At 61.8% G+C, this 85,765-nt stretch carries 131 protein-coding genes, 3 tRNA genes and 1 pseudogene (1 of these 135 cut by a window edge); 122 read left to right on the top strand and 13 right to left on the bottom strand.

The window, feature by feature from the left end; genetic code table 11:
- From ACFPN9_RS09695 to ACFPN9_RS09660, 8 genes are all read left to right on the top strand, one after another.
- Window positions 1-392: transposase (locus ACFPN9_RS09695; protein ID WP_377816717.1), on the top strand; the 392-nt coding region annotated here is incomplete at its 5' end.
- A 334-nt stretch (window positions 393-726) separates the two neighbouring features.
- Window positions 727-1,338, top strand: a complete 612-nt coding sequence (locus ACFPN9_RS09690; RefSeq protein WP_068078838.1) for a DUF1419 domain-containing protein — start codon at window positions 727-729, stop codon at window positions 1,336-1,338.
- A gap of 76 nt (window positions 1,339-1,414) precedes the next feature.
- Window positions 1,415-2,134, top strand: a complete 720-nt coding sequence (locus tag ACFPN9_RS09685; protein ID WP_068078839.1) for a hypothetical protein — start codon at window positions 1,415-1,417, stop codon at window positions 2,132-2,134.
- A gap of 85 nt (window positions 2,135-2,219) precedes the next feature.
- A complete protein-coding gene (locus ACFPN9_RS09680; RefSeq protein WP_068078840.1) occupies window positions 2,220-2,684 on the top strand; it encodes a hypothetical protein in 465 nt (154 codons plus the stop codon).
- A 28-nt stretch (window positions 2,685-2,712) separates the two neighbouring features.
- Window positions 2,713-3,288, top strand: a complete 576-nt coding sequence (locus tag ACFPN9_RS09675) for a hypothetical protein (protein ID WP_156449973.1) — start codon at window positions 2,713-2,715, stop codon at window positions 3,286-3,288.
- Window positions 3,289-3,321: 33 nt separating this feature from the next.
- On the top strand, window positions 3,322-3,843 hold the full coding sequence (locus ACFPN9_RS09670) for a hypothetical protein (RefSeq protein WP_156449974.1): 522 nt from the start codon (window positions 3,322-3,324) through the stop codon (window positions 3,841-3,843).
- A 101-nt stretch (window positions 3,844-3,944) separates the two neighbouring features.
- Window positions 3,945-4,391, top strand: coding sequence for a hypothetical protein (locus tag ACFPN9_RS09665; protein ID WP_068078843.1), 447 nt, complete (start codon window positions 3,945-3,947; stop codon window positions 4,389-4,391).
- A 114-nt stretch (window positions 4,392-4,505) separates the two neighbouring features.
- Complete coding sequence (locus ACFPN9_RS09660; protein ID WP_068078844.1) at window positions 4,506-5,177, top strand: hypothetical protein; 672 nt, start codon at window positions 4,506-4,508, stop codon at window positions 5,175-5,177.
- Between the two features lie 2 nt (window positions 5,178-5,179).
- On the opposite strand, the gene ACFPN9_RS09655 is transcribed toward ACFPN9_RS09660, so the two are convergent.
- Window positions 5,180-5,587 (bottom strand): hypothetical protein, encoded by a 408-nt coding sequence (locus ACFPN9_RS09655; RefSeq protein ID WP_068078845.1) that lies wholly within the window; start codon window positions 5,585-5,587, stop codon window positions 5,180-5,182.
- A gap of 241 nt (window positions 5,588-5,828) precedes the next feature.
- Here ACFPN9_RS09655 and ssb point away from each other — a divergent pair.
- The 32 genes and pseudogenes from ssb to ACFPN9_RS09495 all read left to right on the top strand — a co-directional run.
- A pseudogene (gene ssb / locus ACFPN9_RS09650) lies at window positions 5,829-6,197 on the top strand (single-stranded DNA-binding protein); the annotation flags it as partial.
- 79 nt (window positions 6,198-6,276) lie between these two features.
- Window positions 6,277-6,672, top strand: coding sequence for a hypothetical protein (locus ACFPN9_RS09645; RefSeq protein ID WP_068078846.1), 396 nt, complete (start codon window positions 6,277-6,279; stop codon window positions 6,670-6,672).
- Complete coding sequence (locus tag ACFPN9_RS09640) at window positions 6,669-6,908, top strand: hypothetical protein (protein WP_156449975.1); 240 nt, start codon at window positions 6,669-6,671, stop codon at window positions 6,906-6,908. The genes ACFPN9_RS09645 and ACFPN9_RS09640 overlap by 4 nt, the downstream gene beginning before the upstream one ends.
- 125 nt (window positions 6,909-7,033) lie before the next feature.
- Window positions 7,034-7,480 (top strand): hypothetical protein, encoded by a 447-nt coding sequence (locus ACFPN9_RS09635; RefSeq protein WP_156449976.1) that lies wholly within the window; start codon window positions 7,034-7,036, stop codon window positions 7,478-7,480.
- Between the two features lie 47 nt (window positions 7,481-7,527).
- Entirely contained in the window at window positions 7,528-7,809 is a 282-nt protein-coding gene (locus tag ACFPN9_RS09630; protein WP_068078849.1) for a hypothetical protein, read from the top strand.
- A 7-nt stretch (window positions 7,810-7,816) separates the two neighbouring features.
- Window positions 7,817-8,254 carry an N-acetyltransferase gene (locus ACFPN9_RS09625; RefSeq protein WP_068078850.1) on the top strand — a complete coding sequence of 146 codons (438 nt, stop codon included), beginning with the start codon at window positions 7,817-7,819 and terminating at the stop codon, window positions 8,252-8,254.
- Between the two features lie 139 nt (window positions 8,255-8,393).
- Window positions 8,394-9,563 (top strand): GGDEF domain-containing protein, encoded by a 1,170-nt coding sequence (locus ACFPN9_RS09620; RefSeq protein ID WP_068078851.1) that lies wholly within the window; start codon window positions 8,394-8,396, stop codon window positions 9,561-9,563.
- A 94-nt stretch (window positions 9,564-9,657) separates the two neighbouring features.
- Entirely contained in the window at window positions 9,658-10,155 is a 498-nt protein-coding gene (locus ACFPN9_RS09615) for a dual specificity protein phosphatase family protein (RefSeq protein WP_068078852.1), read from the top strand.
- A 59-nt stretch (window positions 10,156-10,214) separates the two neighbouring features.
- Entirely contained in the window at window positions 10,215-10,769 is a 555-nt protein-coding gene (locus ACFPN9_RS09610; RefSeq protein ID WP_068078853.1) for a hypothetical protein, read from the top strand.
- Window positions 10,762-11,211, top strand: coding sequence for a hypothetical protein (locus ACFPN9_RS09605; RefSeq protein WP_068078854.1), 450 nt, complete (start codon window positions 10,762-10,764; stop codon window positions 11,209-11,211). The genes ACFPN9_RS09610 and ACFPN9_RS09605 overlap by 8 nt, the downstream gene beginning before the upstream one ends.
- A gap of 96 nt (window positions 11,212-11,307) precedes the next feature.
- Window positions 11,308-11,853 (top strand): hypothetical protein, encoded by a 546-nt coding sequence (locus ACFPN9_RS09600; RefSeq protein ID WP_068078855.1) that lies wholly within the window; start codon window positions 11,308-11,310, stop codon window positions 11,851-11,853.
- Window positions 11,854-11,974: 121 nt separating this feature from the next.
- The gene (locus ACFPN9_RS09595) at window positions 11,975-17,125 is read left to right on the top strand and encodes an N-6 DNA methylase (protein ID WP_377816705.1); all 5,151 of its coding nucleotides are present in this window, start codon (window positions 11,975-11,977) and stop codon (window positions 17,123-17,125) included.
- 74 nt (window positions 17,126-17,199) lie between these two features.
- Window positions 17,200-17,850 (top strand): hypothetical protein, encoded by a 651-nt coding sequence (locus ACFPN9_RS09590; RefSeq protein WP_377816703.1) that lies wholly within the window; start codon window positions 17,200-17,202, stop codon window positions 17,848-17,850.
- A gap of 151 nt (window positions 17,851-18,001) precedes the next feature.
- The gene (locus ACFPN9_RS09585) at window positions 18,002-18,613 is read left to right on the top strand and encodes a hypothetical protein (protein WP_377816701.1); all 612 of its coding nucleotides are present in this window, start codon (window positions 18,002-18,004) and stop codon (window positions 18,611-18,613) included.
- A 52-nt stretch (window positions 18,614-18,665) separates the two neighbouring features.
- Window positions 18,666-18,812: a DUF1127 domain-containing protein gene (locus tag ACFPN9_RS09580; RefSeq protein WP_156449977.1), complete on the top strand. Its 147-nt coding sequence runs from the start codon at window positions 18,666-18,668 to the stop codon at window positions 18,810-18,812.
- A gap of 68 nt (window positions 18,813-18,880) precedes the next feature.
- Window positions 18,881-19,237, top strand: coding sequence for a hypothetical protein (locus tag ACFPN9_RS09575; protein WP_377816698.1), 357 nt, complete (start codon window positions 18,881-18,883; stop codon window positions 19,235-19,237).
- 97 nt (window positions 19,238-19,334) lie between these two features.
- Window positions 19,335-20,162: a hypothetical protein gene (locus tag ACFPN9_RS09570; RefSeq protein WP_377816696.1), complete on the top strand. Its 828-nt coding sequence runs from the start codon at window positions 19,335-19,337 to the stop codon at window positions 20,160-20,162.
- A 27-nt stretch (window positions 20,163-20,189) separates the two neighbouring features.
- Window positions 20,190-20,621 (top strand): hypothetical protein, encoded by a 432-nt coding sequence (locus ACFPN9_RS09565; protein ID WP_377816694.1) that lies wholly within the window; start codon window positions 20,190-20,192, stop codon window positions 20,619-20,621.
- A 126-nt stretch (window positions 20,622-20,747) separates the two neighbouring features.
- Window positions 20,748-22,238: a hypothetical protein gene (locus tag ACFPN9_RS09560; protein ID WP_377816692.1), complete on the top strand. Its 1,491-nt coding sequence runs from the start codon at window positions 20,748-20,750 to the stop codon at window positions 22,236-22,238.
- A 70-nt stretch (window positions 22,239-22,308) separates the two neighbouring features.
- Window positions 22,309-23,130: an ATP-grasp domain-containing protein gene (locus ACFPN9_RS09555; protein ID WP_068078868.1), complete on the top strand. Its 822-nt coding sequence runs from the start codon at window positions 22,309-22,311 to the stop codon at window positions 23,128-23,130.
- 61 nt (window positions 23,131-23,191) lie between these two features.
- Window positions 23,192-23,530: a hypothetical protein gene (locus ACFPN9_RS09550; RefSeq protein ID WP_377816689.1), complete on the top strand. Its 339-nt coding sequence runs from the start codon at window positions 23,192-23,194 to the stop codon at window positions 23,528-23,530.
- A 4-nt stretch (window positions 23,531-23,534) separates the two neighbouring features.
- Window positions 23,535-24,710: a DNA methyltransferase gene (locus tag ACFPN9_RS09545; protein WP_377816687.1), complete on the top strand. Its 1,176-nt coding sequence runs from the start codon at window positions 23,535-23,537 to the stop codon at window positions 24,708-24,710.
- A gap of 449 nt (window positions 24,711-25,159) precedes the next feature.
- Entirely contained in the window at window positions 25,160-25,387 is a 228-nt protein-coding gene (locus ACFPN9_RS09540) for a hypothetical protein (RefSeq protein WP_377816685.1), read from the top strand.
- A gap of 43 nt (window positions 25,388-25,430) precedes the next feature.
- Window positions 25,431-25,811, top strand: a complete 381-nt coding sequence (locus tag ACFPN9_RS09535) for a hypothetical protein (RefSeq protein ID WP_377816683.1) — start codon at window positions 25,431-25,433, stop codon at window positions 25,809-25,811.
- A gap of 69 nt (window positions 25,812-25,880) precedes the next feature.
- Window positions 25,881-26,225 carry a hypothetical protein gene (locus ACFPN9_RS09530; RefSeq protein ID WP_377816681.1) on the top strand — a complete coding sequence of 115 codons (345 nt, stop codon included), beginning with the start codon at window positions 25,881-25,883 and terminating at the stop codon, window positions 26,223-26,225.
- A 32-nt stretch (window positions 26,226-26,257) separates the two neighbouring features.
- The gene (locus ACFPN9_RS09525; protein ID WP_377816679.1) at window positions 26,258-26,833 is read left to right on the top strand and encodes an ActR/PrrA/RegA family redox response regulator transcription factor; all 576 of its coding nucleotides are present in this window, start codon (window positions 26,258-26,260) and stop codon (window positions 26,831-26,833) included.
- A 91-nt stretch (window positions 26,834-26,924) separates the two neighbouring features.
- A complete protein-coding gene (locus ACFPN9_RS09520; RefSeq protein ID WP_377816677.1) occupies window positions 26,925-27,293 on the top strand; it encodes a hypothetical protein in 369 nt (122 codons plus the stop codon).
- Window positions 27,294-27,365: 72 nt separating this feature from the next.
- Window positions 27,366-27,857, top strand: coding sequence for a hypothetical protein (locus ACFPN9_RS09515; RefSeq protein ID WP_377816675.1), 492 nt, complete (start codon window positions 27,366-27,368; stop codon window positions 27,855-27,857).
- A gap of 11 nt (window positions 27,858-27,868) precedes the next feature.
- Window positions 27,869-28,603 carry a hypothetical protein gene (locus ACFPN9_RS09510; protein ID WP_377816673.1) on the top strand — a complete coding sequence of 245 codons (735 nt, stop codon included), beginning with the start codon at window positions 27,869-27,871 and terminating at the stop codon, window positions 28,601-28,603.
- Window positions 28,604-28,687: 84 nt separating this feature from the next.
- Window positions 28,688-28,903 (top strand): hypothetical protein, encoded by a 216-nt coding sequence (locus ACFPN9_RS09505; protein WP_377816671.1) that lies wholly within the window; start codon window positions 28,688-28,690, stop codon window positions 28,901-28,903.
- A gap of 90 nt (window positions 28,904-28,993) precedes the next feature.
- A complete protein-coding gene (locus tag ACFPN9_RS09500; RefSeq protein ID WP_377816669.1) occupies window positions 28,994-29,365 on the top strand; it encodes a hypothetical protein in 372 nt (123 codons plus the stop codon).
- 57 nt (window positions 29,366-29,422) lie between these two features.
- A complete protein-coding gene (locus ACFPN9_RS09495; protein WP_377816667.1) occupies window positions 29,423-29,893 on the top strand; it encodes a hypothetical protein in 471 nt (156 codons plus the stop codon).
- A 48-nt stretch (window positions 29,894-29,941) separates the two neighbouring features.
- Here the strand turns inward: ACFPN9_RS09495 and ACFPN9_RS09490 are convergent, their stop codons facing one another.
- Both ACFPN9_RS09490 and ACFPN9_RS09485 read right to left on the bottom strand, forming a co-directional pair.
- Window positions 29,942-30,979, bottom strand: coding sequence for a hypothetical protein (locus ACFPN9_RS09490; protein ID WP_377816665.1), 1,038 nt, complete (start codon window positions 30,977-30,979; stop codon window positions 29,942-29,944).
- Between the two features lie 71 nt (window positions 30,980-31,050).
- Entirely contained in the window at window positions 31,051-31,308 is a 258-nt protein-coding gene (locus ACFPN9_RS09485; RefSeq protein WP_377816663.1) for a hypothetical protein, read from the bottom strand.
- Window positions 31,309-31,437: 129 nt separating this feature from the next.
- Between ACFPN9_RS09485 and ACFPN9_RS09480 the strand changes: the two genes are divergently transcribed.
- From ACFPN9_RS09480 to ACFPN9_RS09405, 16 genes are all read left to right on the top strand, one after another.
- Window positions 31,438-31,764: a hypothetical protein gene (locus tag ACFPN9_RS09480; RefSeq protein WP_377816661.1), complete on the top strand. Its 327-nt coding sequence runs from the start codon at window positions 31,438-31,440 to the stop codon at window positions 31,762-31,764.
- Window positions 31,761-32,117 (top strand): DUF2958 domain-containing protein, encoded by a 357-nt coding sequence (locus ACFPN9_RS09475; protein ID WP_377816658.1) that lies wholly within the window; start codon window positions 31,761-31,763, stop codon window positions 32,115-32,117. The genes ACFPN9_RS09480 and ACFPN9_RS09475 overlap by 4 nt, the downstream gene beginning before the upstream one ends.
- Window positions 32,114-32,791 (top strand): hypothetical protein, encoded by a 678-nt coding sequence (locus ACFPN9_RS09470; RefSeq protein WP_377816656.1) that lies wholly within the window; start codon window positions 32,114-32,116, stop codon window positions 32,789-32,791. Before ACFPN9_RS09475 ends, ACFPN9_RS09470 begins: the two co-directional genes overlap by 4 nt.
- A 1-nt stretch (window position 32,792) precedes the next feature.
- Window positions 32,793-33,083 carry a hypothetical protein gene (locus tag ACFPN9_RS09465; protein ID WP_377816654.1) on the top strand — a complete coding sequence of 97 codons (291 nt, stop codon included), beginning with the start codon at window positions 32,793-32,795 and terminating at the stop codon, window positions 33,081-33,083.
- Window positions 33,084-33,130: 47 nt separating this feature from the next.
- Window positions 33,131-33,445: a hypothetical protein gene (locus ACFPN9_RS09460; RefSeq protein WP_377816652.1), complete on the top strand. Its 315-nt coding sequence runs from the start codon at window positions 33,131-33,133 to the stop codon at window positions 33,443-33,445.
- A 56-nt stretch (window positions 33,446-33,501) separates the two neighbouring features.
- Entirely contained in the window at window positions 33,502-33,924 is a 423-nt protein-coding gene (locus ACFPN9_RS09455) for a hypothetical protein (protein ID WP_377816649.1), read from the top strand.
- A gap of 62 nt (window positions 33,925-33,986) precedes the next feature.
- A complete protein-coding gene (locus tag ACFPN9_RS09450) occupies window positions 33,987-34,787 on the top strand; it encodes an alpha/beta hydrolase (protein ID WP_377816647.1) in 801 nt (266 codons plus the stop codon).
- 151 nt (window positions 34,788-34,938) lie between these two features.
- The gene (locus ACFPN9_RS09445; RefSeq protein WP_377816645.1) at window positions 34,939-35,541 is read left to right on the top strand and encodes a hypothetical protein; all 603 of its coding nucleotides are present in this window, start codon (window positions 34,939-34,941) and stop codon (window positions 35,539-35,541) included.
- Between the two features lie 3 nt (window positions 35,542-35,544).
- Window positions 35,545-35,862 (top strand): hypothetical protein, encoded by a 318-nt coding sequence (locus ACFPN9_RS09440; RefSeq protein WP_377816643.1) that lies wholly within the window; start codon window positions 35,545-35,547, stop codon window positions 35,860-35,862.
- A gap of 494 nt (window positions 35,863-36,356) precedes the next feature.
- Complete coding sequence (locus ACFPN9_RS09435) at window positions 36,357-36,959, top strand: hypothetical protein (protein ID WP_377816641.1); 603 nt, start codon at window positions 36,357-36,359, stop codon at window positions 36,957-36,959.
- A 59-nt stretch (window positions 36,960-37,018) separates the two neighbouring features.
- A complete protein-coding gene (locus ACFPN9_RS09430) occupies window positions 37,019-37,375 on the top strand; it encodes a hypothetical protein (RefSeq protein ID WP_377816639.1) in 357 nt (118 codons plus the stop codon).
- A 406-nt stretch (window positions 37,376-37,781) separates the two neighbouring features.
- Window positions 37,782-38,072 carry a hypothetical protein gene (locus ACFPN9_RS09425; protein WP_377816637.1) on the top strand — a complete coding sequence of 97 codons (291 nt, stop codon included), beginning with the start codon at window positions 37,782-37,784 and terminating at the stop codon, window positions 38,070-38,072.
- A 148-nt stretch (window positions 38,073-38,220) separates the two neighbouring features.
- On the top strand, window positions 38,221-38,622 hold the full coding sequence (locus ACFPN9_RS09420) for a hypothetical protein (protein WP_377816635.1): 402 nt from the start codon (window positions 38,221-38,223) through the stop codon (window positions 38,620-38,622).
- A gap of 216 nt (window positions 38,623-38,838) precedes the next feature.
- On the top strand, window positions 38,839-39,483 hold the full coding sequence (locus ACFPN9_RS09415; RefSeq protein ID WP_377816633.1) for a hypothetical protein: 645 nt from the start codon (window positions 38,839-38,841) through the stop codon (window positions 39,481-39,483).
- Window positions 39,484-39,636: 153 nt separating this feature from the next.
- Entirely contained in the window at window positions 39,637-40,221 is a 585-nt protein-coding gene (locus ACFPN9_RS09410) for a hypothetical protein (RefSeq protein WP_377816631.1), read from the top strand.
- Window positions 40,222-40,245: 24 nt separating this feature from the next.
- On the top strand, window positions 40,246-40,611 hold the full coding sequence (locus tag ACFPN9_RS09405) for a hypothetical protein (RefSeq protein WP_068308077.1): 366 nt from the start codon (window positions 40,246-40,248) through the stop codon (window positions 40,609-40,611).
- Between the two features lie 37 nt (window positions 40,612-40,648).
- Here ACFPN9_RS09405 and ACFPN9_RS09400 read toward each other — a convergent pair whose 3' ends face one another.
- Entirely contained in the window at window positions 40,649-41,722 is a 1,074-nt protein-coding gene (locus tag ACFPN9_RS09400; RefSeq protein WP_377816629.1) for a hypothetical protein, read from the bottom strand.
- A gap of 149 nt (window positions 41,723-41,871) precedes the next feature.
- Between ACFPN9_RS09400 and ACFPN9_RS09395 the strand changes: the two genes are divergently transcribed.
- From ACFPN9_RS09395 to ACFPN9_RS09375, 5 genes are all read left to right on the top strand, one after another.
- Window positions 41,872-42,279, top strand: a complete 408-nt coding sequence (locus ACFPN9_RS09395; RefSeq protein ID WP_377816627.1) for a hypothetical protein — start codon at window positions 41,872-41,874, stop codon at window positions 42,277-42,279.
- Between the two features lie 46 nt (window positions 42,280-42,325).
- The gene (locus tag ACFPN9_RS09390; RefSeq protein WP_068308069.1) at window positions 42,326-42,550 is read left to right on the top strand and encodes a hypothetical protein; all 225 of its coding nucleotides are present in this window, start codon (window positions 42,326-42,328) and stop codon (window positions 42,548-42,550) included.
- Window positions 42,551-42,670: 120 nt separating this feature from the next.
- On the top strand, window positions 42,671-43,240 hold the full coding sequence (locus ACFPN9_RS09385; RefSeq protein ID WP_377816624.1) for an ImmA/IrrE family metallo-endopeptidase: 570 nt from the start codon (window positions 42,671-42,673) through the stop codon (window positions 43,238-43,240).
- A gap of 26 nt (window positions 43,241-43,266) precedes the next feature.
- Window positions 43,267-43,521 (top strand): hypothetical protein, encoded by a 255-nt coding sequence (locus ACFPN9_RS09380; RefSeq protein ID WP_377816622.1) that lies wholly within the window; start codon window positions 43,267-43,269, stop codon window positions 43,519-43,521.
- A 32-nt stretch (window positions 43,522-43,553) separates the two neighbouring features.
- The gene (locus ACFPN9_RS09375; RefSeq protein WP_068308061.1) at window positions 43,554-43,976 is read left to right on the top strand and encodes a hypothetical protein; all 423 of its coding nucleotides are present in this window, start codon (window positions 43,554-43,556) and stop codon (window positions 43,974-43,976) included.
- A 32-nt stretch (window positions 43,977-44,008) separates the two neighbouring features.
- Here ACFPN9_RS09375 and ACFPN9_RS09370 read toward each other — a convergent pair whose 3' ends face one another.
- Window positions 44,009-45,073, bottom strand: coding sequence for a COG3904 family protein (locus tag ACFPN9_RS09370; RefSeq protein WP_377816619.1), 1,065 nt, complete (start codon window positions 45,071-45,073; stop codon window positions 44,009-44,011).
- A gap of 140 nt (window positions 45,074-45,213) precedes the next feature.
- On the opposite strand from ACFPN9_RS09370, the gene ACFPN9_RS09365 reads away from it, so the two are divergent.
- The 5 genes from ACFPN9_RS09365 to ACFPN9_RS09345 all read left to right on the top strand — a co-directional run bounded on the left by ACFPN9_RS09365 (window position 45,214) and on the right by ACFPN9_RS09345 (window position 47,293).
- Complete coding sequence (locus ACFPN9_RS09365; RefSeq protein ID WP_377816617.1) at window positions 45,214-45,489, top strand: hypothetical protein; 276 nt, start codon at window positions 45,214-45,216, stop codon at window positions 45,487-45,489.
- A 75-nt stretch (window positions 45,490-45,564) separates the two neighbouring features.
- The gene (locus ACFPN9_RS09360) at window positions 45,565-46,098 is read left to right on the top strand and encodes a tyrosine phosphatase family protein (protein ID WP_377816615.1); all 534 of its coding nucleotides are present in this window, start codon (window positions 45,565-45,567) and stop codon (window positions 46,096-46,098) included.
- Between the two features lie 61 nt (window positions 46,099-46,159).
- The gene (locus tag ACFPN9_RS09355) at window positions 46,160-46,306 is read left to right on the top strand and encodes a hypothetical protein (protein ID WP_377816613.1); all 147 of its coding nucleotides are present in this window, start codon (window positions 46,160-46,162) and stop codon (window positions 46,304-46,306) included.
- Between the two features lie 166 nt (window positions 46,307-46,472).
- On the top strand, window positions 46,473-46,898 hold the full coding sequence (locus ACFPN9_RS09350) for a hypothetical protein (RefSeq protein WP_068204239.1): 426 nt from the start codon (window positions 46,473-46,475) through the stop codon (window positions 46,896-46,898).
- A gap of 83 nt (window positions 46,899-46,981) precedes the next feature.
- On the top strand, window positions 46,982-47,293 hold the full coding sequence (locus tag ACFPN9_RS09345) for a hypothetical protein (RefSeq protein WP_068204237.1): 312 nt from the start codon (window positions 46,982-46,984) through the stop codon (window positions 47,291-47,293).
- Window positions 47,294-47,296: 3 nt separating this feature from the next.
- Here the strand turns inward: ACFPN9_RS09345 and ACFPN9_RS09340 are convergent, their stop codons facing one another.
- The gene (locus tag ACFPN9_RS09340; protein ID WP_377816610.1) at window positions 47,297-48,160 is read right to left on the bottom strand and encodes a hypothetical protein; all 864 of its coding nucleotides are present in this window, start codon (window positions 48,158-48,160) and stop codon (window positions 47,297-47,299) included.
- A 205-nt stretch (window positions 48,161-48,365) separates the two neighbouring features.
- Between ACFPN9_RS09340 and ACFPN9_RS09335 the strand changes: the two genes are divergently transcribed.
- The 23 genes from ACFPN9_RS09335 to ACFPN9_RS09225 all read left to right on the top strand — a co-directional run bounded on the left by ACFPN9_RS09335 (window position 48,366) and on the right by ACFPN9_RS09225 (window position 62,871).
- Complete coding sequence (locus ACFPN9_RS09335; protein ID WP_377816608.1) at window positions 48,366-48,524, top strand: hypothetical protein; 159 nt, start codon at window positions 48,366-48,368, stop codon at window positions 48,522-48,524.
- A gap of 4 nt (window positions 48,525-48,528) precedes the next feature.
- Window positions 48,529-48,879 carry a hypothetical protein gene (locus tag ACFPN9_RS09330; RefSeq protein WP_377816606.1) on the top strand — a complete coding sequence of 117 codons (351 nt, stop codon included), beginning with the start codon at window positions 48,529-48,531 and terminating at the stop codon, window positions 48,877-48,879.
- A 4-nt stretch (window positions 48,880-48,883) separates the two neighbouring features.
- Window positions 48,884-49,513 (top strand): hypothetical protein, encoded by a 630-nt coding sequence (locus ACFPN9_RS09325; protein WP_377816604.1) that lies wholly within the window; start codon window positions 48,884-48,886, stop codon window positions 49,511-49,513.
- A 435-nt stretch (window positions 49,514-49,948) separates the two neighbouring features.
- Window positions 49,949-51,538 carry a hypothetical protein gene (locus tag ACFPN9_RS09320; RefSeq protein ID WP_377816602.1) on the top strand — a complete coding sequence of 530 codons (1,590 nt, stop codon included), beginning with the start codon at window positions 49,949-49,951 and terminating at the stop codon, window positions 51,536-51,538.
- Between the two features lie 50 nt (window positions 51,539-51,588).
- Window positions 51,589-52,131, top strand: coding sequence for an HNH endonuclease (locus ACFPN9_RS09315; protein WP_068204222.1), 543 nt, complete (start codon window positions 51,589-51,591; stop codon window positions 52,129-52,131).
- A gap of 92 nt (window positions 52,132-52,223) precedes the next feature.
- Window positions 52,224-52,502 carry a hypothetical protein gene (locus tag ACFPN9_RS09310; protein WP_377816599.1) on the top strand — a complete coding sequence of 93 codons (279 nt, stop codon included), beginning with the start codon at window positions 52,224-52,226 and terminating at the stop codon, window positions 52,500-52,502.
- Between the two features lie 97 nt (window positions 52,503-52,599).
- Window positions 52,600-53,334, top strand: coding sequence for a hypothetical protein (locus ACFPN9_RS09305; protein WP_377816597.1), 735 nt, complete (start codon window positions 52,600-52,602; stop codon window positions 53,332-53,334).
- 280 nt (window positions 53,335-53,614) lie between these two features.
- The gene (locus ACFPN9_RS09300) at window positions 53,615-55,285 is read left to right on the top strand and encodes a hypothetical protein (protein ID WP_377816595.1); all 1,671 of its coding nucleotides are present in this window, start codon (window positions 53,615-53,617) and stop codon (window positions 55,283-55,285) included.
- A 154-nt stretch (window positions 55,286-55,439) separates the two neighbouring features.
- Window positions 55,440-55,613, top strand: a complete 174-nt coding sequence (locus tag ACFPN9_RS09295) for a hypothetical protein (protein ID WP_156449799.1) — start codon at window positions 55,440-55,442, stop codon at window positions 55,611-55,613.
- Between the two features lie 15 nt (window positions 55,614-55,628).
- Window positions 55,629-56,264, top strand: a complete 636-nt coding sequence (locus ACFPN9_RS09290; RefSeq protein WP_377816593.1) for a zeta toxin family protein — start codon at window positions 55,629-55,631, stop codon at window positions 56,262-56,264.
- Between the two features lie 62 nt (window positions 56,265-56,326).
- Window positions 56,327-56,403, top strand: a tRNA-Pro gene (locus ACFPN9_RS09285).
- Window positions 56,404-56,456: 53 nt separating this feature from the next.
- A tRNA-Ala gene (locus ACFPN9_RS09280) sits at window positions 56,457-56,532 on the top strand.
- Window positions 56,533-56,545: 13 nt separating this feature from the next.
- Window positions 56,546-56,620: transfer RNA gene (locus ACFPN9_RS09275), tRNA-Thr, on the top strand.
- 57 nt (window positions 56,621-56,677) lie between these two features.
- Window positions 56,678-57,169: a hypothetical protein gene (locus ACFPN9_RS09270; RefSeq protein ID WP_377816591.1), complete on the top strand. Its 492-nt coding sequence runs from the start codon at window positions 56,678-56,680 to the stop codon at window positions 57,167-57,169.
- Between the two features lie 460 nt (window positions 57,170-57,629).
- Window positions 57,630-58,082 carry a hypothetical protein gene (locus tag ACFPN9_RS09265; protein ID WP_377816590.1) on the top strand — a complete coding sequence of 151 codons (453 nt, stop codon included), beginning with the start codon at window positions 57,630-57,632 and terminating at the stop codon, window positions 58,080-58,082.
- A gap of 8 nt (window positions 58,083-58,090) precedes the next feature.
- On the top strand, window positions 58,091-58,717 hold the full coding sequence (locus ACFPN9_RS09260) for a hypothetical protein (protein WP_377816588.1): 627 nt from the start codon (window positions 58,091-58,093) through the stop codon (window positions 58,715-58,717).
- Window positions 58,718-58,836: 119 nt separating this feature from the next.
- Window positions 58,837-59,220: a hypothetical protein gene (locus tag ACFPN9_RS09255; RefSeq protein ID WP_068203868.1), complete on the top strand. Its 384-nt coding sequence runs from the start codon at window positions 58,837-58,839 to the stop codon at window positions 59,218-59,220.
- Window positions 59,221-59,326: 106 nt separating this feature from the next.
- The gene (locus ACFPN9_RS09250; RefSeq protein WP_068203877.1) at window positions 59,327-59,632 is read left to right on the top strand and encodes a hypothetical protein; all 306 of its coding nucleotides are present in this window, start codon (window positions 59,327-59,329) and stop codon (window positions 59,630-59,632) included.
- Window positions 59,633-59,694: 62 nt separating this feature from the next.
- Window positions 59,695-60,270, top strand: a complete 576-nt coding sequence (locus ACFPN9_RS09245) for a hypothetical protein (protein ID WP_377816585.1) — start codon at window positions 59,695-59,697, stop codon at window positions 60,268-60,270.
- Window positions 60,270-60,890 carry a hypothetical protein gene (locus tag ACFPN9_RS09240; protein ID WP_377816582.1) on the top strand — a complete coding sequence of 207 codons (621 nt, stop codon included), beginning with the start codon at window positions 60,270-60,272 and terminating at the stop codon, window positions 60,888-60,890. The genes ACFPN9_RS09245 and ACFPN9_RS09240 overlap by 1 nt, the downstream gene beginning before the upstream one ends.
- 180 nt (window positions 60,891-61,070) lie before the next feature.
- The gene (locus ACFPN9_RS09235; protein ID WP_377816580.1) at window positions 61,071-61,490 is read left to right on the top strand and encodes a hypothetical protein; all 420 of its coding nucleotides are present in this window, start codon (window positions 61,071-61,073) and stop codon (window positions 61,488-61,490) included.
- Between the two features lie 56 nt (window positions 61,491-61,546).
- Window positions 61,547-62,308, top strand: a complete 762-nt coding sequence (locus ACFPN9_RS09230; RefSeq protein ID WP_377816578.1) for a hypothetical protein — start codon at window positions 61,547-61,549, stop codon at window positions 62,306-62,308.
- Complete coding sequence (locus ACFPN9_RS09225; protein WP_377816576.1) at window positions 62,305-62,871, top strand: hypothetical protein; 567 nt, start codon at window positions 62,305-62,307, stop codon at window positions 62,869-62,871. Before ACFPN9_RS09230 ends, ACFPN9_RS09225 begins: the two co-directional genes overlap by 4 nt.
- Window positions 62,872-62,878: 7 nt before the next feature.
- Here ACFPN9_RS09225 and ACFPN9_RS09220 read toward each other — a convergent pair whose 3' ends face one another.
- Window positions 62,879-63,316, bottom strand: coding sequence for a hypothetical protein (locus tag ACFPN9_RS09220; protein WP_068203898.1), 438 nt, complete (start codon window positions 63,314-63,316; stop codon window positions 62,879-62,881).
- A gap of 138 nt (window positions 63,317-63,454) precedes the next feature.
- On the opposite strand from ACFPN9_RS09220, the gene ACFPN9_RS09215 reads away from it, so the two are divergent.
- Both ACFPN9_RS09215 and ACFPN9_RS09210 read left to right on the top strand, forming a co-directional pair.
- A complete protein-coding gene (locus ACFPN9_RS09215) occupies window positions 63,455-63,928 on the top strand; it encodes a hypothetical protein (RefSeq protein ID WP_377816573.1) in 474 nt (157 codons plus the stop codon).
- A 137-nt stretch (window positions 63,929-64,065) separates the two neighbouring features.
- Window positions 64,066-64,302, top strand: coding sequence for a hypothetical protein (locus tag ACFPN9_RS09210; protein WP_377816571.1), 237 nt, complete (start codon window positions 64,066-64,068; stop codon window positions 64,300-64,302).
- A gap of 64 nt (window positions 64,303-64,366) precedes the next feature.
- Here ACFPN9_RS09210 and ACFPN9_RS09205 read toward each other — a convergent pair whose 3' ends face one another.
- Together ACFPN9_RS09205 and ACFPN9_RS09200 are read right to left on the bottom strand one after the other, a co-directional pair.
- Entirely contained in the window at window positions 64,367-64,585 is a 219-nt protein-coding gene (locus ACFPN9_RS09205) for a hypothetical protein (RefSeq protein ID WP_377816569.1), read from the bottom strand.
- Between the two features lie 73 nt (window positions 64,586-64,658).
- Complete coding sequence (locus ACFPN9_RS09200; RefSeq protein WP_377816567.1) at window positions 64,659-64,928, bottom strand: hypothetical protein; 270 nt, start codon at window positions 64,926-64,928, stop codon at window positions 64,659-64,661.
- Window positions 64,929-65,075: 147 nt separating this feature from the next.
- On the opposite strand from ACFPN9_RS09200, the gene ACFPN9_RS09195 reads away from it, so the two are divergent.
- From ACFPN9_RS09195 to ACFPN9_RS09180, 4 genes are all read left to right on the top strand, one after another.
- Entirely contained in the window at window positions 65,076-65,501 is a 426-nt protein-coding gene (locus ACFPN9_RS09195; RefSeq protein ID WP_068203908.1) for a hypothetical protein, read from the top strand.
- 118 nt (window positions 65,502-65,619) lie between these two features.
- On the top strand, window positions 65,620-66,288 hold the full coding sequence (locus ACFPN9_RS09190) for an ATP-grasp domain-containing protein (RefSeq protein ID WP_377816564.1): 669 nt from the start codon (window positions 65,620-65,622) through the stop codon (window positions 66,286-66,288).
- A 1-nt stretch (window position 66,289) separates the two neighbouring features.
- A complete protein-coding gene (locus tag ACFPN9_RS09185) occupies window positions 66,290-66,790 on the top strand; it encodes a hypothetical protein (RefSeq protein ID WP_068203912.1) in 501 nt (166 codons plus the stop codon).
- Window positions 66,791-66,885: 95 nt separating this feature from the next.
- Entirely contained in the window at window positions 66,886-67,683 is a 798-nt protein-coding gene (locus ACFPN9_RS09180; RefSeq protein ID WP_377816561.1) for a hypothetical protein, read from the top strand.
- A gap of 2 nt (window positions 67,684-67,685) precedes the next feature.
- On the opposite strand, the gene ACFPN9_RS09175 is transcribed toward ACFPN9_RS09180, so the two are convergent.
- Complete coding sequence (locus tag ACFPN9_RS09175; protein WP_156451723.1) at window positions 67,686-68,078, bottom strand: hypothetical protein; 393 nt, start codon at window positions 68,076-68,078, stop codon at window positions 67,686-67,688.
- A gap of 191 nt (window positions 68,079-68,269) precedes the next feature.
- On the opposite strand from ACFPN9_RS09175, the gene ACFPN9_RS09170 reads away from it, so the two are divergent.
- From ACFPN9_RS09170 to ACFPN9_RS09115, 12 genes are all read left to right on the top strand, one after another.
- Window positions 68,270-68,575 (top strand): hypothetical protein, encoded by a 306-nt coding sequence (locus tag ACFPN9_RS09170; RefSeq protein ID WP_068308117.1) that lies wholly within the window; start codon window positions 68,270-68,272, stop codon window positions 68,573-68,575.
- A gap of 33 nt (window positions 68,576-68,608) precedes the next feature.
- Complete coding sequence (locus ACFPN9_RS09165; protein WP_068204559.1) at window positions 68,609-69,010, top strand: hypothetical protein; 402 nt, start codon at window positions 68,609-68,611, stop codon at window positions 69,008-69,010.
- Entirely contained in the window at window positions 69,007-69,363 is a 357-nt protein-coding gene (locus ACFPN9_RS09160) for a hypothetical protein (RefSeq protein WP_156451791.1), read from the top strand. The genes ACFPN9_RS09165 and ACFPN9_RS09160 overlap by 4 nt, the downstream gene beginning before the upstream one ends.
- Before the next feature lie 4 nt (window positions 69,364-69,367).
- The gene (locus ACFPN9_RS09155) at window positions 69,368-69,706 is read left to right on the top strand and encodes a hypothetical protein (RefSeq protein ID WP_068204553.1); all 339 of its coding nucleotides are present in this window, start codon (window positions 69,368-69,370) and stop codon (window positions 69,704-69,706) included.
- Window positions 69,673-70,254, top strand: a complete 582-nt coding sequence (locus ACFPN9_RS09150; RefSeq protein WP_377816557.1) for a hypothetical protein — start codon at window positions 69,673-69,675, stop codon at window positions 70,252-70,254. The genes ACFPN9_RS09155 and ACFPN9_RS09150 overlap by 34 nt, the downstream gene beginning before the upstream one ends.
- Window positions 70,255-70,277: 23 nt before the next feature.
- Complete coding sequence (locus ACFPN9_RS09145) at window positions 70,278-71,663, top strand: hypothetical protein (protein WP_377816555.1); 1,386 nt, start codon at window positions 70,278-70,280, stop codon at window positions 71,661-71,663.
- Between the two features lie 145 nt (window positions 71,664-71,808).
- Entirely contained in the window at window positions 71,809-72,198 is a 390-nt protein-coding gene (locus ACFPN9_RS09140; protein ID WP_377816553.1) for a DUF262 domain-containing protein, read from the top strand.
- A gap of 9 nt (window positions 72,199-72,207) precedes the next feature.
- Complete coding sequence (locus tag ACFPN9_RS09135; protein WP_068204537.1) at window positions 72,208-72,687, top strand: hypothetical protein; 480 nt, start codon at window positions 72,208-72,210, stop codon at window positions 72,685-72,687.
- 65 nt (window positions 72,688-72,752) lie between these two features.
- The gene (locus ACFPN9_RS09130; RefSeq protein WP_377816550.1) at window positions 72,753-73,637 is read left to right on the top strand and encodes a hypothetical protein; all 885 of its coding nucleotides are present in this window, start codon (window positions 72,753-72,755) and stop codon (window positions 73,635-73,637) included.
- A gap of 35 nt (window positions 73,638-73,672) precedes the next feature.
- A complete protein-coding gene (locus ACFPN9_RS09125) occupies window positions 73,673-73,906 on the top strand; it encodes a hypothetical protein (protein WP_068204532.1) in 234 nt (77 codons plus the stop codon).
- On the top strand, window positions 73,906-74,157 hold the full coding sequence (locus ACFPN9_RS09120) for a hypothetical protein (protein ID WP_068204529.1): 252 nt from the start codon (window positions 73,906-73,908) through the stop codon (window positions 74,155-74,157). Before ACFPN9_RS09125 ends, ACFPN9_RS09120 begins: the two co-directional genes overlap by 1 nt.
- A gap of 69 nt (window positions 74,158-74,226) precedes the next feature.
- The gene (locus tag ACFPN9_RS09115; protein ID WP_377816547.1) at window positions 74,227-75,066 is read left to right on the top strand and encodes a metallophosphoesterase; all 840 of its coding nucleotides are present in this window, start codon (window positions 74,227-74,229) and stop codon (window positions 75,064-75,066) included.
- On the opposite strand, the gene ACFPN9_RS09110 is transcribed toward ACFPN9_RS09115, so the two are convergent.
- Window positions 75,059-75,439 carry a DUF3862 domain-containing protein gene (locus ACFPN9_RS09110; RefSeq protein ID WP_377816545.1) on the bottom strand — a complete coding sequence of 127 codons (381 nt, stop codon included), beginning with the start codon at window positions 75,437-75,439 and terminating at the stop codon, window positions 75,059-75,061. The genes ACFPN9_RS09115 and ACFPN9_RS09110 overlap by 8 nt on opposite strands.
- Before the next feature lie 88 nt (window positions 75,440-75,527).
- Here ACFPN9_RS09110 and ACFPN9_RS09105 point away from each other — a divergent pair, with 88 nt between their 5' ends.
- The 8 genes from ACFPN9_RS09105 to ACFPN9_RS09070 all read left to right on the top strand — a co-directional run bounded on the left by ACFPN9_RS09105 (window position 75,528) and on the right by ACFPN9_RS09070 (window position 79,980).
- Window positions 75,528-75,701: a hypothetical protein gene (locus ACFPN9_RS09105; protein WP_156451792.1), complete on the top strand. Its 174-nt coding sequence runs from the start codon at window positions 75,528-75,530 to the stop codon at window positions 75,699-75,701.
- Between the two features lie 115 nt (window positions 75,702-75,816).
- Window positions 75,817-76,350 carry a hypothetical protein gene (locus ACFPN9_RS09100; RefSeq protein WP_068204523.1) on the top strand — a complete coding sequence of 178 codons (534 nt, stop codon included), beginning with the start codon at window positions 75,817-75,819 and terminating at the stop codon, window positions 76,348-76,350.
- A 148-nt stretch (window positions 76,351-76,498) separates the two neighbouring features.
- Window positions 76,499-76,888: a hypothetical protein gene (locus ACFPN9_RS09095; protein WP_156451793.1), complete on the top strand. Its 390-nt coding sequence runs from the start codon at window positions 76,499-76,501 to the stop codon at window positions 76,886-76,888.
- A gap of 367 nt (window positions 76,889-77,255) precedes the next feature.
- Complete coding sequence (locus tag ACFPN9_RS09090) at window positions 77,256-78,161, top strand: hypothetical protein (protein WP_156451794.1); 906 nt, start codon at window positions 77,256-77,258, stop codon at window positions 78,159-78,161.
- 113 nt (window positions 78,162-78,274) lie between these two features.
- Entirely contained in the window at window positions 78,275-78,721 is a 447-nt protein-coding gene (locus ACFPN9_RS09085) for a hypothetical protein (RefSeq protein WP_068204512.1), read from the top strand.
- Window positions 78,722-78,792: 71 nt separating this feature from the next.
- Entirely contained in the window at window positions 78,793-79,029 is a 237-nt protein-coding gene (locus ACFPN9_RS09080; protein ID WP_156451795.1) for a hypothetical protein, read from the top strand.
- Window positions 79,030-79,054: 25 nt separating this feature from the next.
- Entirely contained in the window at window positions 79,055-79,285 is a 231-nt protein-coding gene (locus ACFPN9_RS09075) for a hypothetical protein (protein ID WP_068308315.1), read from the top strand.
- 236 nt (window positions 79,286-79,521) lie between these two features.
- Entirely contained in the window at window positions 79,522-79,980 is a 459-nt protein-coding gene (locus ACFPN9_RS09070; protein ID WP_082735035.1) for a YkgJ family cysteine cluster protein, read from the top strand.
- Between the two features lie 101 nt (window positions 79,981-80,081).
- On the opposite strand, the gene ACFPN9_RS09065 is transcribed toward ACFPN9_RS09070, so the two are convergent.
- On the bottom strand, window positions 80,082-80,219 hold the full coding sequence (locus ACFPN9_RS09065) for a hypothetical protein (protein WP_377816540.1): 138 nt from the start codon (window positions 80,217-80,219) through the stop codon (window positions 80,082-80,084).
- 185 nt (window positions 80,220-80,404) lie between these two features.
- Between ACFPN9_RS09065 and ACFPN9_RS09060 the strand changes: the two genes are divergently transcribed.
- From ACFPN9_RS09060 to ACFPN9_RS09035, 6 genes are all read left to right on the top strand, one after another.
- Entirely contained in the window at window positions 80,405-80,851 is a 447-nt protein-coding gene (locus ACFPN9_RS09060; protein WP_377816538.1) for a hypothetical protein, read from the top strand.
- Window positions 80,852-80,960: 109 nt separating this feature from the next.
- Window positions 80,961-81,230, top strand: coding sequence for a hypothetical protein (locus ACFPN9_RS09055; protein WP_377816536.1), 270 nt, complete (start codon window positions 80,961-80,963; stop codon window positions 81,228-81,230).
- A gap of 55 nt (window positions 81,231-81,285) precedes the next feature.
- Entirely contained in the window at window positions 81,286-81,441 is a 156-nt protein-coding gene (locus tag ACFPN9_RS09050; RefSeq protein ID WP_377816534.1) for a hypothetical protein, read from the top strand.
- 4 nt (window positions 81,442-81,445) lie between these two features.
- Window positions 81,446-82,321: a hypothetical protein gene (locus ACFPN9_RS09045; protein WP_377816532.1), complete on the top strand. Its 876-nt coding sequence runs from the start codon at window positions 81,446-81,448 to the stop codon at window positions 82,319-82,321.
- Between the two features lie 386 nt (window positions 82,322-82,707).
- On the top strand, window positions 82,708-83,853 hold the full coding sequence (locus tag ACFPN9_RS09040) for a DNA cytosine methyltransferase (RefSeq protein ID WP_377816530.1): 1,146 nt from the start codon (window positions 82,708-82,710) through the stop codon (window positions 83,851-83,853).
- Between the two features lie 43 nt (window positions 83,854-83,896).
- Window positions 83,897-84,109 carry a hypothetical protein gene (locus ACFPN9_RS09035; RefSeq protein WP_068204485.1) on the top strand — a complete coding sequence of 71 codons (213 nt, stop codon included), beginning with the start codon at window positions 83,897-83,899 and terminating at the stop codon, window positions 84,107-84,109.
- Between the two features lie 19 nt (window positions 84,110-84,128).
- Here ACFPN9_RS09035 and ACFPN9_RS09030 read toward each other — a convergent pair whose 3' ends face one another.
- Window positions 84,129-84,608, bottom strand: coding sequence for a DUF4231 domain-containing protein (locus ACFPN9_RS09030; protein WP_068308318.1), 480 nt, complete (start codon window positions 84,606-84,608; stop codon window positions 84,129-84,131).
- Window positions 84,609-84,904: 296 nt separating this feature from the next.
- On the opposite strand from ACFPN9_RS09030, the gene ACFPN9_RS09025 reads away from it, so the two are divergent.
- A protein-coding gene (locus ACFPN9_RS09025; RefSeq protein WP_377816527.1) for a hypothetical protein crosses the window boundary here: on the top strand, window positions 84,905-85,765 show its 5' portion. The gene runs 93 nt beyond the window's last position; 861 of the gene's 954 nt are visible here — the first part of the coding sequence; the start codon lies at window positions 84,905-84,907; its stop codon lies off the right edge, out of view.

The raw sequence follows: 85,765 nt of genomic DNA, 5'->3' as shown, positions 1-85,765 counted from the left end.
GCGCTACCTTGCTCGCGAGGTCTTCGCCCTCATCATGCAGCGCCAGAAGGAAATCAACGCGACACGTATCGCTGCTTGACAAACAGAAGGGCGTCCAGGGGAGCCAGTTCACCAGCTTCGCCTTCACCACGACGTTGAAGGACGCCGGTATCCGTATCTCCATGGACGGGCGCGGCCGCTGGATGGACAACGTCTTCATCGAGCGACTATGGCGCAGCCTCAAATACGAGTGCGTCTTCCTCAATGCCTTCGAGACCGGCAGCGAAGCCCGGGCCGGTATCGGTTCCTGGATCGACTATTACAACCGGCGACGTCCGCACTCGACCTTCGGCGGCAGGACGCCCGACGAGGTCTATGATACGCAAGAAATGACGGAGCAAATGGCGGCGTAGAAACGAACCCGATCCACCTTAGCCAAGCCGCCAAACTGTCTCACCAGGCGGGACCACCTCACATCTGAAGACGCAGACGGTGCGAAACCCAACTAAACGGTCACCTCAAACAGTCGTTCACCCGACGAATCTCGCTGAATTTCAGGCCAGGTACGTCTCGCTTTCTACGCTCGCGGACGAGCTTGGCATTCATTTCCTGAAGCTCAAGCGAGAGCTTCATGACGCCGCCATCCAGCCCGCTAGCGGCCTCGAGAATGTGCCGGCGACGTTCTACCTCCGCCAAAGCCTGCGCGCCTTTACGCCCGGCCGCGGCTAATCACCTTCAAGGACAGTCATGACCCATCGCCCTTTCCGGAGGGTGGCGCTCGGCGTCACCACGAACGCAGAAATGTTTGCGCTTTTCGGCCGCTACAACGGCGCCCCCTGTGATGCACAGCTCATTTCCGGTCAGCTTTGGGCCGGCGAATGGTTCGAGATCGGGTCAGAGAGCTACGACTACATGCTCGAAATGCTCCCGCCACTCTTCTACCGGCGCGGCATGTTCGGGATGTCCGAATTCAAGGCGGGAAGCGTCACGATGGTCTTCTGCGCCATCACGATCAACGGCGTGCCGCGGTGGTTCGCCGGCTACTGCGACATGTCGATCGCCGGCGCCCCCGACATGCTGCGACAGGCCATCATCGAGCGCGAAACCGCCGAAGACGCTGACACTCCGCGTCGGGACGAGGCGCTCGAGGTCATCTGGAATGCGACCCACCCGGACTTCAAGGGCTTCGCCGGCAGCGTCAATCCCGATGCCTATCCGCCGCACCTTCAGGGCAAGCGCAGCATCCTGGTGAACGGCGGCGGCGCCGGCACCACACTGTCGCTGCTCGAGGACCTCAAGCCGGAGCAGATCAGCGACAAGCTCAAGCTGCGACGGATTTACGTGCGCGAATCTGCCTAGATGCCCTAGCCGCTTGGTGGATGGTGGTGCGGCGGATACAAATGCACTCACCCCACCATCCAGGCGTCGAGCAAAAATGCTGAAGCATGTCCTCACCATCTGCGCGCTGCTCGTGTCGGGCAATGCCTATGCCGACACCTGGATCGTCGACCCACAATTCGCCGACCCTCAGACACGCGAAAAGGTGGCTGCGGCGACGACGCAGAATGCAGCCGGTTATCGGATCGCAATTTTTCGAAATGCGGACACGCGAGTGCGGGTCGCCATTTTCTTACCTGAAGCGTCCTTCGACCAGCTCGCGCGCAGGGGGCGCATCGCTGCGCTTCGGGCTGATACCACCGCCGTGAAATTCATCGAGACAGAAACCATAGCAGGCCTGGAACAGCCATTCTCGACGGGCAGCGTAGTTCGCCACATCATTTGGCACGGCAAGGATTACGCGCCGTTCTTCGGGACGCTGCGCAGCATCATGGACAGCTCCAGATTGACGGTCCGGCTGTTCACCGACATGAACACGACCATCGACACTTCGTTCGACCTGAAGACAGCTCCAGCCGCGATCGGCAAAGCCATTGGGGTGCCTGAAACCCTTTCATCCGAGGCGTCCCAGAACGCTCTCGCCGCCAGCAATGCGAATTCTGACGCGATCCAACGCTGCTTTGCGCCGTCAGCCTCCACGGGGGCATCAGAAGCCTGCACAAAGACCGTGACGCAGTGCGCTCAAAAGGATGTGACGAAATTCGACGCGCAGGCATACCGCGCCTGCTTGAGAAAGGTGAAATTCCCTGCGCCCTAGGGCGCCTCACGAAGCATAGGACGACTGAAGCCTTGGAAGACGGAGTGAGCCCATTCACTCCCAAATCCCAAGAAGGACGTCCACGATGAGCGCTGCCAAGAAGCTCCCCTACAAGGTCGTTGCCGCGATCATCGCCAAGCGGAAAGCCGCCATGGCGACCGAACAGTCCAAGCCGACCGCGCGCCGGCGCCCTGTGAAGCAGGCGGCGAAGGCCGTCGCCCTGACGAAGCCGGCGGTTTTCCAGGGCACCCTGTCGGATATCGCGGAGGTCAAAGGCCGCAACGGCACGTTCTACCGCGCCCAGTTCCTCATGGCCTCCGGCAACGACTTCACGAGCGTGACCGCGCTGATCTCCGAGAAGAGCGCCGCGTTGCTCGGCGACGCGCTCAAGGAGGGCTTCATCAAGCTCTACGGCGCTCTGCAGGGCGACACCCTGCGCGTGCTCGGCCTCGGTCGCGACCGCGAGCTTCGCATCCGTGAGACCCCGGCGCTGGTCCAGGGCCCGGACGCCGAATACGGCTACCAGTACGGCGCCTATTTCCCGAACTGATCACCCGCCATGATAGGGGCTGTCCAAAATGGACGGCCCCTATTTTTATGAGCAATCCGAGCGCCCGCTAATGCTTTACCAAGGCACCGGCTCCAACCACTCACCGCATGTCCCATGCACGGAGCTGGTGCTATCGAAAGCTCTCTCCAAGCGAGGCTTTCATGGGCGCCGGTATTCCTGCGAATGGGCGACCACCGTCCTCGAACAAGCCCAAGGTTACACCGGCGGCAGCCGCGGCTTCCTATCGGTGATTTCTCCACTACCATCCGCCTATGTAACCTGGGCCGCAGGGGTGGCCGACATGATCCTCGACTTCGAAGCCTGGCTCAGACAGGCCTATGTCTGGGAGGATGACAGGATCCGCGGGCAAAGCACGTTGCGCGACGTCCAGGGTTCGATCGACGTCTTCGAGGTCTATGCATCGCGACCCTCAGGACGCTTTGCGATCGAGGCAGCGCATGCCTATCTGGCAGATCGCACCATCCATGAGGCCCTCATCGACGAGACCGTGTCGCTCTCCGAGATCCTCGATGGCCACCAAGGCGAGGTCTGGATAACCGGTCCGGCTCGAAAAACACCGATGCCGGCAGTTCTCGCCGCGTAGCCCAGCTCCGCACACCTCACGTCAGAAAGGGCCATGTTTTTGTACACGCCGAGCTCGCAATACCCCTGCGCTGATCAGACAGCCCCGGAAATTGAGGCCTACTACCGCGCCGTCCAGCCGGGAAGCGAGGTCGCAATCCGCGAAACGCATGGAGGCATGCTGCGCTACTATCTTTCGACGGTGGACAAGCTCAACCGAGGTCGCGTTTACCCGATCGGGCATCAGTCATTCTTCGCCAAGAGCGGCAGCATGTGCAGTGCGCCGCACGGGCAATGCAGCCTGGTCGTGCCGACCGCGGCCGTCAAAGCGTTCGCCGAAGCCAACCCTCCCAATTACGGCCTCTGCTACAGCCGGTATGTCGTGGCCGCACCCGCCACCCTCGAAGAGGCGCGCGCCAAGCTCGCCGAGGCGGAAGATCGGCTCCAGCAGTTGCAGCGTGCATGGGATAATTATTCCGGCAACAACCCGAACAAATACCGCAGCTCGATCAAAGATGCGCAGACCGACGTCAGCATTTGGGCTGGAACGGTCCAGCGCCTCGAGAAACCCGACTGAGGTTACTCGAAGACTCCTGACACATTCTGGCGAATCGATCGGCGACAGGACCGTCAGGTCTCACTGAGACCGTGCCTAAACGCTGAGAAAGGGGCAAGCGGATGCGAACCACGATCCTCGACAACCACAAGACCATCGCCTGGGACGTCGACGAGACGCTCATCAATGGCCCCAACTCCCGCTTTTTCAGGGACTATATCCGCCGAAATCCGGAGAAGGCGCATTACCTGGTGACGTTCAGGACACCGCGCCCCTGGGCCGAGGAGGCTCTTGAGCAGCTGCGCGCGCACGGCCTCAACCCGGGCCTGATCGCCGGCGTCTCCAGCGTTCCTGTCGACCTCTTCGCAGCATTCGCCAATCGGCACGACGAGCCAGATCATCCGCTTCTGGTCGAGTTCGACCACTGGAAGGGCATGGAGGCGGCTCGGCTAGGATGCACGATCCTGATCGATGACATGGAGGATTCCGTTATTCGGGGATGCCATCGACATAGCGTTGCGTTCATCCACTCGCATCACGAGTGCTTTGCAATGAACGAGGCCGCCTAAAGAGGCCGACCACTTGGGGGCGACCCCAGTGGCGCGCCATTTCACCCCTTCGCTACGAAGCAGTATTTCAGCTAGTCTCCGAGTCGACTGCCCTGCGGTCGCGATGGAGACCACATGGGTGCATGGCGCCAAGACGATGAGATCGTCGAGCAGACGATCCGGAGCCTGAGGAAGACTCGGCTCCGACTGCCAATGGAGGCGGGGGAGGGCGCGTCAGGCGACCGCCCTTCCACCTTCATTCCCGATTTTCTATCGGGCCCCAACGTTCCGGTGGACCTCGCACGCCGCCATGACCTGTTTGTCCAGTACGTCAACGTCCTGGCGCCTACGACCGTCTTCACGCTTCCGCAGACCACGATTTCGCACGCGCTGATTGTCAGCATCATGCACCTCATCACGATGGTCTTTAACGACGGCCGCGAGATCGAGTGCCTGCCCCGCGGCCACCTGCGCCATGCGGAGCCGGACAATGTCCTGTTCATCCTGCGTCATCTGAGAGCGATACCGCTGCAGGACATGCTCTTCCCGTCGGAAGGCGACCAGCTCCTGGTCAACCTCGTCGCGATCATCAACGACATGACCGCGCAAGCCGATCCGGACGAGGCCAAGGTGATCACCGCCGGCTTCAAGCTGCTCTCGATCCTGGCACCTGAGGATCGAGAAACGGTCCTTGCTCAATCCATCCAGATCATGGAGCCGATCGGGCTGCCGTTCTTCAAACGCGTTCCCATCCGCATCCGAGATAGCGATCTCACACACTATCTCGTCGCGCAGGACGTGCCGTAGCCTCAGAAAACGCGGTTGGCTCGCCCGCAGAGCATCGAGGCGTACATCTCAGCGCCGGCGTTCTGGTTCGTGTCGAACCGATGGGCTGCCTGCTCGGTCAGCCACATAATCCAGACCTTCCCGGACGTCCGGTCGAAATTGCCTCGAACGATGAGGCGACGACCGGTCTTGTCGACGAAGCTGTCTCGAATTTCCGCTGCACCGTCCGAGACGGTGGCGATGTTGAAATTGCCGACCGGAGAATTGAATCGTTTGCGGGCGAGGTCCACCGATCCGCTGCCGGCAGGCACATCCGCGTCCGTACGAGAGGGCCTGTAGATCTTGAACTCGCCCTGACATGTAAGCGGGATTGTTTGAGCCTGCGCGACCGTCCCGCTCAACAACGCCACCACTGCAACAATCATCCGCATCAGCCATCTCCGAAATCAGACTGCAGCGATATGCTCTGGCGTGATCGGCGACGCAAGCCGCGCTGCACCAGCAAACCCCGCATGGAAAGTGCGCCAAATAGGGGCTCGATATATAAGTCGTCGGGAGCGGTAAAATCAGATAAATAGGCGGAATAGTAGGCTGAATTGTAACCCCAAATCCGTTTTATCGCGAATTTAAAAGTCGCCGATTTCGGAAAGAAATAGAGTACGGAGATTCCCCATGGCGGGCAGCGTAAATAAGGTCATCCTCGTCGGCAATCTGGGCCGCGATCCCGAAGTGCGTCGTCTCAACAGCGGCGAGCCAGTCGTCAATCTGCGCATCGCGACGTCCGAGAGCTGGCGCGACAAGCAGTCCGGCGAGAAGAAGGAAAAGACCGAGTGGCACTCGGTCGTGATCTTCAACGAGAACCTCGCCAAGATCGCGGAGCAGTACCTCAAGAAGGGCTCGAAGGTCTATGTCGAGGGCCAGCTGCAGACGCGCAAGTGGCAGGACCAGCAGGGCGCCGAGAAGTACACGACCGAGATCGTGCTTCAGCGCTTCCGCGGCGACCTCACCATCCTCGACAGCCGCAGCGACGCGGGCGGCGGCGCCGATGCCGACAACGCGCATCTGGAAGATGCCCCGTTCTGAGGCCGTGCGCATGGAGAAGGGCGTGATATAAATCGCCATGCCCTTCTTCCATGCCACCTTCAAGAAGAACCTGCCGAGCATCCTTCGGCACGGCCTGGGCGCGCCTGGACACGGCGAGTCCAACTGGCCCGGCATCGAAGGGGGCGTCTACCTCGCCGAACTTCCGGCGGTCAGCCTCCTGGTGATGCTGGAGCAGTACTTCCACTTCGGCGACCCCACCAGCGTTCCTCGGGAGCACTTCGCCGACGTCGTGGTGTTCGTCATCGACGATGCGCGTGTCGAGAAATCCCGACTGGTTCCCGACCCACTCATCACGAACCACCCGGTGCACCGATACCTCGGCACCATCGATGTGGCCTCGATGCCAGTCATCCCCTTCGACCAGATGGCAGACGACATCTTCCGCGACCGCGCATGGGAGGCCACCGCATGACACAACCAGTCGAAACGCAGCAGGCCTACCCCTACGAGGCTGTCATGGATCTCGTGCGGGCATGCCGAGCCGACGATCAGATTGCGCGGATCGAACAGAGCACCCCACACCGGCGCACGCTCGTTCGCCGCCATGTCATCGCAGTCAGCGAACGCTATGGGATCGACCCAAAGCGGCTGTCGCACGTCACGGCGCTGATGATCGAAAACAAGGACCTCGCGCCAGCTTTCGCGTGACACGAGAAGATCGATAGAGGCTCATGCAGAACATCTCACAGCGCGCAGACGCTCTGCTCGCGAACATTGCCGAGCGCAATCCGGCTCCCGAGGAGAAGGTCTTCGCCCGCCATTGGTTCGATCCGATGCACGGCCTGACGGAGCTGCGCTATGCAGCCAAACGCGGGCTGATCAAGATCGTCGAGAGCGGCACCATGCCCGAGCGCTTCCGGTTCTTCCTGACAGATGCCGGGAGAGACGCCGCAACCGCCTATCAGGCCGAAGGCGAGCGCGGCGATCTCAGCGCGATGCAGTCCAAGCTGCGCGAGCTGATCGCAGACCTCAATTTCGAAAACCCGCCGGCGGATGAAGCCTGGATCAGCGCATCGAACTTCGACCCGCTCCATGATGCCGGCGAGATCCGCTACGCTTGCCAACGCCAGTGGCTTGAGATCGACGGTACGCTGACCAACATCTCTGAGATGCGAATGCGGTTGACCACGCGCGGTCGAGACCGTCTGGCGACGATCGAGAGGTCGGTACGCGCGGCCACCCAAGACCAAAGCACCGTGACGCCGGCGGGGCAGGCCTAGCGTCCGATTACGAGCGACCCTATGGTCTTCGCAGAATGAGGGATCACATGACCACTGCAGACGTCCTCGCTGAGGTCGACAAGCCGGCCAACGACCCGGCAACGCGAGAGTTCGAGTACGGCGGCCATGTCTTCGTCTGGGCGCGGCCGCGGCATAAGCCCTGGCGCCACTACGACGGCACCACAAGCTCCCTCAAGCACCAGGACTACGAGTTCAGGCCCTGCATGCTGTCTGGTCACGATTCCGGCCGGCGCCTGGTCCTGATCGGCTCGACCTACTCGCACCAGCTCGAAGACTTCGAGATCGCGGAAGACGCCGAGCGCGTCTGAGACCGATATGGCGCTGATACCGTCAATCGAGGCTCAGATCAGGGCGCTATTTCCTGATGCGCCGCTGCGAATGCCGGTAAGCCGAGAGCTTTGGCAAGACCGCATCTTTTCCGCTTATATTCGCAACAGCGCAAAAGCGATCGACGCTCAGCGATATCACGCGATTGTTGTTGCCAAGGTTGACCTGACGCCTGAGTTGCAGGGCAAAGGGTACTTCCGAGAGCTATGCACCTTCGTGGAAGCGTTCGCCGCTGCACATCCGTTTATTCAAGTTATCGTGCACGAGTGCGTGTTGAATCCCGATCTGGCCCAAATGCATTTGCGTCATGGCTATGTTGAGATACCTCAATGCGAAGGCTTTCCTGCCTCCGATTTTGTTAAATGGGCAAAGCCGACGCCAATAACGCTTGCAGAACAGAGCGATGCATTGAAGCGCGGCATTTAAAGACTCGATTCCCACTCGATCATTGCATTCGTATCGATTGCCAGAACGAAAAAATTAACCCCTTTTGTCTCAGATCATATGATCAACCGAACGGGGAGTGTCGGTCGGGACGCGGTGAGGCCGCCCGATCAAAGCTGAGATGGACCTGCGCACGCTCTGGTACCTGACACTCGCTACGCTGCTCGTCGGCGCTACCATGACGCTCTGGGAGCGTCGGGCGGCTCCGCTGCGGTCGCGCGAGCTCGGCTTCTGGGCGGCAGGCTTCTTCACCCTGGCTGCGGGATGTTTCGTCGGGCTGATGCGTGGCTACCTGCCGGGAAACACCGGCCCGGCGCTCACGAACATCACCATGCTCCTGGGCTATCTCATCGTGCTTCAAGGCGTGGTGACAATCGACCGCCCCTACAATCTGCTTTGGACGGCGGCGACGCTGGGCGCGGCTGCGGTCGTCTGGGCCGTCGGCGGGCTGCCGATGACCGACATGTTCTGGCACTACGTGTCTGCCCTCCCGATCGGGATCATCAGCGGCCTCACAGCCATCACACTGCAACGCAGCACGGCTTTGCGCGGTCTCCGGAGCAAGAACCTCGCGGTCGCCGTGTTCGCGTTCCATGGCGCATTCTATCTGGCGCGCGCCATCCTGATGCCCATGGCTGTCGCAGCCTTCGGGCGGGAGATGCTTCCCTTCTTCGCAGCCACAACGATGCTCGAGGGTTCGCTGTACGCAGTTGCCATGCCGATGGCTCTGATCGCGCTCGTGCGCGAGGAGTATCAGGTCAGCCTTCTCGAAAGATCGCGCACGGATGATCTGACTGGTTTGACCAACCGGCGCGGCTTCTTCGAGCGGGGAGGCGACGCCGTCAAAATCGCAAAGGACCAAGGCATCGCCATCTCACTGCTTGCCTTTGATCTCGACCACTTCAAGGCCATCAACGATCGCCACGGGCACGCAATCGGTGATCGTGTTCTGCAGGCCTTCGCGGATGCCGCCACCCGGGCCGCCGGCCCCGAAGCCGTCATCGCGCGCCTTGGCGGCGAGGAATTCGCGCTTCTTCTGACAGGCAAGGACATTGAGCGCGCCCGTGAAATCGGCGAACTCATCGCATGCGGCTTCTCGGAAAACGCCCAGGCAATCGAGGCGTTGCAGAGCAACCCGACCGTCAGCATCGGCGTCGCCGAAGCGAAGGCGTCGACGTTCGAGCTCTACGCCCTCCTCGATGCCGCAGACAGGGCCCTGTACCGGGCCAAATCGCTCGGCAGGAACCGGATCGAGGTCGCCAAGGCGAATGGAATTTCGGCCGCCGCATAGCGGCCTGGCGAGCGTTGAGCCCGCGAACGATCATTCGATTGCAGCAACCCCTTCGACTGCATCAACGGCACCCCAGGCACGAACCCCGAGGCCGATGACCCTTCCGTCCTTCGATATCTCTCCCATTCAGCTCGCGCCCATACGCGCCGCAGAGCGACGGGCTACGAAGATCCTTTCGATCCTCGATCCAGACCAAGATTGCCCAACCTTCGAGGCCGATCACCACATCCTGCGGTTTCACGACGTGGAGCAGCGCGAGGTGGGCAGCAATTGGGTCGAGCCTCCGACGCAAGAACACGTCGCCTCGATCATCAGCTTCGCGCGGACCCTCAATCCGGATGACCGGGTTCTGGTCCACTGCGCGATGGGGGTATCGCGTTCGCCAGCGGCCGTCCTGATCATGGTCGCCACGCTCACCCGGTCTCCGCACGCCGCTGTTGGCGAACTCGCCCGCATCATCCCGTGCGGTAGCTATGTGCCGAACCGGCTCATGATCAGATTGGCCGACGGGCAGTTGCAAATGGGCGGGGCCCTTGTGCGGCACATTCCTCATTGTCACCGGCTGGCACCGGATCCGAACGATATTTGGTAGCGAAACCAGTCCTGAGGGAGGCGACCCAGATCGCTCAATAATCCCAAAAAGGACGCGTGATGCCTTTCAAGCGGACTTCCGACAAGCCTCTCTATCTCGCGCTCACGAGGGACGAGATTTCCGACCTCAGAAGGGGCTTCGGCCTTCGGTCGACGGTCGCCAAGGTCGACACCTATACGGGGCGCGCGCACGTCCTGCGTGGCCATTATTCCGCGGCAGCAGCCGCGGCAGCACACGCCTCACCGGAAGAGGCGGTCTTCCACGTTCGCATTCGTCCGCAGGCCATCGAGAACCTCGACCACGTTGCGATCGACGACGCCGGCCAGCTCCTCCTTGTCGCGAGTGAGCCGTTTGCCCTGAACCTCTACGAGTTCGAGGTCCATGTTCCGAACGTCCAGACGCAGGCCTGGGATTGGCTCGCGGTCCGCTACTACGGACTCGCCGCCGCCGACTTCAACGATCTCGTCATCGCCCGCGCTCACAACCGTGGCACTTCGACGGCCAAGCCCGTCTCCCTGAGCCGCGCCCAGTGGTTTGCGATGATGCGGCGCACCGGACAGCTCCGAACCCCGCACGCGCCGCCTGAGCACCACAAGAGGACCACCCATGGATAGCTTCGGTTACGTCTATCTCGTCGTGGATCGCGACGAGGTCAGCGGGATTGCCCGCAATGGGCTAAAGAGCCGCCCGGTGAGGGTGGAAGGCGAGGGGGAGGTCCTTGTCGACGGCCTCTACTTCTCCACCACCGCGCAGGGCGCGCTGCGCGGCTGCAATCCTGCGAAGGCTCATCTGCTGCGGTTCAACGTCGACAACGTCTCCGAGATCACCGAGATCCAGGATGCGCGCAGCCCTGGTCGCTCGATCGATTATGCCGCGGCCGGTCCGGCTGCATTCGCAATCCCGGCTATCGAGATCGACTTTCGCACGCCGAACAAGCCGTACTGGCGGCCGCTCGAGGCATATCGACCCCCGCGCGCAACGAAATCGGCACGCGTGCAGTCGGATTTCTCGAGCCGCCTCGGCCGCCGAGAAATTGCCGATAAGATCTCTGCCTGAGACACCGTCTCATTTAAGAGGAATTTCCATGCGCTTTTTTCGCAAGGCGAACCTGCCCCGCGCCCTCCGATGTAGTCACATCATCGGAGATCACACGTGCACATCGTCGCCCCTCATGCCGCCCGCTACCTGGTTCTGAATCGCGACCGGGAATGCTGGTCCTTCAACTCCCTCGAAGACGCCTTCGTTAGCACGAGAAAGGCGCTTCGCGGACGCGGCTACCCCTTCAGCCCATGGCAGGTTTCGATCGGTGCCGCCTTCGACCGAGACAGCCTCCTCAACCCCGCAAGCGTTCTGTTCGTCATCACGACGGATCTCGGTGATCCCGTCGGAATCGACGAGCTGGAACGCCTCAATAGCGTTATCGTCGAGCAGAAGCGCCGCAAGAAGCCTCGCGGCCGGTTCCGCGATGGCGCCTGGCCCGGTATCCACTGCGGCCGGCGCCACCGCGGCAGCCACTACCGCCTCGTTCAGACGACGAACGAGCGGACCTGGGCGGACGCCGGCGACGATCAGATGATCGACATCGGCCTCCCTCCGAGCGCCGCCGGCCGCAAGCGGGATCTTCCCAATTCCAGGGACGATATCCGTCTGGGCCGTCAGCGCTGCTGGAAAGCCTATCGCGCCAATCAGTGGCGCTAATTCAAGGGGCGCCTCTGACCGGGGCGTCCCTTTTTTTGTTCTCGTCGGAAATTCCGCCGATGTCTCCGGCTGTCGCTAAATTCAGAATATCCTGGTAAAATTCAATCCCGGAATAAAATCGATGTATCTTGAAAATAGCGGTCTGCCCGACGCCTCATTCGCGGCGGTCGCCGCCACTGGTGCGCAGTTCGACATGTTCGCAGCTCAGTCTTCAAATCAGCGCAATGATACGGACGTCGGCTCCACGCCGGCGGCCGATGTCCCCGCTGTTGCGATCGTCCAGCAATCCCTGTCGACGCAGCGCAATTTCTACAGCACTGCGGCCCGCGCGCTCGCGCCGACATGGCAGGGAAGGGCGGTTGCGAACATCGAAGCGATCATGCTCGCCGACCAGATCATCTCGGAAGGCCGGGAAGCGACCCGCGACGAGCAGGCCAAGCTTGCGCTGTTCACTGGCTTCGGCGCCAGCGAGCTCGCCAACAAGTGCTTCCGCGATCCCAGGAACAATGAGTTCCGGCAGGGCTGGGAGAACATCGGCGCGTCGCTGGAAAGCCTTGTGAGCAAGGAGGACCACTCCTCGCTCGCGCGCAGCACCCAGTACGCCCACTACACGCCCGAGAGCCTCGTGCACGCGATCTGGATCGCTGTGACGCGCATGGGCTTCAAGGGCGGCAATGTGCTGGAGCCCGGTATGGGCACCGGTCTGTTTCTCACCCACATGCCGAAGCGCTTCCAGGACCAGACGCGCCTGACGGGCGTCGAGGCCGACCCCGTCACCGGCCGCATCGCCAAGCTGCTCCATCCTGATGCGGACGTCCGCATCGAGGACTTCGGCCTGACACGCATCCCGGACGATTACTCGCTCGCGATCGGCAACCCGCCGTTCTCGGCGCGCGTCGTTCGCTCCGACGCCGCCTACCGTCGCATGGGCCTGCTGCTGCACGACTTCTTCATCGTGAAGGCGATCGATCATCTTCGCCCGGGCGGCATCGCGGCCTTCATCACCAGCCAGGGTACCATGGACAAGCGCAACTCGCGCGTCCGTCATCAGATCGCTCAGACGGCCGATCTGGTGGGCGCCATCCGTCTGCCCGAGGGAACCTTCAAGGATACCGCCGGCACGGAAGTCGGCGTCGACATCCTGTTCTTTCGTCGCCGCTTCGAGGGCGAGGACAGCAATGGCGTCGAATGGGTCGAGGCCCGCGGCGCCTCAACGCCGGGCCATGAGGAAATCTCGATCAACGAGTATTTCCTCGATCACCCGGACATGGTGCTCGGCGTGCACACGGTCGGCCGTGGCATTTACGGGCCGAAGCTCACCTACGTCTGCAAGCCTGATCGGAACCGCCCGCTGGGCGCTGCGCTGAAGGCCGCCATCCTCAGCCTGCCCGAGGACATCTGCGACTGCGACAGCTCTGTCTCGCCGCTCACCGCGCCCACCGGCACGGAGATCGAGTCGAACGACAACGCGCGTCTTCGCGAGGGCTCCTATTTCGTCAGCGACGCCGACGTGCTGATGCAGGTCATCGACGGACGCGCTCACGTCGTTCCCGTGAAGCAGGCGCGCGGTGACGCCGGCATCTTCCAGAAGCACGCCAAGCTCATTCGCGCGCTGATCCCGATCCGCGATGCGGTGCGCTCGATCCTGTCGCTGCAGGAGCGGTTCGAGAGCTCCGTGGAAGAGCAGATCAATCTCAACGAGCTCTACGACGATTTCGTCGAGAAGCACGGCTTCATCAATCACACCGACATTCACGTCCAGGTCGACGAGGTGACCGGCGAGCGGAAGGAACTCCACCGCCAGCCCAACCTCGCGCCTTTCCGTGACGACCCCGACTGCTGGCTGGTCGCGTCCATCGAGGAATACGATCTCGAGGCGCAGACCGCCCGCAAGGGCCTCGTCTTCGACAAGACCGTCATCGCCCGCGAGATCGAGCCGGAGATCCACACGGCTGCCGACGCGCTGGCGCGTTGCCTTCACGAATTCGGCAAGGTCGACGTCGCCTATATCGCGGGCCTGCTCAACAAGTCCGAGGCCGAGACCCTGGCCGAGCTCGACACCGCGCTCTACCTCGATCCGGAAACCGCGGCCTGGCAGACCCAGGATGAGTACCTGTCCGGCAATGTGCGCCAGAAGCTGCTGGATGCCATCAGCGCGGCCGCGAACGACCAGAACTATGCTCGCAACGTCGAAGCCCTCGAGCAGGTGCAGCCGACGGATATTCCGCCGTCTGACATCACCGCCCGTCTGGGCGCGCCTTGGATTCCGGCGTCCGTCGTCGAGAAATTCGCCGAAGAGGTGATCGAGGTCGCAACGAAAGTGCGCCACGTCCCCAAAGCGGCGTCGTGGACCATCGACGAGTACAAGTTCAAGTACACCACCGCCGTGAACGCGAAGTGGGGCACCATGCGCTACGACGCGGGCAAGGTGCTGCTCGACGCCCTGAATTCGCGCATTCCGTCGATCTATGACGAGACGGTCGATGCCAACGGGCGGACCGTCCGTGAGCTCAACGCCAAGGAGACCGAGGCCGCCAAGGAAAAGCTCCAGGCGATGAAGCAGTCCTTCGAGGACTGGGTCTGGCGTGACAGCACGCGGGCAGACCAGCTCGCACGCCTCTATAACGACGGCTACAACAACCTCGTGAACCGTCGCTTCGACGGCTCGCACCTGAAGCTGCCCGGCGCCGTTTCGACGTTCGCGTTCTATCAGCATCAGAAGAATGCGATCTGGCGCCTGATCTCTGCGGGCTCGACCTATGTCGCGCATGCTGTCGGCGCGGGCAAAACCGCGACGATCGCTGCCGCCATCATGGAGCAGCGCCGTCTCGGCCTGATCACCAAGGCGGTCCTCACGGTGCCCGGCCACTGCCTGGCCCAGTGCGCGCGCGAATTCCTCGCGCTCTATCCGCTGGCGAAGATCCTGGTTGCCGACGAGCAGAATTTCGCTCGTGAAAAGCGCCGGCGCTTCCTCGCCCGCGCCGCCACCGGCGACTGGGACTGCATCATCATCACGCACTCGGCGTTCAAGTTCATTCCGCTTCCGGTCGACTTCGAGACGGAGATGATGGAGCGGATGATCGAGGAGTATGAGGCCATCATCAAAAGCCTCGATTCCGACGACCGCCTCACCCGCAAGAAGCTCGAGCGGATGAAGGAGACGTTCAAGGGCCGGCTGGAGAACCTGAAGGCTCGTAAGGACGATTTCCTCACGATGTCGGAGATCGGCATCGACCAGATCTTCGTCGACGAGGCCCAGGAATTCCGGAAGCTGTCGTTCACGACGAACATGAACAGCCTCAAGGGCGTCGATCCAAACGGCTCCCAGATGGCATGGGACCTCTACTGTAAGGCAGAGTTCGTCCGCCACGTTCGCCGGCAGATGTCGGGCGAGAAGCGAGTCCATGTCGACCGCGCCCTCAACCTCGCGTCCGGCACGCCGATCACCAACACGCTCGGCGAAATGTTCACCGTCCAGCGCTTCATGGACGAGGGCGCGCTCATGGAGCGCAACCTCAGCGAATTCGACTCCTGGGCCTCGGCCTTCGGCAACACGCGGACCGAGCTCGAGCTGCAGCCGTCGGGCAAATACAAGCCCGTCACCCGCTTCTCCGAGTTCGTGAACGTCCCCGAGCTGATCGCAATGTTCCGCGGCTTCGCCGACGTCGTCTCGGCCGAGGACCTGCGCAACTACGTGAAGCGCCCCAGCATCCTGACCGGCAAGCGCCAGATCATCACGGCGCCGCCAAGCGCCGAGTTCAAGATCTACCAGAAGGAGCTCGAGGCTCGCATCAAGGCGATCGAAAATCGGAAGGGCTCGCCCAAGAAGGGCGACGACATCCTGCTCTCGGTCATCACCGACGGGCGCCATGCGGCGATCGATCTGCGCTTCGTGCTGCCGGACGCTGGGAACGACAACGACAACAAGCTCAACAAGCTGATCGCCAACGCCTTCCGGATCTACCAGGAGTCGTCCGACACCATCTATCTGCAGCCGGACGGCACCCCATACGATCGCCCGGGCGGCACGCAAATGATCTTCTCCGACCTCGGGACTCTCTCGGTCGAGAAGACGCGCGGCTTCTCGGCCTATCGCTGGATCAAGGACTCCCTGATCGGGCTCGGCGTCCCGTCCGACGAGATCGCTATCGTCCACGACTACAAGGGCAGCCAGGCCAAGAACCGTCTGTTCGCGGACATGCGCGCAGGCAAGGTCCGCATCACGCTGGGCTCGACGAAGAAGATGGGAACAGGCGTGAATGCCCAGAACCGCCTCATCGCGCTCCATCACCTGGACGTGCCGTGGCTGCCGTCGGACATCGAACAGCGCGAGGGGCGCATCGATCGCCAGGGCAACCAGAACCCCTGGATCGGCATCTATGCCTACGCGACCGAACAGAGCGTCGACGCCACGCAGTGGCAGGGCAATGAGCGCAAGGCGAAGTTCATCACCGCCGCACTCAGCGGCGATCGGTCGATCCGGCGCCTCGAGGACGTCGGCGAGGACGCGGTCAACCAGTTCGCCATGGCCAAGGCCATCGCGTCCGGCGACCCGCGCCTGATGCAGAAGGCAGGCCTCGAGAGCGAGATCGGCCGCATGCAGCGGCTTCGCGATGCTCACTACAACGAGCAGCACACGATCCGTTCGAAGATCCGCAGCTATGAGCGCGAAATCGCCCATGCGGAGCGGATGGTTGCCGACCTGGCGTCCGACATCAACGATCGAGGAGCGATGACCTCGGCCTTCCAGATCACTGTCGGTACCGACACCTTCTTCGACAAGAAGGAGGCTGGAAAGGCGCTCAAGGACGCGATGGGCGATTTCGACAAGCGCGCCCCGTTCTCGCAGGATGGGATCAAGAACCGAAAGATCGGCGAAATCCGCGGCTTCGAGATCCAGTACTCGACGCGCTACTTCCTCGAGAACATCTACAGCGAACTGGAGATCGTCACTCCCAATCTCCGCCATGAAATCCGCGGTCGGTCGAACACCGCCGGCGGCGTCATCTGCAACATGCTGGAGGAGAAGCTGAGCGAATTCGAAAGCTCGATGGTTCGCCATCAGAAGCTCGTCGAGTTCGATCAGGATCAGATCGCCCAGCTCGTGCCTCGCCTCGGCGCCGACTATCCGTTCGAAGCCGAGCTCGCCGCAAAGCGCGCCGAACTCGAAGCGATCGATGCAGACCTGGCGCGAGACAAGGAAGCGGAGGAGGCAGCTGCAATTGCTGCCGCCGCGGCTGAAGAGGCCGATCCGCAGGCTCTCGCAGCCTAGGCGCGGTCATGGCATTTTCCCCCGCCATGGACTGGGAAGCGGTCGCGGATTCGCGACCGCAGGGGGGCTGAAAGATGATGATGCCGAATTCCGCCCTGCTGGACGTCATGCGAGACGCCTACAGCTGCAGATTTTTTGGTACCTGCAGAGAAGCAGAAAAAAGCCCCTCAAAAGGCCTCATCCCGCGCGGCTTCGTTGGAGCAACAGGTCGCCTTGATGAAGTCGAGGCGATCTTTGTCATCGCCGAGCCTGGAGGGCCGATGGAAGGAGAGCGCTACACGGAGGGCGCGTCATCCGATCAGCTCATGCGAGAGGGAATCGAGCACACCTATCGGTGCTTTCGTTCATCCCATAATCCGTTTCACCGCAACATGCGTTGGATCTTGGACCAGCTCTGGCCGGGCTCATTTGACGAGCAGTTGAAGAAGGTCTGGATCACCGAGGGGAGGCTCTGCTCGATCCACCACACGACCCGGTGGTTCAGCGATCGAATTTGCGCACCAACATACCTTGAACCGCAATTGCAGCTTCTGCCCCAGGCGACGATCGTGCTCTTCGGTAACAAAGCCGAGGATCGCGTTAAACGGGGCACCAGCGTCATGACGCGCGTTCCCATCAAAGTTAGTCACGTCGCGCCTCCGGAGGGCATGAAGCCGAAGGCAAAGGCGAGCTGGGTGAACCTTATCCAGCACGTCCAATCGCTCCGGCAGCCCACAGGCCGCTAAATGCACATTCTCCCATGTCCATCGGGGCGCTGGCGATAAAGCCACGGGGCAAAGCCGGAGGCAGGCGCCAAAACCGAGCCGACTGCAATCGCGCTTCCCCGCCGCCCACCAGGCCGATACACAGACCGCCCTAAATCAAGAGCCCCTGCCAATGCTTCGATTGCTGCTAGCCGCCCTCATCGCCTTCCCGGGCATCGCATTGGCAAATGACGATCACGCTTCGATCGAAACCGAATCCGACCAAGCGTTCAATGCGAAGGCGCACCAATGCCACGCGGCACTTGGATTTCCGGCGTCCGCGGACAAGCAAAAAGCGGATGCGGTGTTCAACTGTGCGAACGCCATGATGACGTTTGCAGTGCGCAAGGACGAGAAAGGCTTCTCTCTGCGGGCGACCACCGCTCAGATTGACGCTTCGTCGGGGAAGCAGATGGTGATGGGCCTCAACTGCCGAGCAGGCTGGACATCCGTCATCTTCACGATGGAAGACGAGGGGTCGATCGCCGAGAAGCTCGAGAACGATGTCAGCGTCACCTATAAAATCGGAGACGCTCAGTCGAAAACCGAGCGATGGCGCCTGATGAATGGCCGAGCAGCAGCCTCGTCGGGGCAGATCGCCAAGGACTTCATCGACGCCGTGCGGAGGGAAGCCGCGACAGAGATCCTGGTCAGGTTCGTCACCCCAAACAGGGCGGTTGCGGTGCAGTACCCCGTCGAGAACGTCTCGAAATATCGCGAGCTCCACCAAAAATATTGCTCATAAAGGGCATCGAATTCAGAGATCAAACCGATCCTGCAACCCCAAGAAGAAAATCATGCTTGCCATCCTGACCGCCAAGATCAACTCCTACCTGCGCTATCGCGCGACCGCGAAGGCTCTCTCGCGCCTCTCGGATCGCGCGCTCAACGACATCGGCATCACCCGCATGCAGATCGACAGCGTCGCCCGCATCCCGCGGTGAGCGAAACGAGCCCGACCGACACGTCGGGCTCTTTTTTTGCCTAAGGCGGCAAAACCCACGAGGATCCCATGCTCGACGCCACAAAGATTGGCTACCTCCGCTCCTCAGCATCCTCGACGGCACAGCCAAGGCCAGCGTACGGGCCAACGAAGGCGATGCTCAACAAGCTCGTTAAATCCGGCCATGTGCTCGTGGAAAGCGGCGCCTATCGCCGCTCGGAAGCTGGTGATGACGCCCTGCGAGAGTTTGACCGCCTACTAACTGGGGACGACATCGCTCTGCTGCGGTCCATTGCCCGCGACGAGAAGGTGGGAGCCGAGGCTGCCGGGCTCAGAAAGCTACGGGACGCGCGGTTGGTGTGGATCGCACCGAACCTGAAAAACCATCTGACCGCAGAAGCCGAAACGCTTCTGGAAGGTCTCTGAGCCACGCTGAAACTGGCGCTATCCGCCCCCAAGTGCATCTGCTATAATTAGGCATTATTTTTCCTTCTGGTCCCGCGATTTCTCGCCGAGGGCGCAAATGCATTTGTCGAATAGCAGTTCAGAAAATAACGCGATTATTCCGTCAGCCGCCGACGCGAAAATCAGGCCCAAAAAGCCTCCAGTCGTGCCGGTCTTCAGCCACGATGTGGTCGACGTAATCAGCGTCAGTGACCCCATTGCTCATGAGCGGCGAGCGTCCTACCGCATGCTCGAAATCAAGGTCGACGGATCTGGTGAGCCAGAGCACGTCATCCTCCCCGCAACGAAGGCCGGCGATGACACCCTGCTGCGCGCCGTACCCGCGCTGTTCGATGCCGGCGTGCGCAGGTTGACGCTCTACGTCGCCTCCGCTTCGAGCTGGAAGCATCGACGCGTCGAGGGGCTGAGCCTGCTGGCGCCCGTCGAAATCCCGGTGCGTGAGGCCGTGCGTGAGCCGGAGCCGGCCCCTGAGGCGGAGACACGTCCAAGAACGCCCCCCGTTCAGACGCCAAAGGCGCCTACGCCCGTGAAGGTCGTTCTCGAGGGAGAGCGCCTGCAGGCCAAGCGGTACAACACATCTGACGGCTTCGATCGTCAGGTGATCCGCTTTCCCGGAAAGGGTCCTCTCTCGGCGCTTTTTCAGGGTGAGGGGTTCTATCGGTGGCTGAAGTTCGGCGACGTATTCGTCCTGCAGACAGTCGCGCAGCCCACAGCGAAAGAGATTCGGCAGACGTTCAAGTCGGCCACGGCACTCAAGAACGGTGACCGTGAGGTCTATTTCCACGGCATGACGCGCGCTTCGACGCACGGCAAAGCCAACGCTCCCACCATCTTCTTCATTGCCGCCCCGCATCAGAGCGGCGTTCAGGTGCAACGGGCGAAATAGGGGTTTCCGATGAATCCACACGTGCAAATGAGCCAGGTCGCCACCGCGTGGCCCGGGCTGCGCAGCGAGCGTGAAATCCTTGCGATCCTGCAGGCCAACGTCGGCATCGAGAATGGTGTCGTGGTCGGGCTGGAGGCCGCCGCCCACGCTATCGTCGCCGAGCAGCCGTCCCACGTCCTCATCCTCGCCGAGGTTGCGGCAGAAAGGCAGCGCCAGATCGACGTGGAAGGATGGACCGCGGCTCACGACGATCGATACGCCCATCCTGAACTCGTGGCAGCAGGGCTTGCCTACCTCGACCCGAAAAACCAAACCCGCAAGCGGCCGCCGCACGGCTGGCCATGGGACCGCGTCTGGTGGAAGCCCAAGGGCTATCGCCGCAATTTCATCCGAGGCATGGCCCTCCTCGTCGCCAATATCGAACAGCGCCGGCGCGCCAGAGCGCGAGCGGACGGTTAGTCCAGCCTCCGCGGCCCTGGCAGGTCCGTAAAATCACCTCTCACATCGAAATATTCTGGGGAGAGAACTGACACCCTCCCCAATTCGCGCCTTGCCGGGTAATTCTGAGCGACCTAAGCTCGGCATATGGACAGGATTCTCGCTCCCCGCGTTAGGATCGCGCCAGCTTCCGGCGAGCCGCAGTCTGGCGGCATCGTGTCGTGGCCGGTAACGCTATCAGCCACGATCTGCGATCTCGAAAAACCGGACTGCCACGACGCAATTCAAGAGCGAATATCAGCCTGGATTTCCGAACGGCATGGATTGGAAATTGCGCCGGGCTTGAGCATCCAGCAAATTTATGATGATCAGGCAATAATAAGTGCAAAATTCGCGACGAAGACTGGGCGCGGATGGACGATAAGATGTCGCTTCGGGCGTGTTGCGTTTGATCTCACGCTGATTACCGAGCAAGGTCATTCCCGATTATTACTTGATGTCCCAAGTGATTGTGTCGGTTCTGATCAGGTTGATATTTTCCATTTTCTTTCCTCGAAATTCGTGGCCGTTCGGGATGGCGTTCAACTCCATGCCCGCCCCCAATTGGCCAACATCAAAACGATGCCGAGGCTGATCGAATTCATCGAAGACGCAGGCCGGAAATTGCCGGTGGTTGTTGTCTCCTTGGACGAAAATGAGCGCCGGATCGCAACTGCTGCGGTCGATCCATTCCAGCTCTCAAAGCGGCTGATCGGAGTGGCCCACGTCATCATCGTTCCAGGTGACGAGACCTACCTTCTCTCGACACGGTTCGGCAAAGAGCTCTCGGCATATCGTCGCGCCATCCGCGTCTACGGGCCGGGTTTTTCCCCTACAGGTCCGGGCGCGAGCCAGACGGGGAGGGTGATCCCGTTCGATGAGAAGACGCCCGATGCCGTCCTCACGGAGACGGCACGCACCGCCGTCCGCCTGCTCGGGAGGCGTGAGGAACATGTCGGGTTCGAGGACATCTACTCTCTCGACAGCCATTTACGGTTGATCCCTACCTCTGTCGCTGCAGATCTCACCGAAAGCCTTCATCTCCGGCAGAAAATCGCCGAGCTCGAAGCCGCTCTTGAGCGACGAACCGCTGCCCTGCAGATCGCCGAGGCCCGCGTCGCCAAACTCTCAAAGAGCCAGGCGCCGGCGGCTTGCGAGACGCAAAAGCGTCGGTCGGTCGCAGAAGTGTGCGACTGGGCTGCGTCTCATTTTTCCGGTCAACTCGACATCTCGAAAAAGGCGATAAAATCCGCGAAGGGCTCGGCACTCAAGGATCTCGAAACGCTCAAGAGCGCGCTATCGGTGCTGGCGGTCGAATATCGCAAAATGCGGGTGGACGGCGGGAAGGAGGCTGTTCGCGCCCTCGATGAGGCGCTCGCCCGACTTCACCTCGAGGCAGCCCCGGTCGCGCCGCGCACGCTCGACAGCGCCAAAGGAAGGCTCTCGATCGAAGGGACGTCGACGAAGCTCCTCGCGGACCACCACCTCAGAAACAAGGGCAATCCCAACGACCCGACGAAATGCATCCGCGTCTATTTCGCCTGGGATGAAAACCGCAAATTGGCCGTCGTCGCCTCCGTTCCAGGCTATCTAGGCTAAATCAATCATCCACTATTGCCGCGTTCGCTGGTGAGGCACCCAAGCCGATAATCCCAGTAAGGACAGGCAGATGCTGAAGCTGGCCTTTCGCCCCTACGCAGGCGACGACCGCGAAGAGAAAATCGAGAGCGATCACATCGAGCGCGCGCTGCTCGCTGCCCTGCCGGGCCAGATCGCGATCGTCAGCACGTTTCCGTCCGACGCCACCCACGTTTTCGGACGGCCGCCGAAGAACTGGGCCCGGCCGGCAACGCTGTCCTACCCGGCGGCAAGCCACCTCCACCTCGACTACTGGAACTGGGATGGCTTCCTTTCGAACGCGCGTCGCACGACCCAGGTGCATGACCTCGCTGGCGCCTCAAAGCGTGTTGCGGAAATCCATGCCACCGGCCATGACGCCTTCGTCAAAGCCACCATGCCCAAGTTCCACACTTCAGTCGTGCCGCGCGGCACCACGCTGTCGCGCCATCTCGATGCACTCGTCTATTCCTTCATCGACCGCGGCCCCTGCCTCATCGTTCAGGAGCGCGTCGAGATGAAGCACGAGTACCGGATCTTCGTGGTCAACGGGGAACCCGTGACCGGCGCCGGCACCGTCTTCAGCCACACCCCTGACGACAACCAGGCTCCGTTCAATCCGCTGGTTTCGACAAACCCTTCCGATGACAATTGCACCTCGGACGAGGCGCTGGTCGGCCGGTATCTCGACTTTGCCCGCCAGGTCATCCCCCTGATGCCGACCCAGAGCTTCTCTCTCGATGTCGCGATGATCAACGGCGAGATCGGCATCGTCGAGCTCAATCCGCTCATGCTCGGCCAGATCGGCCTCTTCGCCTGCGACCCCACGCTTCTCACGTCGGCAGTGCTTCGCGGCTGCGGCCTCGCTTCCTGATCCGATTTCCTCAGTACGGAGATTACCCATGACCGCTGGCCCACAGTGGAGCCATCTCGCTATGGAAGCCGCCCTCTGCGTCTGGGAGGACCTCCTGGAACGCTACGATCGTTTCCCAACACAGAACCCCGGCATCGTGGCCCAGTGGAAAAAGAACGGGACCGTCCACATGCGATCCCTGTGCCCCGCGATCGGTTCGTGGATTGTGGAGGCCTTCGAACTGTTCGAGCGCGATAGCCTGGACGGCACCGCATACGACTGGGATGTCGTGCCCGCGTTCGTCAATCTGGTGGACTGGGAAGACCAGCGCCACAAGCCGAAGCTGATGGCGCCGCTCGCCGCAGCAAAGCTCGTCGCACAGCGGCTCGGCGGCTCGCTCGCCTGCGCCTCCGAGGGCTGAAGGCATGGCCCGCACGTTCTATCGACAGTCGCAGCTGATGCTTCCGCTGCTCGAAGCCCTCGAAGAGCGCACGACGCCTGCAAAGATCGGCGATCTCTATGACATCGTCGCCGACAAGATCGACCTCGCCGACGACACCCGCCGGGCAAAGCTCCAGATCGGCGCCAACAGCTACAATGGCTTCGAACGGAGCGTTCGCTGGGCGCAGCAGCGGGCGAAGCTCATGGGGCTCATGACGCCGGCGGAAGGCCGCACCTGGGAGCTGACCGGAAAAGGGCAGGGAGCCCTCAGGAAGGCCATGCCGGGCATGGTCGTCACCATCTTCGTCACCGACCGCGGAGCGGCCCTCTACGGCCACTGCGAGGACGCCGTCGGCATGATCGACGACGGCTCGGTCAACCTCATCTTTTCGAGCCCGCCCTATCCCCTTTTGCGGAAGAAGGAATACGGCAACCGCGACGAGGCGACCTATGTCGACTGGTTCTTGCGCATCGCGGAAGGATGGGGCCGCAAGCTGACCAGCGACGGATCCGTCGTCATCAACCTGGGCGACGCCTGGCGCCGCGGCGAGCCGACACTCTCGCTGTATCAGGAACGCCTCCTGATCCGACTGGAGGACGAGCTCGGGATGAAGCTGTGCCAGCGCTTCGCCTGGCAAAATCCCGCAAAGATGCCGGTGCCGGCGGAATGGGTCACGATCCGCCGCGTCCGCGTAAAGCCCTCGCTCGAAAGCATCTTCTGGCTCTCGCCCAGCGATCAGCCTTACGCCAACAATCGCGCGATCCTGACGCCCTATTCGGATTCGATGCGAAAGGTGATCAAGGACGGTGGACAGAAGGGTTCCACCAGCCCGGCCGGCTACCAGAAGGACGAGGGTGCATTCGCGCGTGACAATGGCGGAGCCATCCCCGGCAACCTCATCACGGCTCCGAACACCGAGAGCAACTCGCACTACATCCGCTGGTGCAAGGAACGCGGGCTGCCAGTCCATCCGGCTCGCTTTCCCGCTGAGGTGCCCGAGCACTTCATCAAATTCCTCACCCGCGCCGACGATTTGGTCTTCGATCCCTTCGGAGGCTCGCTGACGACCGGTGCCGTCGCCGAGAGGCTCGGCCGCCGCTGGATCGCCAGCGAATGCATGCTCGACTACATCGAGGGCGGACGTGCCCGATTCGCATGATCGCCGGCGGACGGTAGCGGCACACGAAAAAGGCCCGCTCCGGAGGAGCGGGCCAAGTGGTCAAACCCCCGTGGTGCCGGAGTAAAACAGACCTTGAGCGATTCCCGGCGCGCAGCGCGGCGGGAAAATTCAATCCGGAAGTTTCGGAACAATCTGCTTCAAGGCTCTAAATAATCGCCGTAAAATCCGGCGTCAACGAATAAATCACTCTAAACCGCCGACGGTGCGCGCTCCGATATTCGATGGACGCGTCGGTGGCGGTCTAAAAACGTCAATGCTTCAATGGGTTGGATGCGTGCGGATGACGCTGAAAATCGGCTCCATTGCGACGTGCCTGATTAGCGCGTCGCGGGTGGTCAGAAAGTGTCGCCTCGCCTATAATGGCGATATATCGAAGGCGGTCTCATTTTATCGGGAATTATCCGCCGTGATTGGAGCTGCGACACGCCATGGCCTATCTCGATTTCGACTCCGGCTCCCGCTTTTTCGCGCACAAGCCGACCGAGCCGGAATTCAAGATCGCTGCGTCCGTGGCGCTTGAGATCGCAGAGAAGGCCGCGGACCTTCAGAACCGCTTCCTGGCCAAAGTCGGCCTCACGCTTCGCCAGGCACAGCGTTTGAGCGACGCCGAGAAGGAGCGTTTGCAGCGCCGGTACACAGAGTTCCTTCTGGGCTAAACCCCGGAAATTATTGAGGGGGCCGTCACGGCCTGGGCCTTTCATGACCGACTTTCAGATCCCGCGGCTTCGCATGACCGTCGCCGAGGTTCCTTCTCCACCCCTTGGGCCAGTCAACGACTGGCCTCTTTCGCGCATCCTGCAGGTCGCGGGCTACGTCGGCGTGATGATTGCGGCGATGGGCACCTTCCCGGAGCCGCTGAACCATTTTGTGCCGGTCATCCTGTTCGGTGTCACGGCTGTCACGATCATGATCGTCAACTCGATCAACTCGTGCACGCTCAGCTACCTCGAGACGCACACCGACCTGACCTATCCACGCTTTGCGCCGACGGTCGTGTTTGCGCTCCCGCCGGACCTCGAACAGCCCAGACAGGTCTACAGCTCGCCGTACCCGTTCGACCCCATTGGGGTGATCGCTTGACGCTGAACAAGCCCGCCGTCAGGCGCTGAACCCTCACCGGTCCCCGCGACGCCAACATTCAGGACCCCTATGGACCGCCTTTCCTATCGCCAGATTTCCGAGCAGTTCCGCGTCGGGAACGTGGTCGAGAGCTTCGAGCAGCTCGAGGCCTATCCGCACTACATGGTCCGCACCGGCGCCCGCTTCGAGGTAGTCGAGAATGCCCTGGATGCGGCAGGCCCGCTGAGGCTCAAGCTGCTCGATCAGGCCGATCTCATCGCGGGTGACCTCACAGAATGGGATGGGTGCCTCGAATTTTGGGGTCCTGCCCAGGACGGCATTTCGAACGAGGCCGGGGTCTCCGATGAGGACGTCCAGAACCCCGGTCACGCTCTCAACCAGGCCCTTTTCCCGCTGACCGTCGCTGCCGCGTAAGCGCACGCCGACCCCTTGCACTGGACGCTCACATGATCGACACCATCGAAGCAGATCAGCCGCTTTCCCTCGACGATTACGTCGACAAGAGCATGCTCATCGTCGACGACGACAAGCCCTTCCTGCAGCGGCTGGGCCGGGCGATGACGACACGCGGATACGACGTCCGGACTGTCGACACCGTCGGTGCTGCAATCGCTGACATCGCTTCCAACCCGCCGGCTTTCGCCATCATCGACATGCGCCTCGAGGACGGCTCTGGCCTGGATGTCATCCGCAGCCTGAGCGACCGCCGACCCGAGGCGCGCAGCGTCATGCTGACCGGATACGGCAACATCGCCACCGCCGTCGCCGCCGTGAAGAACGGCGCCTTCGACTACCTCTCCAAGCCTGCCGATGCAGACCAGGTTCACGCGGTGCTGATGGCATCTCCGCTGAGCGGCAAGGTCGACGCCCCCGACAGCCCGATGTCGGCCGAGCGTGTCCGCTGGGAACACATCATGCGCGTCTATGAGATGTGCGACCGCAACGTGTCCCACGCGGCCGAGAAGCTGAACATGCATCGACGCACGTTGCAGCGGATCCTTTCGAAGAGAGCCCCTCGCTGACCTTTCGCAAATTCCAACCCCATCAATGCCGGCCGCCAGGCCGGCATTTTTCGTTTGAGGATCAAGCATGACATCGTCTCTCGCTCAGGACGTGCCCCTGCAGGCCTTGCCTTCCTTCGAGACGCTGGCGCGGCTCAAGCCGATCCCGCACGAAGGGCGCCCCATCCAAGACGTTCTGATCGACCTCAACGAGGCCATCAAAGCGGCCGGCATCGAGTTCGGCGAGAGCGAATTTTCCATTCTGCGCTACGTCGACGACCTGCCGGAGACCTTTGACAATTTCCGGTGGATCGACTGCACCGCTGTGCGTGGTGGGAATGAGGGTTTTTACGCCCACATTTCGCTAGTCCCGCGTCAGCACGACCGCAATCCAACGATCCTCATCGCGACCGCGAAGACCTGGTGCTGGTCCAGCGCGCTTGCGATCGCGGCCGCGGCAACGCGGCTTCTTAGCGATTAAGCGGCATAAAACAGCCTCTTCGCTTTACATGCGATTTGGCGGTCTGGCATAATTCGCCTCAGGAGTAATTTTGTGAAATTCCCTCGTATCTTCGCAGTGTCACTCGGCCTGGCTTTTGCCGTCGCCGGCGCTTCTGCTTCATCCGCGAAAGCTGACTCCAAAATCATGATCGAGAACGCAGGCAACCCCTTCGCAGACGCGCTAGCGATCGCCGTGCAGGAGCGCGCCGGGATGCGGGGCCAGCGCCACGAGCTCAAGCCACTCGTGGAAAACCTGTTCGCAGGTCAGTCTACCGCCGCGTTCTCGGAATTCCTCTCGCAGATAGTCGCACGCGACCTGCCGTTCAGGGCGGTCAAGCTGAATGTCCCAGCCATTGGTGACGCCCTCGCAAACGGCCAGAAATTCGCGATCGGTTTCACCCCCGACCAAATCCGAGCAATCATCGGAGAAGCGGGCGCGTTCCACAGCGAAGATACCGTCGTTCTCGCGTTTTCTACCGATCACAGCACTGGCGCTGTGAAGATCGACGCCGCCGCGATCGTCAACAAGAAGCTCTATCCGTAAGGCTCTGATCCGTGGCTTCCATCCAGATGATCTACAGCCCTGCTGGTACTGTGTGGAACGGGGCAAGCCACCAATTTCTCCTGTACTCGCGGGACGATGGCTCGCAGGAGGTCGTTCGCGGCGGGCCAGAACACGATCAGACGTTGCAGTTCAAATCCATGAGCGCGAGATCCTTGCCGCACGAAGAGCAGCTGCAGGCGTCCCGCTTCGGGAGATTGGCCGTCTCGATCGGCCCCTACGACATCACCTCCCCAGACTGGCCCGGCCTCCAAACCGATAGGGGCGTGGTTTTCGACCAAGCGACCTTCGACAGCTACTACAAGCAAACGCTGAAAGAAGGGCCCGACTCCGCTCTTGAATCCACCTGGACGGACATCAAGAAGCACGCCATGGAGATCGATGCGCAGGGGCATGTATACGCCCCGACGGGCCCTAACTCGAACTCGCTGGCAAGCGAGTCTGTCCGGCGGGCGGGGATAGACGCTCCAAAAGCAGAAAATGGTCACGTTTTTGGACTTCTGAGGGACGTCATGCCGTGGGCGCCGGGCGCGGGGCATCGCCTCGAAACGCCCGAGCAGATCAGTGAAAGGCAGCTGCGCGAGTCCGAAGCGGCCCTTGAAAGGCGACCCGTTGGCAATCTCCTCGCATCGCTGAAACTCGTGGAGGCAGAGCCGGTGAATCTCGGGCCACAGCGGGATCTGGGCCTTGCACAGCCGAAGGCGCACGGCATCGGCCTTGGAGACTGAAAGCGGGACAAGCGCTCAGAGATGAAGGATCCAGTCCGGGGAGGCTGAGGCCAGAAGGTCTCAAAATCCCATGGAGGACGATCGATGGAACACCGCGAAACCTACCATCTGAGCGACCGCACCCCGTCCACCCCCTTCGACTTCACCATGTTCACGATTGCCTTCTTGGCGGTCATCATCTGCGTCGGCGTGCCTGCGCTTTCGACCTATCTCGGCTTCACCAAATTCGCCCTTGGCGCTCATATCGTGACCGCGATCATCGGCGTCGGCTTCGCGATCAAGATCGGGCGCAGCGGCTGAAGAGGAAAGGGGGCCCGCGAGTGCGGGCCTTCTTTTTTGGCGATCGGACAAAACTCCGCAAATTCGAAAATCGAAAGCCCGGAGAGACAAATGCTCAAAGCCAGCATGTATTTCGCTTACGGCCGTGACGCACGCACAGGCCTCCAGTCGAAAACGACATTCGAGGCGATCCTCGCCGGCGAGCGGACCTCGACGACGCGGTTCGCAGTTTGGCCCGGTTCGGAAAGATACCGGGTCCTCAAGGTCGGAGACACGATCCGCTTCTTCGAGGATCGCGAGATGAGGGGGCGGCACGTCGACGTGGTCGTGACCGAGCTTCCGCGCGACATCGATCTCGCGCGATGCAGCCAGGCCGATCTCGCGAGCTGGTCGGCATGCGAAGGCTGGTCGGAAACCGCTGGGCGCAGCTATGGGCGCCGCTACGGGCTTGGGCTGCAGGTTCGATACAAGGTCGCTCGTTGACGATTGGCGATAATCTGCCAAAAATTATCGATAGCGCGATTTTGGAAGGACAAGCCAATGCGCATCGTTCTGGCTGCTGCACTCATCACGATCGCCGGCGGAGCTATCGCCGACGATCGCACGAACCTCGCAAAGCGCTACGAGTCTGCTGAAAGCATCAAAGCCTTAGTCGAAGCCGGGCGTCCCTTTTTCTCGGACCTCAGTCGTGCCTGCAGGAAAGTCACCCACCTCCTAACCGAATTGAGGGAGGGCTGGGGACAGGACCCCGTCCGAAATGAAGCCTACTCGAGCATCTCGTCGTGCTGTTTGGTGGTGGGCACCACCAATCTCGCATCTCTCATAAACGTTCTCGTGCAAACCCAGCTAGCGCCCACGAAGAGCGCAGCTGTGAATTACGCTTTTTCGGCTGCAAGCGCACCGGTCCATGCCTCGCTCGAACCATTGATCAGCGACGCTCGCGCCAGTGCCGATGGGCAATGCAAAAAGGTGCCCGTTCTCGCGGCGATCTTAACCGACGCATCGAAGTGACTGCAGAAGATTTGTCGGCCGGCGCCGAGGGAACGCCGGCCGACAAGGTCAATCGCTCATCATGCTTTTGAAGACGAGCCTCGCATGGGGGCTTTTGGTCGAGTAGCCGACCACCGTGCAACCCTCGCGAACGGGCCCGGCGCCAGACAGGGTCACCGTCGTTCGGTCGCGCGAGTAGGTTCCCGTCACCTGATACTCGGCCGGCGGGCAGCCCTTCTTGAACGCCACCGCCATGCCCTTCAAGCGGCCGCCCTCAGTGAAGGGATCACCGCGGAACAAGATGGTGCCCTTCTGAGCGGTGCCGGCCAGGGACGCCTTCGGCTCCTCATAGACGATGAGGCCATACTCGAAGGCCATCTTCATCATGCTGCCGTTGTGATCGTAGGGACCATGCGATGACGAGAGGTCGCCCAGCGTGTCGAAATTGAAAAGGTCGGCCTGGCTGGTCGTAGCTTTCGGCATGGACGCCGCCGTCGCCGCTTGCGCAACGACCTGATCAGATCCTCTCCGACCGTCGGGCCACGCAACGTTTTGCCACTTCCCGTCCTTGTCGAAGCGGCCGACCTCACGGCAATCGGCCGCTCCCACCTTCCCGCAGGCGCTTCCGTGATAATGGAAGGTGACCTGATTGCCGTTCCTCATCGTCTCTTCGATCTCGGCTTGCCGAAGGACGCTGTCCCCCACGGCGTACGTGCCGTCGGTACGGCTCACCGCCCAGCGAACACCGTGCCCTGCGGACCCGGAGTCGTAGCTTGCAGCCCCGACGCACGATGTCCTCTGCGAAGTCATGAGCAGATCGGGCACGTAGTCCGAATTCAAATCGACGGCCGTCACGAACGGCTCCTGAAATTCGATCTTTCCGCCGAGCATAGCGCAGGATTTCGTCAGCGAGTCCTTGTAGGCCTGAACGACCGGCTCCCCTTGAGGCGGGGTCACCAGTGGACCAATGCCGCCAGGGAGTTTTCCCATTCTGCCGGTGGAGACCGAAAACAAAGGCTCCTCGAGCGCATGAACAGCGTCCACCGAAAGAGCGAGCGCTACGCATGAAGCGGCAAGCATCGACACGAGCTGGTTCTTTGTCTTCACGCCTCAGTCCCCTTGTGCATCTTGTGGTGGAACATCACAGACCTCTTTCAAATCTCTGATGAGAAAACAGCTCAAATTGCTCTCTTAAATCGTTGGTGTGCTTCGAGATCGAGCAGGTTCAACGCGGGTGCGTGCTTGGGTGAATCCAGCCAATCGGAAACCCCTAAAATGCAGTCCAAAAGCCTCAGCGCAGTCTCGCTCCGCCGGGAAACCGCTCGCCTGAAGTTGGCCGAGAACCGCCGGCGCAACGCGGCCCGCTCATCGGCCATCGCGTCCCAGGTCACGTCGTCGGTCTCTCGAGCCGCCGATGTGCGCTCGACCCAGACCATCAGTGCCCGGCTCCACGACTGAGTCCGAGCGCGCAGATCAACCTTCGCCTGGGACGCTGTCCACTGTCGCGAAATGCCGCTCAAGGCATCTGCTCGTGAACGCCGCGCCTCGTCAGATCGGAGCACTCCATGCAGCAGAAAAGCGAAGCGGCTGACATCGAGCGCGCGGCTCGCGCCATCTGCAAAAGCCAGGGGGTCAATCCACGCTCTCTGAACGCAGACGGTCAGCCTGCATGGAAGGGCTGGGTTGCTGCGGCCAAGGCCGCGCGAAAGGAATTGCTGCGCACGGGCGATGGCGAGCAGCTATTCACGCTTGAGCTAAGCCATGCCGAGCGGGTCTGCGCGCGCCTCGAATTCGACGCAAGCTGGGACAAGGTCGGGCCCGGGTACTATCTCTTGAAACAGCAGCTGCAGGCCCAGGACGGCCGCGCCATTCGACGCAAGGAAACGCCTTGATTCTGATCACGGAAGACGACCGAGAGACGCTGGTGCGGAATGGCGAGGCGGCTGCGCATAGCGACGGCTTCGATCCCATTCCCGTGGTGAAGATCTTCGTTCCGGATGGGCCCGCCACATGGCTCCTGTCCGAGCTCGACCCGTCCGACCCCAATGTGGCCTTCGGCCTTGCGGATCTCGGACAGGGCGCGCCAGAACTGGGAAAAATCCTGATCAGCGAGATTTCCAAAATCCGAGGATCGGCAGGTCTTCCCCCCGAGCGCGATCGCTTCTTCCGAGCGGACGCACCGCTCAGTGTCTACGCCAGAGCTGCCATGGCCGCTGGCGCTATCATCAATCCCCAGGCGGTGTGACCATGTCGAAGCATACTCCATCCATCGATCTCGCCACCCTTGCTGAGGTCTCCAAGGACATCCTGGAGTGGCAGTCGACCGGATTTCTGCCGGATGACGCGCCGCTGCGCCGGTTCGCAAGCAACATCCGCAACGCCGAACAATTCGGCGACAGCGGACTCCTCCGAAGGGCCGAGGACGAGGCGGCTCGTGCAGCGATGCGCTTCGTGATCAGCCACGCCGAGGACATCGCCGGCCAGGCTCAGGTCGGAGCGGTGGCCGATGCCGAAGAGCTTTCGACAGAGGCTCTTGCTCTTGAGCTGCGCACGACCATCGCGCTGATGGCCAAGACGGCGAAGATGCGCAGCGACGTCTGGCAGCGCTGCGCAACCGCTGCGTTGAGGGCCGCGTCCATCCTCGAAAAGGCTCGGCCGGCGGAGGCCGCATCCGAAGCACCGGATGAGCCGTCGACCCCGAAGACCAGCCAGGAGATCGTCAACGAGGTGAACGACCTCGCTGGCCTGTTGCTGCGCCAGGATGGCTATGAAGCGCCGGCGGGCTACCTCCACTATCTCTCCGACAATCCGCGATCGCGTGCGGCCTTCCAGCGGGCCGTAGAGGCTTACGAGCTGATCACGTGCACCGAGGCGCACGACGCGTTGCTCGAGGTGCTGCCAGAGGACGAGGACGCCTGACATGGGCGCAGCCGACTTCATGACAAGGGCGTCTGGCGCTACCGCCAGGGAAGCCTTCCAGAATGCGACCGCCGAAGCCCGGCACGAGTACGGGCATAGGGGCTACACCGGCAGCATCGCCGAAAAACGCGACTTCCAGATGCTGACAGTCCCCGACGGAAAGACCCTCGAGCAATTTGCCGAGGAGATCGTCTGCGACGACGAGCACTGGGCCAGCGACAAAAGAGGGCCGGCCGCGTGCTTTGCGCTCGGCGACACCGAATTTCTGTTCGTGGGGGTGGCGAGCTGCTGATATCCCTCAGGCAGGTTTCCCACCCCTGCGATTCTCAGAGGATTAGCATGCGACGCCGCGCTCATTTTGCTTCGCTGTTCGTGGCGGCCATCATCGCCACCGCAGCGTCTGCACAAGCACCCGTGCCAGGCATATCGGATTCCGAGCACTACGGAATTCATGGCCCGAAGTTCGAGGCGATCGCACGCGAGCTCCTCGCCAAACGCCGATGCAAGGAAGCCGATTTCAAGGAAGTGGGCGGCTTCTGGAAATCCACCGAGCCAGGGCGCCCGGGGCAGTATTTCACCTATTGTGGCGGCATGACCTTGAGCAACAAGATCTACGTCCGGGTCAGCACGGACAAGGCCGAAGTGGTCAACTAGGCTGCAGCATCGCCCCCACTCCGCAGCAGCAAGCGATTTATGGAGGATATAGGCCCTTGCGTCGAAATCTGGTGGGCCTTGCGCTCCTCGTCACTGCCGTTGCTCACACCCCGGCGACGGCCAATGTCGCGCTACTCCTGTTCGACGGGGAGACGGGGAAGACCTTCGCCGGATGTCTCAACTGCAATCGCTTCGACGAAGCCGCCGTTTGCAACAAGTTCGGCGATTACGGCTCCAAATTCAGCGAAAAAAGCATCTGGAACCAATTTGGACAGTTCGGCTCGAAATTCGAGACGAATAGCCCCTGGAACAAATTCGGCGAGGGGCTCCGCGTCGTCGACGCCCAGGGAAATTACTATGGACGCTTCACGATCTCGATGATCGGTCGCTCCCGGTTGAAGCTCGTGGAACAGATCGTTGCAGCTCATGAGGCTGTGGAATCCCTCGACCAACTGCAGGAGATGCTCTGCGGCGGTTGAAAGCCCTCCGGAGCAATTACGTGCCTGCTATCCAGACGCCTACGAGAAGCGCCCGCCGCAGAATGCTGACCACCGTCATTTTCATCATCCTGGTGGCCTACGCCGGCATCTGCGCCGCGATGTTCCTGATGCAGCGCTCGATGATGTACATCCCCGATCGAGCGCGCGTGTCCGTCCCCCAGACCGGCGGCACCGCCTTCAAGGAGGTGTTCGTCCAAACCAAAGACCGGCAGACGATTGTGGCCTGGACGGTTGATCCCCGTCCGGGCAAGCCGGTGATCCTCTATTTCCACGGGAACGGTGGCAACTTCGCCTACGGCCGGATCGAGAAGTTCCGGCAGCTCACAGCCGACGGAGCAGGCCTCTTCGCCGTCAATTACCGCGGCTATGGGGGCTCTACCGGCTCGCCGAGCGAGGCTGGCCTGCGTCTCGATGCCGACGCGGCCTACGACGCCGCTGTGGCCCGTTACGGGGCTGATCGCCTGGTCGGCTATGGCGAGTCCCTCGGCACAGGTGTGATGGTCCAGCTTGCGGCCCGCAAGCCGCTCAAGGCCGTGGTGCTGGAAGCGCCGTTTCTCTCGACAGTGTCCGTTGCGAAGCGCCTGTTCGGCTGGCTGCCGGTCTCCGTCCTGATGCGGGATCAGTTCCGCTCCGATCTCTCCATCGCGAAGATCAACGCGCCGCTGCTGATCATCCATGGCGAGCAGGACGAGGTTATCGCCTTCGACCAGGGCAAGGCGCTTTTCGATCTCGCATCGGAGCCGAAGCAGTTCCTGCCCGTCGCAGGTGGACGCCACAACGACCTCACCGACTTCGGGGTGTTGGAGAACGCTCGCGACTTCTTTCGCGACAGCGTCTCGTAAGATAAAATAGACGCCGGTAATCCCTGCTATTTCACCGACCCATTTCCACATCGCGGCCGCCCTGCGCCGTATGGAGAGCGCATGTTCGCGGCGTCAGTTCTCTACCCGCACGCTGTTTATCAAATTACCTTGATTTTCAAATGAGGCGTTCATGAAACAGAGTGATTTCCGCACCGGCCAGCTCTGGCGTGTCATCAAGGAAGGCGCATACCTCTGGGGCTGGAAGCCCTGCGGCCCGGGCGCGCAGCAGGGCTGGCGCCAGACGCTCGCCGTCGGCACCATTCTCACCTGCAGCGGCCCTTCGATGAGCAGCGGCGACGGCGTGCCGATCGTCAAATGGGCCGACGAACACGGGCAGCCGCTGGCTGGGGACTGCGAGTTTCAACCGGCGATCGGCGGCATGTGGTCGAGCGCGCCGGCCGACGGCTACCTCGAGATCGTTCTGCCGGCCTTCGTGAAATCGTTCGACGAGGTCCGCGCCTGGACCGACTATGAGCGCTGCATGGCCGTCCAGAACTACGACTACAAGGTCGACGACTGGGAGACATTCGCCAAGAACGCCCCGGCCACGCTCGTCGCCCGCGCCGAGGAGTTCAAGAATGCCCAGAAGGTGCCGAGCGTTATCTGGGATCCCAATGACAACGACGAAGGCTACCTCCTCGTGTGTGACGGCCGCTGGCCGCCCGACGTCGTCGAGCTGTGCGAGCAGATCGCTGAATCCGCGACCGAAGGGCCTCTGAGCGTGAAGGAATAGGCCGTGGACGTTTCCCAGATCATTCTCACCCAGATCGGCGGCCGCCGCTTCACCGCGATGACAGGCGCCAAGAACTTCGTCGGAGGCGAGAACACCCTCTCGTTCACGATCGCGGCGAGCAACGAGCCGAAAATCAAAGGCTGCCGCATCCGCCTCGACGCCGATGACACGTACACCATGGTGTTCCTGAAGAAGGCCAAGAAGGACCCGGTGTTCAAGATGAGCGTCGGCCTGGATGTGGCAGTCGAGCGATCCGGGTTGCATGCCGAAGACCTGCAGCGCGTCTTCACGAGCGTGACGGGCCTGGATACCCACTTATAAATGCCGTTAATTCTGCAGGGTTGACGTAATTCAATCCCGGAAATACAAGCTAAAAATCGCCTTACGGCCGAATTAAACGCGGATGTACCGGAAATTCGGCAGTGGGGTACGTGGTGGTAAAGCGCTGACCCGTAAGACCGCAAGGGCGGGTCGGCACCTTAAATTTGGGACCTCTCGACGATGTTCCGAGCCGCAGTCTGAGCCTCCAAGCGAGGAGAAATTGAACACGCCTTCGCACCGGCATTTAATCCAGCCGGTTCCTGGACGCGGGATATAGGGTGGTGAGAGACCACCAGGCTCAGAGTGTTTTTCAGGATGGGGCTTAGGGCCACTCGCGAGAGTCATCCTGGATCGCCGCCCAAGCGGCTTTAGAACGGCGGATCTTGGGAATTCGCCGATGCCGAAATGGCGATCCGTTGCGGCGGGTCGCCATTTTGCTGACTATCGCGATAAACCCCGGTATAATCGCGCCAAGCCTTTTAAGCGGATTATCCATGGAATATTTGCCGATGTCCGGTCAGCAGACCGGAGACGCCGTCGCGTGCGCGATCGTCGAGAAACTCGATACCGGTGCCATCTTTTTTCACGCAGACGATGTGCGGGCCCTCCTGGCCCACTACGTCGACGCCGATCAGCGCGCCACCGAGGCAGAGACTGCGGCAAAGCGCATCATGGACCCCAACCTCCACCACCTGCGCATGGAGGACGGAGCGATCGATCTCGCGCTCACGGGTCCGCTGGTCCAGCACATGGGGCTCGTCATCACCGAGCACTTCCGTGTCACGGGGGCCGAGAACTATCTCGAGATGACCTACACGACCAAGTCGGAACCGATCGAGCACTTCAACTGGACGATCCGCAAGCAGGTCGGGCTGAACAGCCCGCACCAGCTGCGCGCGAAGGCTGAAGCCGAACGAGACGAGCTGCGCGCTCAGCTTGGCGCCACCGCCCGGGCCTGGCTCGCGATCCCGCAGGACGGGACGGAAGCGTCCGTAATCACCGATGCAGGGGAGGCCGCCGAGATGGCTCGGCATCCCGACCTTTGGCGCGTGGTCGCGCTCATCGAAGGCGGGCCAATGCCCGTGGGAGGCGAATGAAGTCCGAGGCTGGATCCGATTGAGGCCAATCGGCTGCAAATCCCGCAAAGGACAAACAGATGAGCAATCAGACCATCTCGTCGCGAAACAGCATGTCGCGGTCCGAGCGGCAGTTCATCCTCAGCTACATGCCGGCTGCATTCGCTGCCGGCTCCCTCGTCGGGTCGATCCTGATGATGTCGATCGGTCTGCTGCGACTGATGCCGGAATTCCTCGGCTTCTCGCTGCATGGCCTCGGCTTCGCTCTGGCAATTGCTGCTGTCGCGATCCTGTTCGAACAGAACAGCGCGGAGTACCGCTCGCAGATGATCGCCGTCACCGACGCCCTGCGCGACGCGCGCCGGCGCTGGCTGCTCACCACGGCCGCTCTCGGAGCCCTCGCTCCCAATCTGATCAACCTGCTGCTACGGCTCTGAGAGCCAGCCTGAACGCACATAGAAGGGGATGGCGATGGAAGCGCGGTCGAAGACGATCACCATCCCCTGGCGCTCTCAACTGCGCCATCCTCGAACGGCCCCTCGAGATGGGGCCATGTTCCATGGGATCCCGAAGGGCTCGGCAGAGCCGGCCCGCCTGTTGTGGGATCCTGAGATGAATTGCTTCCTGTCCAGCGACTTTGCCTGCGTCGATGAGCTGGCGTGTTGGTGGCCCCGGAGCGGTGAGGCCTATTCCCCAATAAGGACGGTCGATCCTCTCCCCTGAGTTTTCTTTCCCCGGCGTGGTGCTGGGTGAAGGATTTGAGAAATCCAACCCCGATAAGAAACGGCCATTCGGGCCTTTTTGAGTGACGGAGGTCTTTGAGCGCTTTAGATGGAGGCCAGCATGACCGATGAGAATCAGACCGCGGCCAAGAGCCGGTTCAGCAGGGACGACTGGGTGCTCTATGCACTCCTGGCGCTCCTGATCCTGGTCATCGCTGTCGAGCAGATTTTTGGCCTCGACAACGCCTTGGCCAAGCTGAAGGACCTGTTCGCGACGACGCTGATGTGGGCGATCACCGGCGTCTGGGTGGCCCTCTTCGTCAAGCTGTTCTGGCCCTGGATCCGGATCTGGATGTATTTCGTCGTTACCGTCGCAATCGTCTGGTTCTGGTGGAGGGTCGGCGGCCACTAGCTGCCCCTTCGGGAACGCTCTTCAAACCGCCGTGTCGCCCACGGCGGTTTTTTCATGCCTGGCGGCTTCCCCCGGCAATGACACCCTGACGAAAATCACCCGGTTGGCGAACCTCGTTTGAAACGAACCCCATAAAGGGACAATCGCCATGCGCCGCCTTGCTCTGATCGCCGCCGCCGTCGCCCTGCTTTTCTCGGCCTTCGCCGTCACCGACACCGCCGAGGCCGGCGGGCATGGCCGCCCCGGCTACCGTGGCAATCACGCGCCCCTGCCGGCGATGCGCCTCGCTCAGATCAAGCGCAACAAGCAGGCGGCCGCTGCGCTGGCCGCTGGCCTCCTCGGCGTCGCGGCCATCACCGAGGCGATCGCTTCGAATTTCGGCGCTCATGGCATTCAGCCGACCTACGCCGGCCTGCGTCCCGGTGGCGTCGTCGTCGCTCACAACCCGGACTTCCCCATGATCGAGGGCTACGCGAACCCGTGCAGCTTCGAGCGGGTCATGGATTTCTACGGGCGTCCGACGAGCCGCGTCGTCAAGGTCTGCCGCTGATCAATCTCCGGCCCGGTGCCGTGGGGCGAGCTTCACGCTCGCCCCTATTTTTTTTGGAGAAGCTGCGCGAGAGCGTGAGCCGCTTTCATGCCCTTTAGGGCTGAATTTATTGGGGATGATTTGACCTTAAACCCCAAAGAGACATGGCGAAGGCGCCGTGATCTCTGACGTCGTTGCAGGATGAGAGGAGCAGATTTTGAAAGAGTTCTTCATCGTGTGGACCTTCTGGATGGGCTTCACCCCGACTGGCGCGATGCCCGCCCAGGTTCACCCCGAAAACGTCCAAATCGCCTACCTCGCCAAATAACCCGATCAGGCCGTAGCGCTCACGCGCTGCGGCCTTCGGCGTGCGAAGACGACCGCCTCGAGATAACCTCCCGCTGGCCCTGGCGCCGCTCCAAGATCACGAAGGAGACCATCGTGACCGATCGAAACCGAAAAGTCGGCGACATCGTCTGGGACGAGATCATGCCAACGTCCGGCCCTCTGCGCGGCAAGACCCTCGGGATCAAGCGCGGCCGCGTCGTGGACGTGCTCAGGGATCCGCGCGGCCGCATGTCCGTGAGGGTCGAGTGGGAAGGCGACTTCGAACCCCACACGGGCAAGCTCCTGACCGCTGCGGAGCTTCCCGAGCACCAGCGATCGTCGACGAAATTCGACTGGGGCGTGATGTCCGCCAAGGAAATCGGCATCATCGTCAAAGGCGGTCTGCTCGACGGCAAGGACGGCGACTTCTCGGAGGCGCAATGCCCGGAGCTCAAGGCGCTCAATCCGCTCTATCGGCTCGCGATCGAAGACCCGACCGCCGCAGTCGTCATCAATCCCGAGCATGCGCCGGAATTGTCACTCGAGCCGGCATGAATGCAATCACCAGGCCGTAGCGCTCGCGCGCTGCGGCCTTTTTTGTGTCGAGCCACTCATCCCCAGCCTTAGCGGCAAGCATCGGCACCAGCGCTTCCCGCCGCGCTCCACTGTGTTACTGGTCATTGGGGGAAACGGGGCTCAAGAAAATCAATGCTAAAGATCGCAGCTTGCATTTTGCCACTCTCTATCGCCCTCGCCCAAGCAGCTCACGCGCAAACGGATGAGGTGACCGCGACCGTACCCGAACAATGGGTGACCTACGCCGACGGGCTCAAGGATAAGCGGCTGTACCGGCGCTATACGATCACGCAGGACGCCAGCAACCTCCCCAACCTCGTGAGTTTCAACTGCCCGAAGGACAAGACCGTCCTCGCTCACCTGACATTCCACCTCGCCAGTGCGATCAAGATGGACACGGTCGTTCCCAGCGGATTCGACAAAGTCGAGGGGCGCTTTCTCGTCAACGAGAAGTCCTCCTTTACGCTGCCCGGCGAGGTGATCAAATCCGATCTGTTCTTCGACCGCGCGCCGGGCACCTGGCGGGAAATCGACCAGATCATGTCGGCTAAAATCGTGCAGCTTCGCTTCGGCCCGCAGCCAGCGAAAATGGCGATCAAGACCTCCGCCGAGTTCGGCGACCTCATCAAAAAGGTCATCACACCGCGCCTGCAGAACCCGCGTTTCTTGAGCACCACAGCAGTGCTCAGCGACTGCCGGAAATTCCGCGGCGAATAGAGCGAAAAAGGGAAGACTGACGTCATGAAATGGATTGCGCTGTTCGCCGCCCTGGCAATTGCCAGCCCCGCGGCTGCACAACAATTGCCTCGCTTCGAAAAGGACACGCCCTATTCCCAGGTCCGCGCGAAACTGATCGCAAGCGGCTACAAGGTCCACAAAATCCCGGCGGCCGATTTTGACCGCTGCGCTCCGGGACGCACCGAGCTCTGCGATATCTACCCCGAGACGAGGATATGTCGCGGCACGGGCAGGGCCTCCTGCGAATTTGTCCTGGTGGGCCCGAAGGGAGCAGTCAGCATCACCACAGCAGGCGAGTCGACCGATCCCGGCTTTGTCTCGATCAAGTTCATGACGGACCGCGAAATCTCCCAGATGCTCGCGGAATAACCCCGCTCTGCGACCCTTTCCAGAGATGCGGCCGCGCTCAGGTGCGGCCGGCGTCCTTGGTTTTCATCACCATCCAGACGGCGGGGTCACTCGCGATCCGACTGTCGACGATGGACCAAACGATGTTGTCCCAGACAGCTCCCTTGCCGGCGGTGCGGGCCATATGTTCGCGAACCAGCGTGGGATTTAGAACCGGCCCGGTCAGGACACGCCAGACCTGATGCATATCGGTCCAGAGCTCGAACGCGGGCGGTTGCTTGGCGCCGTCGCCCCTGCTGGTGCGCCACATCCATCTGACCACTCGCACCGCTACGAAAGTCAGGTGCAGAGCCATTAGCGCGCCGTAGATCCCGAGAACCCACGTCGCCGTCGTCGACCATCCTTGCACATAGAGCAGGCTGATCACGCCGATCGGGATTGCCCAGTTGATGAGGAGGTAAAGGAAAGCCCTGCGAGCCGCGCCGAGAAAATCGGGCCGCTTCATCGCATCCAGGTTCCCCTTCGTGGCGAAGTAGCGATGATGGACGCCCAGGAGGTCGCGGCGTCCTGGAAGGTGCTTCTGCTTGACCTCTTCGCCAAAGGCCTGGAGCTCGCGCGTGATGAGCGCGTCGACCAACACCCAGTCCACGAACGGGTGCCGCATCCAGCCGCTGGAGACATAGTCGGCAGCTACCGAAATCACCTCTTCATTCGAGTGCTCCACCGCGCTTTCGCTTTCGTATCCCTCTCGAAAGGCAACGAGCGGATCGCGTCGCTTCCAGAGGTATCGGCGCGCGGCTGCTTCCGCTTTGGCCTCCTCCGCTGTGGGCTCCCCAGTACGGTGCCAGCCCTTCAGCCGATTGGGCGTCAGGATGCCCCACAGGGCCTCCACGACGTCACCGGCCGCATCGAGGCGATCCCTGTAGGCCTTCACCCCGTCGCCGCGGCGAGCGGTCTCCTTGAAGGCCTGCCCTGCCAGATCAAGCAGCACCCAACGGATCTGATCTTCTCCGTAACCAGGCGACGGTGGATGGCGCTCCGCAAGCCAAGAACGGGCGATCTCCGCCGCTACCGACGCAGCTAGCGTCGATGTCGCCGAGGCGCTCTCGCGGTCACTGTCGTATTGGGACATTGCGTCACTCGATCCGACTGAACGCTTCAATTGTATGGATCGCTTCCAGAAGAGCAAACGAGATTGCTCGCTACGCGAACTGGCGAGCGGGATAGGCGACGGGATTTTCTCAATGAAGACCAGTCCGATGAAATCCCAAGGAGACCGTCATGGCCAAGCCGATGATCAAAAAGGTGAGGGGCTATGACGCCGGCGGCCACGGCTGCGATGCCTTCGCCATTCGCGTTGGAGGAAAGAAGGGCCGCTTGTGGGCGCCCGCCGGCGCGACGCGTGGCGCGTTTGCGACCTACGAGACGCGTGCCCGGGCTGAGCGCTTCATCGCGGAGGGTGGCTTGATCGAGGTCGAAACGGTCAGTCTGACGGACGCGCTCGCTGCATCCGGATGGGTGGAAGAGGAGGGCCACTCCGACGCGAACCGCACCCGCTTCAGAGAGTGGACGATCGCGAACAGCGTCTACCTGTACGCGCGGCCGAAAGAGAAGTTCTTCCCGGCCATCGGCATCCGCAACGCCCAGAGGCTCGGGCTCTCAAAGATCGTGATGGAGGATCTCTCCTGATCGAGGTTTGAGACCGCTGTTATTCAATCCCGCGAAGGACCGAGACATGCGCAAGAACCATGACCAATGGGACCTCGTGACCGTGCTCGTGATGTTCGTTTTCATGAGCTGCCTCGCGCTGCACTCCGAGGCTCTGGCCTACACGGCTGCACTCATCACCTTCGTTGTGTTTCGGCCGCGCCGCCGCAGGCTCTTTCGGCCTTCGAGGATCGCCGAACGGGTGATCACGGCCAGGCCGCGCAGTTCCGGCCGTCAAGGCTTCGCGCGATAGCCGCACCCCCAACCCGCCTGATATAATTGCAATAAGCCCGCGGGGATCGCGCATATCGCTATTTTACCGGGGTTTTCTCCGGCGATTGCGCGCGCCCGGACGACACCGGAGTTCTGATAAATGCGATTTCCGCGCAATGCTCACGAACCCAGTCCGCTGGGGTTTGGCTCCGACGAAATCCGCCATATCGGCGAGCATTTTGCCAACCGGCGCAGCATCCAGCCGGGGGCCTCTCTGACTGCTCTCGTCACCGAGCTGGGCGGTCGGATCGGCAATCTGATGAACGGCGATATCGTCGACAGCGATGCTGACAGCCTGATCGTCTACCGGGACCGAAGCTTCCTGGCGCGCATCAAGGAGCCGACCGATCCCGACCAGCCGAAGATGCGGTTCGAGCTCGCCATCCTGATCGGCCACTACGTCATGCATCTGCACCGTGTGCATGCAAAATACGGCCTGGAATGCGGAATGCTCGTGCCGTTCTACGCGAAGACCGGCCCGCAGCTCGCATGTCAGCGTGAAGCGATCGACTTCGCCTTCGGCTTCCTCATCCCACGAGACGCATTTCTCGCGTGCTGGGCTGCTCGACATGGTTCGGCCGCCGCTGTCGCAGGGGATTTCGCGGTCCCGCAGAAATACATCGAGACCATCCGCTCGGCCTATGTCGAGCCGAGGCTCAAAGCGGCGTAATCCGCCCCGAAATTCAGGAATTTGCCATGGCGACAATCCATCATGAGGTCTTCGACCGGGACCACAACGACCGCGATGAGATCATCGTCGGCTACACCTTCACGCCCGGCTGCAAGCCACACTTCGGCTCCTGGAGCTACGCCGGCGACCCCGGCTACGGGCCAGAGGTCCAGATCGTGACCGCCAGACATGGCGTGACCTACGACCCGGTGAAGCTGACCGAGGCCGAGGCCCAGCGCATCACCGAAAGCCTCGCCGAAAACCACCGCGAAGCCGCCTGATCCACCGATCTCGCCAACCCCAGGAGTTCCGAATGTCGGCTGACAAGCACCGCTCCCTCGCTCGCCGCATCGCATGGCTTCGATACTTCTCGGCAATCGGCGCCGACGGGTCGATCGCCTGCCATCGCCGCATCACCGGCGTGAAGAACTACCCCCATGTCACGGTCGATCTCCTTCGGCTCGAGCACGACGGCCTGGTTCGTCGAAGCCGTGTGAAGCTCGGCTGGTTCGTAGGCAACGGCACTGCGACCGCTTTCGAAGCCACTGCATCCGGCCTGGCGGTCCTTCACGAGGCCCTCGTCAAGCACGGGAAGGATTTCGGTCCGCAAAGCCTCGTTCACGCGACGCAGTCGGATCGGCCCAACAAGCACCAGCGCGCGTTGCGCAGTCTCCTGCCGTGGGAACGAGCGAAGACGGTTCGTGCGTCCCGCCGCGGATTGTCGATCGCCAGCTAGATTGAAGGCCGCGACCTGATCGCGGCCTTTTTTCATGCCCCGCAGCTTTGCAGGAAGCTACGTAGACGCCCGGCGCCGTCCCCAATCTCCATGGCGTTGAACCCAAGGAAGATCGGCGCTTCCCGAGCATGCTGCAGCATCACGCCGACGGTTTGCGCACGCCCGATCGCGCGAGCCTGCGCCAGCGTGAGCTCATAGCTCCCGTTGAACCAACCGTTCTTGATCTCGCGCCGGACCGGCTTCAGCGTCTGGTTCTGGCCCCCAATCACCAAGGTGTGGGCGCGCATCCTCATGACCTCCTCCTGGCGGCCCTGCGGATCCATGATCATGTGAAGCAGGAAAGACCTCTGAGCAGGACAGGCGAGGATGAATTTGTTGATGCCATAGACAGTGTCGCGCTCACCCTTGATGTAGTTGAACCCGCCTTGGCTCTCGAGCGTCCAGGTCGTTCGTTCGAAGCCGTTGTTGGTGACCCTCAGGCGCTCCAGGTCCTCCCGCGAGGGCTCCGCCATTTCCGATTTGCCGGCCGAGACGAACACCTCGTTGAATTTTGGGGAAATGCCCATCTCGTGAACGTATGTCGAGATCGCCGCCGAGACGATCTGAGCCAGGTCCACGGAGTCCCTCACCGGCTCGCTGAACCAGAAGCGGTGAACGCCATACTTTGCTGTCCCAGACATCCAGCGAAAGCGACCGCCGAGATAGGCCAAAGAGCAGGCGCTGTAGCACTGTCCACCGGAGTACTTGACGGCCGCGTTCGGGTTTTCGTCGCGCCGACCGACATTCACAGCGAAGCCGTTTTGGCGGATCATCCGGCCGATTTTCATCGCCGTAATCGGATTGCCGCCTGGCGAATTGAAAATGACCGTCGAGTATTGGTCCGGGCTATTCGCCCTCAGAAACTCTGCGAAGCGCTGGTCGGCCTCTCCGTCGATTTCCCCGTCCAGATAGATTTCCCAGCCCGTCCCTGAAACAAAATGCATGAATTTTTCAGGCGGCGTGCCAGTGATCTGCAGCTTCTGAGCGGCTGCAGGGGAAATCACGGCAGCAAGTAAAAGAGCTGCAAGACCCGTCAACCCGCTTTTCACCAAACGCATCGGCATCTCCGAGAGCAATCGTCGCGGCCTCCCGGCCGAACGCCGATCTCTGGTAAGCAGGCAGGGTAAGGCACGCAACAGCACATCCAGCCGGGCGCGCCCTTTATCCCAAATATCCATCTAATCGGAGGCACGTGTTTATGCCCAAGATCGCTCCGGACGAATGGTCGTTCTTCTTCCCCGACGAGGGGGAGGCGAAAGATCACGCCATCCCGATCATCGGGGGCATCTTCGATGCTGATCACGCCGCGAGAGAGGCCTGCTCCTATGATTGGAGCAGTCGTCACGGCGAAGAGCGAAACGGCGCCACCTTCAGGATTACCGTCGTCTCCCCGCTAGGGGTCGCCCACGAATTCAGCGCCTGGCACCAGCCGACCATCGAGCATCGGGTTCAGGCCGCCAAGCGCGTCGCATAACGAGGCAGCACCGCTTGCGAGACTAAGCCGTCGGAGCGGGAAAGCCGATCGGTGACCTAATCCCGGAGAAACGAAATGCTGCACGTATGCTCACTCCGTGCTGCGGAAAAGCAAAAGCGGAAGTTCGCGGCCGTCCTCACCCTGGAGTCGCCGCGCACCGCGCGCCGTGAACGACTGAGGTTCCATGCGCAGCCGGCGCCGGACCACCTCGTGCTGCGGTTCGAGGATCTCGACTACGGCCCGCCGAGTGTCACGCTCCCCACCCGGGAACATGCCCGGCTCGTGCTCGAATTCGGACGCAAGCACGCCGACGGGACGCTCCTGGTGCACTGCGCCGCGGGCGTCGGCCGCTCGCCAGCTGCTGCTCTGGTCGTTCTCGCGGACCGGTATGGGCCCGGGCGCGAGGCTGATGCGCTTGAGGATCTTCTGGTCCTTCGGCCGGAGGCGGTACCGAACCTTGCACTCACCGCCGCGGCCGACGCCGAGCTGGGCCGGGGAGGGGCTCTCCTATCCGTCGTTGTCGCGAAAAACAGCACACGCGATGACTGGCAATCGGTTCGCGCCCGGAAGCAGGAGCTGTTCGACTGCTTCCCCGACACCTTCGCGTGAGGGTTGAACCAAGCGACGACATCCGCGTCTATAGGGGTGTGTCCGCTTGGGAGTGCTCAGAATGAAGATTGAGAATGAAGAGCAGCACAGCCTGGCCGTCGACGAGGTCCAGCAGTTGAGCGGCGCGATCGAGGGCAGTCGCGAAGAGGCTCGCCTGATCGAGCTCGTTGACGCGATCGACGCTTGGAACGCGCTTCACGCCTTGTGAGCAACCCTTGATCGGTTGTCCCGATAAGGGCAGCGACGTATAAATCCAGCCACTGATTTAAGTCGATTTTCTGGTGGAGCCGACGTGATTTCCTGATCGCGCCGGTGCCATTCCCATTGCTGATGCGACGTCCCGCGTTCTGCGCCGGGCAAAGAGACTGAGAACGATGATGGCATGCTGCGCTCGATATGAATCCGTTCAGGTCACGCCCGAGGACGCCGCGTTCTATCTGCTCAAGCGCACACTCGCCGAACTGCCTCAGCCCGCGATCATTGCCCGCTCAGGCCAGCCCGGCGCACGGGGCGTAGCGACCTTCGTTGCGATCGGAGTGCGGTTCGAGGTCCCGATGAGCCACGCGGTCACGTCGGTCTGCGCAACCGCGACGACAGGCAAGCTGGCCATCAAATCGCTTGCGGCTACCTCGGGCAGGCGCGTTGCTGATCCCGATCTCGAGTATCGCGAGACCCTTAGGGTTATCGACGAGACACTGAGCGGCACCGAGGTGAGCCTCGAGGTGCTCAGAGGGCTCTCTGTCCTGCGAGGCGCCATTGCGACACGCCTCACCGTCTCGAGCCTGTGCATGGCCGCCTAGAAGGCGATTGCGCATCGCGTGATGCGCGGGCGCTCTTGCCCAGGAGAGCGCGCTTCACGCAATCTGCAGCCCAAGGGGGCGCTATGACGATCGCAGCGGTTTCAGGAGTGAGGCCAGAGGACCTTCCTGAGGGCATCACCAAGCCCTACCACCAGTTCTGGATCCTTCCCGACGGCCGCCTGTGCGGCCTCATGCGCCTGCTGTTCCACTGGACGGTCCATGTGGATATCGACTTCACTGGCTACAGGGAAAGATACTGCTTCATGACGCCCGAGCTGGCCATCGAGGCGATGGACCAGTGGGACGGCACCGGCGATCCGATCAACTGGCATAAGCACCCGTCGACGCGACGGCTTCGACCAGATCGCACGCCGGCCTCGGAATGCCTCGAATAGTGGCTACCGCCATTCGGTAAAGCCCCGCGCCAGAACCTTACTCACGCCTGGGTATTGTGATTCCGGATACGCATCCTGAAACTCTGACATTTGCAGGCATGCGGGTTCGACGGGCCCGTGCGGTCGATGGAGTGCGATAGGATAGGCACTGGGCAGCTTCCCGCTCGCGCCCGCCAGACATACGCCTTCAGCTTCGCAATATCGCTTCTTCTGCTTTTCGCCCCCAGTCGCATCGGTGATGAGATTGGTCAGGACCACAACGAACGGTGCATTCGATCCGCTGATCTTTGCCACCAACAGCAAGGAGCGCTCGTAGGGGATGACAGACCCTGTGATGGTCTCCTTCCCGCGATTTATGGTTGAGGTCACGGTGAAGCGGGCGTCGTCACCCTCGACGCCGAATGTGATCACGCTGATCATCACTTGAGTTGGATCGAGGAAATACGGACGGAATGAGACCCATGCACCCGCGAGCCGCGCCGCGCTCTCAACATCGAAATTGGCGCCCTGATTAAGGAAATCGTGAACCGCCAGGGACAATCCATTGACACTAGCCCGGGCCCTGCCGCCCTGGGCATCCCAGGCCGCCTCCAGGTAGGAATGGTGCACCGTGTGGAACCAATCCCACATAGGGACCATGATCCGCCAATCTCTGGTCTTTGAGCCATTCTTGAAGTTGGAATAGGTCTCTTCGGAGAATTTGGGCGGTTTTCCGCCGTCGCCTGCTTTGTTGGATGCGATAGCTCGCTCGTTGATAGCTCGAACTTGGTCGGCTTGTGAGATATCACCCTCGTCGCTAAGAAGTCTGATCGCCGCCCGAAGCGTGTCGAAGTAGCGGGCGTCGAATTCGAACTTAGGCGGCAGCATAGCGGATTTCCCCGGCGTCCAACTCCGCACCCTAATTTGGTTGATTTAGAATTTTCCAGAAAATTCATGATGACGCCCGGCGCGCCGGCAGTCGCGCGTCACAAACACATAGTGAACGTTAGACGTACAAAATCGCTGAGTTGCGCTTTGCTGGGTCGGTCACTGGTGTCTCCTCACGCGAGAGACGCCGTCAGACAAATGGGGCATGGCGTTCGGCGACCGCGACCGCTCGATCGTCGTGTTCGAGCGAGCCGACTACCGCCAGCGCTACATGGCGACAAACCTCACCATCATCTCGGCCGAGAGCGCCCGGGCGAAGAGCGTCCAATCCGCCATCGACGCCCTCAATCAGAAAGCAGCGTGAGCCCATGACCAGCAGAAAGCCCCCGACGGCCGCCGAGAGTTTCTCGAAATTCAGTCTCGACGAGCGGCTTCGTGCGCTGCGCTATTATTTCGGACAGCCTGACGCCGATGTTCATGCCCTCGCCAGCCTCACTGGCCTGGCCGCGGAGGACATCTCCAACCGGCAGAACGGTTCGGAGCCGCTCGGCGATGGCTTCAGCGCCATCCGGACATGCAGCCTGGAATGGCGACGCGACACGCTCACGCCTAGCTACCTTGGCGACTGGCCGTACTGGCGCGACGCCATCCATGGCTTCTGGGCGACAGGGTCGCTTGACCGCGTCGAGCCCCGCTATCCCGCAGCGCTCGGACGGTGACCCGATGAGTGGCATCCCCAATACCCCAGAGAATGCCGACAAGCTCGCGACAGCCTTTGTGAAGACCCTGACGGAGTGGCTCACAGCGCAGGAGCTCGCGAAGGTTCGGATCGACAACGCGCGCTTCCGCGAGCGCGGTGACACGCTCGTTTGCGCCTCGCATGACGTGTGCGACGCCAATATGGCCATGCTCGAGGCCTTCCGCGCGACCTTCGAGCGGGCTCCGTACTGCGCCGATGATGTCGACGCCGGCACATGCTCGGACGCCGATGTCGAAGGGGAATGCGCCCTTTGGTGCGCAGCCTGGGCACTCGCAGATCGGGACCTCGTCGCCCCGAAATGGCAGGTCGAGTTCCCTGACTTTCCGCACTCCGACCTGCCGGCCATCCCGGATTGGTGGGTCGACCAGAGTTGGAAAAACGATGCCTGCCCATTCTGGGTGGGTCCGCCCAATACGGGCATCTTCGTCGACTATGCCGATCCCGCCTGGAGGGAATTCCAGGGCGGACCCCGCTTTGTCGTGGTCAGGCTCGAAATGGATGGAACACATCCCATTTCACCCGACGCAGATCCGCTTCTGGTCTCGGACGACTGGGATGCCGTCACGATCTTCGTCGAAACGCGGCGAGGCTGAAGGCTCGCTTCAAGGCCAGTGAGCGGTCCAAGCATAATTCGACAGATTGCGAATTCCCCTGCCTTCAAAAATCGCCATAAGAGCTTGCCCAAACGCATTTCCGCGTTTATTGGGATTTTCCGCTAATCCATCAGGATTTGAGACAGTGACCCGCGTGTCGATAGCCATCGCCAGAACGATGTCGACCTCCGCCAAAAATTGGCGGGGACACGCAGACGCGCGCCTTCAACCGACAACCCCAGTCGGGTCACGGCCATTGAGCTGTGAATTTGCCGAAGGCGTCACTGTCCGGAATAGCCCAACTCTCAGAGCAGGTTTCTGACCCTCTGATGGAAGCGCGACCGGACCCTAGAGTTCCGGTCGTGGATTAGCACCTGGCGCATACGTCCAGGCTCCTCGCACCGGGAAATTACATCCCGAAGAGGAGCCGAGCAGATGCACGGCGCGAAGTGGACTCCCGAACTCGATGCGGAAATCATCCGCCTGCGGCGCGAAAAGCGCCTGACTGCGGCCGCCATTGCTCCGCTCGTCAACCGAAAGGTTGGCGCGGTTTTTGCGCGCTTTCGCAACCTCGATGCTCTCGTCATGGATCGCCGCGAGTGGAGCGCGGACGATGTCGCTCGCCTGGTCAAACTCGTCGGCGACGAGGAGAAGACCATCCGCGCGATCGCCGATGAACTCGGTCGCAACGAGAACTCTGTCCGCTGGAAGCTCGATCACCTCGGGATCAAGCCCAACCGCCGCCAGGATTGGACGCCGGAGCAGATCACGCTGCTGCGCGACGCGTTTGCTCGCGATCCGAAGGTCAGCAACGCGGACCTCGCGAAGATTGTTGGCCGCCCGGAGACGAGCGTCGCCGCCAAGGTGAGCGATCTCAACCTGCGTCCTGCTCGCAACTGGACGACGGAAGAGGTCGCAAAGCTGCGTGCTGCTCGTTCGCTCGACGATGCCGTGCAGACGATCGGGCGCGAGCGTGGCGCCGTCCTCGCCAAGGTCTATGCCCTCGAGATCCGCTTCCCGGATGCTCAGGACATGGCCTGGACCGAAGAATCGAAGGCTCGCCTGCGCGAGCTGATCGGGGAGCGCGGTCATGGCGATAATGCCCTTGCCACGATCGCCGTCGAGCTCGGTCGCACTGTGCGCGCTATCAAGGTTCAGGCCCGCAAGCTTGACCTGGTTGAGCGCAAGCGACGCCGCCGTCCACTCGACGCCGCTGGTCGCGCCGAGATCGTCGATGCTGCCAAGAGCGGCATGTCGATCACCGTCGCGATCAAGGCCCTGGGCCGTGACGTTCGAATTCTCCGCAAGACCGCGGAGGAGGAGGGCGTGGCGTTCAAGGTGGCCGTGCGGGCAGCGGTCCCGAGGGTGCCGCGTCCTCGCGTCATCAAGCCTGCCCCGATCCCTGCCGAGGCCTCCTTCGCCACTTATGCGGAGCCGGCCATCGCGGTGCGGAGCGCGCGTGAGGTGAAGGCGGAGCTCGTGCGGCTTGCGGCGGCTTCGACCGTGGCCGTGACCCGCATCGCGACGCCGGCGCCGAAGGTGGTCCAGAAGCGCCCAGCGGAGCCCGCTGAGGTCCGTCGGGCGCCGAAGGTGGCTCATCCCGAGGTCAAGGTCGCTACGGCCCCTGCCGTGGCTCCTGCGCCCGTCGTGGTGAAGGCCACCAGCCTTGCACCGGTGGCGGAGCCTGTTCGCGGCGTTGCCTATGCCAAGACCGGCAAGCGGAGCTTCAACAGCTTCGTTCGTTCGTCGGGCAAGGACGGCGGCCGTGATGCAGCACTGGCCCTTCGCGCCAACACGGCGGACGCCGTGGCGCAGTTCCTCGCAAAGCGGGGGGCGACGAAGGCCACGGTCGATCCGGTCGAGGCGACGGTCGCAGCCATCCGTGGCCGCGGTTACTCGCTGATCAGGCAGGGAGATGGCTTTGTCGTCGACGGTCGCCATCACCTGGCGGACGACGCGGCGCTCTTCGCCTTCGCCGAGATCCGCGGTCTCCAGACGCCGCCGGCGATGCAAGCAGCCGAATAGGCGAGGGGGCTGGTTCGCCAGCCCCCATCCTGACTTTCCGAGGAACGACAATGGCCAAGCATTATCCGGCCCTCGTCCTCAATGCAGATGCCAGACCGCTCAGCTACAGCCCGCTGTCGCTCTGGCCCTGGGAGGACGCCATCAAGGCGGTGATCGCAGATCGCGTCACCGTTCTTGCGGAGTACGATGAGATCGCGCGCAGCCCCTCTTTCGAGATCAGGCTGCCATCGGTCATTCTGCTGCGCGAATATGTCGACCTGAACCGTCCGGCGGCTTTCTCCCGCTGGAACCTCGCGGTTCGGGACAATTTCGCATGCGTCTATTGCGGGGATGGCGACGAGCTGACGTTCGACCACGTCATCCCGAAATCCAGGGGTGGGGCGAGCGCTTTCTCAAACGCGCTTCTTGCCTGCGCGAGGTGCAATTCGCGCAAGGGCAACAGGACGCCCGAGGAAGCTGGGATGGTGCCACGCCATCGGCCGTACACGCCGACGGTTGCTCAGCTACGTGAACTCGGCCGGCGTTATCCTCCGCCGGATATTCACCGGTCCTGGCTCGACTACGCCTATTGGGATACGCCGCTCGAATCCTGACCAACGGGGCCGATAAATTCGGCCCCGTTTTTTTGTTGCAGAGGTCAAAACCTGACGCATCCTGCGCCCGTGTGAGAATGGAAAATCCCGATATGAAATTCGCTGAAAAACTGTCAGCTCAGGTGTCGGCGCTCAATCCGCGCCTGACCCTCGTCTTCGTGCCGGCAGAAGATGACTCCATGGATCCGGAGATCCAGCTGCATCAGGACGGCAAGGACACCAACATCGCGATCCAGCTTGGCGCTGGCTATGTCGGCATCGACCGCTGGGTGGAGGCCGAGGAGACCTCCTACGAGCTCTACTTCGGTGAGACGCCCGACGATGCGGGTGAAGCGCTGCTGCAGATGATCCGGGATGGCAAAATCCCATAAGGGCAGCCGTTCGAAAAACTGCCCACTTTCCCCCGGGAGGGTGGTTGGGGTAAAACCCGCATCCTATTACAGAACCGCTCCGCTAAAGGATCCCGAGATGGCAGATGCAATTGAGTGGGATCGCGTTCGTCTCCCGAATGGAAAAACCAAGTTGGTTAGCGTCGGGAATGACGGAGAGTGGAGCATAATACCAGTTATTTCGATGGGTGGTAATGAGTATTGGTGCGATTGGCGCCTCTGCTTCCGACCTACGTCACCAGCATCCCGAGAGAATATCTTTCGCGAACACTACTACAATGGGGCCCCTCGGCTTTCTCGGGAGGCCGCCGCGCTGCGGCACGCTCATCTCGGATACGAGATCCCATTACACGGCACTTTCTGGTCAGAGGAGGCCGCGATAATCGCCACAAACACCCTGGTTTTTGGCGACCCAACCGGATCCACCGCGGATATTCTGGCCGCCGCCGGGTTTGTGGCCGACGGGCTACCATGTCCGGACACATATCGTGGCAAACCGCTACTCGAGCAGGAATACAGGAAGGAAATGATCGGCGGGGCTTTCAAGCTGAATTTCGGGAATTGGGCTAACCTGATTTTCGATATCGCCGACAGACCTAAATCCGAAGAGCCGTGGGAAATAGGCAACGTCTGCAGGGATGCCGGCAGTTCGAACAGGTTCCCGATTTTTTGGCCCCAGACGATCGAAGACAACTTCCAGGTTCTGGCACTTCGAGCTGTTCTCGCGGTCATGGATCGCTACATCGCGAGTGGAGAATTGGCCCTAGATATCCGTGATTGTAAACGGCCGTCGACGGTCTCGCTGCCTGGATAAAACTCCGCCAAAAACAAGTGGGCCGCCATAAGATGCGGCGGCCCAAGACCTCTCCATCACGGCCGCGCGCGACCGTGTCGAAGGGGCCTATAAAGCTCCCGGGCCACAGGTAGCCCGCCGGTTCCAGAGAAACCTTTCTCGCGGCTTCGTCAGCCGCAGGCAAACCCTGTTCGAGACTGAACTGCGACCCCTCATCTGCTGATCCCTCGGCAGTCGGCTCGCGGCTAGTGGAACCCCCGCCTCAGACGAGTTGGCCGGCTGCCTTCCGGAGACAGCACACATGAAATCCCTTCCTATCCACCTGAACCGCCTCGACAAGGCGCTTCGGGCTCAAGGTGTCGCGTTCAAGCGCCACCAGCTTCTCGAGACCTGCGCCGCCGCGTTCGGGTTTCACAATTCCAACGAGGCGACCGCCGCCGCCAAGAAGGGTGCCCTCAATCCCCCGGCCGCGCCCGCAACCGGCCGCTTCGAACTGGGCGACGGGCAGAACCTGATCGTCCTACTCGACCCTGTCGCGAATGCTCCCTTCGCGGTCGATGAGAGCTTCCTCGAGCAGCAGGACGCCGGCACCGGCAACCTCTTCGGCGTTTCTCCCTATGGCCATCTCCTCGACGTCACGAGCGCGGTGGGCACAGAGCTGCAGACCATCGCCAACACGCTCGGCAGCGTCGACAGCGGGCGTGAATTCGAGTTCAAGATTCACACCGCCTCAATCGATCATAAGCACGGCACAGCCACTTTTTCGTCCCCGACCAAGGAGGGCGTCGAGGCGGAGGTGGAAGCCTGGTGCGTGCAGTACTGGGAAGAGGTCGCGCACCGCTTTCCCGAAGGCCACAAACTCGAAGGCACCGAACTGATCGATGCATATTTCGAGGCGCACGACCGGGAGTTCCTCACCTACGGCGATACCGCGATCCATCTGACAGCGAGCGACATCCTTGCTGCAGTCGGGCAAGCGCCGCAGCGCGATCTGCCCGCCTCTCGTGCGCCTGTTCCCGTTTCAGCGATCGCCGCCGATCCCGTCGACCCGTGGGCCGACCATCCGGTCTACGGTTCCGAAGACTGGCGCTACGAGGTCGGCAACGGAGACACCCGTCAGAGCTACGCTGAGTGGGTTTCAGCGAAGATTGAAGAAGCAGGAGAGGCGGATCATCCGCCCATCCAATCCTGGTCTCAGGATTATCCCGACGGCCACGACGGACCTTTGTGTCTCACCAATGCCTGCTGCGAACCTGTTGATGGCGGACCCGAGCTGTTCTCGCGTCACGGCCTGAAATGGTCCGTCGATGCAAACGGGATTTTCTATCCCCTCACGAAGGACGAAGCACGATACATCGGTGAAGACAGCATCACCATGCCGAACGGCTTCCATGCCGAACTCGGCTACTCGTTCTTCTATCAGGGCGCCAAGTTCGTCGGCGCTTCCGTCGAGGTCGCATTCAATCCTGAATCAAAAGACAGTCGCGACAAAACCCTCGCTGAGGTCAAAGCCTACGCTTCTCACATCGAAAAGGCAGTGAAGGCGGTTGATGGCCACGTCCTCGTAACCGAGGACGACGTCATGGGAGATAGACACACTATCCAGGCTCTGATCCCGTTCGACCGTGTCCCGAAGATCGCCATCGATTTCGACGACTGGAAGATCCAGATCGCTCGCATTCTGATGCCGGCCGACGGACCTCGCGTGATCGCGCATTTCCAGCCGCAAGCCTGGGTCAAAGATTACGCTATCGACGTCGATGCATCCGGCGAAACCGAGTGGGATATTACCGCCGAAATCGTCGCCATGGACCCGGACAAGGCGCAGGATATCAAGGACGACTCCGACGAAAGCGACGCTTTCACCGGCTCCAAATCAGCTCCGGCCTTCGTCAGAGATTGGTCCGGGCCGTATCACGTCTCAGTCGCCGACCAGATCGCGGCATACTTCGCGCAGATCAAAAACGGCTGACCCATCTGCGCCGGGCACCGCAAGGTGCCCGGCCGACATGGACATTGGAGAACCCATGCATCATATTAGCGCGATGGGAAGCGCTGCACGCCTCACCGCGACTGCTTTTCCGGCTCGGCCTCAGAAGAGGCTGGAAGCCGGCACCGGCGAACACATGTCCGCTCTCAAGAGCGCCATCGTGGAGGCCACGAGCGCGGCAGTCCAGCAGCACCATAAGGCTGGCCTGCCGGTCTATGTGCTCGACGACGACGGCAACCTTTGCGCTCAGACCGCCGCGGGATCGCTGCGCCGGCTGACGCAGGCCGAAATCGACGCGGCCCTGTCCTAACCTCCGGAGATTTCCTTGCCTTGGCTATGGATTCTTGCGGGCCCTAACGGGTCCGGCAAGACGACGATCGCTGCCCATCCCCGGGTCATTTCTCTCATGGCCGGCAGCTTGAGCCTCAACGCCGACGACGTCGCAAAGTGGCTCGCCGAGCTCGACGGCACCGAAGTGACCCCCGAGATCAGCCTCAAGGCCGCCCGCCTCGTCGACCACGAGGTCGATCAGCACGTGAAGAAGGGCCTCAGCTTCACCGTCGAGACGGTCCTGTCATCACCGAAATACAAGGCCACCGTGAAGGAAGCCAAACGGTCGGGCTTCCAGGTCGGCCTGGTCTTCGTCTTCACCAGCCGCGCGGACCTCAACGTTCTGCGGGTCTCTCAGCGAGTGAACGCCGGCGGACATCATGTGCCGAAGGACAAGGTCCGCGCGCGATGGATCCGGTCGATCCGGAACCTGCGGTGGTTCGCGAGCAGGGCCGACCAGCTGCTTGTCATCGACAACAGCAGCACGCCTGAATTTCTGGTCGAGCGACAGCCCGACAGCGACTGTCTGCAGGTGGCGGATATATCCACCGAAGCCGTCGCAGACTCGCTACGTCGCGCAGAACTCGCGATCGAGCGAAACGCCCGGCGGCGCTCAAGGTCAGTTGAGTGAGCAGGGATTATCGAATTCGATATTGATATAAGCCCATAAAGGGATGTATTGATTTCGACAGTCGGAGCATAGCGCAGCCTGGTAGCGCATCTACTTTGGGAGTAGAGGGCCGCAGGTTCAAATCCTGCTGCTCCGACCAAATTATTCTCTTTAAAATTCGGCGCGTGGTATAGCGCCATGGAATATCGGTTTGGGGCCATAGCTCAGCTGGGAGAGCAATTGCTTTGCAAGCAATAGGTCGTCGGTTCGATCCCGACTGGCTCCACCAAATTCCTCGGTTCGCCGGCGTAGCACAGCGGTAGTGCAGCGCATTTGTAACGCGAAGGTCGGGAGTTCAATCCTCTCCGCCGGCACCATTCAAATACCGAAGAGGTCGTGATATCCGCACTCGCCTCGAAGCTGGATCTCACGCCATGATTTCAAAATTCTGGACCGTCGTCGCGGCCCTCGCGCTCGCAGCCGCGGCGCCAGCAGGCGCAGCTCCGTTCGATGTCAACGTCCAGCACCTCGGAAACAAGCTGAACGAGGTCATCACACGTGGAAGCGCGCAAAATCGGGTGTCCCTCGTCGAGTGCCGCGACAGCTTTGCCAACACGTGCACCTACAAGATCGGTGCGGCGATCATCACCGCCAGTGCGCCGCGGGAAAATTACACCAGGCTCGACAAGGTGGTGATCCAAATCCGCCAATCGGACCCGACAGCGGTACTCGATTTCATGCAGGCCTGCCTGGCCGTGGTCGGACTTTTCACGCCCGAAAAATCGAGCGCTGATGCGGCCGCTATGATCTCGAAATTGGTGTCGGACGCAGCCGGCAATCAGCAGGCAAGCACCTGGAACGAAAACATGTATTACACCGTGTCTTCGTTCAGCAGCGCCATCGAGTTTCGCGTCCTTCCAAAATGAGGACATCGCTTCCGGCACCGTAGCCGCAAAGCAGATCCCCCAGATTCACCGCAGTCAGCCGAGGCCGTCCCGTGCAAGCGCACCGGGCGGCCTTTCTCGTTTTCTGGCGTGCGTGAATTCCCTGTCATCGAAGCCACCATTTTCGAAATCGCAGCCGCCGAGATCGGCGCACATGCTGGAGGGTGACCCCTATGTCGATCGCAGCCCAGGTCGCGTCCGCGTGCGCAGGAGCATCCGCCTTTACGCTTGCCGGAGGCTATGCCGTCCATGATCGGGGACGCCGCGACCTCTTCCCGCCATGCCGTGTCACCCTCGAGAAGAGAAACGAGCGCGGTCGCGTGACACGCATGGAAGGCTCCTACTCCGACGGTTCTCGCATCCTGTTCACCTATGCCGAAAACCGCGGTGCGAGGCTCTCGATCCCCAGCGATCGTCGCATCTGATGACCCACGAGCCAGTCTTGATCGTGGTGCACCCCGGCAGCTGCTGCGGAAGCGCGAACCTCAATCTCGGCCGGTACGACGCCCGCGCAGCACGCGACGGGCTTAGCTCCGAGCTCGCCCGCTGGAACGGGCATATCGCCGTCATCGACGGCGACCTTTCCGACGACCTGGCTGACTACCCGATCTTCAATCGCGGTCTCACGGATGCCTTGGCGCGGAACGCGTCCGCCGGCTTCAAGAGCCGCCGCATAGACGGCGACGCCGCCGCAGATTTCGATCAGGCTGCGGCCGCTGCGGCACTGGTGGCTGATCTCGGCCTCTCGCCCCAGACGAACCCGATCAAGCTCACCGGCGCATGGACCCATGGCGAGGAGAGTGACAGCGGCTGTGTCGACGACGTCTACAGCACCCTCGCTGCAGCCGGCTTTTCCGTCGACATCCTCGATTCCGCATTCCTTCTCGAAGGGTGATCCTCAGCATGACCAGCAACCTTCACAACGCCGAGCTCCTCGCGGTCTTCAGTACGGGGAGGCCGCTCGCGCATCCGCTGGATGCCTACTGGCGTGCGCCAGGCGGGGTTGGGCCAATGGCTGCCACCTGGCAGGACAAGCCCCACCGCGTCGTCTACGACCTGATTGCTTCCATCGTGCACAGCAGCGCGCAGGCTGCGAGCGCAGTGGGGTCCGTCGCCGCAAGCCACGGTCACGTCGAGACGGTGCTTGCGGAGCTCGCAACGCTCCGAAAGGAGTATCGCCCCTCAATGGGGGCGGACGTCCTGCATTCCTGGGCCAGCGATCTCGTCGCCATCCTCGATAAGCTGAAGTCCCCGCCGGCCGCGCCTGTCGACCAGCTCGACAACGACCGTGGTGTCGCCGCCGACCAAGCGTGGCTCAACTACGATTTCGGCTACCCCGTTCAGGACGCCGAAGGCTGGGAGCGCATCACCCCAGGCGACGAGTGGACGCGCAAGGCGTACTTCGACGGCGACGAACCCGGGGCCGCGACGGTCCAGGGATCGTTCACGGTGAGGTTCGAGCCGGGCAACGCCAGCGTGGTCGAGGTCTTTGCCCTCTGCAATGGCCAGCGCGTCGGCAATTCTCTCTAGCCCTTTTCCGAGAGGCCTGGGTCATCAGACCCGGGCCTTTTCGCATTATCCGGACAATTCCAAGGATCCCCGATCAGAGATCGAGAAGTGAAAATCCCATAGAGGTAGGCGGAGCCGGCATGACCAAGATCGAATTCAAGGCCGAGCACCGCTTCGTCCGAACTGAAGCGCGCCGGCGAGCCAATCTCGCAAAGGGCCGCGGCCCTGGCTTTGCCTCTCGCCTCATGCGGCTGCCGAACCACGGCCTCATCAGCATCAATGCCGAGCGGCATGATCGGTCCGCTAAGGTCAGCGCCGTCAAAATTCAGTTCCCGACGATTATCGATCGGCCGATCCGACAGCGCATTGCGGACGATCTGCGCTGGGCCGCCATCTATCGACGCGACGCGCTCACGGCGCATCGTCAGAAAAACGAACAGCTGAAGCGCGTCTATATCATCGCGGCAAAAGCGTGCGTGAACGACGCTCGCGCTCTTCAAACCGCCTTTGCTCGCTTGCCCTGATGACCGGCCGACGTGTGCCCTGATAAAATGGGCATACGAAATTGCGCTTCATCGCCTCCCATTTCTACGCCGTCATTTTCGACGCGTTATCCGTGGATTATTGATCATGCTCGCGTTCGAAATTGAGGACAGCGAATTTCAATTCGGCGCGGTCTCGATCGGCGGAGATATCTGCCTTTGCATCGAAGGCGATGGCTCGAAATTCGAGCTCACCCATTGCTTCGTCGAGAACCAGCCGGCCGACGCATGGCTCAAGGAGCGCATGGCGTCCTGGATCGCAGACGATATCCGGACGCTGGGCCCACGCTCCCGAGTTTTGCTTGCCTATGAAGAGCGCGTGATCTCCGCCCGGGACGAGCGCGCAGCAAATCTCTCCGATCACCGTCGCGAGCAGCAGCGAATGGCCGCCTAGCGCATCACGCCGCCTGTTGCCCTCCCCACCATCGGCTCGTGGCCGCAGAAGGATCCTGGACAATGTCCGAACCCGAAACGAAACAGTACTACGTCTGTTTCACGACCCAGACGTTCGCCAAAAGCCCCGCAGAGGCGATCTCCATCGGACTGATGCAGTTCGACACCGGAAACGTCCATGTCAGCGTGACCACGGACACTCCTGGCGAAATCCATGAGTTCGACGACCTGCCTGCGACCACCGCTCTTGCGGCATACGCACTCAAGGCGACCGATCACTCGAAGAAGGCTCGAAAGGTCCTCTCCGAGCGCGTGAAACTGGTCGCGCCGGGGTTCTACATCGAGAACGACGGTGGCCCCTGGTATTGCATCGCGCCAGGTGACGTCGGCCGGATAGCCGACAGCTTCATCCGGCCTACCGATGCCCTTCGGATGATCCTCTGCCTCGCTGGCGACCCGCTTCCCAACGGCTGGCAGGTCAAGCCTCGAACCAGCAAGCTTTCGGCTGACATCGAATGCGGGCAGGGGTTCGACGCGTGCCTCTGGCGCCGCGATGCAGCCAAGCTTTTCCCTGCGCGAATGGCAGAGCTCCTGCCCGAAACTGCAGATGCCGCCACCACGTCGCAGCGTTCGCTCTGATGACGGGAAGCCCACGCCTTTTGACCCCGCGAGAGCGGCTGCATCAGGAATACGTCGTCGGCGAAACAGACCGCTTCGTCCTGTACGCGAGCGACCTCAACGGCTTTCGGATCGTGCGCAAGCGCGATGGCGCATCAGCCATCTTCGCCGGCGATGATCAGTGCGAACGCTTCCGCGACCACTTCTCCGGCGACGAATGCCCCGACGAGTCTACGAATGCCGAGAGCCAGGCCGAGGCTACCGACAGCGTCGGCACGTGGGCCGGGCTTGCGGGTGAGTTCGGGTGGATTGTCGAGGGAGACAAGACAAAGCCGCTGCCGGTGATTTTTCGCATCAATCGTGGAGAGCTTTGCGCCTACTTCCCGACCGAAAGCTGGGATGCTGCAGGCAACATCGCGAGCTACGCGCCTGTGGGGCAGCATGGCGCTGCCAGCAGGGAATGGCTTCGCAAGGGCCGCTTGGCTACCGAAGGGGAGTACCGGGATCTTCTGCGCGAGCTTCGCGGCATCTATGAGACCCACGACGCCGAACACATCCCGCTCAAGGTCTATCGCCGCGATCCCTCACGCCTCCTGGCGCGCCATTCCCGGATCGCGTCGAGACAGGCGGTGGCAGCATGAGGCAGACCCCTTATCCGCGCGGCTTCCTCACCCCGGAGGGCCGCGCGGTCACTCGAGGAATTCGGCGTCGACAACCTCCGGGACGAAGAGCTCGCACGCTTGCGCCTGCCGCCTGCCGCTTCGGAGAGCGCGCCCGCGGCCTGATCAGGCATTTCCCCCGCCCATCGAAAAGAGAAGCCAATGACCCCTGCTCAAGACCGAATCCTGACGACGCCGCTCAAGGCCGTCGGCAACACCATCCGCGTCTCATCCGACGGCTATCACGTCGCCACCGTTCAGAAGAGCATGAACGACGTCCCAGAATACGCCCAGATCTTCGCGGCGGCGCCGGTGATGATGGATGTCATCCTCTTTATCGAGGCCCAGACGGTCTCCCAGCCGTCCTTCTGGCGGCAGCGGTGGCCTCAGCACACCGTGCTGTTCGACGCCGCCGTCGCCCGCTGGCAGACGGAAACGCTCGGCGGCTCCCGCCCGAGCCTGGCCAACTCGACGGTCCTCACGCTCAGCGACGCGATCCATCAGTGGTGCAACCTTCCGCTGATGCGGAAGGCGCTCGCACACGTCGACTACGTCGCCGTTGATGCCCTTTCGGCCGCCTGAAGCGCAATCATCTGATCGGATCGCTCGTGCACGCAACCTTCTCCATCCAGGTCAATGTGACCGACAAGCAGGCTCTCTGGGATGCCGCCGCGGCGAACGCTGTGTCCAGCGGCAGCCATGACTCGCAAGCCACCTACAAGGCCGAATTCGGAATCGAGCGGGTCACCGACCATCTCCGCTTCCTCCTCGATCGCCCCCTGACGCTGAAGAACCCGGCGGGTTTCGAGGTGGTCGACAGCTACTGCGACGTCGACACCGTTCCGACACCCGAGGGGAATGCGCAGATCACTCTTCTCGCTGCCTTCACCGAACTGAGCGAGCATCCAGCAGACAGCTCCCGAGACGACGCGCTCAGCACGCTCAGCGTGGTTCGCATCCTGCTCGAGACGTGCCTGGAGACCATCCCGGACAATGCGGTCGGCGAACCCTTCAGCCACGTGCGGTTGGCCTATCATGAGGTCACGACCGACGTGGACGGGCTGCCGCGCGATGAGGCCCATGATCTGATCCAGAGCTTGGCAGACCATCTGCGCCCCATCGTGGAGGCTTTCTCCAAGAACGCCACTTCGGCTGCGGCCGCGCCGCAGGCCGACATCTACGCGCATCTCGGCACGCGCCCGACTGTGCCAGACGGCCACTCCCTGTTTATCGCCCGTCAGGAGCGCGACGCGATCGCGACATTCGAAGCCTATGTCGTCGCAGAGAACGCGCGCGAAGCATCGGCAATGGCCCATGCCGACGAATGCACATGGATCGCAAGCGGCGTCGGCGAGCTCGACGACCGAACGATCACGGTCGAGACTCCGGAATCGCCTTGACCGTCGTCGCATCAGCCTACGCGCGCCAGGACTTTGAGCTGTACGAGACTGAGGCGTGGGCAACCGAGGCGCTCATCGCACATCTCGGGCTCCCGAAAGGGCTACTGCTCTGGGAGCCGGCTGCCGGCAATCACAAAATTGCTGATATCCTTCTGGCGCATGGCCACCGAGTCATCACCAGCGACGTGACCCGGCATAATCGGGATCATCATTTTATCGCTGATTTTTTCGCCGACATCGAAGCGCCCGCGGTAAACGGGATTATTTCCAATCCCCCCTACGGACGACTGAACATTCTCGCAGTTCGATTTGCGAGGCTTTGCCTCCAGCGCTGCCCCGGGTGGGTCGCGTTGCTCCTGACCGCCAAGTTCGACTTCGGCAAGACCCGCATGGACCTCTTCGCCAACAACCCGCGGTTCTTCGCCAAGATCAGCTTGGTCGATCGAATCCAGTGGTTCCCCGGCGAAAGCCAGGGCACCGAAGACCACGCCTGGTATGTCTGGGCACCAAGCCCGGGCCCGGGCGTCGGACAGGCCAGGATCGCCTACGGCAAGCGATCCTAAAGCGCTGCTAGGGCGTCCTTTCCAGGACCGCGAGTGCGTCTTTCAGCTCCGGCACCGCGGCGAGGTCCAGCGCATTCGCGCGCAACCCCGAAATGAGCGCCCGGCAGTTCTCCTTCGGGTCGCCGTCCTCGATCTGCGCCTTGACCACCCTGAGGGCGATCTTATCCAACGCCTCTCGATCGGACGCCGACATGCCGCCGGTCGCCTCGATCACCTTGATCGCCTTTCGCATCGTGCCTTCGTGCTTCTTATTCCAGCCCACCACAGGCTCCAGCTCGGCATCCTGAAGCCAGCCCTTGCTTCGGCAATAAGCCGCGCTGCCTGGAATGTTGATCGAAGCGCCCATCACGCGCAGCGCCGCGTCGCGCGGCTTCAGTTCCTGCGCCGCCGCCGCGTAGGAGACGCAGGCGCTGAGGGTAAAAGCGGTCAGGATGCGAAGGGTCATAACGAACTCGGTTCGGGCAAAACACCGACGTTCTTTAGCTCGGTCGGATCGCAACAGGCAATGGTCCAACAAGGCGCTTGCCTCGAAATCCGACGCGACGTATTCAGAGGTCGTAGGTGATTTGCGCCGTCGTCAGTCGTGTCGCTGAACAGTACCTATGTCGCGTACACAATTGCTGCCGAAGCCGGAGATTTTACCTTGCGCAATCGCCGCGCAGTCGATGTTCTTTGCACACGACTCGAAAAAGTTCTTATCGAGCACCGTGTCAGAACGATCGTTGGTTCGACCTTGGTAGCCGACACCCTCGGCAAACCCCTGCTCACGATCCAACAGGTTGAGCGCATCGTGATCGCCTGGCTGATCGGCGACATAGACGCCGCCGCACTGCGCCTGAAGACGCTCGGCGCGATCTATGATGCCTACAAGCAGGGGAGGGTGGTTCCCCATGTTGATCACCGCGGCCTCGGCCGGCAGCCGTTGATCATCAACAACGAGTGCAAAGCGCTGCTCGATCTCTCAGATGCCCGGGCGGCATACGATCTCGAAATCGTCTGCGACATGCGCCCCAGCGCGACAGCATACGAGGCCCAGTCAGCGGCGGCCGCCGGCTGAGACTGACAAGGAATTGGATCGAGAAGGGGCGGACTGGTTGAACCCAGACCGGTTCGCAACCCCGATAAGGACAACGCGAAAGCGACGTTCCGTCGATCATGAGGCGATTTTTCGCTCAATCCCAAGAGGACAATTCCATGACCGCCCAGGCCCAGACCAAGACCAAGACCAAGACCGCCCGCACCCCCGCTCAGCTGGCCGCGATCCGTCGCTCGATCGGCCTCCGGATCGGCGCCGAGGCGCGCGCTGCCGCTCGCAAGCGCCACATCGACAACTGGCTCAAGAACAAGATCCGCGAGAACCGCATCGCCGCCTGGAAGGGCGAAAAGATCAAGGCCTACTACGCCGCGAAGCCGGCCAAGGCCGCCGCGTAATGGAAGAGCCCCGCCTCACCGGCGGGGCTTTTTCTTTGAGTGAGGTCTGCAATCCCAGGAGCCTTCAGGCCTTTGCGGCGCCTAAGCACGCCGCGAGCAGCCCCTGCACATCCTCATAGCTGAACTCTCCGTCCGACAGGTTATCGGGCTCGAACGAAACGGTTGGCTGATCGTGATAGGGCTGGTGAGAACTCCCACTGTAGCGGCGGACCTTCCCGTCGACGCCGACCGTCTGATAATTCGGGAAACGGCCGTCGCCTCGGTTGCCGAAGCGAGCCTTCATGCCGCTTTTCGGCCCGATTAAATTCCCCAAGACCCCGCGAAAATAATCGGGGTCAGTGACCCTCTGATATGGTTCATCCACGAGCTCGCTCCTTTTTCCAGATTGCGCGACGCTTCTGACAACCCTGAACCGAGACCGCCATCGCACGCGCGATCACGGCATCGGGCTCATTCGCCTCAAATCGCCGATACATCTCGGCGATGCCGGCCGGGGAAAGTGGGCCTCCCGGCGAAACCCGATACTTCATCGTCTCCTCCGCGCCGGGAGCACCGGCGAGAAGGCTGTCGATCGTAGCAAGCGCAGACATCAGCTGCGCGCGAACATTGATCAGTTCGGCTTGCATGGTCCCCTCCGTTGACAACCCACCAACCAAATGAGGGTGGCGCCTTCGGTTGTCAACCCACCAACCATAAGACAGGGCGCGCAGGCCTTCAATCTTTCGGAAATGCGCATGGGGAAATCGAATCCAACGGATAACCCCGAGGCAAAAATGGCTGATCTCACCTGGGTCGGACCCATTTCGACCGGCCGCTCGCATATGACCTATTTCGGTTCGACGGCGACGGAGAAAGAGGTCGTTGTCGTGATCCCCGTGCCGAGCCCGAAGAACGGCGTGCCGGCATGGCAGATCATCTTCACCGACGGGAGTTGCCGCACACCCTGCAAGCCGATCCACCCAACGCGGGAGGCGGCTTTCGCTCAGACAGCAATCGAACTGCAGCAGCCGATCAGTGAGCGCGGTCGACACTCTCGGCGCCTGAACGCCTTCCTGTTCACCAAAGCGCGGTTTCCTCGGTACGAAGCCCTGCCGAATAGCGACCTTTTCGCCGCGTGCAGCTTCATTGCCGAGACGCTCGATGGCGTCACCGCAACCGACATTTACAGCCAATTCGGCCGCGACCGCGCAGCCGCATAAGGGAGTTCCGAAAATGTTCGATATCCGCATGCCGACGCCCGAGGAGCTTCGCGAGCGCCATCGTCCCTGGGCCGAAATGATCGAGCCGCTCCTTCTCGACAAATGGTCCCCCGAGCTGATGGCGCTCTCGATCCCGACGACGTTCGTCGAGTTCCCGAAGCACCTCATCGCTCCGCTCTACGAGCCCCGGGCCGAATTCCCCGAGTTTGTCGATCTCGCCGCCGAGCTTGATCGCCATCTCGGTTTCAGGAACCATTTCTTCCGGCTCAACAGCCGCTCGCCCAAGGATGGGCCGTGGCCGCTGTTGGTCCCGATCACCTGCTCCGGCAAGCAGATCATCCAGGTCATGGCCTGTTCGGAACGGATGATGGAGGATCTCTTCAAATTCTCGAACACCGACTTGCAGCCGGTGGTTTGCCTGAGGAAGCAGGAGTTCAATCTTCGACCCGAGGTCGAACTCAGATGCTTCCTGAAGGGCGGCCGCCTTCTCGCTGTCGCGGAATATGGGCATGAGCCCACCTTCGCAGCACCGCATGACGCGGACGCTGCAATTCGCGAGAAGGTGGAGCGCTACGTGCTCGACGTCGTCGGCCCGCATCTGCCCCTGGACACCGTCGTCGTCGACGTCTGGTGCAAGCACGATGGCTTCGGCCTCATCGAGATCAACCCATTCGGGCTTTCGGATCCTGTCGGCGCGATCTCGTACGATGCCATCGAAGCTGGAATTCCTGGAATTGCGCGGCATGGTTCGATCGCCGCTGCCCCCTCCAACAGAATGGCTGTCTGAGATGCCGATCGAGAACGAGTTCAAATACGTCCTTCGCGACAGTCCTGAGCTGCGAGCGGCGCTCGGGCCTGCAGGGGAGAGCCTGCAGCAGGGGTACCTGTCGCAGCACAACCGCATCCGCGCTGTGCGTCCGGCGACAGGCCCGGTCACGCGCAAGTTCACGTTCAAAATGGACACCGAAGACGGGCTAGTCGAGCTTGAGCGTCGAGTGTCGAAAAAGGATTTCGATCGGCTCTGGCCTCTGTCAGCCAATCGGCTGACCAAAACCCGCTTCCGGTTCGACGATGGCGGGCACTGGGACGTCGACTTCTTCGGGGACCTCGCAGCGCCCTACTTCGTGATGGCCGAAGTAGAGCTCCCGGAAGGAATTGGCGAGCCGGCCATCGCGGATCGCTTGGCTCCACATCTGATCAAAGCGGTCGGGAAGGACACCGCTTTCACCAGCTTCCGTCTGTCGGACGAACGCTACGCTCGGCAGCTTCTCACGTCGCTGTCCCGGTAACGATGGACGACCGGCGTCGGGCCTCGCCGGATGATGGAAAATCGGAAGAAAGCGCGAAATCGCCCTTCCGGAAATCCCAAAAAGGACCAATCAACATGTCGAAGCTCGGTCTCGCCTACCTCGCTGTCAACCGCTCCGTTCTGGAAATGATGGCGCAGAACAGCATCCCCGTCAGCTCGCTCGCTGGCCCGAAGCTCTTCATCGAAAGCAGTGAGAAGCCGGAGCAGACCGAGGGCTTCCAGTTTTCGACCGACCTCGCCAACCTGGTCGCAGCGAGCGAGCCCGATGACGCCTTCCTCCGCATCGATCTCGACGGCGTTCTCGATCTCATCGACACGATCGGCACTGACGTGCTCGTGGAGGCCGGCCTCGGCGTGATCCCCGGTCACGATCGCTTCGCCTACGGCGTCGATCCGTTTCAGATCAGCCTGGCCGATTTTTCCGCCAGCATCGACGGCTTCGAGTTCGGCCCCGCCGTCACGTTCTCCGTCACCCAGCAGGCGGAGCCGACCGAGCTCGCCGCTCAGATGGCGGACGTGCCGGTCATCACCGTCGACGCAGATGCTTTCGAGACGTCCTTCCGCGAGTGCGACGATGTCGCGAGCTTCGATCCGCTGCCGAGCGAGGACGTGCTGATCGCAGGCCTGAACGCCCAGGCAGCCCCGGCCGCGAAGACCTACACTCGCCCGTGGATGCCCCGCGGCAAGTACTTCGCCTGGCTGCGCGCGCAGGGAACGCTGCAGCCGCGCAAGAGCGGCGAAAAAGCCGTCGCGGTGATCAAGCCGAAGCCGGCGACGAAGGACACCGAAGCGCGCCCGGCGCGCTCCGCTCAACAGCTTCGCGCCATCCGACGCTCCTACTCCATTCGCGGGCGCAAGGCGTCCGCCGCTTAAGCCTACGGCTTGGGGAGCATCAAAGGAGCCGCCGCAAGACGCGGCGGCTCCCAGACTATGGGACCACTCAAAAACGTGCTCCAGCCCACCCTGAGTGTGTAGCCGCCGACCTTGACCGAGATCGATCCCACGACCGCGATGGAAAGCGATACCGTCGGCTGATCGGCTGCGTCCTCTGAACGCCGCACTTCGATCTGCACTGAAACGGACATGGCCGCGATCACCGCGATCGGCCCGAAATCCAAGCGAATCCGGAATGAGCAATATGCTCTGAATTCGATCGATTGGGTTTGAGACAGCGGCGTCGGTGCAAAGGGCTGCACCAGCTCCCAGCCTGTAGGCCCGTCCGACATCGAACACCCCCAGCGCGCGCCCGGCTTCGTCCGGGTGCGCATACTGGCACGTGCTCCAACGCCATGAAATCCCTTCGTGGACGCCGAGGCGCAGCTTCGCCCATGGCCCCGGATGGGGCATAATAGAGCATCGCGGAAATCGATTTTAACTCGAATTTCGCGAACGCCGACGTTCCGAAATTAAACCGAATAATGCCGGGCAACGGCGCCGAAATCCCATGAGAGATCTGCACATGCATTCAATCGCCGTATTCGACGTCTGCAAGGCGTATGGGGGTTCTGAGGAAGGTGGCTGGTGGTTTGACGCGGGACAGCTCGAAACCTCACCCGAACTCGTCGCCATGGGCAAATTCGTCGAGACCGAGCAGGAAGCGCTCAAGATCCGCGATGAAATCCAGACGGTCCTGGACGCCGACTGGAACGTCGGCGATCGCCGGTTCGACCTCAGCTCGACCATCAGCGACGGGAAATACCTCGCGATGATCCACGAGGGATGGCCGCCGACCCATTTCCCCGCGACGCGCCCTCACTACGAGTGATCCCCCGGTTTCGAAATCCCAAAGGACGTCACGATGCAATCCGTCGCCAAGACCGCAGGCCACCACGCAACGATGCTCCTCGAGCCGATGACGGACTTCGCCATCACCGAGGCGGCGCGTGCCGCTTTCATCCGTAATTTCCGCAACCGAGTTACGGACATCGACACCATCAGCACGCTGATGTTCGCCGAAGCCGACGCTCTGGGAATCGAATGCAACTGCGTCGGTGACATCGATCTCACCCCGACGGCCGACAAGGATGTCTTCCTGGCGCTCGATCGGCTTCTCGACCGGATCCCCGTCGGATCGAAGTTCGTCTTCCGGTCGATCGCCTATGGTGACCTCTTGAGCGAGGTTCACTGCGAACTCTTCTACCTCTGGCGCAAACGCCTCGAGGGCGTACGCGAGGCGAAGACGAAGGGCCTCGCCGCGTGACCACGCCCACATGCGTGAAGCGTGGCTCCGTGGGCATGCGTTTGGCCGCCGGAGAAGTCGTAACGACCACCACCGGCCGCTCGACGTCGCCGTTCCCGAAGATCGACCTCGAGAGCAATCGCAAAGCCACGAACACGCTGCAGCGCGTGCAGCAATGGCTGATCGCAAACGCTATCTCCGAGGCATCCGCACGCGACGACGGATTTAATCGAAGGGGGTTCGAGGCGGCCTTGAAATCTCCGAGCCCCGCCGACCTGGACTGCGCCGAGCTTTATCTCTTCGACGCGGAATTTCTGCGCCCAGTGCAACCGCGGCTGCTGAAGCCGCTCGGCGCCCAAGCCGACGCGTTGTGATAGAATGCCGACCATCACCGAAGCACATTCAAAGGGCTCCCCCATTTTGCTCCGCCTATCGATCATCCTTTCGCTCGCAACTGCCGCAATCGGTGTCTGCGCCACGGTCACCGATGTTTCCGCCCAGTCCCGCAACGACCCCAAGACGATGCAGCGCCTCTGGTTCGAGGCCAACGGTCAGTGCCGCGGCGGCAGCGGCGACAACCCCAAGACCCATCTCGCCTGCGAAGAGCGCGAGGCCTACGGCAAGCGCCTCGGGCAGCTCGGATGGTGCTACGGCAAGGAAGGCGAGTTCGGCTACCAGAACAAATGGCACCGGTGCACCCGCAATTCCGTGCGCTGATCGAGCCTGACCTTCACGAGACGGAAATGTCAGAAAAACACGCGAATTTTCACCGCGTCGCGGAACGGCGCACGGACTCGATCGTCGACGCGCTGCGCGTGCTGTCGAACCTGTCCGGGCCCAGCTACGAGTGGTCCCCGGCCGAGGTCATGGCCTACCTCGACCGGATCGACGCCGCGAAGGAGGAAGCCCTCGCCCGGTTCAAGGAAACGAAGCGCTGGCGGACTGCGACACCCCTCGACGGCGCAGAGTCGCCGGCGCCCGAAGCAGCGGCCGAAATGGCCGACGAAATCGATGCCGCGACCGAGTCCGACGAGGTCGACGAAGACCAGGACGTCGATCAAGTGTCGGTTGCCCTGAAGCCTGCGGATAAGCCGGCCCCTCACAAGGGGCATCCTCGCAGTCTCACCATTGCTCAGATCATGGCCGAGTGCGCCGATGATCGCGAGATGCTCGCGGAAATGGTCCGACTGCAGCGGATGCTCATTCACGATCAGGCACAGCGCCTCGGCAAGAAGGCCGAGTATCCGACAGTCAACGCTGCGTAGGCGAGGGCGCGAAGAGCGCGTCAGTGAGCCGAACGAAGCGGGCTGAACCCGAGACGCTCGGAAACCCCGACAAGGGCACGAAAGGAACGCTCATGCTTCGCCAGGCTCTGATCGCGATCACACGCAAGTCGGACATCATCGAGACGGCCAAGGATCTCGGCATTCTCGCGCGCACCATGCTCACCCGCCGGCGCAGCCTCGGGGACTTCTTCGATGGCATGGGCGAGACCGAAGCATTCCACGCTGCCGAGACCGGCACGTGGATCGACGCCGAAGCCATCTCCGAGGGCCAACAGGGCCCCTTCGACGCCTGCGATCTCCCTGCGTACCTCGCGATCGCGAAAGCCGCTGGTGTGCCGTCTGTGCCGGCACGGATTATCCTCGCCTTGAGCGAGGAGGAGGCCGACGCGGCGTCCGGCAAGCTCAACCTGACTGACCCGCGGTCCACGCGCATCCTCGAGAAGCTCGCGCGCTCCCTTCCTGCCCCTTCCGACGAGACGACCTCCGAAGGTCTGGTCGATCGCGAAGAGGTCACCGAAAAGCTCATGGCGGCGATGGACGAGATCCCTGAGGGGTGGATGGTCCGTCACGCGCGCGCCGGCGGCAGCAATCTCAAGACGCTCGCCGGCTCAGGCGTCGCCGGCGGCGAAGTTCCCGAGATCAAGTTTGGCCCCAACCTCGAGGTTGGCCCGGGCTGGGTCCGCGTCGGCAACCGGCGCATGGTCGACGTCTCCGATCGCCGTACCGTGCAGGCCATCGCCGAGGGGCCGGGCGGTACCACCCGCTTCGTTGCGCGTCCGTGGGTCAAGGCTTCGCGCTGGCGCACCGGTGATGACCCCCATCGCCAGGGAACCCCTTTCGCTGGAAAGGGATCCTGGCCGTGCGAATGGCGAGCCTTCATCGTCGACGGCAAGGTTGTCGGCGTGTCGAACTATTACGGGTGGCTCGGTGAGGCCACGCCGCTCGACGCCAAGATGGCGATCGCTGTCCGCGAGCTCGCCCAGTCGATGGCGGATCTGATGGTCCAGCGCAGCCTATTTCCGCGCTTTATGGACACCGAATTTGCGCGCCGCAGGCCTGAGTTCGCCGAAAAGCTCGCTGGCTTCGGTCACGAACAGGTCGCTTGCACGCTCGATTTCATCGAGACCCACGACGGCCTGCTTTTCCTTGAAGGTGGACCTGCGCACTCAGCCTTCGGCGGCGGCCACTGCTGCGCTTTTGCCGGCACCCGCGGCGCGCCCGTCATCGGAAACGCGATGGACGTCTCCGGTGTCGCCTTCACGCTCCTGCCCGGCGTGGTTCTCGCCGACATGGCATCGTGGAAGAATGGCGAACATGCCGACAGAGCCGGCGCCATTCTTGACTGGGAAGCCGTCGAGCTGCTCGCCTCCGAAACGCCCTCTGTCTGAGGAGACCACAATGTCGGATCGAAAGATGCCTCCGCGCGTCGACCTTGGCCGGCCGTCGGCAACGACGATGGGGCATCCCATGAACAATCGGCGAAACGCTCTGGCGCAGCCGAACGAGTTCAACCCTCACGGGCTCCGGACGATCATGGGCTATAACCTGCCGATATGGCAGCGCGGCCTGGTCTGGACCCAGGCGCAGAAGATCGCCTTCATCGAAAGCGCCTGGCGGGGAATACCGCTTGGCACGTTCACCTACAACGAAGCCGATATCGGCTCTCCGCTCGACAACCTGCTGATCGATGGGCAGCAGAGGCTCCACGCCGTCGAAGAATATCTCGACGACAAGTTTCCGGTTTTCGGCTGGAAATGGTCCGAGCTCACCGACGCCGATCGCCGTGGGTGGACGCTCACGCTGGTCTTCGCGAGCTACAAAACCACGACGGAGGACGAGGAGTTCCTGAAATCGTACTATGATCTCATGAACTTCGGCGGCACGGCTCACAAAGAGACCGAGCGCGCGACCAGCCAGGTGTGAGAGGGCCAGATGACCAGCCACATGCGACAGTACGCGATCGCGGTTGATGGCCCCGTCGCTCCCGGAACGCTGCTGCGACTGTCCGAAGACGCGCTTCGCGCGCTCGAGCCTCAGGCAGTCGGAACCGTCAATTATCGCAACTACGAGCTCCGCAGGCGCTCCGAGATCGCGCTCAAGGTCGCCGAGCACCTGCTCGACACAGGCGTCGAGCAGGCCAAGCACGCCGGCCCGTTCAGCACGGAGATCTTCGACGACGGACAGATGGTGAAGGTGAAAGCCGGCGCCGTCCGGTTCAGCACGCACCCGAAAGTCGGGCGCGACGGTGAAATCGTCCCGCGTGATTTCTCAGTCCGCGTCTGGCACGCCTACTCCGGTCATATCATGGACCACCGAGACGATGAGATTGTCGATCCGACTGTCCATTGGGTCGGTCGTGGAGGCTACTTTTTCTGGACACACGCGAACAATGTCGAAGCGATCTCGACGTGATGCGGTCGGCGTCATAAGCACCACCGCGGGCAACCCGCCACACGGTTGAGAACTGGAGAATAGGTATGGGCGACTTCGAGCGGACATTTGGGGCTGGTGCCGATGCCGCGACGATCGTAGACGCCTTTTCGCTTCAGCATGAGGAAGAAGAAGTCCAGGCTGCCGAAGACGTTGTGGCATCCACCGCGGCGCGAAAAGCGGCTGCAGAAGCCGCCGGCATACGTTGCTACTGGCGGGCGGCCGATCAAACGGGGGCGCAGCCGATCAGCGATGCCTCCCGGAAGCCGTCGTTTATTGCGTTCGACGCGTCAACAAACGCAGCGTTTGGCCGCATCTTTCTTATCGAGGAAGAGCCTGCGTATGCATTCGCTGACACACTTTTCGGCGAGATAAATTATCGTGAACGGCGGGAAACCTGGGCCTGGGCGCTGATCACCGAACGGCCTAGCGAAACCCTGCCGTTTAAAATCTTTGGGACAGCGCAAAGCGGTCCAGAAGCAGAGGGGCGCCTCTTCGAGGCGCGCCGATTGATTATCGAGCACAAAAAACAGCGTCCGCATTATTTCGTTCTGCTGCCAATTACGGCTGGTGGGATCATTTTCCCCGAGTACAACGAAGAGGATTTCACGAACGCTGTCGTTCACGTTGATCGCCAGAGCGAAGCGATTTTGGCGAAATACAGTCGTGGGCAGATCCTATTCGTCGTCGTCGCAACTGGGCGGAGCGAACATTCAGGCACAGTCCACCTCGAATTGGCCGAGGCGATCGCATCCTTCATTGCGCATTGCGATTTTCACTCCGCTGACGGGCGGCTACTTGGCGAAGATTGCGCTGCGAAGATCGAGCAGGCCTACACGAGCCTCGAAGCAGATCAAAAAGCAATTCAGACCGTCCAAATAGGCGACACTGCGATTTCGATAACGCGGGCCCTGTTGATGGGGAACCCTTGACCGACCTCACCGCTTACAGACATCAAGGACCATCGATGCCCGTTACGATCGAAAAAGAACCTGACACCGCGCCTTTCCGCACCCGGGAGCACTGCTGCTTCTGCTTCAAGGCCACGAGCTACTGGCACACCCCGAAGGACGTCGCAGTTTGCGTCGACTGTGCGGAAATCCATGAAGACGACGAGGTGCCCACCAAGTCGGCCTGGTGCGGCAGCGTCGTCGAGCGCTACCCACACCTGAAGACTGACCGCTACGGCGGGCACCTGTGATGGCTGCCACGTTCGAACTCGATCAAGCTGTGTTCGAGCAGCCGCAGGGCAACGTCCGCGGCTTTCTGCTCGCCATGGTGACCTACTCGAACGGCAAGTCGAAGCGGCTGGCCCACAGCTATCTTCTGACGGACAGTGTCCCTGATATCTCGATGGATTTGCCAAAGAGCATCGCGCCGGCCGACGTCGCCGTTGTCGCTGAAGCCCTTCTCGCGTTTCAGGCGCGCCTCGCCGAGCTCAACACCCCATAGCGTGGCAATCTTGGAGGGCTCCGTTCGGGAAAGGGCCATGGCCCAAAAATCCCGGAAATGGAGACGACCGTGAGGTATGGCCTCGATATTATCGGCGACGTTCACGGCAACGCCGCGCTTCTGATCGAGCTTCTCACCAAGCTCGGCTACGTCCTACGGGACGGTGCCTACGTGCACCCGGACGGCCGCATGGCGGCCTTCACGGGCGACCTCGTTGACGGCGGACAGCGAAACCTCGACGTCGTCGATATCGTCCGGGCAATGGTCATCGCCGGGTCGGGTCTCGCCATCCTTGGGAACCACGACTTCAACATCGTCGCATTCAACCGCCGCGATCCCCGACGCCCTGCTAAATTCCTCCGCTCGCATAGCGAGCGCCACATCCAGCAATGCGCTCAGACCCAGGCTGAGATCGATGCCGATCCGGAGCGCGGCGCCAGAGCCCTCGCGTTTCTCGCATCGTTGCCGCTCTGGCTCGAGCTGCCTGCCGTTCGCCTCGTTCACGCGCACTGGGATCTTGCGTCGATGGCGGCGCTGGCGCCGCATCTGGACGAGGCCAACGCGCTCACCCATGAGGGTTTCGTCGAAGCGGCGGCGCTATCGGGATCCGTCGGGGACGCCCGGGCTTTGCTTCTCTCCGGCCCCGAGGCGGAGTGTGCGCCCTACCTCGATCGCAGCGGTCACCACCGCACGATGGATAGGGTCGCATGGTGGCTAAAGGGCGATGACCGCGATCCGAGGCCGCTGTTCTTCGGGCATTATGCCATGCCGACACCGCTTTCCATCCATGGGAATGCGGTCTGCGTCGATGCTGGCGTCGCCAAAGGCGGGCCGATCGCGGCGTATCGCTTCGACAGCCGCACAGACCTCAGCGAGACGAATTTCGTCTACTGCGGAACGGCTACTTGAGACCCATCTGGGCCTTCGAGACCAGCTTATTGTTCTGGAACATCGCGTTCATGTTGGCGCCGGCCATGCCAGATAGGCCGCCGCCTACCCAGGCGTACATGACGGTCTTGAAGCCAGCCATCTCGGACGAGGAAATCTCCTCCCCCTCGCAGCCAAGAATGGCTTTCACCTGAGTGTACGACATGCCGGTGGCAACCTTGTCGTATGCCGCCTTGGTGGCGCAGTCGTTTGCAAGAGCCCCAGAAGCTGTCGCGAAAAGCAGAGCTGACGATACGATAGCTATCTTCACTTCATCGCCTCCAAGAACACGTCTTCCGAAATCAACCGTCGCTGCTTTCGGTGCGCAAAACAAGTGTTTGACCTGAAGCTTCACAGATGAGCGATCCCGGATTGGATCGAAACCCCACCAACGACATGAGGCGAACGCCGACGGCTTCGCTAAGTCCTGAAAGGACCATCCCATGACCAACCGCTCGTTCAGCGTGAAGCAGATCATCGCCATCAAGGCCAAGGCGAAGCAGAAGGCCGACCTCGCTGAGAAGGCCGCCAAGGCCGCCTCGCGCGCCGCCTTCGCCAAGCGCCGCCACTTCGCGAACCGCGCGATCGCCGCGAAGGCCGCGCCGCAGGCTGCGTGAAGAAAGAGCGCCCTGGTATCCAGGGCGCTTCCCCTTCGCGTGCAAATTGACGCAAGTCACGGCGGATTTTTTAGAGGCTGCGCTGCAATCATGGGCGCCTAGCAGGAGAATACCATTGCGCGGCGTAGCATCCCTCATCGGCATCGCGTGGGCGATCGCCGCAGCCTTTGGCACCTATAATGCCTTCTTCACGGGAAAATTGCCTCCGAGTTTCAATATGGGCGTTATGGTCCTCGGCATCCTATGGGTGCCGCCGGCCCTGATTGCGCTGGCGCTCTGGCAACTTATTTCGAAGGAAGCGCAGCTGCAGGAGGAAGCGCTTAAGGCCTGCGGCGTCTCTCGCCATTCAAGGCTCGTTTTCTTCGTCGAAGACTCAGGCATCGCGATCAATCCGGCAGAGAAGAGATTCACGCTGATGCAGGATGGTCTGTACAAGACCTACTCATTCGACGATCTGCGCGGCTATCGCACCTTCTATCAGCCGACCGGCAATTCCCTTCGTGGCCTCGCTTCCACATCCGGCCTCTTCATGACGGTCGTCTGCGATCGCCGCCGCGAATGGCACATCCCGATGCTCTATCAGTCCGATCAGGAGCGTTGGGCCCAGATCATCCAGATGGAAATCCTCGACGTCGCGGAAGCCGCCTGACACCGGCAGCGGACGTGGTGCCCAAAGCCGGCCGCCGGCACATAATTTGGTCGGCGCCAAAGCCGAAACGTCTTACAGGGGGCAATTCGCACGCGACATTCACGGGATGTCGCGTGGCGTCCGCGATAAACGAAGGGACCTCCTTGGAATGAAAACGAGGCGTTTGAGGGAATGCGAGGTTCATGTCGACGTTATTGGTCGAGAGCTCGACTGTCAGCCTGAGCTTCAGAAACGGCGAATAGAACTCTCACTCTACAATGGATGGGATGAAGAGCAGCCAGCGCTTCTGCTATCGGAAGCGGAAGCCGCAATGCTGGGTGGCCTCCTAATCGCTGCCGCAGGCGTTTCCCCGTCAGTCCAGCCCGACGACCACTACGGCTACCCGCACATTGACGCGCTCCAGGAATACGACAGCATTGCCGGGGAAGACGAAGGAATAGCGGAAAGCTTCCCGCTCATTCGGCCGAGTTACTACGACGAGCCTGACAACACTGACGCGAAAGGTGACAGCGCTCATAAGTCAGAAGGTAAGCCCTGAATTAGGGCCAAACACCGATTCTGAGAACCGCATCTGGTCTAGCCGCCCACCGGGAAACCGGTCCTCAAGTGGTCGGCGTTGGCGAGCTCCACGGGTGACGGGCTTGCGAAAATCGCGGAGCAATCGTGCCGCGACAGACGAGGCTGGGCAACTGGCTCCGGGCCGACGCCGTGAGGTCGGCTCTTTCCGGATATCGGGGAGATGATCAAAGGGCCGGGAATTCCCGGCCGGCGCTTGCAGGATGGGCGCGCCGCAAGGACAGACACATATCCAGGAGAGGCCCCGTTCGGAAACGAGCGGGGCCTTTTTCGTGCCTGCAGCACCAAATCCCGGCGAACCCGTTCGGCGAAAAACCCCGGAGATGAAGATGCAGATTTTCAACATCGAAGCCGCGCGCGACGTCATTCGTCAGATCGAGACCCGCCGCTACGAAATCGGCCAGAAGCGCTGGCAGGCGGTCGTCGATGCCCGACCCGTCCTCAACGAGCTGTTCGCCAATACACCCAACGGCGTGATGGGTCTCAACTTCCGCACCCTCCTGCATCCGGAGGCGTCGTATCTGGTGATCGATCTCGCCTGTGGCGATTACGGCTGCCAGCGCCATGGTCGGGTGAATTTTACCCGCGTCGGTTTCCGTGAGGTCGACGGAGTCACCTCCGCGGTCGATCTCACCAGCGGGCAGGTCCTTGGAGCGATGAACACCATCGCGATCACGCACTACCGGCACTGGCCGATCGAATTCAGCTATTCCAACAACCCGCTGCGAGAGGCTGCCTACACCGGCTTCGTTTTCGGCTCGCCGAGCTCGCAGGACAGCCTGCCCCGCACCCGGTGGGTGCTGCCTCTCTCCGGTCCGGCCCTTCGGCACCCTGCCTTCCAGCGCCAGGCCGACTTCGCTCTGGACGCTCTCGCCAACAAGGTCTTGGCGCTCAATGTCCTGCTCAAGCTCGATCGCGAAAATGACGAGACCAGGATGGAAACCGAAGAGCAGCAGGCCATCGTTGCCAAGGCCGTCTCCGCCGCGGCGGCTGAATTCCCGCCAGAAGAGTGGGACGCCGCCCTGGTCAAGCTCATCCGGTCGATGGACTGGACGTTCGATTACGCCGACCGGCCGGTCGTCCGCTACTACGATCAGCGCACGCAAATTAAGCTCGCCCTCTGTGCGTTGCCCTTGCAGGTCGCCGTCGGCTTTCTCGGCATCGCCGGATGTGAGTGGCAGTATCCGCTCGGCCTCCTTCATAATCATCCCGAGCGGCTCAAATTGGCCGCTTGATCGCTTGATGAATCGTACAGGATCACGACAAAGTCTGAGAACGAAACAGCGCTAAAGGCCGCTTCGAGGAGAACCAAGAGCCCTCGCTCTTTGGCAAATCCCGGAGATAAGCAATGATCCAGCACGGCGTCGCCCCGTTCCTCGAATGCTCCAGCAAAGGCGACCGCCGTCTGAGCGCTTTCAGCGCGAGGATCCGCGGCCGCGGCAATCGCTCCATCGAAGAAATCTTCCAGGGAGCGAAGATTTTCGCCGACGGCTCGACTGGCCTCCACTGGCGTGAGGCCAAGGGCAAGAAGGCCGTGAATGCCGACGAGGTTCGCGCGCTTTATGCCGTCCTTTGGGACGAATATGTCGCCGAGAACCCCGAATTGCTCGACGTGATCAAACGCGCGAGCGGATTGCAGGACGTTTTCGGCCAATCGGGCCACTGCTGTCAGGCAAGCGAGCTGTGGCGCATCCGATGCGCGGCGCTCGGTGCCGGCGGGGCCAAGGCGGCATCCGAAGGTGGCGTGGATCCTCGCCGCCGCCTGCAGCTTCTGCTGGGCCTTGGGGAGGGATAATCCCTCCCAGCTCGATCATTTTCCGCTGAATTTCCCGCATCCAACCGCAGTGGACGCTTGCGCATATGCAGATGAAATACCTGATGTACGACGTGCATGGGACGCCGCGGCCGTTCCTGTTCGGCGCCGACATGGCCCATGCCGATATTCACAAGATGGTCGGTGGCGCATTCGATTTGATCGGCGCCGGCTTCGTGTCAGCCCAGAATTGCGCCCCGCGGGCGTATGGATCATCCACCACACTTCGCGTCGGCGCCAGGCGCGAGGATACCGCCATCATTCGGCAACATCTCGGCTGGGAAGACTGATTTGAGCGGGGAATCCGAGAGAGCCATGAGGCCCAGCATCCGCGTAACGTTCGAAGATTGGTGCGACAGTGCCCAGTACTGGCACCGCAATCTTCAATGCCTGCCCCCGGTCGGCTCGACCGTTGTTTTCGATACCGCGCCGAAGGGCGTGCGCCACGAAATCACGTCAATCGAGCACCGCATTGGCAGCGAACATCGCATCATCGCCTATGTCCGGCAAATTCGCTTCCTTCCCGAAGCGCCGGCGACACTCTGAAATTGCGGGCAATCCGCATAGGACCGAAGGGGTCAAGAAATTGGCGATAAAATCTCCTGTGACCATCCGCATGAAGGATGCGGAGACCGTCGACCAGCGTCCGCTAAAGCCGGAAACCCTCGATCGGATCACGCGAGGCATGAACGCCATCACGACAGGCCTGTACGATTACCAGCGTCGGGTGATCGATGAGATCGTGAGAACCCCGCGCCGATAGGGCGATAAGGACGGTCCAGATGCAAGAGGCCATCACCTTCACCTTCAACGACGGTTCAGTGATTTCGTTCACGCCGCCGCCGCCTGTCGAGAAGCCGATCGACGCGCCCACCAGTGCAGACTGCGCCTCATGTGGCGCGTGCTGCCTAGAGGCCGGCTACGTGGCGGTATCGGCTACCGATGCGACGCCGCGAGCACTGACGCGTTCCCCTAAGGGCCTGGGGCTCTCTGACAAGACCCTATCCAGGCTAGGGCCGCGCTGCATGAAGCGGCATCTCGGCGGCCGCTGTGTCGCACTCGAAGGCGTCGTGGGCAAAAGCGTTTCCTGCTCGATCTATAGCGCGCGCCCCAATGTCTGCCGCCAGTTCGAGGCTGGCAGCGAGGGCTGCCTGAGCGCACGCGAGCAGATGCGCTATAAGCTCGAGACCGACCGTGCGTGGCGCGGCTATGGCGAAAATTGGCAGGACACTCTCGGCTGACCGCCGACAGATTCACCAGCCGCCGCCCACCTCCGATGTCGAGAGGACAAATCATGCGAGGCAGACCCCCGAAACCCCCGAAAGCGGAAGAGCCATTCCGCCTACAGCCGGGCGATCAGTTCCGCTTCGGCCCGGGCACGCTCATTCGCATGAATGGGGACGGAGCGCAGGGCGCCGATCCAGCTGACCAGGAATTCGTCGTGGTCGGTACCGCGATGACGGGCGGTGGAATTGGTCACGGCGACGTCTACCCCGATGGGTACGAGGTGAGGGCTGTCCCTCTCGGCACTGCGCTGCAGGAGATCGGTACCGAGATGGTGCGATTCTATCAATCCGGGGCTTTCGCCTCAAACATCACGCCGCCACCTGTCATCCTGACGGTGCGGGCGGTACCCGAAGTCGCGCAAAAATGGGCTGGCACAGCATGATCGATCCCGAGTTTCAGCGCCTTGTCGAAACCGTCCAGAAAGAGGCCGCAGCACTTCGGGACGCTCCCGGTCCGGTCATCGTCGCCACTCCAGGCGCCTGGTCCCTGGTCGACAATGCCGTCTTCTCAGTCCGTCACATGGACGATGAAGAGCTCCGCAAATCCGTGGTCGAGGATCTCCTGGGCGTCGCCGACTGGGAGCGCAAAGGCAAGGTGATCGACGTCACCGCGGTCGCGCTCACGCGCTTTCTGCCCGCCGAACTGCACGGGCGCGTAGCATCTGCGCTGGCCGACCCGTTCGTGCAATCGCTCCTCGAGCGCCGAGCCGATGATCAGGTTCGTATCCACAAGGACCATCTTCAGGACGCCATGGACTTCGCCGGCGTCTGGCTCGAGGGCTTCGAGCCGCTGACCGACGAGCCTGTGATCCGAGCGGCAATCTAGCCGCCTGACACGGCCGATACTCCACGGCATATTCGGCCGCCGGAAAACCTGATAAAATCGGCATATTATAAGCCGAATTTACCGCTCATATTTGCGCGAGCATTTTGCCATGAAATATTCCGGTTATAGCCCGACGCTCCATGCGCTCACTTTGAAGCGCTACAAGCCGCGCATGAGCCTGACGCCCGATATGTGGGACCTCTGGTGGCGCTCCATGTCCAACGAAGAGCGCCAGGCGGAGCACGACGAGCTCATGGCCCACGAGACAGTAGATTGCCCTGTCTGCAACTGCAGACACGGGCATTCGCTGACTTGCCCGGCGCTGGGCGTCGTTCCCGTCCTCGAACTCAAGGCCATTCGGCCCATTCAGGCCCAGTAAGGAACCCCGCGGGGCTGAACCCGACAGGCTTCAAAACCCCAGGAAGGACAGTCCGATGGCTCCCAAGCGCAACGAACACGCCGCTGCCCTGTCGCTGCGCGCCGGTAACGCCGGCTGTGCGGTCGCCGTCGACACGCGTCCGAAGATCGTCAAGGCGAAGAAGGGCAGGGGCTCGTACAGCCGCCGCGATTTCCGCCGCGATGAGCGCTAAGAGGATGGTGACCCATCCACTTACGAAGGTCACGAACTGGTACGTCGATCACCTGCAGCGCAACCGCCGTGAATGGATTGCGGCGTTCATTTGCGCGTTCGGCTTCTGGGATCGCAGCCTCGGACATTGGAACCTGCTCCTGCTGGTTCTCGCCGTCCTCGGCGCTAAGGCATCGCGACTGCCTCTCGTGAAGGCGGCTGCGGTCGATTTCATGAACTGGTCCCTCGACCACATCGAGGCCGCAAGTCGGCGGCGCGCCATTCGCGCCGGCACGCACGGAATGATCAAGCGTTTCCCGCCAAACCGGGCCGATCTCGATCAATACCTTCTCGGGCGGATTACCCTGAAGGACCAGGATCAGCGGCCGCTCTACGATCTGAAAATCCTCGCCCATCCGGAATCGAACACGCCAGCGATGGTCCTGCCCGGCAAGGTCAGGGTCGGCATCGTGTCCATGAACATCGCCGATACTGCTCACAGCGTGAACGAGCTTGCGCTGCTGGATATCGACGCCGATCACTGCGTCGAAATTCGGGTTAGCGACGTCGACCCTTATGCATTTCGGGTTGGCGGCGAGACACTCGTCATTGACCTTGCGTCCGGCCAGGCTGCAATCCTGGAGTACACGGTGTCCATGGCCAATCGGCCGGCCGAGCCTGAGCACGTCGGATTGATCCGCGCGGCGATCGAAACAATCGCCGAAGCGCCGATCCGAGAAGCTGCGCACGAAGTGCTCGCGGGCGTCGATAACGGAGCGAGCGCGGTGAAGGCGCTGCGCAAGCGCTTTGCCCAATTGCTCCACCCCGACCGCTCTTCGTCATCCAGCGCGAGCAACGCACTGGGGCTGATCAATGCGGCTCTCGATAAAGCCGAAGCCTGAAAGTCTCCCGATGGCCCTTCGCAGGAACCCTTACGCGCGGCGTCGTCCCGAACCAGAGCCGGGGCCGCTCGCCGACGACGATCGTCACATCGGTCACGTCATTTGCGCCGCCCTTCATCGTGACAAGTGTCTCTGCCGCGATCACGGCCGGGCGCCCTGCCAGGCGATGGAGCTCGCCGCCTCTGACGTCGAGCGCTTTCTCGCCAAGAAGACCGGCAAATCAGCTCAAAAGGCCGCCTGATGGACACTCACACCATAGCCGTGGTGGCCAGCATGGCCGCCTACGTCGCGGCGTGCGCGTGGTTCACGCGCTAACGGACGCCGCCCTTCAGCAAAACACTGGCAGGAAAACGATGCCATCTCCCAAAGGAGCCGCACGAGATCTCGTGGCCGGCGAGCATATCGGCGACCTTTTCGATGTCGCCCGCGCGATCCCGATGGCTGCAAGCAGCACTGCGCCCGAGCATCGAAACCTCAGCTCCGAGGTGATCGACCTGCGCACCTATGTGCAAGCGTCGTTGGCCGTCGACAAGAAGTTGCGAGACGATCCAGATCGGCCGCATCACCTCTTTGACCATCCGACCCGACAGGACATCGTCCGCCTCGAGCAGAAGTCTCGTACCTTTACGGGTGAAGCAGGATGGATGTCGCCCGACCAAGCCCGGGCGCGCGTCGAGCGCTGGAAGGAGCTCACACGAGCCCAGGGAGGGCCGCTGAGCCCCAACAGGGACAAGATCGTTCTATCCCTGTTCGATCTGACCGGCAGCTGGTCCAGGCCATGGGAGGAGGCCGGCTATCAGGTCTACCGCTTCGACATCCAGGCCGATGCCGAAATGGGCGACGTCAATAATTTCTCGGTCGAGTTTTTCAACGACTGGTTCGGCTCCTTCGACGGGCAGGACATCTATGCGATCCTCGCCGCATGCCCCTGCACGGACTTCGCGGTGTCGGGTGCCAAACACTTCGCGAAGAAGGACGTCGACGGACGCACCGCGGCTTCGATCCGCCTTGTCGAGCAAACCAAGGCGGTCATCGAGTATTTCAAGCCCTCGATATGGGCGATCGAGAACCCCGTCGGTCGGATCGAGGAGCTGGGCTCGCTGCCGAAATGGCGCCTGTCTTTCGATCCCTATCATTTCGGCGACACCTACACAAAACGGACTTTGATCTGGGGCCGCTTCAACGCTGACCTTCCGATTGCGCCAGTGGAGCCTGTCGAAGGCTCGAAAATGCACAAGAAATTCGGCGGAAAATCGCTCAAGACCAAAAACGCGCGCAGCGAAACACCCCAGGGCTTCGCCTATGGGTTCTTCCTCGCCAACAACGCGCTGCATCATCCCGAGCTCGAGATGACGACCAAGTACGATCGGCTAAATCCCGAGCTTCTCGCCGAGGCATTGGCGCTGGACATCCCTGCAGAGGATATCTCGTACGCAATCGACGACGCGTATTTTATCGAGCTCGACGACGATGCCGCGAACAATATCCTGCGCGAAATGATCGGAGCGCGAAGCGCCCTCGAAGCCGCATAAGCGGAGACGCCCGATGGCGAGCCCGAAATAGGAAGACAAAGCAATGTCCCGATCGAAACGCGATCAGCGCGGCAAGCGCATCAATAGCGAGATCATGGGCCGCAGCACCACCAGGATCGTCGACGGGCGCATGATCTACGAAGCCGGCGGCGAGGACGTGGGCTCACCGGCGGGAAAGCTCGACGCCAAACAGCGCGTCAGCCGCCAGCGTCGCCTCGACGACAAACGCATTCTGCGGCACGCCTCGGAGGAGTAGCAGCGAAGGCGCGGCCTTCTCAGCCCTTGGATCCGCGCCCCTGGTCAGGATCATCTGGGAAAAACTCGACGGTCTCCTTCATCAGGATGCCCTCGAACTGCGACCGGAACGCCAGATACGCGGCCTTCCACTCCTCCGAGCCAACTTCCTGCCGGACAATTCGATCTCGGTAGGCCTCGCGAGCGCTCACGATCATCTGCACGGCAATCGCCGTCGTCTTCCATCGCGACTCCGGTCGCAAAAGCCGGCGCAAGCCTTCGCTGATGGCGATTGATAATCCGACAAGCGCGGCGAAAAACTGCGGAGCTGCGCCGGAATCCGGACGGGCCGCTAGTGAGGTCAGCACCGGAGCGAGAACAGCCCCGATCACGATCGTCAGCGACAGCGCCTGGTGCAGTCGCCGCGAGTCCCGCGCGCTCTTGCGGTAATCCGCGAGGGTGCCTGCGACTTTCTCTTCGAGCTTCGCCGCGCGCCGCGGCCAGTCCATCAGTTCGGTCACGTTTGCATCCCCACCCAGAACAGCGCGGGCATTCTAGGCCGACTTTCGCAATGGTTGAAAGTGGACTCGCCGCTCTCGCTTTCGGTCACACGATCGGGCGCGGCCTCTGTGATAAAACAGTCAGCCAATGCCCCTCCAGGTCATTTTTTTATCCGTATTTTTCGAGCTCCTCGAATTCGAAATCCCAAGGGTCTTCCATGTCAGATCTTTTCACGGCGGTGTCATTCACCGTCCACCTGCAACTGCGCGAAGCGCGGCTGGCCGCGGAATGTGGGGAACTCTGCGACGAGCTCGATGTGCTCTCCTTCGACAAGGACGTGGCCGGCCTCGATCGCGCCTTCGAGAAGCGCAGCGATGCCTTCAAGCAGGCGTTCCCCCGCGGTGCGGCGAATGAGGACCCATTCGCGTCGTTCCGGAAGATCTTCGACGACCCGAGCTATCTCGCGATCAATGTCGACATCGATTTCGAGGATCACGATGGCGACGAGACGTCGATCGTTCCCGTCACCTTCTCGTCGAACGTCGCAGAAATCGTCACGCTCGCGAACCTGATCCGCGCAGCCTGTGCGTCGGCGCTGCCGACCGGCTTCGTGTTCTCGACCTACGGCACCAAGAACACGGTCGGTGAGCCGAATGGCGGCTTTGCGCTCATCCAGGCAGACGATGTCGCGATCACCTGGGCCGACCGACTCCTGAAGGACGCGCTCAGCGAACTACGTGAGCCCACCCCGCTTTCCGCACCGCTGCGCGAACGGACCCCCGTCATGCGGCTCATCGACGACCACATTCGCAACGACGTCACTGACCTCGTGCGGGAACTCCTGAAGGAAATCCAATCCAGCTCGATCCCGCGGCTCACCGAACAGGCGAAGGCCTTGAACATGCCCTTCGTCGACTATCGCCAGGCCGCGAGCGAGAACGGTTGGATCTTCGAGGATGGCGCCTGGCGCGGCTACAACTGGGACGACTTCTCCTCCTGGCAACAGGCCGATGCTGCCAACCGCTGCGAGACATTGCGGACGGCAGAAGACGTGTGCTTGGAAAACAAACTCGCCCCCGAGAAGCACGCCATCACCGGCTTCTACGCCGTCAGCCCTTGGCTGGCCGCTCGCCTGCGCGGCTTCGACGAACGGGTCGATCCCAAGTTCTCGAAGCTC

Source organism: Allobosea massiliensis, assembly GCF_042655245.1.
Classification (GTDB): domain Bacteria; phylum Pseudomonadota; class Alphaproteobacteria; order Rhizobiales; family Beijerinckiaceae; genus Allobosea; species Allobosea massiliensis.
This window is presented reverse-complemented; position numbering and strand designations above follow the sequence as displayed.

Excerpts from the sequence above, each read along its gene's own strand:
- ACFPN9_RS09690 (WP_068078838.1), top strand. The coding sequence starts at position 727 with ATGACCCATCGCCCTTTCCGGAGGGTGGCGCTCGGCGTCACCACGAAC.
- ACFPN9_RS09685 (WP_068078839.1), top strand. The coding sequence starts at position 1,415 with ATGCTGAAGCATGTCCTCACCATCTGCGCGCTGCTCGTGTCGGGCAAT.
- ACFPN9_RS09680 (WP_068078840.1), top strand. The coding sequence starts at position 2,220 with ATGAGCGCTGCCAAGAAGCTCCCCTACAAGGTCGTTGCCGCGATCATC.
- ACFPN9_RS09675 (WP_156449973.1), top strand. The coding sequence starts at position 2,713 with ATGGACGGCCCCTATTTTTATGAGCAATCCGAGCGCCCGCTAATGCTT.
- ACFPN9_RS09670 (WP_156449974.1), top strand. The coding sequence starts at position 3,322 with ATGTTTTTGTACACGCCGAGCTCGCAATACCCCTGCGCTGATCAGACA.
- ACFPN9_RS09665 (WP_068078843.1), top strand. The coding sequence starts at position 3,945 with ATGCGAACCACGATCCTCGACAACCACAAGACCATCGCCTGGGACGTC.
- ACFPN9_RS09660 (WP_068078844.1), top strand. The coding sequence starts at position 4,506 with ATGGGTGCATGGCGCCAAGACGATGAGATCGTCGAGCAGACGATCCGG.
- ACFPN9_RS09655 (WP_068078845.1), bottom strand. The coding sequence starts at position 5,587 with ATGCGGATGATTGTTGCAGTGGTGGCGTTGTTGAGCGGGACGGTCGCG.
- ACFPN9_RS09645 (WP_068078846.1), top strand. The coding sequence starts at position 6,277 with ATGCCCTTCTTCCATGCCACCTTCAAGAAGAACCTGCCGAGCATCCTT.
- ACFPN9_RS09640 (WP_156449975.1), top strand. The coding sequence starts at position 6,669 with ATGACACAACCAGTCGAAACGCAGCAGGCCTACCCCTACGAGGCTGTC.
- ACFPN9_RS09635 (WP_156449976.1), top strand. The coding sequence starts at position 7,034 with ATGCACGGCCTGACGGAGCTGCGCTATGCAGCCAAACGCGGGCTGATC.
- ACFPN9_RS09630 (WP_068078849.1), top strand. The coding sequence starts at position 7,528 with ATGACCACTGCAGACGTCCTCGCTGAGGTCGACAAGCCGGCCAACGAC.
- ACFPN9_RS09625 (WP_068078850.1), top strand. The coding sequence starts at position 7,817 with ATGGCGCTGATACCGTCAATCGAGGCTCAGATCAGGGCGCTATTTCCT.
- ACFPN9_RS09620 (WP_068078851.1), top strand. The coding sequence starts at position 8,394 with ATGGACCTGCGCACGCTCTGGTACCTGACACTCGCTACGCTGCTCGTC.
- ACFPN9_RS09615 (WP_068078852.1), top strand. The coding sequence starts at position 9,658 with ATGACCCTTCCGTCCTTCGATATCTCTCCCATTCAGCTCGCGCCCATA.
- ACFPN9_RS09610 (WP_068078853.1), top strand. The coding sequence starts at position 10,215 with ATGCCTTTCAAGCGGACTTCCGACAAGCCTCTCTATCTCGCGCTCACG.
- ACFPN9_RS09605 (WP_068078854.1), top strand. The coding sequence starts at position 10,762 with ATGGATAGCTTCGGTTACGTCTATCTCGTCGTGGATCGCGACGAGGTC.
- ACFPN9_RS09595 (WP_377816705.1), top strand. The coding sequence starts at position 11,975 with ATGTATCTTGAAAATAGCGGTCTGCCCGACGCCTCATTCGCGGCGGTC.
- ACFPN9_RS09590 (WP_377816703.1), top strand. The coding sequence starts at position 17,200 with ATGATGATGCCGAATTCCGCCCTGCTGGACGTCATGCGAGACGCCTAC.
- ACFPN9_RS09585 (WP_377816701.1), top strand. The coding sequence starts at position 18,002 with ATGCTTCGATTGCTGCTAGCCGCCCTCATCGCCTTCCCGGGCATCGCA.
- ACFPN9_RS09580 (WP_156449977.1), top strand. The coding sequence starts at position 18,666 with ATGCTTGCCATCCTGACCGCCAAGATCAACTCCTACCTGCGCTATCGC.
- ACFPN9_RS09575 (WP_377816698.1), top strand. The coding sequence starts at position 18,881 with ATGCTCGACGCCACAAAGATTGGCTACCTCCGCTCCTCAGCATCCTCG.
- ACFPN9_RS09570 (WP_377816696.1), top strand. The coding sequence starts at position 19,335 with ATGCATTTGTCGAATAGCAGTTCAGAAAATAACGCGATTATTCCGTCA.
- ACFPN9_RS09565 (WP_377816694.1), top strand. The coding sequence starts at position 20,190 with ATGAGCCAGGTCGCCACCGCGTGGCCCGGGCTGCGCAGCGAGCGTGAA.
- ACFPN9_RS09560 (WP_377816692.1), top strand. The coding sequence starts at position 20,748 with ATGGACAGGATTCTCGCTCCCCGCGTTAGGATCGCGCCAGCTTCCGGC.
- ACFPN9_RS09555 (WP_068078868.1), top strand. The coding sequence starts at position 22,309 with ATGCTGAAGCTGGCCTTTCGCCCCTACGCAGGCGACGACCGCGAAGAG.
- ACFPN9_RS09550 (WP_377816689.1), top strand. The coding sequence starts at position 23,192 with ATGGAAGCCGCCCTCTGCGTCTGGGAGGACCTCCTGGAACGCTACGAT.
- ACFPN9_RS09545 (WP_377816687.1), top strand. The coding sequence starts at position 23,535 with ATGGCCCGCACGTTCTATCGACAGTCGCAGCTGATGCTTCCGCTGCTC.
- ACFPN9_RS09540 (WP_377816685.1), top strand. The coding sequence starts at position 25,160 with ATGGCCTATCTCGATTTCGACTCCGGCTCCCGCTTTTTCGCGCACAAG.
- ACFPN9_RS09535 (WP_377816683.1), top strand. The coding sequence starts at position 25,431 with ATGACCGACTTTCAGATCCCGCGGCTTCGCATGACCGTCGCCGAGGTT.
- ACFPN9_RS09530 (WP_377816681.1), top strand. The coding sequence starts at position 25,881 with ATGGACCGCCTTTCCTATCGCCAGATTTCCGAGCAGTTCCGCGTCGGG.
- ACFPN9_RS09525 (WP_377816679.1), top strand. The coding sequence starts at position 26,258 with ATGATCGACACCATCGAAGCAGATCAGCCGCTTTCCCTCGACGATTAC.
- ACFPN9_RS09505 (WP_377816671.1), top strand. The coding sequence starts at position 28,688 with ATGGAACACCGCGAAACCTACCATCTGAGCGACCGCACCCCGTCCACC.
- ACFPN9_RS09500 (WP_377816669.1), top strand. The coding sequence starts at position 28,994 with ATGCTCAAAGCCAGCATGTATTTCGCTTACGGCCGTGACGCACGCACA.
- ACFPN9_RS09495 (WP_377816667.1), top strand. The coding sequence starts at position 29,423 with ATGCGCATCGTTCTGGCTGCTGCACTCATCACGATCGCCGGCGGAGCT.
- ACFPN9_RS09485 (WP_377816663.1), bottom strand. The coding sequence starts at position 31,308 with ATGGTCTGGGTCGAGCGCACATCGGCGGCTCGAGAGACCGACGACGTG.
- ACFPN9_RS09480 (WP_377816661.1), top strand. The coding sequence starts at position 31,438 with ATGCAGCAGAAAAGCGAAGCGGCTGACATCGAGCGCGCGGCTCGCGCC.
- ACFPN9_RS09465 (WP_377816654.1), top strand. The coding sequence starts at position 32,793 with ATGGGCGCAGCCGACTTCATGACAAGGGCGTCTGGCGCTACCGCCAGG.
- ACFPN9_RS09460 (WP_377816652.1), top strand. The coding sequence starts at position 33,131 with ATGCGACGCCGCGCTCATTTTGCTTCGCTGTTCGTGGCGGCCATCATC.
- ACFPN9_RS09450 (WP_377816647.1), top strand. The coding sequence starts at position 33,987 with ATGCTGACCACCGTCATTTTCATCATCCTGGTGGCCTACGCCGGCATC.
- ACFPN9_RS09445 (WP_377816645.1), top strand. The coding sequence starts at position 34,939 with ATGAAACAGAGTGATTTCCGCACCGGCCAGCTCTGGCGTGTCATCAAG.
- ACFPN9_RS09435 (WP_377816641.1), top strand. The coding sequence starts at position 36,357 with ATGGAATATTTGCCGATGTCCGGTCAGCAGACCGGAGACGCCGTCGCG.
- ACFPN9_RS09430 (WP_377816639.1), top strand. The coding sequence starts at position 37,019 with ATGAGCAATCAGACCATCTCGTCGCGAAACAGCATGTCGCGGTCCGAG.
- ACFPN9_RS09425 (WP_377816637.1), top strand. The coding sequence starts at position 37,782 with ATGACCGATGAGAATCAGACCGCGGCCAAGAGCCGGTTCAGCAGGGAC.
- ACFPN9_RS09420 (WP_377816635.1), top strand. The coding sequence starts at position 38,221 with ATGCGCCGCCTTGCTCTGATCGCCGCCGCCGTCGCCCTGCTTTTCTCG.
- ACFPN9_RS09410 (WP_377816631.1), top strand. The coding sequence starts at position 39,637 with ATGCTAAAGATCGCAGCTTGCATTTTGCCACTCTCTATCGCCCTCGCC.
- ACFPN9_RS09405 (WP_068308077.1), top strand. The coding sequence starts at position 40,246 with ATGAAATGGATTGCGCTGTTCGCCGCCCTGGCAATTGCCAGCCCCGCG.
- ACFPN9_RS09400 (WP_377816629.1), bottom strand. The coding sequence starts at position 41,722 with ATGTCCCAATACGACAGTGACCGCGAGAGCGCCTCGGCGACATCGACG.
- ACFPN9_RS09395 (WP_377816627.1), top strand. The coding sequence starts at position 41,872 with ATGGCCAAGCCGATGATCAAAAAGGTGAGGGGCTATGACGCCGGCGGC.
- ACFPN9_RS09390 (WP_068308069.1), top strand. The coding sequence starts at position 42,326 with ATGCGCAAGAACCATGACCAATGGGACCTCGTGACCGTGCTCGTGATG.
- ACFPN9_RS09385 (WP_377816624.1), top strand. The coding sequence starts at position 42,671 with ATGCGATTTCCGCGCAATGCTCACGAACCCAGTCCGCTGGGGTTTGGC.
- ACFPN9_RS09380 (WP_377816622.1), top strand. The coding sequence starts at position 43,267 with ATGGCGACAATCCATCATGAGGTCTTCGACCGGGACCACAACGACCGC.
- ACFPN9_RS09375 (WP_068308061.1), top strand. The coding sequence starts at position 43,554 with ATGTCGGCTGACAAGCACCGCTCCCTCGCTCGCCGCATCGCATGGCTT.
- ACFPN9_RS09370 (WP_377816619.1), bottom strand. The coding sequence starts at position 45,073 with ATGCGTTTGGTGAAAAGCGGGTTGACGGGTCTTGCAGCTCTTTTACTT.
- ACFPN9_RS09365 (WP_377816617.1), top strand. The coding sequence starts at position 45,214 with ATGCCCAAGATCGCTCCGGACGAATGGTCGTTCTTCTTCCCCGACGAG.
- ACFPN9_RS09360 (WP_377816615.1), top strand. The coding sequence starts at position 45,565 with ATGCTGCACGTATGCTCACTCCGTGCTGCGGAAAAGCAAAAGCGGAAG.
- ACFPN9_RS09355 (WP_377816613.1), top strand. The coding sequence starts at position 46,160 with ATGAAGATTGAGAATGAAGAGCAGCACAGCCTGGCCGTCGACGAGGTC.
- ACFPN9_RS09350 (WP_068204239.1), top strand. The coding sequence starts at position 46,473 with ATGATGGCATGCTGCGCTCGATATGAATCCGTTCAGGTCACGCCCGAG.
- ACFPN9_RS09345 (WP_068204237.1), top strand. The coding sequence starts at position 46,982 with ATGACGATCGCAGCGGTTTCAGGAGTGAGGCCAGAGGACCTTCCTGAG.
- ACFPN9_RS09340 (WP_377816610.1), bottom strand. The coding sequence starts at position 48,160 with ATGCTGCCGCCTAAGTTCGAATTCGACGCCCGCTACTTCGACACGCTT.
- ACFPN9_RS09335 (WP_377816608.1), top strand. The coding sequence starts at position 48,366 with ATGGCGTTCGGCGACCGCGACCGCTCGATCGTCGTGTTCGAGCGAGCC.
- ACFPN9_RS09330 (WP_377816606.1), top strand. The coding sequence starts at position 48,529 with ATGACCAGCAGAAAGCCCCCGACGGCCGCCGAGAGTTTCTCGAAATTC.
- ACFPN9_RS09325 (WP_377816604.1), top strand. The coding sequence starts at position 48,884 with ATGAGTGGCATCCCCAATACCCCAGAGAATGCCGACAAGCTCGCGACA.
- ACFPN9_RS09320 (WP_377816602.1), top strand. The coding sequence starts at position 49,949 with ATGCACGGCGCGAAGTGGACTCCCGAACTCGATGCGGAAATCATCCGC.
- ACFPN9_RS09315 (WP_068204222.1), top strand. The coding sequence starts at position 51,589 with ATGGCCAAGCATTATCCGGCCCTCGTCCTCAATGCAGATGCCAGACCG.
- ACFPN9_RS09310 (WP_377816599.1), top strand. The coding sequence starts at position 52,224 with ATGAAATTCGCTGAAAAACTGTCAGCTCAGGTGTCGGCGCTCAATCCG.
- ACFPN9_RS09305 (WP_377816597.1), top strand. The coding sequence starts at position 52,600 with ATGGCAGATGCAATTGAGTGGGATCGCGTTCGTCTCCCGAATGGAAAA.
- ACFPN9_RS09300 (WP_377816595.1), top strand. The coding sequence starts at position 53,615 with ATGAAATCCCTTCCTATCCACCTGAACCGCCTCGACAAGGCGCTTCGG.
- ACFPN9_RS09295 (WP_156449799.1), top strand. The coding sequence starts at position 55,440 with ATGTCCGCTCTCAAGAGCGCCATCGTGGAGGCCACGAGCGCGGCAGTC.
- ACFPN9_RS09270 (WP_377816591.1), top strand. The coding sequence starts at position 56,678 with ATGATTTCAAAATTCTGGACCGTCGTCGCGGCCCTCGCGCTCGCAGCC.
- ACFPN9_RS09260 (WP_377816588.1), top strand. The coding sequence starts at position 58,091 with ATGACCAGCAACCTTCACAACGCCGAGCTCCTCGCGGTCTTCAGTACG.
- ACFPN9_RS09255 (WP_068203868.1), top strand. The coding sequence starts at position 58,837 with ATGACCAAGATCGAATTCAAGGCCGAGCACCGCTTCGTCCGAACTGAA.
- ACFPN9_RS09250 (WP_068203877.1), top strand. The coding sequence starts at position 59,327 with ATGCTCGCGTTCGAAATTGAGGACAGCGAATTTCAATTCGGCGCGGTC.
- ACFPN9_RS09245 (WP_377816585.1), top strand. The coding sequence starts at position 59,695 with ATGTCCGAACCCGAAACGAAACAGTACTACGTCTGTTTCACGACCCAG.
- ACFPN9_RS09240 (WP_377816582.1), top strand. The coding sequence starts at position 60,270 with ATGACGGGAAGCCCACGCCTTTTGACCCCGCGAGAGCGGCTGCATCAG.
- ACFPN9_RS09235 (WP_377816580.1), top strand. The coding sequence starts at position 61,071 with ATGACCCCTGCTCAAGACCGAATCCTGACGACGCCGCTCAAGGCCGTC.
- ACFPN9_RS09220 (WP_068203898.1), bottom strand. The coding sequence starts at position 63,316 with ATGACCCTTCGCATCCTGACCGCTTTTACCCTCAGCGCCTGCGTCTCC.
- ACFPN9_RS09210 (WP_377816571.1), top strand. The coding sequence starts at position 64,066 with ATGACCGCCCAGGCCCAGACCAAGACCAAGACCAAGACCGCCCGCACC.
- ACFPN9_RS09205 (WP_377816569.1), bottom strand. The coding sequence starts at position 64,585 with ATGAAGGCTCGCTTCGGCAACCGAGGCGACGGCCGTTTCCCGAATTAT.
- ACFPN9_RS09200 (WP_377816567.1), bottom strand. The coding sequence starts at position 64,928 with ATGCAAGCCGAACTGATCAATGTTCGCGCGCAGCTGATGTCTGCGCTT.
- ACFPN9_RS09195 (WP_068203908.1), top strand. The coding sequence starts at position 65,076 with ATGGCTGATCTCACCTGGGTCGGACCCATTTCGACCGGCCGCTCGCAT.
- ACFPN9_RS09190 (WP_377816564.1), top strand. The coding sequence starts at position 65,620 with ATGGCGCTCTCGATCCCGACGACGTTCGTCGAGTTCCCGAAGCACCTC.
- ACFPN9_RS09185 (WP_068203912.1), top strand. The coding sequence starts at position 66,290 with ATGCCGATCGAGAACGAGTTCAAATACGTCCTTCGCGACAGTCCTGAG.
- ACFPN9_RS09180 (WP_377816561.1), top strand. The coding sequence starts at position 66,886 with ATGTCGAAGCTCGGTCTCGCCTACCTCGCTGTCAACCGCTCCGTTCTG.
- ACFPN9_RS09175 (WP_156451723.1), bottom strand. The coding sequence starts at position 68,078 with ATGCGCACCCGGACGAAGCCGGGCGCGCGCTGGGGGTGTTCGATGTCG.
- ACFPN9_RS09170 (WP_068308117.1), top strand. The coding sequence starts at position 68,270 with ATGCATTCAATCGCCGTATTCGACGTCTGCAAGGCGTATGGGGGTTCT.
- ACFPN9_RS09165 (WP_068204559.1), top strand. The coding sequence starts at position 68,609 with ATGCAATCCGTCGCCAAGACCGCAGGCCACCACGCAACGATGCTCCTC.
- ACFPN9_RS09155 (WP_068204553.1), top strand. The coding sequence starts at position 69,368 with ATGCCGACCATCACCGAAGCACATTCAAAGGGCTCCCCCATTTTGCTC.
- ACFPN9_RS09150 (WP_377816557.1), top strand. The coding sequence starts at position 69,673 with ATGGCACCGGTGCACCCGCAATTCCGTGCGCTGATCGAGCCTGACCTT.
- ACFPN9_RS09140 (WP_377816553.1), top strand. The coding sequence starts at position 71,809 with ATGGGCTATAACCTGCCGATATGGCAGCGCGGCCTGGTCTGGACCCAG.
- ACFPN9_RS09135 (WP_068204537.1), top strand. The coding sequence starts at position 72,208 with ATGACCAGCCACATGCGACAGTACGCGATCGCGGTTGATGGCCCCGTC.
- ACFPN9_RS09130 (WP_377816550.1), top strand. The coding sequence starts at position 72,753 with ATGGGCGACTTCGAGCGGACATTTGGGGCTGGTGCCGATGCCGCGACG.
- ACFPN9_RS09125 (WP_068204532.1), top strand. The coding sequence starts at position 73,673 with ATGCCCGTTACGATCGAAAAAGAACCTGACACCGCGCCTTTCCGCACC.
- ACFPN9_RS09120 (WP_068204529.1), top strand. The coding sequence starts at position 73,906 with ATGGCTGCCACGTTCGAACTCGATCAAGCTGTGTTCGAGCAGCCGCAG.
- ACFPN9_RS09105 (WP_156451792.1), top strand. The coding sequence starts at position 75,528 with ATGACCAACCGCTCGTTCAGCGTGAAGCAGATCATCGCCATCAAGGCC.
- ACFPN9_RS09095 (WP_156451793.1), top strand. The coding sequence starts at position 76,499 with ATGAAAACGAGGCGTTTGAGGGAATGCGAGGTTCATGTCGACGTTATT.
- ACFPN9_RS09090 (WP_156451794.1), top strand. The coding sequence starts at position 77,256 with ATGCAGATTTTCAACATCGAAGCCGCGCGCGACGTCATTCGTCAGATC.
- ACFPN9_RS09085 (WP_068204512.1), top strand. The coding sequence starts at position 78,275 with ATGATCCAGCACGGCGTCGCCCCGTTCCTCGAATGCTCCAGCAAAGGC.
- ACFPN9_RS09080 (WP_156451795.1), top strand. The coding sequence starts at position 78,793 with ATGAAATACCTGATGTACGACGTGCATGGGACGCCGCGGCCGTTCCTG.
- ACFPN9_RS09075 (WP_068308315.1), top strand. The coding sequence starts at position 79,055 with ATGAGGCCCAGCATCCGCGTAACGTTCGAAGATTGGTGCGACAGTGCC.
- ACFPN9_RS09070 (WP_082735035.1), top strand. The coding sequence starts at position 79,522 with ATGCAAGAGGCCATCACCTTCACCTTCAACGACGGTTCAGTGATTTCG.
- ACFPN9_RS09060 (WP_377816538.1), top strand. The coding sequence starts at position 80,405 with ATGATCGATCCCGAGTTTCAGCGCCTTGTCGAAACCGTCCAGAAAGAG.
- ACFPN9_RS09055 (WP_377816536.1), top strand. The coding sequence starts at position 80,961 with ATGAAATATTCCGGTTATAGCCCGACGCTCCATGCGCTCACTTTGAAG.
- ACFPN9_RS09050 (WP_377816534.1), top strand. The coding sequence starts at position 81,286 with ATGGCTCCCAAGCGCAACGAACACGCCGCTGCCCTGTCGCTGCGCGCC.
- ACFPN9_RS09045 (WP_377816532.1), top strand. The coding sequence starts at position 81,446 with ATGGTGACCCATCCACTTACGAAGGTCACGAACTGGTACGTCGATCAC.
- ACFPN9_RS09035 (WP_068204485.1), top strand. The coding sequence starts at position 83,897 with ATGTCCCGATCGAAACGCGATCAGCGCGGCAAGCGCATCAATAGCGAG.